At 73.0% G+C, this 111,474-nt stretch carries 105 protein-coding genes and 10 pseudogenes; 68 read left to right on the top strand and 47 right to left on the bottom strand.

All coding sequences use genetic code 11. From position 1 onward, the window contains the following. Positions 1-243: 243 nt before the first annotated feature. Positions 244-786, bottom strand: a complete 543-nt coding sequence (locus AQJ64_RS40520; RefSeq protein ID WP_055636377.1) for a DUF4232 domain-containing protein — start codon at positions 784-786, stop codon at positions 244-246. A 385-nt stretch (positions 787-1,171) separates the two neighbouring features. On the opposite strand from AQJ64_RS40520, the gene AQJ64_RS40515 reads away from it, so the two are divergent. Continuing rightward, positions 1,172-1,471 (top strand): hypothetical protein, encoded by a 300-nt coding sequence (locus tag AQJ64_RS40515; RefSeq protein ID WP_055636376.1) that lies wholly within the window; start codon positions 1,172-1,174, stop codon positions 1,469-1,471. 24 nt (positions 1,472-1,495) lie between these two features. Here AQJ64_RS40515 and AQJ64_RS40510 read toward each other — a convergent pair whose 3' ends face one another. Continuing rightward, positions 1,496-2,473 carry a GlxA family transcriptional regulator gene (locus AQJ64_RS40510; RefSeq protein WP_079062231.1) on the bottom strand — a complete coding sequence of 326 codons (978 nt, stop codon included), beginning with the start codon at positions 2,471-2,473 and terminating at the stop codon, positions 1,496-1,498. Between the two features lie 140 nt (positions 2,474-2,613). Between AQJ64_RS40510 and AQJ64_RS40505 the strand changes: the two genes are divergently transcribed. Together AQJ64_RS40505 and AQJ64_RS40500 are read left to right on the top strand one after the other, a co-directional pair. Continuing rightward, positions 2,614-3,447, top strand: a complete 834-nt coding sequence (locus AQJ64_RS40505; RefSeq protein WP_240512788.1) for a DJ-1/PfpI family protein — start codon at positions 2,614-2,616, stop codon at positions 3,445-3,447. Positions 3,448-3,467: 20 nt separating this feature from the next. Continuing rightward, complete coding sequence (locus AQJ64_RS40500; RefSeq protein WP_063788804.1) at positions 3,468-4,079, top strand: helix-turn-helix transcriptional regulator; 612 nt, start codon at positions 3,468-3,470, stop codon at positions 4,077-4,079. On the opposite strand, the gene AQJ64_RS40495 is transcribed toward AQJ64_RS40500, so the two are convergent. Beyond that, positions 4,072-5,211 carry an MFS transporter gene (locus AQJ64_RS40495; RefSeq protein WP_055636373.1) on the bottom strand — a complete coding sequence of 380 codons (1,140 nt, stop codon included), beginning with the start codon at positions 5,209-5,211 and terminating at the stop codon, positions 4,072-4,074. The genes AQJ64_RS40500 and AQJ64_RS40495 overlap by 8 nt on opposite strands. Positions 5,212-5,349: 138 nt before the next feature. Then, positions 5,350-6,009: a DUF2637 domain-containing protein gene (locus AQJ64_RS40490; protein WP_055636372.1), complete on the bottom strand. Its 660-nt coding sequence runs from the start codon at positions 6,007-6,009 to the stop codon at positions 5,350-5,352. Positions 6,010-6,389: 380 nt separating this feature from the next. On the opposite strand from AQJ64_RS40490, the gene AQJ64_RS40485 reads away from it, so the two are divergent. Then, on the top strand, positions 6,390-6,743 hold the full coding sequence (locus AQJ64_RS40485) for a VOC family protein (protein WP_055636371.1): 354 nt from the start codon (positions 6,390-6,392) through the stop codon (positions 6,741-6,743). Positions 6,744-6,803: 60 nt separating this feature from the next. On the opposite strand, the gene AQJ64_RS40480 is transcribed toward AQJ64_RS40485, so the two are convergent. Further along, on the bottom strand, positions 6,804-7,526 hold the full coding sequence (locus AQJ64_RS40480) for a polysaccharide deacetylase family protein (protein ID WP_055636370.1): 723 nt from the start codon (positions 7,524-7,526) through the stop codon (positions 6,804-6,806). Positions 7,527-7,667: 141 nt separating this feature from the next. Further along, positions 7,668-8,540: a polysaccharide deacetylase family protein gene (locus tag AQJ64_RS40475; RefSeq protein ID WP_055636369.1), complete on the bottom strand. Its 873-nt coding sequence runs from the start codon at positions 8,538-8,540 to the stop codon at positions 7,668-7,670. A 270-nt stretch (positions 8,541-8,810) separates the two neighbouring features. On the opposite strand from AQJ64_RS40475, the gene AQJ64_RS40470 reads away from it, so the two are divergent. Next, positions 8,811-9,131, top strand: a complete 321-nt coding sequence (locus AQJ64_RS40470) for a GYD domain-containing protein (protein WP_055636368.1) — start codon at positions 8,811-8,813, stop codon at positions 9,129-9,131. Positions 9,132-9,318: 187 nt separating this feature from the next. Here the strand turns inward: AQJ64_RS40470 and AQJ64_RS40465 are convergent, their stop codons facing one another. After that, positions 9,319-10,119 (bottom strand): inositol monophosphatase family protein, encoded by an 801-nt coding sequence (locus tag AQJ64_RS40465; protein ID WP_055636367.1) that lies wholly within the window; start codon positions 10,117-10,119, stop codon positions 9,319-9,321. Positions 10,120-10,293: 174 nt separating this feature from the next. Between AQJ64_RS40465 and AQJ64_RS40460 the strand changes: the two genes are divergently transcribed. Then, positions 10,294-11,217, top strand: a complete 924-nt coding sequence (locus tag AQJ64_RS40460) for a peptidoglycan-binding protein (RefSeq protein ID WP_055636366.1) — start codon at positions 10,294-10,296, stop codon at positions 11,215-11,217. Between the two features lie 103 nt (positions 11,218-11,320). On the opposite strand, the gene AQJ64_RS40455 is transcribed toward AQJ64_RS40460, so the two are convergent. Then, complete coding sequence (locus AQJ64_RS40455) at positions 11,321-12,121, bottom strand: SGNH/GDSL hydrolase family protein (RefSeq protein WP_055636365.1); 801 nt, start codon at positions 12,119-12,121, stop codon at positions 11,321-11,323. Between the two features lie 449 nt (positions 12,122-12,570). On the opposite strand from AQJ64_RS40455, the gene AQJ64_RS40450 reads away from it, so the two are divergent. Next, the gene (locus tag AQJ64_RS40450; protein WP_059203449.1) at positions 12,571-14,559 is read left to right on the top strand and encodes an ATP-binding protein; all 1,989 of its coding nucleotides are present in this window, start codon (positions 12,571-12,573) and stop codon (positions 14,557-14,559) included. A 63-nt stretch (positions 14,560-14,622) separates the two neighbouring features. Further along, entirely contained in the window at positions 14,623-15,366 is a 744-nt protein-coding gene (locus AQJ64_RS48690) for a hypothetical protein (protein WP_059203448.1), read from the top strand. Positions 15,367-15,394: 28 nt separating this feature from the next. Here the strand turns inward: AQJ64_RS48690 and AQJ64_RS40440 are convergent, their stop codons facing one another. Beyond that, positions 15,395-16,066 carry a response regulator gene (locus tag AQJ64_RS40440; protein WP_059203447.1) on the bottom strand — a complete coding sequence of 224 codons (672 nt, stop codon included), beginning with the start codon at positions 16,064-16,066 and terminating at the stop codon, positions 15,395-15,397. After that, positions 16,063-17,403: a sensor histidine kinase gene (locus tag AQJ64_RS40435; RefSeq protein ID WP_055631299.1), complete on the bottom strand. Its 1,341-nt coding sequence runs from the start codon at positions 17,401-17,403 to the stop codon at positions 16,063-16,065. Before AQJ64_RS40435 ends, AQJ64_RS40440 begins: the two co-directional genes overlap by 4 nt. A gap of 153 nt (positions 17,404-17,556) precedes the next feature. Here AQJ64_RS40435 and AQJ64_RS40430 point away from each other — a divergent pair, with 153 nt between their 5' ends. Further along, a complete protein-coding gene (locus AQJ64_RS40430; RefSeq protein WP_055631298.1) occupies positions 17,557-18,192 on the top strand; it encodes a VanZ family protein in 636 nt (211 codons plus the stop codon). A 56-nt stretch (positions 18,193-18,248) separates the two neighbouring features. On the opposite strand, the gene AQJ64_RS40425 is transcribed toward AQJ64_RS40430, so the two are convergent. From AQJ64_RS40425 to AQJ64_RS40410, 4 genes and pseudogenes are all read right to left on the bottom strand, one after another. Continuing rightward, positions 18,249-18,692, bottom strand: a complete 444-nt coding sequence (locus AQJ64_RS40425) for an iron chaperone (protein ID WP_055631297.1) — start codon at positions 18,690-18,692, stop codon at positions 18,249-18,251. A gap of 38 nt (positions 18,693-18,730) precedes the next feature. Then, a pseudogene (locus tag AQJ64_RS40420) lies at positions 18,731-18,967 on the bottom strand (AraC family transcriptional regulator); the annotation flags it as partial. A gap of 26 nt (positions 18,968-18,993) precedes the next feature. After that, positions 18,994-19,404: a VOC family protein gene (locus AQJ64_RS40415; protein WP_055631296.1), complete on the bottom strand. Its 411-nt coding sequence runs from the start codon at positions 19,402-19,404 to the stop codon at positions 18,994-18,996. A gap of 91 nt (positions 19,405-19,495) precedes the next feature. Beyond that, positions 19,496-19,888 carry a winged helix-turn-helix transcriptional regulator gene (locus tag AQJ64_RS40410; RefSeq protein WP_206189585.1) on the bottom strand — a complete coding sequence of 131 codons (393 nt, stop codon included), beginning with the start codon at positions 19,886-19,888 and terminating at the stop codon, positions 19,496-19,498. Positions 19,889-20,261: 373 nt separating this feature from the next. Here AQJ64_RS40410 and AQJ64_RS40405 point away from each other — a divergent pair, with 373 nt between their 5' ends. Then, positions 20,262-21,155 carry a glycerophosphodiester phosphodiesterase gene (locus AQJ64_RS40405; RefSeq protein WP_055631295.1) on the top strand — a complete coding sequence of 298 codons (894 nt, stop codon included), beginning with the start codon at positions 20,262-20,264 and terminating at the stop codon, positions 21,153-21,155. A 19-nt stretch (positions 21,156-21,174) separates the two neighbouring features. Here AQJ64_RS40405 and AQJ64_RS40400 read toward each other — a convergent pair whose 3' ends face one another. Next, positions 21,175-21,792 carry a phosphoribosylanthranilate isomerase gene (locus AQJ64_RS40400; protein ID WP_055631294.1) on the bottom strand — a complete coding sequence of 206 codons (618 nt, stop codon included), beginning with the start codon at positions 21,790-21,792 and terminating at the stop codon, positions 21,175-21,177. Between the two features lie 447 nt (positions 21,793-22,239). Here AQJ64_RS40400 and AQJ64_RS48680 point away from each other — a divergent pair. The 3 genes and pseudogenes from AQJ64_RS48680 to AQJ64_RS40385 form a co-directional block, all read left to right on the top strand. Continuing rightward, positions 22,240-22,449, top strand: a pseudogene (locus tag AQJ64_RS48680) (response regulator transcription factor); the annotation flags it as partial. A gap of 87 nt (positions 22,450-22,536) precedes the next feature. Beyond that, entirely contained in the window at positions 22,537-22,743 is a 207-nt protein-coding gene (locus AQJ64_RS40390) for a DUF4287 domain-containing protein (RefSeq protein WP_055631292.1), read from the top strand. Positions 22,744-22,811: 68 nt separating this feature from the next. Next, complete coding sequence (locus AQJ64_RS40385; protein WP_055631291.1) at positions 22,812-23,225, top strand: VOC family protein; 414 nt, start codon at positions 22,812-22,814, stop codon at positions 23,223-23,225. A gap of 186 nt (positions 23,226-23,411) precedes the next feature. Here the strand turns inward: AQJ64_RS40385 and AQJ64_RS40380 are convergent, their stop codons facing one another. Then, the gene (locus AQJ64_RS40380; protein ID WP_055631290.1) at positions 23,412-24,017 is read right to left on the bottom strand and encodes an ALF repeat-containing protein; all 606 of its coding nucleotides are present in this window, start codon (positions 24,015-24,017) and stop codon (positions 23,412-23,414) included. A 129-nt stretch (positions 24,018-24,146) separates the two neighbouring features. Between AQJ64_RS40380 and AQJ64_RS40375 the strand changes: the two genes are divergently transcribed. From AQJ64_RS40375 to AQJ64_RS48675, 11 genes and pseudogenes are all read left to right on the top strand, one after another. Beyond that, the gene (locus AQJ64_RS40375; RefSeq protein WP_055631289.1) at positions 24,147-25,205 is read left to right on the top strand and encodes a PucR family transcriptional regulator; all 1,059 of its coding nucleotides are present in this window, start codon (positions 24,147-24,149) and stop codon (positions 25,203-25,205) included. Between the two features lie 274 nt (positions 25,206-25,479). Beyond that, on the top strand, positions 25,480-26,439 hold the full coding sequence (gene pstC / locus AQJ64_RS40370; protein ID WP_240512429.1) for a phosphate ABC transporter permease subunit PstC: 960 nt from the start codon (positions 25,480-25,482) through the stop codon (positions 26,437-26,439). Between the two features lies 1 nt (position 26,440). Next, on the top strand, positions 26,441-27,712 hold the full coding sequence (pstA, locus tag AQJ64_RS40365) for a phosphate ABC transporter permease PstA (RefSeq protein WP_063788627.1): 1,272 nt from the start codon (positions 26,441-26,443) through the stop codon (positions 27,710-27,712). After that, entirely contained in the window at positions 27,709-29,364 is a 1,656-nt protein-coding gene (pstS, locus tag AQJ64_RS51910; RefSeq protein ID WP_055631287.1) for a phosphate ABC transporter substrate-binding protein PstS, read from the top strand. Before pstA ends, pstS begins: the two co-directional genes overlap by 4 nt. After that, complete coding sequence (locus AQJ64_RS40355) at positions 29,361-31,976, top strand: hypothetical protein (protein WP_055631286.1); 2,616 nt, start codon at positions 29,361-29,363, stop codon at positions 31,974-31,976. Before pstS ends, AQJ64_RS40355 begins: the two co-directional genes overlap by 4 nt. 133 nt (positions 31,977-32,109) lie before the next feature. Then, complete coding sequence (locus AQJ64_RS40350) at positions 32,110-34,083, top strand: Ig-like domain repeat protein (RefSeq protein WP_055631285.1); 1,974 nt, start codon at positions 32,110-32,112, stop codon at positions 34,081-34,083. Between the two features lie 169 nt (positions 34,084-34,252). Beyond that, positions 34,253-35,143 carry a sortase gene (locus AQJ64_RS40345; protein WP_055631284.1) on the top strand — a complete coding sequence of 297 codons (891 nt, stop codon included), beginning with the start codon at positions 34,253-34,255 and terminating at the stop codon, positions 35,141-35,143. 10 nt (positions 35,144-35,153) lie between these two features. Further along, positions 35,154-36,011 carry a phosphate ABC transporter ATP-binding protein PstB gene (gene pstB, locus AQJ64_RS40340; RefSeq protein WP_055631283.1) on the top strand — a complete coding sequence of 286 codons (858 nt, stop codon included), beginning with the start codon at positions 35,154-35,156 and terminating at the stop codon, positions 36,009-36,011. Between the two features lie 48 nt (positions 36,012-36,059). Continuing rightward, positions 36,060-37,244, top strand: a complete 1,185-nt coding sequence (locus AQJ64_RS40335; protein ID WP_079062228.1) for a pyridoxal phosphate-dependent aminotransferase — start codon at positions 36,060-36,062, stop codon at positions 37,242-37,244. Positions 37,245-37,286: 42 nt separating this feature from the next. Beyond that, complete coding sequence (locus AQJ64_RS40330; RefSeq protein WP_079062233.1) at positions 37,287-37,712, top strand: RidA family protein; 426 nt, start codon at positions 37,287-37,289, stop codon at positions 37,710-37,712. Positions 37,713-37,730: 18 nt separating this feature from the next. Next, a pseudogene (locus AQJ64_RS48675) lies at positions 37,731-37,871 on the top strand (helix-turn-helix domain-containing protein); the annotation flags it as partial. Positions 37,872-38,059: 188 nt separating this feature from the next. Here the strand turns inward: AQJ64_RS48675 and AQJ64_RS48665 are convergent. Continuing rightward, complete coding sequence (locus tag AQJ64_RS48665; protein ID WP_055631279.1) at positions 38,060-38,518, bottom strand: DUF1569 domain-containing protein; 459 nt, start codon at positions 38,516-38,518, stop codon at positions 38,060-38,062. A 57-nt stretch (positions 38,519-38,575) separates the two neighbouring features. Between AQJ64_RS48665 and AQJ64_RS40315 the strand changes: the two genes are divergently transcribed. After that, a complete protein-coding gene (locus AQJ64_RS40315) occupies positions 38,576-40,039 on the top strand; it encodes an aldehyde dehydrogenase family protein (RefSeq protein WP_079062226.1) in 1,464 nt (487 codons plus the stop codon). A gap of 46 nt (positions 40,040-40,085) precedes the next feature. Then, positions 40,086-41,015, top strand: a pseudogene (locus tag AQJ64_RS40310) (Rieske 2Fe-2S domain-containing protein); the annotation flags it as partial. 67 nt (positions 41,016-41,082) lie between these two features. On the opposite strand, the gene AQJ64_RS51460 reads toward AQJ64_RS40310, so the two are convergent. Continuing rightward, positions 41,083-41,163 (bottom strand): hypothetical protein, encoded by an 81-nt coding sequence (locus tag AQJ64_RS51460; protein ID WP_240512430.1) that lies wholly within the window; start codon positions 41,161-41,163, stop codon positions 41,083-41,085. A gap of 212 nt (positions 41,164-41,375) precedes the next feature. Beyond that, on the bottom strand, positions 41,376-42,962 hold the full coding sequence (locus tag AQJ64_RS40305; protein WP_055631278.1) for a carbohydrate-binding protein: 1,587 nt from the start codon (positions 42,960-42,962) through the stop codon (positions 41,376-41,378). 250 nt (positions 42,963-43,212) lie between these two features. Between AQJ64_RS40305 and AQJ64_RS49375 the strand changes: the two genes are divergently transcribed. Next, the gene (locus AQJ64_RS49375; RefSeq protein ID WP_425315624.1) at positions 43,213-44,052 is read left to right on the top strand and encodes an SCO2400 family protein; all 840 of its coding nucleotides are present in this window, start codon (positions 43,213-43,215) and stop codon (positions 44,050-44,052) included. Here the strand turns inward: AQJ64_RS49375 and AQJ64_RS40295 are convergent. Continuing rightward, on the bottom strand, positions 44,045-44,860 hold the full coding sequence (locus AQJ64_RS40295; protein WP_055639114.1) for a hypothetical protein: 816 nt from the start codon (positions 44,858-44,860) through the stop codon (positions 44,045-44,047). The genes AQJ64_RS49375 and AQJ64_RS40295 overlap by 8 nt on opposite strands. A 14-nt stretch (positions 44,861-44,874) precedes the next feature. Next, positions 44,875-45,411: an RNA polymerase sigma factor gene (locus AQJ64_RS40290; protein WP_055639115.1), complete on the bottom strand. Its 537-nt coding sequence runs from the start codon at positions 45,409-45,411 to the stop codon at positions 44,875-44,877. 91 nt (positions 45,412-45,502) lie between these two features. Here AQJ64_RS40290 and AQJ64_RS40285 point away from each other — a divergent pair, with 91 nt between their 5' ends. After that, the gene (locus AQJ64_RS40285; RefSeq protein WP_055639116.1) at positions 45,503-46,102 is read left to right on the top strand and encodes a DinB family protein; all 600 of its coding nucleotides are present in this window, start codon (positions 45,503-45,505) and stop codon (positions 46,100-46,102) included. Between the two features lie 13 nt (positions 46,103-46,115). Here the strand turns inward: AQJ64_RS40285 and AQJ64_RS40280 are convergent, their stop codons facing one another. Together AQJ64_RS40280 and AQJ64_RS40275 are read right to left on the bottom strand one after the other, a co-directional pair. Continuing rightward, entirely contained in the window at positions 46,116-46,478 is a 363-nt protein-coding gene (locus tag AQJ64_RS40280) for a cupin domain-containing protein (protein ID WP_055639117.1), read from the bottom strand. A gap of 176 nt (positions 46,479-46,654) precedes the next feature. Further along, complete coding sequence (locus AQJ64_RS40275) at positions 46,655-47,881, bottom strand: wax ester/triacylglycerol synthase domain-containing protein (protein WP_055638542.1); 1,227 nt, start codon at positions 47,879-47,881, stop codon at positions 46,655-46,657. Positions 47,882-47,970: 89 nt separating this feature from the next. Here AQJ64_RS40275 and AQJ64_RS40270 point away from each other — a divergent pair, with 89 nt between their 5' ends. The 3 genes from AQJ64_RS40270 to AQJ64_RS40260 all read left to right on the top strand — a co-directional run bounded on the left by AQJ64_RS40270 (position 47,971) and on the right by AQJ64_RS40260 (position 49,947). Continuing rightward, on the top strand, positions 47,971-48,249 hold the full coding sequence (locus tag AQJ64_RS40270) for an SbtR family transcriptional regulator (protein ID WP_420876586.1): 279 nt from the start codon (positions 47,971-47,973) through the stop codon (positions 48,247-48,249). Positions 48,250-48,337: 88 nt separating this feature from the next. Then, the gene (locus AQJ64_RS40265; protein ID WP_059203445.1) at positions 48,338-49,519 is read left to right on the top strand and encodes a macrolide family glycosyltransferase; all 1,182 of its coding nucleotides are present in this window, start codon (positions 48,338-48,340) and stop codon (positions 49,517-49,519) included. Then, positions 49,516-49,947: an acyl-CoA thioesterase gene (locus tag AQJ64_RS40260; protein WP_055632404.1), complete on the top strand. Its 432-nt coding sequence runs from the start codon at positions 49,516-49,518 to the stop codon at positions 49,945-49,947. The genes AQJ64_RS40265 and AQJ64_RS40260 overlap by 4 nt, the downstream gene beginning before the upstream one ends. An 89-nt stretch (positions 49,948-50,036) precedes the next feature. Here AQJ64_RS40260 and AQJ64_RS40255 read toward each other — a convergent pair whose 3' ends face one another. Continuing rightward, a complete protein-coding gene (locus AQJ64_RS40255; RefSeq protein ID WP_055632405.1) occupies positions 50,037-50,615 on the bottom strand; it encodes a TetR/AcrR family transcriptional regulator in 579 nt (192 codons plus the stop codon). 88 nt (positions 50,616-50,703) lie between these two features. On the opposite strand from AQJ64_RS40255, the gene AQJ64_RS40250 reads away from it, so the two are divergent. Both AQJ64_RS40250 and AQJ64_RS40245 read left to right on the top strand, forming a co-directional pair. Beyond that, positions 50,704-51,150 carry an anthrone oxygenase family protein gene (locus AQJ64_RS40250; RefSeq protein WP_055632406.1) on the top strand — a complete coding sequence of 149 codons (447 nt, stop codon included), beginning with the start codon at positions 50,704-50,706 and terminating at the stop codon, positions 51,148-51,150. 113 nt (positions 51,151-51,263) lie between these two features. Then, positions 51,264-52,028 carry an SDR family NAD(P)-dependent oxidoreductase gene (locus AQJ64_RS40245; RefSeq protein WP_055632407.1) on the top strand — a complete coding sequence of 255 codons (765 nt, stop codon included), beginning with the start codon at positions 51,264-51,266 and terminating at the stop codon, positions 52,026-52,028. 14 nt (positions 52,029-52,042) lie between these two features. On the opposite strand, the gene AQJ64_RS40240 is transcribed toward AQJ64_RS40245, so the two are convergent. Both AQJ64_RS40240 and AQJ64_RS40235 read right to left on the bottom strand, forming a co-directional pair. Beyond that, positions 52,043-52,387, bottom strand: a complete 345-nt coding sequence (locus AQJ64_RS40240; RefSeq protein ID WP_055632408.1) for an AQJ64_40280 family protein — start codon at positions 52,385-52,387, stop codon at positions 52,043-52,045. Positions 52,388-52,421: 34 nt separating this feature from the next. Beyond that, entirely contained in the window at positions 52,422-55,220 is a 2,799-nt protein-coding gene (locus tag AQJ64_RS40235) for an AAA family ATPase (RefSeq protein WP_055632409.1), read from the bottom strand. A 467-nt stretch (positions 55,221-55,687) separates the two neighbouring features. On the opposite strand from AQJ64_RS40235, the gene AQJ64_RS40230 reads away from it, so the two are divergent. From AQJ64_RS40230 to AQJ64_RS40220, 3 genes are all read left to right on the top strand, one after another. After that, positions 55,688-56,302 carry a helix-turn-helix transcriptional regulator gene (locus AQJ64_RS40230; protein WP_055632411.1) on the top strand — a complete coding sequence of 205 codons (615 nt, stop codon included), beginning with the start codon at positions 55,688-55,690 and terminating at the stop codon, positions 56,300-56,302. A 140-nt stretch (positions 56,303-56,442) separates the two neighbouring features. Beyond that, complete coding sequence (locus tag AQJ64_RS40225) at positions 56,443-57,120, top strand: Pvc16 family protein (RefSeq protein WP_059203444.1); 678 nt, start codon at positions 56,443-56,445, stop codon at positions 57,118-57,120. Continuing rightward, positions 57,117-59,147, top strand: a complete 2,031-nt coding sequence (locus tag AQJ64_RS40220) for an ATP-binding protein (protein ID WP_059203443.1) — start codon at positions 57,117-57,119, stop codon at positions 59,145-59,147. The genes AQJ64_RS40225 and AQJ64_RS40220 overlap by 4 nt, the downstream gene beginning before the upstream one ends. 14 nt (positions 59,148-59,161) lie before the next feature. On the opposite strand, the gene AQJ64_RS40215 is transcribed toward AQJ64_RS40220, so the two are convergent. From AQJ64_RS40215 to AQJ64_RS51455, 3 genes and pseudogenes are all read right to left on the bottom strand, one after another. Further along, a complete protein-coding gene (locus AQJ64_RS40215) occupies positions 59,162-60,562 on the bottom strand; it encodes an RICIN domain-containing protein (RefSeq protein WP_055635823.1) in 1,401 nt (466 codons plus the stop codon). Between the two features lie 103 nt (positions 60,563-60,665). Beyond that, positions 60,666-60,818 (bottom strand): annotated as a pseudogene (locus AQJ64_RS47130) (NUDIX domain-containing protein); the annotation flags it as partial. A gap of 2 nt (positions 60,819-60,820) precedes the next feature. After that, positions 60,821-61,053, bottom strand: a pseudogene (locus tag AQJ64_RS51455) (XRE family transcriptional regulator); the annotation flags it as partial. Positions 61,054-61,064: 11 nt separating this feature from the next. On the opposite strand from AQJ64_RS51455, the pseudogene AQJ64_RS40210 reads away from it, so the two are divergent. Next, positions 61,065-61,764 (top strand): annotated as a pseudogene (locus AQJ64_RS40210) (protein kinase family protein). Between the two features lie 33 nt (positions 61,765-61,797). Here the strand turns inward: AQJ64_RS40210 and AQJ64_RS40205 are convergent. Further along, positions 61,798-63,249 carry a hydrolase gene (locus tag AQJ64_RS40205; protein ID WP_059203442.1) on the bottom strand — a complete coding sequence of 484 codons (1,452 nt, stop codon included), beginning with the start codon at positions 63,247-63,249 and terminating at the stop codon, positions 61,798-61,800. A gap of 723 nt (positions 63,250-63,972) precedes the next feature. Here AQJ64_RS40205 and AQJ64_RS40200 point away from each other — a divergent pair. Genes AQJ64_RS40200 through AQJ64_RS49900 form a run of 4 tightly spaced genes read left to right on the top strand, consistent with a single transcriptional unit; the run spans position 63,973 to position 66,683 of the window. Next, positions 63,973-65,553: a phage tail sheath subtilisin-like domain-containing protein gene (locus AQJ64_RS40200; protein WP_055636449.1), complete on the top strand. Its 1,581-nt coding sequence runs from the start codon at positions 63,973-63,975 to the stop codon at positions 65,551-65,553. 52 nt (positions 65,554-65,605) lie between these two features. Then, on the top strand, positions 65,606-66,049 hold the full coding sequence (locus AQJ64_RS40195) for a phage tail protein (RefSeq protein WP_055636448.1): 444 nt from the start codon (positions 65,606-65,608) through the stop codon (positions 66,047-66,049). After that, positions 66,049-66,528, top strand: coding sequence for a hypothetical protein (locus AQJ64_RS40190; RefSeq protein WP_055636447.1), 480 nt, complete (start codon positions 66,049-66,051; stop codon positions 66,526-66,528). Before AQJ64_RS40195 ends, AQJ64_RS40190 begins: the two co-directional genes overlap by 1 nt. After that, positions 66,525-66,683 (top strand): DUF6760 family protein, encoded by a 159-nt coding sequence (locus AQJ64_RS49900; protein ID WP_099054051.1) that lies wholly within the window; start codon positions 66,525-66,527, stop codon positions 66,681-66,683. Before AQJ64_RS40190 ends, AQJ64_RS49900 begins: the two co-directional genes overlap by 4 nt. Positions 66,684-67,621: 938 nt before the next feature. On the opposite strand, the gene AQJ64_RS49370 is transcribed toward AQJ64_RS49900, so the two are convergent. Further along, positions 67,622-67,951, bottom strand: coding sequence for a hypothetical protein (locus tag AQJ64_RS49370; RefSeq protein WP_159060342.1), 330 nt, complete (start codon positions 67,949-67,951; stop codon positions 67,622-67,624). A gap of 994 nt (positions 67,952-68,945) precedes the next feature. Here AQJ64_RS49370 and AQJ64_RS51450 point away from each other — a divergent pair. From AQJ64_RS51450 to AQJ64_RS40135, 10 genes and pseudogenes are all read left to right on the top strand, one after another. Beyond that, positions 68,946-69,995, top strand: a complete 1,050-nt coding sequence (locus tag AQJ64_RS51450) for a hypothetical protein (protein ID WP_244902721.1) — start codon at positions 68,946-68,948, stop codon at positions 69,993-69,995. 57 nt (positions 69,996-70,052) lie between these two features. Continuing rightward, positions 70,053-70,478, top strand: a complete 426-nt coding sequence (locus AQJ64_RS40175; protein WP_055638848.1) for a phage tail protein — start codon at positions 70,053-70,055, stop codon at positions 70,476-70,478. A gap of 30 nt (positions 70,479-70,508) precedes the next feature. After that, entirely contained in the window at positions 70,509-71,234 is a 726-nt protein-coding gene (locus AQJ64_RS40170) for a CIS tube protein (protein WP_055638847.1), read from the top strand. Then, complete coding sequence (locus AQJ64_RS40165) at positions 71,234-73,147, top strand: VgrG-related protein (RefSeq protein WP_055638846.1); 1,914 nt, start codon at positions 71,234-71,236, stop codon at positions 73,145-73,147. Before AQJ64_RS40170 ends, AQJ64_RS40165 begins: the two co-directional genes overlap by 1 nt. 76 nt (positions 73,148-73,223) lie before the next feature. Continuing rightward, positions 73,224-73,667 (top strand): GPW/gp25 family protein, encoded by a 444-nt coding sequence (locus tag AQJ64_RS40160; RefSeq protein ID WP_055638845.1) that lies wholly within the window; start codon positions 73,224-73,226, stop codon positions 73,665-73,667. Beyond that, the gene (locus tag AQJ64_RS40155) at positions 73,667-75,625 is read left to right on the top strand and encodes a putative baseplate assembly protein (RefSeq protein WP_055638844.1); all 1,959 of its coding nucleotides are present in this window, start codon (positions 73,667-73,669) and stop codon (positions 75,623-75,625) included. The genes AQJ64_RS40160 and AQJ64_RS40155 overlap by 1 nt, the downstream gene beginning before the upstream one ends. Before the next feature lie 91 nt (positions 75,626-75,716). Beyond that, a complete protein-coding gene (locus tag AQJ64_RS40150; RefSeq protein ID WP_059203439.1) occupies positions 75,717-76,277 on the top strand; it encodes a phage tail protein in 561 nt (186 codons plus the stop codon). After that, on the top strand, positions 76,274-77,662 hold the full coding sequence (locus AQJ64_RS40145; protein ID WP_059203438.1) for an NADase-type glycan-binding domain-containing protein: 1,389 nt from the start codon (positions 76,274-76,276) through the stop codon (positions 77,660-77,662). Before AQJ64_RS40150 ends, AQJ64_RS40145 begins: the two co-directional genes overlap by 4 nt. A 112-nt stretch (positions 77,663-77,774) precedes the next feature. Then, complete coding sequence (locus AQJ64_RS40140; protein ID WP_055638452.1) at positions 77,775-78,254, top strand: GtrA family protein; 480 nt, start codon at positions 77,775-77,777, stop codon at positions 78,252-78,254. A gap of 230 nt (positions 78,255-78,484) precedes the next feature. Continuing rightward, a pseudogene (locus AQJ64_RS40135) lies at positions 78,485-79,006 on the top strand (XRE family transcriptional regulator); the annotation flags it as partial. Between the two features lie 9 nt (positions 79,007-79,015). On the opposite strand, the gene AQJ64_RS40130 reads toward AQJ64_RS40135, so the two are convergent. Then, the gene (locus tag AQJ64_RS40130; protein ID WP_055638453.1) at positions 79,016-79,897 is read right to left on the bottom strand and encodes a helix-turn-helix transcriptional regulator; all 882 of its coding nucleotides are present in this window, start codon (positions 79,895-79,897) and stop codon (positions 79,016-79,018) included. A gap of 131 nt (positions 79,898-80,028) precedes the next feature. Between AQJ64_RS40130 and AQJ64_RS40125 the strand changes: the two genes are divergently transcribed. Then, positions 80,029-80,244, top strand: coding sequence for a tautomerase family protein (locus tag AQJ64_RS40125; protein ID WP_055638454.1), 216 nt, complete (start codon positions 80,029-80,031; stop codon positions 80,242-80,244). Between the two features lie 7 nt (positions 80,245-80,251). Here the strand turns inward: AQJ64_RS40125 and AQJ64_RS40120 are convergent, their stop codons facing one another. Next, entirely contained in the window at positions 80,252-81,184 is a 933-nt protein-coding gene (locus tag AQJ64_RS40120; RefSeq protein WP_055638455.1) for a LysR family transcriptional regulator, read from the bottom strand. 102 nt (positions 81,185-81,286) lie between these two features. Here AQJ64_RS40120 and AQJ64_RS40115 point away from each other — a divergent pair, with 102 nt between their 5' ends. Further along, positions 81,287-82,522, top strand: a complete 1,236-nt coding sequence (locus tag AQJ64_RS40115) for a cysteine desulfurase-like protein (protein WP_059203437.1) — start codon at positions 81,287-81,289, stop codon at positions 82,520-82,522. Here AQJ64_RS40115 and AQJ64_RS40110 read toward each other — a convergent pair. Next, entirely contained in the window at positions 82,491-82,793 is a 303-nt protein-coding gene (locus tag AQJ64_RS40110; RefSeq protein ID WP_107120647.1) for a hypothetical protein, read from the bottom strand. The genes AQJ64_RS40115 and AQJ64_RS40110 overlap by 32 nt on opposite strands. Before the next feature lie 83 nt (positions 82,794-82,876). Further along, a pseudogene (locus tag AQJ64_RS40105) lies at positions 82,877-83,161 on the bottom strand (MarR family winged helix-turn-helix transcriptional regulator); the annotation flags it as partial. On the opposite strand from AQJ64_RS40105, the gene AQJ64_RS40100 reads away from it, so the two are divergent. After that, entirely contained in the window at positions 83,161-84,285 is a 1,125-nt protein-coding gene (locus tag AQJ64_RS40100; RefSeq protein WP_079062222.1) for a sensor histidine kinase, read from the top strand. The pseudogene AQJ64_RS40105 and the gene AQJ64_RS40100 overlap by 1 nt on opposite strands. 218 nt (positions 84,286-84,503) lie before the next feature. Here AQJ64_RS40100 and AQJ64_RS40095 read toward each other — a convergent pair whose 3' ends face one another. From AQJ64_RS40095 to AQJ64_RS40080, 4 genes are all read right to left on the bottom strand, one after another. Then, positions 84,504-85,916: an LCP family protein gene (locus AQJ64_RS40095; RefSeq protein WP_397802564.1), complete on the bottom strand. Its 1,413-nt coding sequence runs from the start codon at positions 85,914-85,916 to the stop codon at positions 84,504-84,506. 254 nt (positions 85,917-86,170) lie between these two features. Continuing rightward, positions 86,171-86,644 carry a carboxymuconolactone decarboxylase family protein gene (locus tag AQJ64_RS40090; RefSeq protein WP_055635004.1) on the bottom strand — a complete coding sequence of 158 codons (474 nt, stop codon included), beginning with the start codon at positions 86,642-86,644 and terminating at the stop codon, positions 86,171-86,173. A 271-nt stretch (positions 86,645-86,915) separates the two neighbouring features. Continuing rightward, positions 86,916-88,628 carry a lysyl oxidase family protein gene (locus AQJ64_RS40085; RefSeq protein ID WP_167738984.1) on the bottom strand — a complete coding sequence of 571 codons (1,713 nt, stop codon included), beginning with the start codon at positions 88,626-88,628 and terminating at the stop codon, positions 86,916-86,918. Between the two features lie 196 nt (positions 88,629-88,824). After that, a complete protein-coding gene (locus AQJ64_RS40080; RefSeq protein ID WP_079062219.1) occupies positions 88,825-89,703 on the bottom strand; it encodes a zinc metalloprotease in 879 nt (292 codons plus the stop codon). A gap of 105 nt (positions 89,704-89,808) precedes the next feature. Between AQJ64_RS40080 and AQJ64_RS40075 the strand changes: the two genes are divergently transcribed. The 4 genes from AQJ64_RS40075 (at position 89,809) to AQJ64_RS40060 (ending at position 92,561) form a co-directional block, all read left to right on the top strand. After that, positions 89,809-90,312 carry a GNAT family N-acetyltransferase gene (locus AQJ64_RS40075; RefSeq protein WP_055635003.1) on the top strand — a complete coding sequence of 168 codons (504 nt, stop codon included), beginning with the start codon at positions 89,809-89,811 and terminating at the stop codon, positions 90,310-90,312. Positions 90,313-90,358: 46 nt separating this feature from the next. Beyond that, on the top strand, positions 90,359-91,372 hold the full coding sequence (locus tag AQJ64_RS40070; protein ID WP_055635005.1) for a glycoside hydrolase family 26 protein: 1,014 nt from the start codon (positions 90,359-90,361) through the stop codon (positions 91,370-91,372). A gap of 63 nt (positions 91,373-91,435) precedes the next feature. Then, entirely contained in the window at positions 91,436-92,041 is a 606-nt protein-coding gene (locus tag AQJ64_RS40065; protein ID WP_055635002.1) for a M23 family metallopeptidase, read from the top strand. A 43-nt stretch (positions 92,042-92,084) separates the two neighbouring features. Then, on the top strand, positions 92,085-92,561 hold the full coding sequence (locus AQJ64_RS40060) for a GNAT family N-acetyltransferase (RefSeq protein WP_055635001.1): 477 nt from the start codon (positions 92,085-92,087) through the stop codon (positions 92,559-92,561). 239 nt (positions 92,562-92,800) lie between these two features. On the opposite strand, the gene AQJ64_RS40055 is transcribed toward AQJ64_RS40060, so the two are convergent. Next, positions 92,801-95,092: a LuxR C-terminal-related transcriptional regulator gene (locus AQJ64_RS40055; RefSeq protein WP_059203436.1), complete on the bottom strand. Its 2,292-nt coding sequence runs from the start codon at positions 95,090-95,092 to the stop codon at positions 92,801-92,803. 183 nt (positions 95,093-95,275) lie between these two features. Between AQJ64_RS40055 and AQJ64_RS40050 the strand changes: the two genes are divergently transcribed. The 6 genes from AQJ64_RS40050 to AQJ64_RS40025 all read left to right on the top strand — a co-directional run bounded on the left by AQJ64_RS40050 (position 95,276) and on the right by AQJ64_RS40025 (position 98,931). After that, entirely contained in the window at positions 95,276-95,464 is a 189-nt protein-coding gene (locus AQJ64_RS40050) for a hypothetical protein (protein ID WP_055637915.1), read from the top strand. 103 nt (positions 95,465-95,567) lie between these two features. Continuing rightward, positions 95,568-96,095: an FxLYD domain-containing protein gene (locus AQJ64_RS40045; protein ID WP_055637916.1), complete on the top strand. Its 528-nt coding sequence runs from the start codon at positions 95,568-95,570 to the stop codon at positions 96,093-96,095. A gap of 234 nt (positions 96,096-96,329) precedes the next feature. After that, on the top strand, positions 96,330-97,376 hold the full coding sequence (locus AQJ64_RS40040) for a M4 family metallopeptidase (RefSeq protein WP_055637917.1): 1,047 nt from the start codon (positions 96,330-96,332) through the stop codon (positions 97,374-97,376). 12 nt (positions 97,377-97,388) lie between these two features. Next, entirely contained in the window at positions 97,389-97,664 is a 276-nt protein-coding gene (locus tag AQJ64_RS40035; RefSeq protein WP_055637918.1) for a protealysin inhibitor emfourin, read from the top strand. A gap of 134 nt (positions 97,665-97,798) precedes the next feature. Continuing rightward, on the top strand, positions 97,799-98,122 hold the full coding sequence (locus AQJ64_RS40030) for an SCO0607 family lipoprotein (protein WP_055637919.1): 324 nt from the start codon (positions 97,799-97,801) through the stop codon (positions 98,120-98,122). Positions 98,123-98,241: 119 nt separating this feature from the next. Further along, positions 98,242-98,931 (top strand): DUF6445 family protein, encoded by a 690-nt coding sequence (locus AQJ64_RS40025; protein WP_099054122.1) that lies wholly within the window; start codon positions 98,242-98,244, stop codon positions 98,929-98,931. 18 nt (positions 98,932-98,949) lie between these two features. On the opposite strand, the gene AQJ64_RS40020 is transcribed toward AQJ64_RS40025, so the two are convergent. Further along, positions 98,950-100,161, bottom strand: coding sequence for a M24 family metallopeptidase (locus AQJ64_RS40020; protein WP_079062218.1), 1,212 nt, complete (start codon positions 100,159-100,161; stop codon positions 98,950-98,952). A 71-nt stretch (positions 100,162-100,232) separates the two neighbouring features. After that, complete coding sequence (locus AQJ64_RS40015) at positions 100,233-100,931, bottom strand: MOSC domain-containing protein (RefSeq protein ID WP_059203434.1); 699 nt, start codon at positions 100,929-100,931, stop codon at positions 100,233-100,235. Positions 100,932-101,072: 141 nt separating this feature from the next. Here AQJ64_RS40015 and AQJ64_RS40010 point away from each other — a divergent pair, with 141 nt between their 5' ends. Continuing rightward, positions 101,073-101,858, top strand: coding sequence for a DUF4142 domain-containing protein (locus tag AQJ64_RS40010; protein ID WP_397802552.1), 786 nt, complete (start codon positions 101,073-101,075; stop codon positions 101,856-101,858). 46 nt (positions 101,859-101,904) lie between these two features. Here AQJ64_RS40010 and AQJ64_RS40005 read toward each other — a convergent pair whose 3' ends face one another. After that, positions 101,905-103,560 (bottom strand): glycoside hydrolase family 13 protein, encoded by a 1,656-nt coding sequence (locus AQJ64_RS40005; RefSeq protein ID WP_079062217.1) that lies wholly within the window; start codon positions 103,558-103,560, stop codon positions 101,905-101,907. Between the two features lie 272 nt (positions 103,561-103,832). Between AQJ64_RS40005 and AQJ64_RS40000 the strand changes: the two genes are divergently transcribed. Together AQJ64_RS40000 and AQJ64_RS39995 are read left to right on the top strand one after the other, a co-directional pair. Further along, positions 103,833-104,804, top strand: coding sequence for an LAETG motif-containing sortase-dependent surface protein (locus AQJ64_RS40000; protein WP_055633060.1), 972 nt, complete (start codon positions 103,833-103,835; stop codon positions 104,802-104,804). A 123-nt stretch (positions 104,805-104,927) separates the two neighbouring features. Beyond that, the gene (locus AQJ64_RS39995; RefSeq protein WP_055633059.1) at positions 104,928-105,581 is read left to right on the top strand and encodes a hypothetical protein; all 654 of its coding nucleotides are present in this window, start codon (positions 104,928-104,930) and stop codon (positions 105,579-105,581) included. On the opposite strand, the gene AQJ64_RS39990 is transcribed toward AQJ64_RS39995, so the two are convergent. Together AQJ64_RS39990 and thrS are read right to left on the bottom strand one after the other, a co-directional pair. Continuing rightward, positions 105,578-106,582, bottom strand: coding sequence for a nucleoside hydrolase (locus AQJ64_RS39990; RefSeq protein ID WP_055633058.1), 1,005 nt, complete (start codon positions 106,580-106,582; stop codon positions 105,578-105,580). The two genes, AQJ64_RS39995 and AQJ64_RS39990, sit on opposite strands and share 4 nt — an antisense overlap. Positions 106,583-106,621: 39 nt before the next feature. Continuing rightward, positions 106,622-107,847, bottom strand: a pseudogene (gene thrS / locus AQJ64_RS39985) (threonine--tRNA ligase). A 315-nt stretch (positions 107,848-108,162) separates the two neighbouring features. On the opposite strand from thrS, the gene AQJ64_RS39980 reads away from it, so the two are divergent. Then, a complete protein-coding gene (locus AQJ64_RS39980; RefSeq protein WP_055633057.1) occupies positions 108,163-108,936 on the top strand; it encodes a hypothetical protein in 774 nt (257 codons plus the stop codon). 2 nt (positions 108,937-108,938) lie between these two features. Here the strand turns inward: AQJ64_RS39980 and AQJ64_RS39975 are convergent, their stop codons facing one another. Both AQJ64_RS39975 and AQJ64_RS39970 read right to left on the bottom strand, forming a co-directional pair. Next, entirely contained in the window at positions 108,939-109,664 is a 726-nt protein-coding gene (locus tag AQJ64_RS39975; RefSeq protein WP_240512557.1) for a GAF and ANTAR domain-containing protein, read from the bottom strand. Positions 109,665-109,843: 179 nt separating this feature from the next. Continuing rightward, complete coding sequence (locus AQJ64_RS39970) at positions 109,844-111,187, bottom strand: helix-turn-helix domain-containing protein (RefSeq protein ID WP_055633055.1); 1,344 nt, start codon at positions 111,185-111,187, stop codon at positions 109,844-109,846. Between the last annotated feature and the right edge of the window lie 287 nt (positions 111,188-111,474).

The raw sequence follows: 111,474 nt of genomic DNA, 5'->3' as shown, positions 1-111,474 counted from the left end.
CGCGACGCCCCTCCGGCCGCGGGCGGGCTGCTTCCGCTCGCCACGCGCCTCGACGGGTCGCCGTACCGGCTGAGCCGGGCGTTCACCGGAGGCCGGCGAAGACCGTCTCGGGGCAGTCGCCGCCGACCTCGCCGACCGGGCGCACCTCACCCGCACCCTGCGCGACCGTCTCGGACCCGCCCACCGCACTGCGGCAGCTCCTCGCCCAGCGGCCCGAGGGGGACGCCGAGGCCGGCCCGTTGGCTACAGGCCGATCGGGTTGAGGTAGGTGGCCGGGTGGGTGGCGGCGTCCTGCTTGAGGATCTGGCCGCCGAAGGGCCACTTCAGGGTGAAGTGCTCCGTCTCGTTCGGCGGGGTGACCAGGAACTTCGCCGGGACGAACTTCTCCGCCTGCGGCGTGGACCTGTCCACCGGGAGCAGGGTGATGCTGAAGTCCACCGTGTCGCCCTGCTCCAGGACCATCTTCTCGGGCGCCTTGGAGGAGCGGACCAGCGACCAGGTGCCGTCGGTCTTCTGCGCGCCGACCATGTCGACGCCGGCGAAGCCGGACAGGGTGCAGGTGCGCTCGCTCTTGTTGGTGAACCAGATGTACGCCTGGGTCTGCTTCTCGCTCTGGCCCATTTCCGGCTTCGCGTCGTCCCCCATGGCGAAACCGGCCTTCAGGTCCGCGGTGTGGCAGCGGGTCGGCGCGGCCTTTGCGGCAGCGGCCGATGCCGGAATGGCGGCAGCGGCGGTACCGGCGACGACGATCGCCGCAAGGGCCACGGCGGTCAGCTTGTTCTTCATGAAGTTTCGGATTCCCCTCGCATACGAATCGGCGCGCGAGGTCAGTGCGCGCCTGCACCTCTGAAGAGGGGCAATTCCCGGGGGAGGTTCGGTGCTCCGGAGAAACTTTTCCCCGGTACCGGACCTCGCCCGTCCGCCGGGTCGGGTGGGGGTGGCGGGTGACACCGGGCGGGTGCTCGAAAGGGCAGCTCCTGAGGGTCCGACCGCGCAGAGCTTCCGCAAGCGGCGCTGCCTACCGGCGAGTTGGGCCCTAGTCTCAGCCCGTCCCGCACCTCACGGAAGCACCGAGGCATGGATCGACCGTTGTTCCGCGCAGCCAACTCCCTCTCCCTCCGCCCGCCTGCGCTTGGGCATGTCACCGCATGACGTGGCCCGGGAGATGAAAGTGCTCGACGCCCCCGTCGTGTTGTGGTGCCGGACCATCGAACTGATGGGCATGGAAGAACCGCACACGCCGGCCGAGCATCGACTCGTCCGGCAATTCACGGTGCCGCGGCTGACTCGGACCATCCACATGGATGCCGCCGTGTACAGGAAGGCCGCGGCCGAAAATCGCTGGCCGGGTAATTTCCGTCAGACACTGGCCCTTCTGCACGCGCTGAACATTTCCCTGCGCCGGCTCGAGGCCGCCACCGGCCCCTGCGACACGATGTACACGACCGGCTTCTTCCCGGCGGACCAGTAGCACGAACGACCGGCCTGCGCGCCGTCAGCCGGGCGCGGTTCCGCGAGGGAGCCCGGCCCGCCGCCGCAGTGTCAGCCGGTAGACGGACGGTGAGATGTCGTAGCGGTCCTGGAAGGCCTGGCGCAGCGTCTCCGTGGAGCCGAACCCGCACCGCCGGGCGACCGCCGCCAGCGGGAGGGCGGTGCCTTCGAGGAGGCGGGCCGCGGCCTCGGTGCGGGCCGCGCGGACGAAGCGGGCCGGTGAGCGGCCCAGCTGGTCGAGGAAGAGCCGGGAGAGGTGCCGTTCGCTGAGGCCGGCCCGCGCGGCCAGGGCGGGGGTGGTCAGGTCGCCGTCCGGATGCGCGGTGATGTGCCGGACGACCTCGCGCAGCACCCGGTGGTCCGGCGCGGGATCCTTCACGTACATGGACACCTGGGACTGGTTTCCCGGGCGCTGCAGATAGGTCACCAGGAACCTGGCCACGGACCGGGCGAGTTCGGGACCGTGATCGGCCTCCACGAAGGCCAGGGTCAGGTCGAGCGCGCTGGTCATGCCCGCCGAGGTGGACACCGGGCCGTCGACGATGAACAACGGACGCGGATCGACGGTGACCGCGGGGTACTCGTCGGCGAGATCGCTGGCGGTCGCCCAGTGCGTGGTCGCCTGCCGGCCGTCCAGCAGTCCCGCCGCGGCGAGCACCGACGCGCCGGTGCACACCGAGGCCACTCTGCCGCTCAGGTCCGCCAAGCGGCGTACGTGGTGGACGAGTTCCGTGTTCCCGGCCGCTTCCAGGTGGCCGAGCCCGCCCGCGACCACCAGGGTGCCGATGGGGTCCCGCAACCGCTCGACGGGGGTGCCGCCGATCAGGGCGAGCCCGCTCGAGCCGCGCACGGGCCGGCCGCGCAGGGAGGCGAGCCGGACGTCGTAACGGGGGTCGGCTCCGTGCTGGTTGGCCACGTCGAGGGTGTCGCTGACACAGGCGATGTCGAGCAGGGCCGCCTGCTCGAATCCGATGATCACCACTCGGTGCGCCGCCTCCGTCACAGGTCAGAGCGTACGGCAGCCCGTCCGGCTGCCAGGGATCACAGGATTCCGGACATGGCACAGGCGGGCTGGTTGCCGGTTCCGGGGCGGCCCGGGAATCTGGGCCTGCCGGACGCGCCTTGCGCGGGCGGACCGACCGGGTGGCCGCTCCCCGGCCGGTCCGCGGCCGTACCCCCGAGCGGCTCCGGCCCCACCGCCGCCCCGAGCAACCCCGAACCTGGGAGCACGACATTTCCCTCACCGACACTCCGCAGACGACCCGGCCGCCGCGAACCGTCGCCTTCGTCGCCTACCCGGGCCTCACGCTCCTGGACCTGGTCGGACCGTTGCAGGTCTTCTCGGCGCTGCAAGCGGCCCACGACGGCTTCCGGGTCGTGGTCATGAGCGAGAGCCGTCGGACGATGGAGACCGACACCCCGTTGTCCGTACTCCCCGACACCACCTTCGACCAGGTCCCGGACCCGTACGCGGTGGTGGTGCCCGGCGGTCTGGTCCCCACGCTGACGGCCATGGCGGACCAGGACCTGCTCGACCGCCTCCGCCGGGCCGCGGCGGACGCCGAGATCGTCGCTTCCGTCTGCACCGGCTCCCTGCTGCTGGGCGCCGCGGGGCTGCTGGACGGCCGCCGCGCCACCACCCACTGGATGTTCCGGGACCTGCTCGCTTCGTTCGGGGCGACTCCGGTCGCCGAACGCTGGGTCGAGGACGGGCCCTGTCTCACGGCCGCCGGCGTCTCCGCGGGCATCGACATGGCACTCCACCTCGTGGCCCGTATGACCGACGAGCGGACCGCACGCGGGATACAGCTCCAGATCGAGTACGACCCCCGGCCGCCGTTCGGCGGGATCGACTGGGGCAGCGTCGACACCGAACGCCATGCACCCCTCGCGCAGCGATTCCTCACCGAGGCCCTCGCCGACCACCCCGGTCTGCTCGCCCGGCTCCACGGGTGAGCTCGGAGAAGTCGAGCACGGTGAGGACCTTCCGGGTGGCCGTCCACGCCGCGGATCCGCTCACCGGCACCGGTCTGCGGACATGGCTGGCGGAGTGCCCGCGGATCTCTCCGACGGCCCTGGGGGAGGCCGAGGTCGTGGTGGTCGCGGCCGCGGCGGTCGACGCCTCGGTGCTGCACCTGCTGCGTGGCCTGCCCGCACCGGCCGGGAGCCGCTTCGTCCTGCTGGTGAGCGGCGGCTGCCACGCCGGTCCGGTCGCCGCGGAGCCCCGGATCCGGGCGGTGCTGTGGCGGGCCGAGGTGGATGCCGCGGCGCTGGTGCGGACGGTGCACGACGTCGCTGCGGGGCGGGCGTTTCTGCCCTCGGCCGTCCAGGGCGGACTGCTGGACGAGCTGGAGCGCATCCAGCGCGAGGTCCTCGGTCCCCGGGGGCTGAGCGCCTCCGGGCTCAACAGCCGGGAGATCGACGTGCTGCGGCTGCTGGCGGAGGGCCGCACCCTGTCGGAGGTCGCCGCCGAGCTGAGCTACTCCGAGCGCACCATCAAGAACATCCTCTCCGCCGCCCAGATCCGCCTCGGGCTGCGCAACCGCGTACAGGCGGTGTCGTACGCCATCCGCGGCGGACTCATCTGACCGGCGGCGGGCGACGACGGACGAGCGCCGCCGTGGCGACGGCCGCGATCAGTGCGGCGAGCGCCGCGAAGCCGTAGGTGAGCGTGGTCGGCGAGGCGACGGCGGCGACGAGCAAGGGACCGCCCGCGTCGCCCAGTTCACGGCCCAGTTCGGCCGCGCCCATGGTCTGTCCGAGTCGTTCCGCGGGCGTGTTCGCGGCCAGCGCGGCGAAGCCGAGCGGGGTGATCAGCCCGGTGCCGGTGCCGATGAGCACCGCCGCGAGGAGGATCCCGGTCAGCCCCGGCACCGTCGCGCCGGCCAGCCCCGCGGCGGTGAGCGACAGCCCCGCGGCGAGGCCGGTCCGGGTGGTGAGGCGCCCGTCGTCCAGCGCGCGTCCGGCACGCGGCTGGACGAGGGCCGCGCAACCGGCGAGCACCGACACCGCCGCCCCGGTCGCCACGGTGCCCAGCCCGGCGGCGCGGCCCGAGACCGGCAGGAACCCGACGCCGACCGACAGGGCGGCGGTCGCCGCGGCGAGGGCGGCCGTGGGGGCGAGGAAGACGGGGTCGGCCAGTCGCCGGGCCAGGTCGAGGACGGTCTGCCGGGCCTTGGGCAGCGGCGGTACGACGGGAACGGCGAGCCCGGCCCAGACGGCGACCGCCGCGCCGAGCACCGCGAGGACGGCGAACAGCAGGCGCAGCCCGCCGGCCCACACCAGGACGCCGCCGAGCAGCGGGCCGAAGGTGTAGCCGAGGGACTTGTAGAAGCCGTAGCTGCCGAAGGCCCGCCCCCATCTCGCCGCCGGGTTCAGCCGGGCGACCAGTGCGGAGGCGGACGGCGAGAAGGCGGAGGCCGCGGCTCCCTGCCCGAGGCGCGCGGCCCACAGCCAGCCGGGGCTGTCGGCGACGGCGTACAACGCGGACGCGACGACGAAGGCCACGAGCCCGCCGAGCAGCACGGGGCGGGCGCCGATACGGTCGGCGAGGCTGCCGAACAGCGGCTTGAGGACGACCTCGGCACCGTCGTAGAGGGCGAGCAGCCCGCCGAGCACCAGCAGGGAGGTGGCCGCGTCGCCGGTGTGGGCGCCGAGGCTGGCGGCGACGCCGTGCGCGCCGAAGGCGGTGGTGAACCCCGCCGCGTAGAGCGGCCACATCTGCCGGGCCGGGGCGGACCGCGCGGTCGGGCCGGATTCCTCACTCGGCACGAGAGTGAAGGTAGCAACCGCTGCCGCCATGGCCGCGCCCGGTGGAACGCACCGCCCCCGGGGCGTCGGCCCGGGGGCGGTGCGCCGTCAGGCGATGTTCGCCCGGTGGGCCGCCCAGCGCGGGCGTTCGTCGGCGGCGTGCCGGGGTTTGGCCATCTTGGGCGAGACCTGGCCGACGATCTCCCAGAAACACACCAGGGCGGTGATCGGCGGAATTCCGAAGATGACCAGCGAGAGCAGGGAATGCGAGGCGTGGCTGATGCACAGGCTGACCGCCATCGCCGAGGCGCCCAGCAGAACGCACCAGGAACCCCGCGCGCTCCGCCCCTGGACCGTGGCCCGGAGGACGGACAGGGCGGCCACCAGCCACGGTCCGTACACCGTCAGCGGCCACCATTGCGCCAGCCTTTCCGGAAGTACGGCGGACGCGGTGCCGCGGAGCTGGGCGTAGGAATAGGTGAACGACCAGCCCAGCATGCCGACCGCGCACACCGAGATCGTCGCGATCAGGATCGTGACATGCGCGTTCCGCCGGTTTTCCGGCATCCGGCCGGGCTCGGCATGGATGTGCCGTCGCATTTTCCGGTGGCCGGCCCGGCCGGGCGGTCTGAGGGGTGGTCTCGGGTCGGGGCTCGCCCCGGACCCCCCGGACAGCAGCTGGGCCAACTCCTCGGCAGGATCCCACTGCATCTCGATCGTGGTGAACGAGGGGTCGTAGGAGATCTCTTCGTTGTAAAAGCCATCCATCACACAGGTCCTACAGTCCGGCCATCGCCCGCAGATACTCGCTCTCGATGTGACTCATACTTCTCAGAAAATCGGCGAGCAGGTCCGAACAATCATCGAAGAAGGCATTCCCTTCATCTGATTTCACAGGAAACGTGATGATCGAGCGGCGGTTTCCGACTGTAGGCATTTCAGTGTGTGTCACAACCGTCTAACGAGGCCCGTCGGAGAGTGAGATGCCGGTTGTTCGGGTATCCGCGTGCCCCGAAAGCGGTACCTCGCGGGGTCTACAATAGAAGTTCGCGAAAGTATCTTCCGTAGGGAAATCAGTGTGGGGTCCCGCCCCGGCGGCCCTCCCCCGGGACACGCACGGATCCCTCACCCGCTGGCAGGATGGCGGTATGGAACGTGTGCTGGGGATCGGTGGGTATTTCGTGCGGGCCGCGGATCCGGTGGGTCTGAGTGCCTGGTACCGCGAGTGCCTGGGGCTGGACGCCGACGAGAACGGTGTGTGGAGCCAGGAGGCCGGGCCGACGGTGTTCGCGGCGTTCGAGGCCGGGACCGACTACTTCGGGGCCCGAACCCAGCAGACCATGCTCAACTTCCGGGTCCGCGACCTGGACGCGATGCTCGCGCAGTTGCGTGCCAAGGGGGCGGACGTGGCCGGGGAGACGCAGGACATGGAGGGCGTCGGGCGGTTCGGCTGGGTGACCGACCCCGAGGGGCATCGGATCGAGCTCTGGCAGCCCGCCTGAGCCAGCGGCGGGAGCAAGGACGACCAAGGCCGGAAACCGTCCCTCGGGGCGGTGAGTGGATCACGGCCGGTAGGCGCCGCGGTTGTGGTAGGTGACCTTGCCGGAGGGCAGCCTGTTCGGTGCGAAGAGCTGGTCCACGGTCACGAAGTGGAAGCCGCGGGCCCTGAGGCCGCTGATGATGCCGGGCACCGCGTCGACGGTCGTCTTGTGGATGTCGTGCATGAGGACGATGTCCCCGGGCCGGGTGTCCGCTTTGACGACCCTGATGAGCCTCGCGGTGTCGCGGTACTTCCAGTCGAGGGTGTCGACGCTCCAGTGCACCAGCGGCCGGCCGGCGGCCGCGCGCACGGTCGCGTTGTGGGCGCCGTAGGGGGCGCGGAAGGTGGTGGGCTTCTTGCCGGTCGCCTGCTTGATCGCCGTGTCGGCGCGGGAGATCTCCGACTTGACCGCCGCGCTGCCCAGCCTGGTCAGGTCGGCGTGGTCCCAGCTGTGGTTGCCTATCTGGTGGCCGGCCGCCGCCGCGCCGCGCACCGTGGACGGGTACCGCTGGACGTTCTTGCCGACCAGGTAGAAGGTCACCTGGACGTTCTGTTCCTTCAGGATCCGCAGCAGCCGCTGGGTGTCGGCGACCGGCCCGTCGTCGAAGGTGAGCGCCACGCACTTCACCCTGCGGCAGTCGACGGCGGGCGCCGCGGTGGTGGCGGAAGCGGACGTGGCGGTGCCGGCCAGTGTGGTGCCGCACAGGGCGACGGTGACGGCCGCGATGACGAGGCGTCGGTGCATCGGATCCTCCAGGCGCGGTGAACTTCCCTTTCGGGCAAGTGACTTGCCCTGTAGGACAAACCCGGGGTGCGCTTGGATGCCGGTGCATTCGGCCACTCGCCGGCGGAGTGGACGGGGCCGGGGGACACCTGGTCCGGGGCCCTAGAGGTAGTCCTCCAGAGCCGCGACCGTGAAGCCCTGTTCCTGGATGTGGCGGAGGAGGTTCGCCGTCATCTCGGTGATCGTCGTGCCCTTGAGCTCGGAGGGGCCGCGGAAGTGGGCCAGGATGATGTCGCCGGGGTGGAGCTTCCCGGTGGGTGACTGGTACTGCATGTTCTTGATCTGCATCGACTCGCGCCACAGGACGATCGCCTCGAGGCCGCAGGAGGCCGCGGCGGCGCGGGTGTCCTCGTTCCAGTTGCCGTAGGGCGGACGCAGCAGCCGCGGTGCGGTGCCGTATTCGTCCTTCAGCCTGGTCTGCTGGCCGCAGATCTCCTGCCGCTGGGCGGACGCGCCGAGGGTGCGCAGGTCGGGATGGGTCAGCGTGTGGTTCTGGACGCCGTTGCCGAGGGCCTGGAGCTTCTTGAAGTAGCCGTAGTCGGCGCGGATGGCGGCGTCCGTCAGGAACATCGTGAAGGGGACCTTCAGCTCCCGCATCATCGTCACGAACTCCGGGTCCTTCTCCGCCCCGTCGTCGAAGGTGAGGAAGACGATCTTCTCCTGGGTGGGTATCTCGCTGATCACCGGCACCTGACCGCCGTCGGCCCGGAGCTTCACCGGCTTGACGGCGGGCGGGGCGGGCGGGGCGGCCAGCGGCTTGAGACCCCACGTGCGGTAGGCGGCCTCGACGGCCGCCCGCGCATCACGCCTGTCGTCGCGGGACGGCTGCGAGTGCCGTACGGAGGAAGAAGCGGAGGAAGTCGCGGAGGACGCGGCAGGCCGGGCGTCCGCCCGGGACTCGGCCCCGCACCCCGTCGTGGCGCCCGTCGCGAGAAGAGCGCAGACCAGCGCCGTCCCCCTGATCCACCTGTGCACCGCGTAGCCCCCGTGTCATCCGTGCGCCATGCCCTGTCCACCTGCTTGATGTCGAACAGGGTGCCGGGGTTCCGACACATGGACGAACGAAGAATGACACGCCGCCCGTCGCCGACGGGACCGCGTGTCAGGAGGGCCGGTTCCGCGAGCGCGGCGGCGCCGCGGCTGCCACCGGGTGAATCCGGCGCCCGGTGGAGGACGGGCCGGGTGCCGGAGGGAAGGGCACTGTGTGTATCCGTACCGGACAAGCGAGGGTCAGGGAGCGTCCCGATGCCGAAGTTCCTCATCCAGGCGACCTACACACAAGAGGGTGCCAAGGGCTTGCTCAGGGAGGGTGCGAGCGGGCGGCGCGCCGCCGTCGAGCAGGTCGTGGGCGGCCTCGGCGGCTCGGTCGAGGCCGTCTACTTCGCCTTCGGCGAGATGGACGCCATCCTGATCGTGGACTTCCCCGACCGGGTCGACATGGCCGCGGTCGCCCTCGCCGTCAAGGCCAGCGGCGGCCTCCAGACCCGCGCCACCCCCCTCCTCACCACCGAGGAGATCGACGAGGCCACCCGCCGCCAGGTCACGTTCCGGGCCCCGGGGGCTTAGGGCCTGCCGTCCGGATCAGACCGCCCCCATCGCGTCGACGCCCTCCTCCGCCTCGCGGCTGCACGCACCGGACCCCGCTCACCGGCGCCGAGCAATCCCGTCGCTGTCCTGCGACCCGATCCGGACGACAGGCCCTGGCCAGGGCGCCGCACACGAGGCTCGCCGGGCGTGGGTCGGCCCGGACGGGTCACCCCGGCCGGCGCGCCCCCACGCCCGCCTCCCGCCACAGTCCGGCCGCTTCCTCCGCTGCCCCGGGTGCCGTGAGCAGGAGGGGTTCGTCGTAGGCCGGGAGGACGGGCAGGGCGACGGCGCCTGCCTCCTGGGCGATCAGGAGGGCCGGGAGGCCGTCGACGTGGTGGAACTCGCCGATCGCCGCCGCGGTCGCGCGGCCCGCGGCCACCTGGACCAGGGACAGGGCCGTGGAGCCCATCACGCGGACCGTGCAGTGGCGGGCGGAGAGTTCGGCGAGGAGGGCGTCCAGGCCGGGCCAGTGGGCGTGGGCCGCCCACTCGGTGAGGAAGAGATGGCCGGTCAGCGTGGTGTGGTCGGCCGCGTGGACCGGGACGCCGTTCAGCCGGGCGCCACCGCCGCGGACCGCGGTGAAGGTCTCGCCGCGCCAGGGATCCGCGACCACGCCGAGCAGCGGGGTGCCGTCGGGGGCCGCCAGGCCCAGGGAGAAGGAGCACCAGCCGATGCCGTGCGCGAAGTTGGACGTACCGTCGACCGGGTCGACCACCCAGCTCGGGGCGGAGCCGGCGCCTTCGGTGGTGCCGTACTCCTCGCCGACGATGCCATGGGTGGGAAAGGCCGCGCCGAGCACGCTGCGGACGTGCCGCTCCACGGCCTCGTCGGTGTCGGTGACGATGTCCGCGGGGCTCGCCTTCTGCCGCACGGCGGTGGTGCGGGCGCCCCGGATGGTCTGCGAGGCCCAGGCCGCCAGCTCGGTCGCGACGTCCAGGGCGCGGTCCAGGTCCACTTCGCTCTCCACGTCAGAACCGTCCTCTCCATTCTCGTGGCCGGTGATCGCGTCCACTGTCGAGGACCGGACAACCGGGCGGCAACACACGACAACACCTGTGCAACGGACCGTTGGTTGACTGCTTGCCCCGACTCGACCCGCCTTCCGGCGCCGAGCGAGGACGCACTCACCCAGGAGTCTGCGATGAGCACCAAGACGGGCCCTCAGCGATACCCCGGCGCGAGCCGGGCGAACTGGTACCAGGACGACTTCGGCGGTGACGCCATGCAGGTCGACGTGGTCGTCCTGCACACCACGGAGGGCTACACCCTGCCCGGCTACGACGGGGGCTCCGTCGCGCCGAACCTGACGGCGGTCCCGGACCTCGCCGCCAAGAAGCTGAAGTGGTACCAGCACTTCGACATCGAGACCTCCTCCCGGGCCCTGGTGAACCTGCGCGGCGGCGTCGAGACGAACACCCTGAACGTCTGCCAGGTCGAACTGACCGGCACCTGCGACCCTGAGACCCACGCCAAGTGGCAGGCCGCGGGACATGCGCACGTCTACTGGCCGGACGCCCCCGACTGGGCGCTCCAGGGCGTCGCCCGCTTCCTGGCCTGGATGCACGAGGAGCACGGAGTCGCGCTGTCCGGCCCGAAGACCTGGCCCGCGTATCCGACGTCGTACGGCAACGGCGGCGGCCGGCGGATGACGGGCGCCCAGTGGTCGGGCTTCAAGGGTGTCTGCGGGCACATGCACGTGCCGGAGAACGTCCACGGCGACCCCGGCGCGATCGACTTCGCGAGGATCCTGAAGTACGCGAAGGCCGATCTGGACGTGGGCGACGACGACCCCACGCAGCCGGCCACCCCCGCCAAGCCGAAGGTCCCCGCGTTCCCGGGGCGCAAGTACTTCGTGCCCGGGGCGGCGAACGCCTATGTTCTCCAGCTCGGCAAGCAGCTGGTCAAGCGCGGCTTCGGCGACCACTACAAGGTCGGCCCGGGCAAGAGCTGGGGCGAGGCGGACCGGCTGAACGTCCGAGACTTCCAGAAGTCCCGCAAGGAACTGCGCGGCGACGCCGACGGCACCCCCGGCCCGCTGACCTGGCGGCTGCTGTTCTCGGCCTGACGCTGTTCTCGGCCTGACGCTGTTCTCGGCCTGACGCCACGACGAGGAACGAACCCCCGGGTCGGTGGCCCGGGGGTTCGTCCGTGCTCGGTCCGGCCCGGGCTCAGCCGCCCGTGACCTCGTTGAGCCGCGCGTCGTAGCCCGCCAGGTAGCCCGCCAGGGTGGGGTGGAAGACCGCGGTCCCGGCGTTCAGGTTGTTGATCCACGGGTCGGAGCCGCACGCGCCGTGGCCCTGGAACGTGTCGCGCATGTCGATGAACTCGACCGGCTCCTTGGCCGCCGCGGCCTTGGTGCCCTCGGCCAGCGCGTCGGCCAGCCCGTTCATGGCAGTGCGCTTGGCGGAGCTGAGGTCGATCACGGGGCAGGTCCCGGTCGAGGAGAGCGCCTGCGGATAGCCGAGGACGATGATCCGGGCCTGCGGCGCCCTGGTCTTGATGTCCTTGTACAGCGTGGCGAGTTCCGTGACCATCTGGCCGCGGGCGTAGACCGACATCCACTGCGCGGCCGTGGCGCAGTAGCTGTCGCTCTGGGTGAGGCAGGCCTGGACCACGGAGGTGAACTGGGCGTCGTTGCCGCCCACCGTGAGCGTGACCAGATCCGTGTCGGCGGTCACCGCGGACAGCTGCTTGTCGCGCACGTCCGGGATCGTCGCACCGCTGCAGGAGACGTCCTTCAGCGTGTAGTCGCCGTGCGCGGCGGACCACAGGGCCGGGTAGTTCAGGCTGCTGCGCCTGCAGTCGCCGCTGGCGCTGTCGTAGAAGTCCGCACCGACCCCGGAGGCGTACGAATCACCCAGGGCCACGTATTCCAGGCCCGTCGCCGCCTGGGCCGGCGTGCTCATCATCCCGGCCATTCCGGCGAAGGCCATCACCGCGCCGGCGACGGCAGACGTCAATTTACTCATGGGTTCCTTCTGGATCGGGGAGCTGGATCGGGAAGTCCGGATCCGTGTGCGGAACGAGGATCGTACAGGCGTCGACCAAGCCCTCAACTCCCCTCCGTTGCAAGGGGATTGTCGATCCGTTGTCGGGAATTGACGCCCTTTCCGAAGAGTGCTGGGGCTACGACCGGAGGAGTAGTCCCAGCCTCTATCTCCGGTTGCAGACCACCCGCGGAGAGATCCGATTCCGAGTCGATGTTCCGGCGCTCCCGGCATCCGACAATTTCTCCAGTACAGCAGAACAACAGGGCCATTCCGTAGCAGGAGACCGCCGTCCGGTGCCACCCCTGACAACAGACGGACAACAGCCGAGCAACGAACCATTGGTTGACTCCATCGCGTACCCTGCATGCCCCGATGCCGTGTTCGGCGAGGCCCCTTCACTTCCAGCGCCGCCCAGGAGGGCCCACCCGGTGAACTCACGACAGGAGCTGCGGTTCGGCGTGCTCGGTCCCGTCGAGGTGCTCAAAGGCAACGTTTCCCTCGATCTGGGCCCCCGGCAGCGCCGGCTGCTGCTCGTCCGTCTCCTTCTGGAGGACGGCCGGCCCGTCTCGCAGGACACCCTCTGCCGCGATCTGTGGCCGACGGACCGGCCGACGGGCGCCGCCTCCTCCGTCCGCGCGCACATCAGCAGGCTGCGCGCGGTCCTCGACCCGGTCCGGCAGGGCCGCTCCACCGTGCTGGTCAGCGGCCCCGCCGGGTACGCGCTGAAGGCACCGGCCGGGGCCCGGGACACCGCCCTCTTCGAGGAGTCCGTGAGCCGGGCCCGCGAGGCCCTGCGGAACCGCCAGCTGCCCGCCGCCCGGCAGGAGATCGACGCCGCGCTCGGGCTGTGGCGCGGCGAGGCACTGGCCGAGGCCACCGAGCACGCCTTCGCGATACGTGAGCGCACCCGGCTCGACGGCGCCCTGCACGACGCCAAGGAACTCCAGGCCGCGATCCTCGTCCAGCAGGGCGAGACGGAACCGGCGATCGGCGTCGCGCAGGGCCTCGTCCTCAAGGCCCCGCTCCGGGAGACGTCCTGGGCGCTGCTGATGCGCGCCCTGTACGCGGCCGGCCGGCCGGTGGAGGCGCTGCGCCAGTACGAGCGGTTCCGCGACATGCTCGCCACGGAGCTGGGCCTGGACCCCAGTCCCCAGCTGAGGGACCTGCACACCGCGATCCTGCGGCACGACGTCGTCGTCCTCGGTACCCAGCAGTCGGCCGACCCGGTCACCGCCCCCTCCGTCGCCCCTCTCGCCCCTCTCGCCCTGGGGCCGGACTTCGCCTCCGCGTGCGGCCACCCGGCCCCAGCCACCGCCGAGGCCACCCCGTTCGTGGGCCGGCAGGAAGAGCAGAAGCAGCTGGCCGCGCTGCTGTCGGCCGCGACCGCGGGCCGCCCCCGCTGGGCGGTGATCACCGGGGAGCAGGGCTCCGGCAAGACCCGGCTGACGGACGAGCTGTCCGCCTGGGCCGCGTCGGCCGGGTTCACCGTCGCCCGCACCCGGGCCGGCCAGGCCCTCAGCGGCAACCGCGGGATCTCCCAGACCTGCCCCACCGTCCAGCTCCTGGACGCGCTGCGCCAGGACGGCAAGGACTCCGCCGAGGACGAGGAGGCGCAGAAGGACCCCCTCGCCACGGTCGTCGACGAACTCACCCAGGGACCCACGCTGGTCGTCGTCGACGACCTCGACCAGGCGCCGCAGGGCTTCCACCGGCTGCTGAGGCGGCTCGCGAAGGTGCTGCGCGAGGCACCGGTGGTGTTCGTGTGCACCCTGCGCAACCCCGACGCCCCGGTGTCCAGCATGCTCCTCGCCGACCTGGCCCTGATCGGCGCGACCTGGCTGACCCTGGACCCGCTGACCGCCGACGACGTGGCCGACCTGCTCGCGGCACGCGGCGAGAGCGCCGGCCCGGAGGAGGCGGCGGCACTGCACCGGCGTTGCGAGGGCCACCCGTTCGCGCTGGCCGAGCTGATGGAACTGCCGCCCGGCCGGCGCACCGGCCCCGAGGCGCAGGTACCGGCCGCCGTCCGCAACATCCTCCACGCGCGCCTGGTCGACCTGCCCGATCCGGCGCGGACCATGCTCACCTACGCCGCCGCCGACGGCGAATGGCTGGACCTCGCTCTCCTCGCCGACGTCCAGGGCCTGGCCCCCGACCAGCTGCTGCCGCTGATCGACGCGGCCGTGACCGCCCGGATCCTGGTCTGGGAGGGCGAACCCGGCTCGGGCGGCACCGGCCGCTACCGGCTGCCCGAGCTGCCCCGCGACGTCGTGCTCAGCACCCAGACCCCGTCCTCCCGGCAGATCCGGCACGCCGCCTTCGCCCGGGAGCTCGCGGCGCGCGACGGCGCCGATCCGGCGCGGCTGGCCCGGCACCTGCGGGCGGCGGGGCCGATGGCACCGGCCGCACAGCGCTGAACTCTCCTCGAAACAGGTGTTGTTGGTCTTATCATCGCCAACCCCGCTCCCTACGATCGGCAGATGACACAACCGACGCAACCCGGCCCCTATGTGCCCCCGCCCGGCCCCTACGGCAGACCGCCCGGCCCGCCGGCGGACCCGGGCGCGGCCGCCGACCGGGTCTCCGGCGGGCTGCTGCTCGTCGGCGCGGCCCTCGCCCTCACCGGTTCCTTCACCACGCTGGACGAGTCGAAGGAGACCATCGGCAGCGGCAGCAGCAGCGCGGCGGTCTACCGGACCGTCGCGAAGGCATGGTCGTACACCACCTCGGTCCCGGGGCAGAAGTCCCAATCGGTCACGCAGTTCGACGGCGTCCCGCTGCTCGTCGGCGCCCTTCTCGCCGTCGCCGCCGGGGTCCTGCTGCTGACCGGCTCCGGCGGCCGACAGCCACTGGTCCGGGTGCTCGGTGTCACCGGCGCGGTGCTGCTGCTCGGTACGACGCTGACGGTGGCGGTCTCCGCGGTCGGTGACACCCAGTGGGACACCGGCGCCCGGTCCACGACCTTCGGCCCCGGCTTCTACCTGCTGACGGCCGCCTGTGTGCTGGGGCTCGCCGCGACCGTCCTCACCGTGCTCAACACCCGGCGCCCCGCCGCCGCCCCCGCCGCCGTTCCCGCCCCGTACCCGCAGCCCTGGCCGACCGGGCCGGTCCCGCAGGCGTACCCGCAGGCCCCGCAGCCGCCGTACCCGCCGGCCCAGTCCTACCCGCCCGCCCAGCAGCCCCCGCCTCCCCCGCACCAGCCCCCGGCCCCGCCCACGAGCTGAGGCAACGGGCTGAGGGGGCGGGCCGCCATCACTCCGCCACGACCCCCGACCGCCAGGCCCACGCGGCGATCTCCACCCGGTTGCGGGCGGAGAGCTTGCCCTGGACGTTGCCCAGGTGGGTCTTCACCGTGCCCACGGAGATGCACAGTTCGGCGGCGATCTCCGCGTTGGTGAGGCCGGTCGCGACCAGCCGTACGACGTCCGTCTCCCGGGCGGACAGCCCGGGGTCCGGGGCCGGGCGGGAGCGGCCGGCGGCGGCCCGGCCCGGGACGCCCCGCAGCAGACGCAGCGTGATCGACGGGCTGACCAGGGCCTCCCCGGAGGCGGCGGCCCGGATCGCCTCGACCAGCAGGGCGGGGCCGGAGTCCTTGAGCAGGAAGCCGCAGGCGCCGTCGCCGAGGGCGCGGTGGACGTACTCGTCGTCGTCGAAGGTCGTGGCCACCACGACCTTGGGCGGGTCGACCACTCCGGGCCGGGTGAGCCGGCGCAGTGCCTCCAGACCGTCCAGCCGGGGCATACGGATGTCCATCAGCACCACGTCGGGCCGGAGCCGTTCGGCGAGTTCCACCGCCTGGAGGCCGTCCGCCGCCTGGCCGACGACCTCGATGTCGTCCTCGGCGGCCAGGATCATCTCGAAACCGGTGCGGACCATGGCCTGGTCGTCGGCGATCAGCACCCGGATCGGCGCGCGGCCCGTCATGCGGCGCTCCCCACGACCCGGCCCGCCGACCGGTCCACGGCTCCGTCCCCGTCCCCGTCCGGGCCCTCGCCGACCGGCAGCGTCGCCTCGATCCGCCAGCCCCCGCCCGGCGCGGGACCGGCCTCCACCCGGCCGCCGACCATGCCCACCCGCTCGGCCAGCCCCTTCAGCCCGAAGCCGCCGCCCAGCGCCTGAACGGCCTGGTGGCCGCCGCGCGGCCGGCCGTCGTCGTTCACCGTCACGGTGACCCGCGGCCCGGACCGGACCAGGCGGACCTCCACCTCGGTGACGTCACGGGCGTGCTTGCGGATGTTGGTCAGCGCCTCCATCACCACCCGGTGCAACGTGGTCACCACCTCCACCGGCAGCTCCTCGAAGTCCCCCTCCGTCCGCAGCACCGCCCGGCCGCCGCCGACCGGCGCGAACTCCTCGACCAGGGCCCGCACCTCGGCCATCCCGGCCAGCGGGGCCAGCGCCACGTCCCGCCCGCGCGGCTCCTGCGGATCCGCCTCGCGCAGCATCCCGACCATCGCCCTCATCGACTTCAGCGCCTCCGCGCCCGCGTGCTCGATCCGTTCCAGCGCGGGCGGCACCAGGTCGGGCCGCCGTACGGCGACGGAGCGGGCGCCCTGGGCCTGGATGACGATGCCGGTCACATGGTGGGCGACGAAGTCGTGCAGGTCCCGGGCGAACTCCGCGCGCTGCTCCAGCCGTACGGCGGTCTCCCGGCGCCGCCGGTCGGCGACGACCAGCCGCGCGGTCAGCCCGGTCGCCAGGGCGGCCGTCGCGGCCAGCATGAAGAAGAACGCCAGGACCACACTGCCCAGATCGACCTCGGCGGCCAGCGGGCGCAGAACGATCGCCGCCAGGCACAGCGGTGCGGCGAGCGCCGCCCGCCCCGGGGTGCCGCGCCAGGCGGTCAGCGTCAGCAACCCCAGCAGCGCGGCCGGTTCGGCGAAGGCGACCACCGACTCCACGGGCGTGTAGGAATCCAGCCCGTGTTCCAGCCCCGCGACGATCTGCACGGCGGCCGAGGTGGCGAGCGACAGCGCCGCCGCGGCACCCGTCACGAGCGGCAGCCGGCGGGCGCCGAGGCGCGGCCAGAGCAGCAGGGCGGCGCAGGACACCAGCTCGGAGATCAGCACCAGGGGGCCGGTCGTGTCGGCGTCGGGCCGGCCGAAGGCGTGGCTGAGCCGGCCGAACGCGCCCATCACATAGTCGAAGGCACCGAGGCCGAGCAGCAGCACCAGGACCACGGGCCACACCGCCGCCCGCACCCACGCCACCTGCCGCGGCAGGGACCGGGGCAGGGGCGGGGACCATCGCCAGGACTTCATGCCGGGAGCGTAGCCGCGGGGTCGGCCAAAAGTCGTAGTGCTCCGCGGAAGATCGGACTTTCGCAAGATCCGTCGCCCCGGTGCGCCGGTGGAGGGTGAGCGTGACCGCCGGACGTCATCCGGCAACCACCCTTCCCCGCCGAGGAGTTCACCATGGGCAACGTCCACTTCGAGATCGGTGCCACGACCGTGCTGGGGCCCCTGCTGGCCGCGTTCGGCCTGCTGGTGGCGCTGCGCGCACGGCGGGGCCGGGCCGGCTGGACCGGGCGGCACGCGGTGACCCGGATACTGGCCGCCGGGTACGCGGTCGGCGTCCTCACCCTCACGCTCTTCCCGATCGTCGTGACCTACGGCGAGTACGCCAACCTGATGCCCTGGACCAACCAGATCAACTGGATCCCGGCGCCCAGCCCCGACCCCAGCATCGTCGCCAACGTGATCCTGACGATGCCGCTCGGCGTGCTGCTCCCGCTGATGACGGCCCGGATCGGCTCCAAGGGGCGGGTCACCGCCGTCACCGCCGCGGTGAGCCTCGCGATCGAGCTGACCCAGCTCCTGATGTACGTCGTCGTGAACAACGCCCGGCTGACGGACACCACCGACCTGCTCGTCAACACGCTGGGCGGTTACCTCGGTTGCGTGGTCCTGTACCGCGCGGCCCGCGTCCCGGCCGTGGCCCGACAGCTCACCGCCCTTGCCCTGCCGGGCTCCGCTTTCGCGTCGAACGGGCAGGCCCCGGCCCGTCCCGCGATTCGCCCGGCCGAGGAACCCACCACGGCCCGCTCCTGACCGCCCTCGCTCCTGACCGTCCTCGCTCCCGCCCCCTCCTCGCGCTCCGGCCTTTCTCAGCCCACCGCCCGTCTGATGAGCGCGCCGATCAGCTCCTCGTCGGCGGCGGTCGGCTCCGTCAGGGCGAAGGCCGTGGGCCACATGCCGCCCTCGTCGAGGCGCGCCGCGTCGTTGAAGCCGAGCGTGGCGTACCGCGACTTGAACTTCTGCGCGCTCTGGAAGAAGCAGACGACCTTGCCGTCCCGGGCGTAGGCCGGCATCCCGTACCAGAGCTTCGGCACGAGACCCGGTGCCTCCGCCCGGACGAGGGCGTGGATCCGCTCGGCGAGGGCCCGGTCCGCCTCCGGCATCTCGGCGATCTTCGCGAGGACCTCACCCTCCGTGTCCGCCTTGGCGCCGCGCGAGCCGCGCCGCGCGGACGTCTTGAGCTCCTTCGCGCGCTCCTTCATCGCGGCGCGTTCCTCCGGGGTGAACCCGTCGTACGTCTGGGTCTCCTTCATGACCGGTCTCCTCTCCCGGGCTCTCGGCAGAGCCCGGCGGCCGTCGCGCGTTCGGCACGACGCTTCAGCAGGTAGGCGTACGGTGACGCACCGTAGGCGTGCGTGAACTCACGGCTGAGCAGCCCGGCCGGCATGTCCGCGGCGGCGGCGAGCGCCAGGACGTCCAGCGGTCGCGCGTACTCCCGGTCGATCCGGTCCCGGACCCGGCGCAGCCGCGCGAGGTCGCTCAGGCGCCGCGCCGCGAGAAGCGCGCGCCGCCATCCCGGGTGACACATGGCGGACCCCCCTTCTCGGCTACGGCTCAGCGCAGTTCCTGGATGCGGATCAGGTTGCCCGCGGGATCGCGGAAGGCGCAGTCGCGGATGCCGTACGGCTGCTCGGTCGGCTCCTGGACGACCTCGGCGCCCCCGGCGGTGACCTTCTCGAAGGTGCCGTCGAGGTCCGGGGTGGCGAGCAGGATCCAGCCGTAGGTGCCCTTGGCCATCATCTCGGCGATGGTGCGGCGCTCGGCCTCGGTGACGCCGGGGTCGGCGGCGGGCGGGGCCAGCAGGATGGACGTTCCGGGCTGCCCGACGGGGCCGACCGTGATCCAGCGCATCTTGCCCTGTCCCACGTCACTGCGGACCTCGAAGGCGAGGACGTCGCGGTAGAACGCCAGGGACGCGTCCGGGTCGTCGTGCGGGAGGAAGGTCGTGTGAATGGTGATGTCCATGGCCTTCACGCTAGCCGCGACCCGGTGCGGGAGGCTTCTCCAAAACTGACCGGTCGGCCCGCCCCCGCAGGAGATCCCGGCCGCCGCGGCCTCAGGCCTTCGCCGCGTCGTACTCCTGGCGGGCCTTCTCGATGGCCGCCATCCGCAGGTCCGTCCAGCACGCGAGGGCGCGGACCTGTTCGGCGGCCTCGCGGCCGAGGTCCGTGAGGGAGTAGTCGACGCGGGGCGGGATCACCGGCTTGGCGTCGCGGTGGACCATGCCGTCGCGTTCCAGCGTCTGGAGGGTCTGGGTCAGCATCTTCTCGCTGACCCTGCCGATCTCCCGGCGCAGTTCGCTGAAGCGGTAGGGGCGGTCGAGCAGCGCGATCAGGACGAGGGTGCCCCAGCGGCTGGTGAGGTGCTCCAGGGCGCCGCGCTGCGGGCACATCGCGTCGCCGCCGGCGAGCCGCAGCCGGTCCCCGAGCGCCGTCTCAGTTGCTGCCATGCCTCCACCTTACGGCCGTCCCGTCCCTGTCCGGGAGCCGGTGCGGGCGGCCCCGGGGCACCCGGCCGCCTCGATCGGACCAGCAAGAATCGGCGCCGGGCTCGCGGCGCGACCAGACTCGGACGTGAAGGGGCCCGGGGCCGGGCATCCGTCCGCGGTGATCGGGCGGGGCTCGCCGTCCCCACTTCCTCTCCCCTTCGTTCCCTGCACCCTTTGCCCCTTCCCCCTCTTCCCCTCCTCTGCGCCTCTCCTCCGGGCGCGGCGACGCGCGCGTCCGGACCCGGTTCCGGAGGGCGTCGAGGGCGTCGAGGGCGTCCGAGTTCAGTGCCCCACTGCCTGCCGTCCCCCGCCGGGGCCGGCGAAAGGAACCCCCATGCGCTCACGCACCGCAGCCGCGACCGCCGTCGCCCTGAGCACCGCCGCCTTCCTGCTCGTCCCCGCGGCCGTCCCGACCGCCACGGCCACCGCTGCCGCCGCAGCCGCCGAGAACCGCCCGCGGATCAGCGGCCATCGCGGCGCCGCCGGGTACGCGCCGGAGAACACCCTGCCGTCCTTCGACAAGGCCGACGCGCTCGGCATCGACTGGGTGGAGACCGATGTGCAGCGCACCAGGGACGGTGAGCTGGTCCTGCTGCACGACCGGGACCTCAGGCGGACGACGAACGTCGAGTCGGTGTTCCCGTCCCGCGCGGACCGCCCCGTCGGCGACTTCACCGCGGCCGAACTGGCCCGGCTCGACGCGGGCAGTTGGATGGGGGCCCGGTTCGCGGGCACCCGCATCCCGACCCTCGGCCAGACCCTCGACCGGCTGGACCGCAACGGCCAGAGCCTGCTGCTGGAGATCAAGCAGCCGGACCTGCATCCGGGCATCGAGGGCGACATCCTCGACGTGCTCGCCCGCAAGGGCTGGCTGGACGGCAGCCATGTCGACCACCGGCTGACCGTCATGAGCTTCGGCACGAACGCCGTCCGGACGATCCACCGGAAACGGCCGGAGCTGAAGACGTCCGTGCTGGTCACCGCACGGCCGTCGGCCTCGGCCCTGCGCGGGTACGCGGCCTACGCCGACCAGGTCAACCCCGACTACCGGCAGGTCTCCGGCGACTTCGTGGCCGCCGTGCACGCGCTCAAGGGCGCGCACGGCAAGCCGCTGGAGACCGTCCCCTGGGTGGTCAACACCGCGTCGGCGGCCCGGGAGGTCGCCGGCTGGGGAGCGGACGGCATGACGAGCGACCTCCCGGACATGGCCGCCCGAGCCCTGGGCTGACGCCCGGGGATTACCGCCCTCAGCCGCCGCGGGCCGCCTTCACGAAGGCCGTGATGAGGGCGGGATCCTTCACGCCCCGGCTGCTCTCCACCCCGCTGGAGACGTCGACGCCCCAGGGCCGGGTGGCGGCGACGGCGTCCCGGACGTTGTCCGGGGTGAGCCCGCCGGCGAGCAGCCACTTCGCCCCGGAGCCGGCCGGGGTCCACCGGGACCAGTCCCAGGCGACCCCGGACCCCGGCACCGGGGCGTCGAGCAGCAGCATGTCCTCGCCGAGTTCCCCGCAGCGCGGCACGGAGTCGCCGAAGGCGGCGGCCCGGATCAGCGTCCAGTCGCCCGCAGCGAGTTCGTCGTAGTAGCCCCGGTCCTCCGGGCCGTGCAGCTGGACGGCCCGGACGCCGGACTCGACGGCCAGGGACCGTACGTCGTCGAGGGGTTCGGCGCGGAACACGCCGACCGTCAGGATGTGCGCGGGCACCCGCCGGGCGAGCCGCGCGGCCGTGGCGGCGTCGATCCGGCGCGGGCTGGCCGAGAACACGAACCCGATGGCGTCGGCTCCCGCCTCGACGGCCGTGTCGACGTCCCGCTCGGTCCGCAGACCGCAGATCTTGACGAAAAGGGAGTCACTGGAGTTGCTCACGGCCCCCAGCCTGCCCCATCCCGCACGCTGACGGCGACCCCGGGCCGGCGAGCGCCATGGACGGCCCGTCAGGACGCAACGGGCCAGGGCCGGTTGCGTCCAGCCGATCTCCCTTCCCACCCCCGTGACCTGCGACGAGAGTAGTTCCTGCCACCGGGCGCCACACCCGCACCAACCCTCACAGCTGCACCTGCGGGGCAGCTGTCCGGGGCCGGGGTGTGCCGGCGCCCGCTCGACTTCACACACCGCAGGAGCACCCTCATGACGCTGGGCAACGCCGTGCGCCGTACCTCCGCCGCCCTCGCCGTCGGCGCGCTCTCCCTCGGGCTGGTCACCGTCACCGGCGGGACCGCGCAGGCCGCCGCCTCGTGCACGGGCGACGTGTCGATCTACGGCACGCTGTCCGACGGCAGGCTGACGTACGCGCAGGTCGAACCGGACACGGGCGACCTCACCGGCCAGCAGGCGACCGCCCTGCGGCTGCCGGCCGAGGGGCACACGGACGAGACGATCGCCAAGCGGCTCGGGGTGTCCCACCGCACGGCCCGCCGCATCGCCTCCGAGCTGATGGACCGCCTCGGTGCCCGCAGCCGCTTCGAGGCGGGGGTGCGCGCCGTCCAGCAGGGGTGGCTCCCCCCACCACTCCTAGCGATGTGACGCAGATCACATTCACCTGCCGATGACTTCCCTCCCGTCCCCCGGTCGGAACGAGCGACACCACCGACCCCCGACGGGAGCGCCACCATGACCGCCGCCGCAGCCAAGGGCCCCGCCTCCTACTTCCCCTCCATCGAGAAGAAGTACGGCCGGCCGATCGCGGAGTGGAAGGACCTCATCCGCTCCGCACCCCTGACCCGGCACATGGAACTCGTGAACTGGCTGAAGTCCGAGCACGGACTGGGGCACGGCCACGCCAACGCCCTCGTCGCCGACACGCTCGCGGAACGCTAGGCTCCACACGGTGACCATTTGTCCCGTTTGACCATCCCTGTTCCCCTCTCGCTCCCCAGGAGGTTGCGATGGCCTCGCGACTCAACCCGTACCTCAGCTTCAACGGCGACGCCCGGACGGCGCTGGAGCACTACAAGGACGTCTTCGGCGGCACGCTGACGCTGAGCACCTTCGGCGAGTTCGGCCAGGCGGGCACCCCGCAGGCGGACCAGATCATGCACGGCATGCTGGAGGCCCCGAACGGCTTCACCCTCATGGGAGCCGACACCCCGCCGGGGATGGAGTACAGCCCCGGCGGCAACGTCTCCGTGAGCGTGAGCGGCGACGACGACGCCGAACTGCGCGGCTACTGGGAGAAGCTGTCCGCCGGGGCCGAGGTGTCCGTCCCGCTGGACAAGCAGATGTGGGGCGATGTCTTCGGCATGTGCACGGACCGCTTCGGCATCACCTGGCTGGTCAACATCGCCCAGCAGCAGGGCTAGACGATCCGGCCGGACACCCGGCCAGTGCCGCGGCAGGCAACGTCTGCCCGTCAAGGAGCGGCGTCCGGTGCGTGCTCTCGGCGTGCCGGCCGGAAGTCCTCGTACTGGACGTACTTGGGCTTTCGGCCGGTGCGGCGAGAGTGCGTGCCGGGCGTCGCGACGGGGCGAACGTTGCCTGCCGCGGCACTAGACCTCGTACTGGCCGACCTCGAGGAAGTGGCGCAGGTCCTCCGGGGTGCCGTCCAGGGCGGCCCGGGCCGCCGCGCGCAGGGCGTCACTGATGTCGGTGCGCGCGAGGATCTTCGCGACGGCGACCCGGTCGTCCTCGGCCTGGGCGAGCCGGTAACCGGTCGTCAGGAAGGCCACCCGGTCCGCGGCGGTCCCGTCGAGGGCCTTGCCGGCCTCCCGGCGGACGGCCTTCCCGCTGCCGGGGGCGGCGAGGAGCCGCGCGATCGCCACCTTGTTGTCCTCGTCCTGGGCGAGCGCGAGGCCCGTCTTCAGGAAGGCGCGCAGATCGTCGGCGGTGCCGTCGAGCGCCTCCTGGGCCTCCCTGCGCACCGCCTTGCCCGCGCTCCCGTCGGCGAGGATGCGCAGCACCGCGATCCGCAGCTCCTCCTCCGTCATCGAGTCGTACGGCGACGCGTCCTCGGCGGCGGTCGAAGCGGACGCCGAGGACGACGCCGTGACGGCCGTCGCGTCCGCGGCGGTGGCCGCGAAGGACGGCGAGGCGAGCAGCAGGGCCGGGGTCAGCGCGCCCACGGCGAGGGCGAGCGCCCCACGGGTAGCTCTCATTGTCGTTCCCCCATGATTGATTGGCTTGGTGCCGACGGGAAGATCTTCCAGAATCGAACACCGCCGCGCACTGTGCGGACCGGGCATTCTTGACCGCCGGTTCGTTGCCGGAACACGAACGCGGGGGGCGTGGTGGCGGGGGAGATTCCCGAGCAGTACCTGGACGGCTACACCCGGCTGCTGACGGAGGTCACGGCCACCGGCCGTCGGCTGACCCGGGCTGAGCTGGAGTCGCGGCGCGCCCTCGGCGAACGGGCCGCCGACGCCGGTCACGGCCTGCGCGCCCTGGTCAGCGCCCATCTGACCGCCGCCCGCTCGGTCCGGCCCGGCTCCCCCGGCTCCCCCGACAGCACCCTGGCCGCCGTACAGCAGGTGATAGACGCCCTGGCCGAGGGGTACGAGCGGGCCCAGCGGCTCGCCGTACGGCGGGAGGAGGCGGCCCGCCGGGAGTTCATCGACGACCTGCTCTACGGCCGCAGCGACCTCGGCCGCCTCGCGCAGCGCGCCGAACGCTTCGGCCTGCGTCTGTCGCAGACCCACGCCGTCGCCGTCGCCCAGGGCCCCGTCGCCTACGACGAGGGCGACCCGGTGCCCCGGACGGTGGAGCGGACGCTGCTCGCCCGGTTCGGCGACCGCGAGGTGCTGCTGACCACCAAGGACGGCCTGCTGGTGTGTGTCGCCCCCGGCCACCGGGACGAGATCCTGCCCGTCTTCGCCCGGCAGGCGCGGACCGCGACCGGCGGCGGCCGGGTGGCGATCGGCCGCCCGCAGCCCGGCCCCGGCGGCGTCGTCCAGTCCTACGAGGAGGCCCGGGGCTCCCTGGAACTCGCCGAGCGGCTGGGCCTGGCCGACCCGGTGCTGCGCACCGCCGACCTGCTCGTCTACCCCGTCCTGACCCGCGACCGGCAGGCGATGGCCGACCTGGTCCAGGCCGTCCTCGGCCCGCTGACCAGCGCCCGCGGCGGCGCCGAGCCCCCACTGGCCACGCTCGCCGCCTACTTCGACTCGGGCTGCGTCGCGGCCCAGGCCGCCCGCCGGCTGTCGCTGAGCGTGCGCGCCCTGACGTACCGGCTGGAACGCATCCACCAGCTCACCGGCGTCGACCCCACCGACCCGGCGCACCGCTACACCCTGCAGACCGCCGTCATCGGCGCCCGCCTCCTCGACTGGCCGACCCAGGACCTGTGAGCGCCCAGCACACAGCGCACAGCCACTCGGCGCACAGCCACTCGGCGCACAGCACTCGGCGCACAGCACTCGGCGCACCCACGAAAACGACATGAACGGTTCACACCTTGTCCACATCCGGCGGGTGGAGGGGAAAGAAACCGGTCATTGACTCTCCCCGCGCGCCTCGATCACGAAGCCGTATGGGGAGAACCGTTTCCTTGGGGGGACCGCAGTGGCGTCCGCAGTGGAGGTTTCCGGCGCACCGGAGCCCGACAGACCCGTTCCTCGACGGTTGCACACGGCCCGGGGCCTCGGCGACCGGGTCTTCCGGTACCAGCTGACGGCCACCGGCGTCACCGTCCTCGCCATCATGGCGGCCGTCGGACTGTTCCTGCTGCTGAGGGCCGGTCAGGCCCTGCGCGCCCGGGGATTCCGCTTCCTCACGACCGCCGCCTGGCAGCCGGACGTCCACAACTTCGGGATCGCGGCCGTGCTCACCGGCACCCTGCTGATCGCCGCCGTCGCGGTGACGATCTCCGTGCCGCTGGCCGTCGGGACCGCGCTGTTCATCTCCGACGTGGCCCCGCGCGGGCTGCGCCGCACCCTCGTCACCATGGTCGACCTGATGGCGGCCGTCCCGTCGGTGGTCTACGGCCTGTGGGGACTGTTCTTCCTCCAGCAGCACGTGATCGGCCTGTCGCGCTGGCTGTCGACCTGGTTCGGCTGGATCCCGCTGCTCGCGGTCGACGGCACCAAGCCCGGGGAGCCGCTCGCCTCCGACAGCGTCTACACCGCCTCCACCTTCGTCGCCGGGATCGTCGTCGCGCTGATGGTCGCGCCGATCCAGTGCTCGGTGATGCGGGAGGTGTTCGCCCAGGCACCGGCGGGCGAGCGGGAGGGCGCGTACGCGCTCGGCGCCACCCGCTGGGGCATGATCCGCGCGGTCGTCCTGCCGTACGGCAAGGGCGGCATCATCGGCGGCACGATGCTCGGCCTCGGCCGGGCCCTCGGCGAGACCATCGCCGTCTACCTGATCATCTCGCCGGTCTTCGTCATCCAGCCGCACCTCCTGCAGACCGGCTCGAACTCGGTCTCCTCGCTGATCGCCCTGCACTACGGCGACGCCTCCACCTTCGGCATGTCGGCGCTGATGGCGGCGGGCCTGGCGCTGTTCCTGCTCACCCTGGCGGTCAACTTCACCGCCTCCTCCATCGTGGCCCGCTCCCGGTCCGGCGCACAGAGCGAGGCATGAGATGACCGTCGTGGACCACGCCCCCGCCCAGCCGGCCGAGGCCACCGCCCCGGCCCCCGGACTCCCGGACGTACCGCGCCGCCTCGGCGGCCTGACCCGCTCCGGTGTCCTCTCCCTCTCCGGCGCCGCGGCCTCCGGCCTGTGCGTCGCCGTCCTGCTGTTCGGCGAGATCGCCCCGTTCTCCGGCAGTCTGGGCTTCACCGTCACCGCGTACGCGGCCTTCCTCGCCGTCTACGCCGTCCTCACCGCGCTGGAGGAGGACGGCCAGGCGGTACGCGACCGGGTGATGACGGTGGTCCTGTGGACCGCGGCCGGACTCCTCTTCAGCGCGCTCGCCCTGGTCGTCGGCTTCACGGCCTGGCGCGGCCGCGAGGCGCTCCCGCACGGCAACTTCTTCACCCAGGACATGCAGGCGGCCGGCCCGCTCGACCCGCTGTCCCACGGCGGCATCGCCCACGCCATGCTCGGCACCCTGATCATGATCGCCATCGCGCTCACCATCACGGTCCCGCTGGGCCTGGCCTGCGCGGTGTACCTCAACCAGATCCCGGGCCGCTTCTCCCGGTTCGTGCGCACCATCGTCGAGGCGATGACGGCGCTGCCCTCGATCGTGGCCGGTCTCATGGTGTACGCCGTGTGGATCCTCGGCCTCGGCATGCAGAAGTCGGGACTGGCGGCGGGCTTCGCGATCAGCGTGATGATGCTGCCGATCGTCATCCGTGCCTCGGACGTGGTCCTGCGCCTGGTGCCCGGCACCCTCACGGAGGCGGCCGAGGCCCTCGGCGCCCCCCGCTGGCGGACGGTCTGGCACGTCGTCCTGCCGACGGCCCGCTCGGGCCTCGCCACGGCGGTCATCCTCGGCACCGCGCGCGGCATCGGCGAGACCTCCCCCGTCCTGCTGACGGCGGGCTTCACGGCGGCCCTGAACGCCGACCCGACGAACGGCCCGATGGTCTCCCTCCCGCTGGCCGTCTTCAACTTCGTCAAGTCCCCCGAGCCCACGATGATCGCCCGCGGCTTCGGCTCGGCGGCGGTCCTGATGGCCATCGTCCTGATCCTCTTCGCGATCGCCCGGGTGATCGGCGGGCGCGGCCCCGGCCACCAGACCAGGCGACAGGCACGGAGAACGGCGCGCGCGTCCCGCCGGGACATCGAGAGATACGCCGGCATCACCCACCCCGGGGGCGCGGGGCAGCACCCATGTGCGGCTCCGCCGCGGGGCGCGACCAGCCCCAACGCACCCGCACCCGACAACGGAGACAGCGACCGATGATCACCGCACTCAGACGGCTCGGCATCCTGGCCGCACTCATAGGCATCCTCACCACAGCCACCCCGGCGCAGGCCGACACCTACACCCCCATCGCGGGCGCCGGCTCCACCTGGGCCGAGAACGCGGTCGACGAATGGCGCAGGGCGGTGAACCAGTACGGCATGCGCATCAGCTACGCCGGTACCGGTTCATCGGACGGCCGGCGCCAGTTCCTCAGCGGCACCGTCGACTTCGCCGTCTCCGACATCCCGTTCCAGACCAACCCCACCGACGGCAGCGCGGCCGAACGCCCCGCGCAGGGCTCGTACGCCTATATGCCGATCGTCGCCGGCGGCACCGTCTTCATGTACCACCTGACGGTCAACGGCAAGCGGGTCACCAACCTCCGCCTCTCCGGTGACGTGGTCACGAAGATCTTCACGGGGGCCGTGAAGACCTGGGACGACCCGGTGATCAAGGCGGACAACCCCGGGCTCCAGCTCCCGCACCGCCCGATCGTGCCCGTGGTCCGCTCCGACGGCTCCGGCTCGACCGCCCAGTTCACGATGTGGATGGCCAACCAGCACAAGGCGCTGTGGCAGGCGTACTGCGCCCGGGTCGGCCGCTCGGGGGCGTGCGGGCAGACCTCGTACTACCCGACGGTCTCCGGCATGATCGCCCAGTCCGGTGACCTCGGTGTCGCCGGTTACGTCGCCCAGAACTACGGCGAGGGCGCGATCGGTTACGTCAACTACTCCTACGCCCTCAACGCGCACTATCCGGTCGCCAAGGTCCTCAACCACGCCGGCTACTACACCGAGCCCACCCCGCAGAACGTGGCGGTCTCGCTGCTCAAGGCGAAGATCAACACGAACAGGAACTCCGCCGACTACCTCACCCAGCAGCTCGACGGCGTCTACAACGACAGCGACAAGCGGAACTACCCGCTGTCCAGCTACTCGTACATGATCCTGCCGCTGAAGGTGCAGGGCACCTTCACCAAGGCCAAGGGCAAGACGCTCGGCGCGTTCTCCTACTACTTCATGTGCCAGGGCCAGCAGCAGGCGCCCGACCTCGGCTACTCGCCGCTGCCGATCAACCTGGTGCAGGCGGGCTTCGACCAGATCCGCCGGATCCCGGGCGTGCAGGCGCAGAGCATCAACATCCGCAACTGCAACAACCCGACCTTCACCACCAACGGCCGCAACAAGCTGGCCGAGACCGCGCCCTACCCGAAGGACTGCGACAAGAAGGGCGCCGCGCCCTGCACCACGGGCAGCGGCGGCGCCAAGTCGACCGGCGCCAACGGCGGTTCGGGCGGGACGTCCGGCGGCTCGGCCGGCGGCGGTACGGGCGCGTCGGGCGGCACGGGCAGCGACGGCGGCACCGGCGGGTCCGGCGCCGCAGGGCAGCCCTCCGTCGACCCCGACACCGGCCAGACCCTGAGCCCGGGCGGCGGCACGGCGAGCGGTTCCGGCGGCGGTACGGCCACCACCGCCGACGGCACGGTCGCCCTCGCCCAGCCGGTCGCGATCGCCGGGCACACCGGCTGGACCTCCACCCAGACGCTGATGCTGCTCGCCGCGTTCCTGGTCCTCGCGCTGATCCTGCTGCCCTCGCTGGTGTCCCGGCTGCTCCGCGCCGGCGGCTCCTCGAACGGGGGGACGCGATGAAGGCCGTACGACGGATCCTGGTCCGGCTCGTCGCCGGTGCCGCCGTGGGCGCCCTCGCCGGGCTCGCGGTCGCCCAGGCCGCCCCGCCCGCGACGGCGGCCTCCTCCGCGTCCTCCGCCGTCACCGTCTCCGGGCGCGGCGAGTTCAAGGACATGAGGTTCACGGTCTCCCAGACCGCCGACCTCACCAGCCAGGCCGTCACGGTCTCCTGGTCCGGCGGCACGCCGAGCACCTTCGCGGGCACCCTGTTCGACACGGACTTCGTGCAGATCATGCAGTGCTGGGGCGACGACGACGGCACGGTCCCGGACAACCCGGGCCCCTCGCGCACCCAGTGCCAGTACGGGGCCTCCCCGACCACCGACCGGGGCAGCTGGCCCGGCAACGACTACGACGACACCCGCCGCGTCTTCTACAGCGCCGACCCCGCCAACTACGGCCAGGACGACCGTTACGGCGCCACCAACCCCAACGCTCCGGGCGAGGTGCCGTTCAAACCGGTCAGCGGCGCCACCGTCACCTCGAACACCCAGAACAACCCGTACTTCAACCGCAACACCACCAACGAGATCGACTTCGCCCGCACCGGCGCCGACGGCACCGGCAAGGAGTTCTTCGAGGTACAGACCGCCAACGAGGCCCCGCACCTCGGCTGCGGCACCGTCGTGAAGACCGACGGCGTGTCCAGGCCGCGCAGTTGCTGGCTGGTGATCGTCCCGCAGGGGCACCTCGACCTCGACGGCAAGCCGTACGCGGACCACAGCCAGGTCAACGCGGGTTCCCCGGTCTCCTCCACCAACTGGAAGAACCGCGTCGCGATCCCGCTGCGCTTCAACCCGGTCGGCACCAACTGCGCCCTCGGCTCCGACGAACGGCCCACCACCGGCAGCGAGCTGGCCGCCGACGCCATGACGAGCTGGCAGACCGCCCTGTGCGCCACCGGCAAGGTCTACGGCTACACCGAGCTCGGCGAGCCCGACACCCGCGCCCGCCTCGGCAACGACGGCTCCTCCGGACTCGCCTTCACCACGCGCGCCCTCGGCGCCGACGCGGGCACGAGCGCCCCGGACGACACCACCGTCTACGCGCCGGCCGCGCTCTCCGGCACCGTCATCGGCTTCACCGTGGAACGCAGACCCAGGGCCACCGCCCCCGAGGCCACCCAGAGACTCGCCGGAACCAGGGTCGAGTCCCTCCGGCTCAACCCCCGGCTGGTGGCCAAGCTGCTCACCGAGTCCTACCGCAACTCCCCCTGGGGAGCGGTCGTCGGCACCACCGCCGCCAACGGCTACGGCTGGGCGAAGGGCAACCCGGCCGGTCTGGCGAGCGACCCCGAGTTCATCGCGCTCAACCCCGAGTTCGCGGAGCTGTCGGTCGCCGAGACCCCGGCCACCGACACGGATCTGCTGACCTCGCTCGGCCACTCCGACTCGGCCCGCGCCGTCTGGCAGTGGATCGTCGCCGACAAGGACGCCCGCGGCTTCCTCGCGGGGGTGTCCGACGACTGGGGCATGCGGGTCAACCCGTACTTCAGCACCAACACGGACCTCAACCCCACCGGGTTCGCCTTCGACCCGGCGAACACCGACACCTACCCCAAGAGCGACCCGTGGTGCACGATCCCGCCGGGCACCGGCGCCACCGAGAAGCAGTGCATGATCGACTTCCACCCGTACGTGGCGGACATGCACGCCGGCGCCCTGCACACCCTGCGCACCGACAGCCTGTGGAAGGCGACCTGGGACCCGCTGGCCAGCCCGCCCGCGTACAAGAACCCCGGCCCGCAGACCGTCGGCTCCCGCTTCATGATCACCATCACGGACGCGGCCTCCGCCGCCCGCTACGGACTGACGACCGCGAAGCTGCTCAACGCCGCCGGCCGGTACGTCGCCCCCAGCGGCGTCTCCCTGACCGCCGCCGCGGCGAGCGCCACCGGCAAGGGCGCCCCCGAGATCAGCCCCGCCAAGGCCACCGCGAAGGGCGCCTACCCGCTCACCCAGCTCGTCTACGCGGCCGTACGCCCCGCGAAGCTCGACGCCGCCGCCCGCAAGGACTACGCGACCCTGCTGCGGTACGCGGCCGGCACCGGGCAGACCGCGGGCGCCGACCCGGGCCTGCTCCCCGCGGGATACGCCCCGCTGTCGCGGACGCTGCGCACCCGGACGACCCAGGCCGCCGACACGCTCCTGCACTACAAGGCCACCTCCACCGCGAGCGGCGACGGATCGGCCTCGGGCGGCGGCTCCGGCGGCTCCACCACCACGGGCGGCACCACCGGTGACCTCTCCGGCGGCACGGCGGGCGACGGCGGCACCACCGGCGGCGCCGGCGCGAGCGCCAGTGCCACGCCGAGCAGCGCGGCCTCCTACGACGGCGGCAAGGCCGTACAGACCACCGCCGCCGGCGCCACGCCCGCCGACCCCGCGAACCCGCTGCGCTACGCCGTCCCCCTCGGTGCCGCGCTCGGCGCCGCGGCCGGGGTGGGCGCGCCCTTCGCGGGCGGCGGCCGACTGCGCCTGCCGCTGCGGCTGCCGCTTCCCGGCGGCCGCACGGTGACCGTCGTACCGGAGATCGCCCTGCCCGAACGGCTGCGGAAACTCCTGCGGCCCTGAGCGCCCCCTCGGGCGGCGCTCCCCACGGACGGCCGCCCGCCCCGAAGGACAGTCGGGGCGGACGGCCCGCACCACCCTGCCAGATCGATCCACCTCCTTCTCCACCCCTTTCGCACAGTCACGGAGACTCTCCATGCGCAGAACGCGCTCCACGGCCGCGCTCGTCGCCGCCGCAGTGGTGGCCGGCGGTGTGGCTCTCGCGAGCCCGGCGTACGCCGACCCCACCCCCGCCGGGACCTTCCGCCAGCTGGTCGGCGTGGGCTCCGACACCACCCAGGACGTGCTCAACGCCCTCGCCGGCGACACCGTGGGCGGCAAGGACTACTCCGGCACCGCCGTGAAGTCGGCGACCGGCGCGGGCATCGCCTCCTACGACGCGATCGGCTCGTCCACGATCCAGACCCGCTCCGGCGGCCCGTCGTTCACCCGCCCGAACGGCTCCGGACCGGGCCGTGCGGCGCTCAGCATGTCCCTCACCGGCGACAAGTTCCCCAACAACGACGGTGTCGCCGTCGGCGGCCAGGTCGACTTCGCCCGCTCCTCCGGCGGCCCGAGCTTCTCCGGCAACGCCCTCACCTACATCCCGTTCGCCCGGGACGCGGTCGGCGTCGCGGTCCGCGGCACCGGCCTGGACTCGCTGTCGGTCTCGCAGCTGCACGACATCTACATGGCGGGCGGCGTGCGCACGCTGAACGGCCAGACCCTGCACCCGGTCCTCCCGCAGAGCGGCTCCGGCACCCGCAAGTTCTTCCTCGGCGCGATCGGCCTGAACGAGAACACGGTCGACACCAGCCTGCCCACCGTCCAGGAGAACCAGGCCGACGCGGCCCTCACCCAGGACGGCACGCTCGTCCCGTTCTCCGTGGCCAGCTGGATCGCCCAGGCCAACGGCATCGCCCCCGACCACAGCTCCACCGCGATCACCGCGGGCGGTCACCTGGCCAGCATCACGCTGCCGGGCGACTCCGGCGCCACCACCCCGGTCAGCACGGTCAACGGCAAGCTGGCCCCGGTCCCCGGCTACTTCGAGAACTCCACCTTCGGCCGCGACGTCTACAACGTCGTCCCGAGCCGCGCGGTCGACACGAGCAGCATCTTCTTCGACAAGGACCTCTACGACGTCTTCGTCACCAGCGGCGACCACGAGGCGGCCCTCGCCTCCGACAACGCCGAGAAGGTCATCTCGGCCTTCGGCTTCCTGAACGAGTCGTACAACGGCTCGATCAACCTGGCCAAGCACGCCAAGGTCGGCGGTCTGGAGATCGCGGGCCTGACCACGCCCGGCGCGCCCGTCCTGAACGCCACCGCGGGCGACGCGAGCGTCAAGCTGACCTGGACCGCGCCCAGCCCGGCCCCCGCGCAGCCCGTCACCGACTACCGCGTCACGCTGAAGGACGCGGACGGCGGCGTCGTCGCCACGAAGGACGTACCGGCGAGCACCACCTCGTACTCCTTCACCGGTCTGGCCACCGGCACCTACACCGCCACCGTCGCCGCCGCCACCGTCGTCGGCAACGGCACGGAGGCCACCTGGACCGGCGCGGTCAAGTACGCCAGCACCGTCACGGCGACCACCGCGACCACCGCGTACGGCAGGACCCCGAAGGTCGCGGTCACCGTCACCGGCTCGCACTCGGTCGCCCCGACCGGCAAGGTCACCGTGAAGGAGGGCTCCACCACCCTCGGCACCGGCACCCTCAGCGGCGGCAAGGTCACCCTCGGCCTGTCGAACCACCTCAAGGTCGGCACGCACAGCCTGACCGTGTCCTACGGCGGCAGCACCCAGCTGAACGCGTCCTCGGCGAAGATCTCCCTGAAGATCACCAAGGCGACGCCGTCGGTGGCGACCACCGCCCCGGCCTCCGTGTCCCACACCGCCCGCGCCAAGGTCACCGTCAAGGTCACCGCGACCGGCACCACGCCCACCGGCACCGTCCGCGTCTACGAGGGCACCAAGGTGATCGCCACCGGCACCCTGAGCGGCGGCAAGGTCACCGTCACCCTGCCCAAGCTGGCCAGGGGCCGCCACACCCTGCACGCGAGCTACCTGGGCTCCTCGACGGTGAACGCCAAGAACGGCGCGAACTTCGTCATCAAGTCCACCTGATCCACCTGATCCCACCGGATCACACCGGATCACACCGGATCCCGGCGGCCGGGGAGACCACTGAGGGAGTGTCTCCCCGGCCGACCGGCCCCGACCCCTGTGCGCACCCCTGTGCGTGCCCCTGTGCATACCCCTGTCCGTACCCCTGTCCTGAAGGAGGCGGGCCGCCGTGACGGTCGCCGTACCCCTGACGCTCCCCCGCGTCCACAGCGTCACCGCCGTCCGCCATCTCGCCCGCGGCGGCCTGCTCGGCCTCGCCGCCCTGCTGCTCGGCATCACCGCACAGCTGCTGGTGATCAGCGGCGCGCAGGAACACTCCGCACAGCACGCGGCCTTCGACGAGCTGCGCAATCAGCTCGCCCTCGGCACCGCCCCGGTCGCGCAGACCGATCAGGACGGCCGGCTGCTCGCCCCCGGCACCCCGGTCGCGCTCATCGACGTCCCCCGCCTGGGGACGACCCAGGTCGTCCTGGAGGGCACCGACTCCTCCGTCCTCACCGACGGCCCCGGCCACCGCCGTGACACCCCGATGCCCGGCCAGGCCGGCACCAGTGTCCTGATGGGCCGCGCCGCCGCCTACGGCGGCCCCTTCTGCGGGCTCCCCTCCCTCACGGCGGGCGACACGTTCAGTGTGACCACCGGCCAGGGCAGGGCGACGTACCGGGTCAGCGGCGTACGACGGGCCGGTGACCCGGCGCCCGCGCCGCTCGCCTCCGGCAAGGGACGGCTGGTCCTGGTCACCGCCACCGGCTCCCGTTTCGTCCCGTCCGGGGTCCTGCGCGTGGACGCCGACCTGATGTCCACGCCCTTCCCGACCCCGGCCGCGGTGATCCGCTCCGGCACGCTCCCCGCGTCCGAGGAGCCGCTGGCCCGGCCCGACGGGGTGCCGTGGCCGCTGGTGATGTGGCTCCAGGCGCTGCTGCTCGCCGCGGTGGCCGCCGTCTGGGCCTGGCACCGGTGGGGCCGCCACCAGACCTGGATCGTGTTCGCCCCGGTCGTCGCGGTCCTCGGCCTCCAGGTCGCCACCCGCACCACCGAGCTCCTGCCCAATCTGCTGTGAGGTGTCAGCCATGACCGAAGTGACCGAAGTGACCGAAGTGACCGATCCCCTGACCGACACCGTCGTCCTCCCGCCCGTAGGACCGACCGGTGACCCCGCCACCCTCGACGCCCGCGCCGTCTCGGCCTGGTTCGGCACCCACCAGGTGCTCAGCCGGGTGTCGCTGACCATGCCCGCCGGCCGGGTGACCGCCCTCATCGGCCCCTCCGGCTGCGGCAAGTCGACCTTCCTGCGCACCCTGAACCGGATGCACGAGATGATCCCGGCCGCCCGCTTCGGCGGCGAGGTGCTCTTCGAGGGCGAGGACATCTACGACCCCTCGTGGCGGCTGACGGACGCCCGCCGCAGGATCGGGATGGTCTTCCAGAAGCCGAACCCGTTCCCCGCCATGTCGATCTACGACAACGTGGTCGCGGGCCTGCGCCTGACCGGCACCAAGGCGAACCGCCGCGAGAAGGACGTCCTGGTCGAGGAGTCCCTGTCCCGGGCCGGCCTGTGGAAGGAGGTCCGCGACCGGCTGCGGCAGCCCGGCGGCGCGCTCTCCGGCGGCCAGCAGCAGCGGCTGTGCATCGCGCGGGCCCTGGCCGTGCGGCCCCGGGTGCTGCTGATGGACGAGCCGTGCTCGGCGCTCGACCCCACCTCGACGCGCCGCGTGGAGGAGACCATCCAGGAGCTGGCCGGGCAGGTCACGGTCGTGATCGTCACCCACAACATGCAGCAGGCCAACCGCGTCTCCCAGCAGTGCGCCTTCTTCCTCGCCGAGCAGGGCACCCCCGGCCAGATCGTCGAGGCGGGCCCCACCGAGGACATCTTCGGCTCCCCGCAGGACCGGCGCACCGCCGACTATGTGGCCGGCCGTTTCGGCTGAGCCGACCACCTGCCCCGGCCGGCACCCGCCTGTCGGAAAATCGGCGGTATGAGGATCTCGCAGCGCGCCCGGGCCATCGCCCCCTTCTACGCCATGGAGTTCGGCAAGCAGGCCGCCGAACTGGAGGCGGCGGGCCACCACGTCGTCAAACTCAGCCTGGGCGAGCCCGACTTCGGCGCGCCGCCCGCCGTCCTGGAGGCCATGCGGGACGCCATGGACGGCCGGCCCATGGCGTACACCGCGGCGCTCGGGCTGCCCGCGCTGCGGCAGGCGATCGCCCGCTTCTACGCCGACCGGCACGGCGTCGAGGTCGATCCGGCCCGGGTGGCGGTGACCGCGGGCGCCTCCGCCGCGCTGGTGCTGGCCACCGCCGCCCTCGTCGACCCCGGCGACGAGGTGCTGATCGCGGACCCGTCCTACCCGTGCAACCGGCAGATCGTGGAGAGCTTCGGCGCCCGCGTCACCCTCGTCCCGACCACCCCGGCCTCCCGCTTCCAGCTGGATGCGGCGTCCGTACGGTCGTACTGGTCGGACCGCACCCGCGGCGTCATGATCGCCACCCCCTCCAACCCCACGGGCACCTCGGTCCCGGCGGACGAGCTCCGGGCCCTGTGCGCCCTCGCCCGGGAGCGGGGGGCGTGGCGGCTGGTCGACGAGATCTACCTCGACCTGAGCGACCCCGACGACCTCGGCCGCCCGCCGGGCAGCGCCCTCGCGCACGACCCCGACGCGGTCGTCATCAACAGCTTCTCGAAGTACTTCGGCATGACCGGCTGGCGGCTCGGCTGGTGTGTCGTCCCCGAGGCCCTCGTGCCCGCGCTGGAGCGCCTCGCCCAGAACTACTTCCTGTGCGCCTCCGCCCCGGCCCAGCACGCCGCCCTGGCCTGCTTCACCCCCGAGTCCCTGGCCGTGGCCGAGGCGCGCCGGGTGGAGTTCGCCGAGCGCCGTGCGCTCGTCCTGGACGGCCTGGACCGCATCGGCCTGCCGGTGCCCGTCCCTCCGGACGGCGCGTTCTACGCCTACTTCGACGTCAGCGCCACCGGCCTGACCTCCTGGGAGTTCTGCGCCCGCGCCCTGCGGGAGGCCCATGTGGCGCTCACCCCGGGCCGGGACTTCGGCGTGGGCACGGCCGAGACCCATGTACGGCTGTCGTACGCGGCGTCGGCCGGTGAACTGCGGGAGGGCCTCGCCCGGCTGGGCAAGTTCGTCTCCACCCTGGAGCCCACGGCGTAATCCACCTGCGTCCGCCCGGGACCGCCGTGCAGAATGCGCGCCATGGCACCCACCCACAGCGCACCGCACCTCACGCACCTCGCCGCACCGGAGGGGGTCGCCCCGGGCACCGGCTACACGCATGTGGTCATGGGGACCGGGCGGCTGGTGGCGGTCTCCGGGCAGATCGCCCTCGACGCCGACGGCAGGGTGGTCGGCGAGGGCGACCCGGCCGCGCAGGCTCTGCAGGTCTTCGAGAACCTCCGCCGCTGCCTGGCCGCGGCGGGCACCGGCTTCGAGAGCGTCGTGAAGTTCACTTTCTACGTCACCGACGTCGCCCACCTGCCCGCCGTACGCGAGGCCCGCGACCGGTACATCGACGTCGAGCGCCCGCCCGCCAGCACCGCCGTCCAGGTGGCGGCCCTGTTCCGGCCCGAACTGTTGCTGGAGGTGGAGGCGCTGGCACTGCTGCCCGAACCTCGCGTCTAGGTGTATTGATCACGAGCGCTGCTGGTCGAACGGGTCTGCGCAGGCCGCCCCGTCGCTCATGTGGCCGCCGAAAGGGGTGTCTCCCGCGCCACGGCCCACAAGTGGATCCGCCGCTGGCGGGCCGAGGGCGAGGCGGGCCTTTCCGTCCGCTCTCCCCGGTCAGGCTCGCGGTGGCAGCGCGTCGCGGTGGAGACCCCGGCCCGGGCCGCCACCGCGCCGGTGGTCAGCCCGCCGTACCCGCTCTCGGCCGGCACGGCCGGTGTGGCCTCCAGCAGGGCCCGGTCCCGTCCGGCGTCCCGGGGCCGACCGCGCCGGGGCGGGCCGCCGCCCGCATCCTCACGGGGCCCTCAGGCATCGGCCAGCCCTGGCAGATGCTCGGCCAGGTGCATGGCGTGCAGCCGCTCGTACTGGGCGTGGGTGCAGCGGCCGTACGCCGGGTGGAGCCGGTGCGGCCCGGTGTGTGCGGTGAAGAGGGACACCGCGTCCGCGAGCCGTGCGGCCGCCTCGGCGGCGGGGAGCGCGGGGTCCAGCGGCGGGGCGCCGTCGAGTTCCGCGTCGAGGGAGTGCCGGGTGGCTCCCCGGCGCAGGAAGACGTGCTTGGCGAGGGTCCCGGCGGTGGCCCGGAAGAGGGCCGGCTTCAGCCGGGGGTAGCCGGTCACCGAGTAGCGGACGGTCTGGGCGCAGTGCTGGAGCGTCTGGGAGAGGTTCCAGGAGGCACCCGGCGCGAGGAGGTCGCTCTCGGGCCGGTCGAGGGAGGCGCCGAGCTGCTCGGCGAGCCGGGTGAGGGGGGCGGGGGCGGTGGGCATGCCCCCAGCATAGGCAATGCTAAACGAAAGGCTTTCGTTTAGCATATCGTGCGCACCATGACCACCACGCCCCGCACGACCGCCACGACCGCCACGACCGCCATCACCACCACGACCGCCATCACCACCACGGCCACCGCTCCCGCCGCGACCGTCACCCGCCTGCGCACCGCCTTCGCCACCGGCCGCACCCGCCCCACCGCCTGGCGCAAGGCCCAACTGCGCTCCCTGCGCGACCTCCTGACCACCCACCGGGCCGAGTTCGCCGCCGCCCTCCACGCCGACCTCGGAAAGAACGGCACCGAGGCCCATCTCACCGAGACCGGTTTCGTCGTCAACGAGATCGACCACACCCTGCGCCACCTGGGCCGCTGGCTGCGCCCCCGCCGCGTCCCGGTCCCCGTCTCCCTCGCCCCGGCCCGCGCCCGGACCGTACGGGAGCCGCTGGGCACGGTCCTGATCATCAGCCCCTGGAACTACCCCGTGATGCTGGCGCTCGCGCCCCTCGTCGGCGCCCTCGCGGCGGGCAACTGCGCGGTGATCAAGCCCAGCGAACTCGCCCCCGCGACCTCCGCGCTGCTCGCCGATCTGCTGCCCCGGGCCCTGGACCCGGAGGCCGTGGCGGTCGTCGAGGGCGGGGTGCCGGAGACGACGGACCTGCTGGAGCAGCCGTTCGACCACATCTTCTACACCGGCAACGGCACCGTCGGCCGTGTGGTGATGGCCGCCGCGGCCCGCCGCCTCACCCCCGTCACCCTCGAACTGGGCGGCAAGTCCCCCGCCGTGGTCGAGCCGGGCGCCGACCTCAGGGCCGCCGCCCGCCGCATCGCCTGGGGCAAGTTCATGAACGCCGGCCAGTCCTGCACCGCCCCCGACTACGTCCTCGCGATCGGCGACACGGCACCCGCCCTGGAACGGCACCTCACCACCGCGATCCAGGAGATGTTCGGCACCGACCCGGCCGCGAGCGCCGACTACGGCCGGGTCGTCAACGACCGCCACTTCGACCGCCTGCTGACCCTGCTCGACCGGGACGGCGACGGCGGCGCCCGTCTGGTCACCGGCGGCGAACACGACCGTACGACCCGCTACCTCGCCCCCACCGTCCTCGCCGACGTCGACCCGGACGCGCCCGTGATGCGCGAGGAGATCTTCGGCCCGATCCTGCCGATCGTGCGCGTCCCCGACCTCGACGCGGCGATCGCCTTCATCACGGCCCGGGACAAGCCCCTCGCCCTCTACGGCTTCACCGCCTCCCGGCACGCCAAGCACCGGCTCACCACCGAGACCTCCTCCGGCGCCCTCGCCTTCGGCGTCCCGAACGCCCACCTCACCGTGCCCGGCCTGCCCTTCGGCGGCGTCGGCGAGAGCGGCCTGGGCCGCTACCACGGGGCGCACTCGATCGACACCTTCAGCCACACCAAGGCCGTCCTGGACAAGCCCCTGCTGCTGGACCCCCTCCGGGCGGTCTACCCGCCGTACACCCCGACGAAGGCCCGCCTCCTGCGCAGGTTCCTCTGACCCGCCGGCCCCCGCGGATCTAGTGCCGCGGCACTAGCATCACCCCATGCCTTTACGACGGAGTCATGACAAGGCCATAGCACTCCTCGCCGCCCTCCCCCGCGATCCACGGGCCGACGCGTACCCGATGCCGACCGTGCCGTACGGCTGGTACGCCGTACTCCGCAGCCGTGAGCTGAGGCCGGGCAAGGTCGTCAACCTGCACTACTTCGGCCGGGCGCTGATCGCCTTCCGCGGGGCGGACGGGAGGGCGGCCGTGCGGGACGCCCACTGCCCCCACTACGGCGCACACCTCGGCGCCGGCGGGAAGGTCGTCGACGGCACGGTCGAGTGCCCCTTCCACGGCTGGCGGTTCGGGACCGACGGGCGGTGCGTCGAGGCGCCGTTCGCGGTCCGCACCCCCAAGGTCTCCCTCGGCGGTCTGCCGGTGCGCGAGCACAGCGGACTCGTCCTCGTGTACGTCGGCCCCGACGAGCCGTCCTGGGAGGTCCCCGAGATCCCGGAGACCACGGCCCGCGACTTCGCCTCGCCCGTCGACGACACCTGCCGCGCCCGCGTCCACATCCAGGAGATGCGCGAGAACATCGTCGACGAGTCCCACTTCCACTTCATCCACGGGCAGGCCGAACCCCCTGTCCAGGACTGGCAGGTGGACGGCCCGTTCGCCGAGGTGCGCGGCCGGATCCGGCGCCGCGTCCTCGGACGGGACATCGACAACACCTTCGACGCCTTCATGTACGGCCCCGGCGTGATGGTGGTACGCACCCACGGCCCGGCCCTCTCCGTGACCGCCGTGGCCCTCAGCACCCCCGTCGACGACCGCACCAGCGAACTCCGGATGCTGTACTACCTGCGCAAGCCGGCCCGTGCCCGGTTCCTGACCCCCGCCCTCAAACTCGTCTTCCGCGCGGAGGCCCTGGGCGAGGTCCGCGAGGAGGTCCACATCTGGGACCACAAGATCCACCAGCCCCGCCCGGTCCTGCTCCCCCATGAGAAGGGGATCAGACAACTGCGGCGCTGGTACGCCCAGTTCTACCCGGCCGTCACCGACCGGATCGCGGAGGCGGATTCCGTACGGCCACCACACCCCCGTCAAGATCCACCGTCGTCCGGCGCGGCGGCACCCCGTCCTCCCCGTCGTCCCGCAGCACCAGAGCCGACCCGCCCGGCCCGCAGCGGCGGCTGATCCAGGAACGCCACCAGCGTCAGCAGGATGACGAGCCCCGGCAGGGTCATGAAGACGGTGACCCCCCTGGGATCAGGATGGGCGCCGTGGCTCTCGCGCGTAAGGCCCGGGCCGGGTCTCCGGTCCGGGCCTTCCCGCCGTCCAGGGCGGCTACAGCGTGACCTGGGTGCCTCCCAGGGTCACGACCAGCTTGCCGTCCGAGGCGAAGGACCAGGCCAGGGCGCCGCCGTAGGAGGAGGCGCAGCGGGAGCCGTTCGTCCCCGTCCAGAACTGGTTGGTGCTGTCGGCGTCGCCGACCGTCTTGTCGTTGCTGCCGCTGACGTTGTAGCGGCAGGAGGTGTTGGAGCGGAAGACCGACGTACCGGCGTCCCAGGAGTAGTTGCGCTGGGCGTTGTCGATGCTGAGGTTGTTCGACACCGCCATGGAGCCCGGGTTGCTGTTGTACGTGAAGCCGTGCTTGCCGTTGTGGTAGGCGATACTGCGCCGCACGACGTGGTTGACGGCGATGTCGTCGCCGCCGAGCTTGTAGCCGTTGCGGTCGCCGTTGGCGTTGACGGTCCCGTCGGAGAGGGTGCCGTTGTTGTAGGAGAGGGAGTCCTCGATGGTCACCGGGCCGATCGCGCCGGTGTCCGTCTTGGTGTACAGGTCCCAGCCGTCGTCGATGTTGTTGTGGGAGACGGCGTACCGGAAGACGTTCCCGGTGCCGGTGGTGAGCTTCGCGGCGAAGCCGTCCGCGTCCTCGCCGTCGGAGTCGGCGTTGTCGTGCGACTCGGCGCTCAGGATCAGGTTGTCCGAGGGCCAGTCTGCGCTGGCGGTCGAGGAGGCGATCCGGCCGAGCTGGAGCCCGGTGTCGCGGTTGTAGCGGGTGACCGTGCGCTCGATGACGTTGTGGCTGCCGCCGACGTAGATGCCGTTGTCACCGGCGCGTTCGACGACGACGCCGTAGACCCGCCAGTACGAGCCGAAGAGCTGGAGCCCGCGGTTGGAGGAACTCTCGCTCTGCGCCGAGAAGTTGAGCACCGGGGTCTCGCCGGGGTAGGCGGACAGGGTGGTCCGGGCGGCTGACGTCCCGTTGTTCGTCTGCGGGATGGTGATCGTCGACGCGTAGGCGTACGTCCCGCCGCGCAGGTAGATCGTGCCGCCCGCGGTGACCCGGCTGATCGCCGAGGTGAGGGTGGTCGGCGCGGAGGAGGTGCCGGCCGCGCTGTCGGTGCCGCTGGGCGAGACGTAGATCGCGCCGGTGGTGGGGGGTGTGGTGCTGTCGGTCGTCGTCGCCTCGACGTAGTCGACGTTGGGCAGGCCCTCCGCGGTGGTGGGGTTGAGGCGGATGGTGTTGCTGCCCGCGGTGAGGGTCACGGTGAGCGTCTTGGTGACCCAGGTGGACCAGGCGCCGGTGGCCTCGAAGGACGGCGTCTGCACGGTCGTCCCGTTGACGACGAGGGAGGCCGGGCGGGCGGTGGTGGTGCCGTTGGCGAAGCGGACGTTGAGGGTGGCCGTGCCGGCGGTGGCCGCGTTCACGGTGAACTGGGCGTATCCGCCGGTGGAGTTGGTGCCGTTGCAGAATCCGCTGCCGGAGTATCCGGTCCAGTCGGAGTCGAGGTTGCCGGTGCAGACCGCCGGGGAGGTCTCGGCCTCGTAGCGGACGGTCGCGGCCTGGGCGGAGGGGGTGGGGCCGGCGAGCGCGACGAGCGCGCCCGCGAGCAGGCCGGTGCACGCGATGACGGATCTCAGCTGCATGGGTTCATCTCCAGGAACGGGACGAGTGCGGGTCGGCCGAACTGGAAAGCGCTTTCTCCCGGAAGTTAAGGGGCTAGCTTGAACACGTCAATAGATACGCACAGACGCATACATGATTGATGTTCAGATACATGGACGACTGAAAGGTCCTCAAGGGATTCACGCAGGAGCCTCACACGGACTGCACACAGTCCGTCGCCCGAGTCGTTAGCGTTGCCCGCCACCGGATCCCCGCCCCAGGAAGACCGCAATGGACTACTGCTCCACGTGTCGCCGACATCTCAACGGTGCCCTGGTGTGCCCCGGATGCGGCGCCTACGCCCCGGACATAGCTCCGGTCACCTCGGGCGGTCGCACCGTGGCGGCCCGTCCCGTCCCGTCCCCCACCCCCGAAAGCGTGCCCACCGCGCCACCCACGCCGTCCCTGGCGCCCGCGCAGTCCGTGGCGCCCGCGCAGTCCGCGCCGCCGGGGCGTGCGGCGCGGCGGCGGCAGCTGGCCCGCTGGAAGAAGAACCAGCGTCGCGCCGTCGTCGCCACGGCCGTCGCCCTGGTCGGTGGCGGGCTGAGCGCCGTCGCGCTGGACCGGCAGGGCGGCGAACGGGCGCAGGCGGCGTCGGCACCGGAGAACCCCACCGTCTCGGGCCGGGAGGAACCGACGTCGGAGTACACCCGCCCGACGACGACCGGCTCCGACGCGCACCGGTCCTCGTCCTCCGCCACCGCCCCGTCGCGGTCCACCGGCCGCGCACGCGGGCAGGACGTGCCCACGGACATCCGCCGGGACGCCGCCGCAGCCCCGGAGACCCACCCGACGGCACCGTCGGCCACGGCCCCGCGGCAGACCACCACCTCGTCCTACGACGGCACGGTCACCACCCCCACCGGCACGACCGGCACGACCGGCCAGCAGTCGTCGACGTCCCCCACGACATCCCCCACGACATCCACCACGACGGACGGCACGGACACGTCGGCATCGACATCGACGTCCTCGACGTCCTCGACGTCCTCGTCGTCCCAGACAGGCACGTCGTCGGCGTCGACCTCGCCGTCAGAGGTCTGTCTGCTGGGTCTGGTCTGCCTCAGTTGACCGGACCGGGCGTCGCGGTGGCGTGGTCCGTCAGCGAGTCCGCCGGGACCGTGTGGCTCGTACCGTCCGTGAACGTGACCGTGAACGTGCCGGTGAGCAGGCCGTCCGGGCGGCCGTCGGGCCACCAGGCGGTCATCCGGCCGTTGTCGACCGTGGCGCGGGCGGTCTTCCCGTGGTCGTGTACGACGACCTCCTGGACGTCGGGCCCCACCACCCCGACCACATAGTTGAACTCCTGGTCATCGCTCCCCCGGGCGCCGTAGGTGTCCAGGGTGATCCCGTCGGCGGGCAGCGCTTCCACCGGGGAGATGGCCATCGCGACACCCGAGCCGTCCGAACCGGCCAGGCAGTACACCGCGTCGCTGCCCCGGGTGACGACCATGGAGGCGACGTTGCCGCGGATGTCCGCGTTGCTGACCTCGGGGGAGCCGGTGCCCATGTCCTCCGTCAGGTCCAGGCACTGCCTCCCCGCCGCGGAGCCCTTGGCCGCGGCGGTGTCCAGCTCCTTGGGCGTGCCGGTCCAGCTGGCCAGCTCGGACGAGGACAGCGGCCCGCTGCCGCCGAAGCCCGGCAGGCCGCCCGCCACGGCGACGACGGCCGTACCGAGGGCGAGCGCCCCGGCCAGCGTGAGGCCCACCCGGCGCACGATCGGGCGGCGGAAGACGGCCCCGGCGCTTCCGGGCCGCCCGGTGTCGGCGAGGACCGCCCGCAGCAGGGTCTCCTCACGGTCGATCTCGGCGGTGGTCGGCTCGGTGCGCGGGGCGGCGTCGAGTGCGGCGAGGCGGGAGAGCAGGTCGTTGCCGTTCATGTGCGGGGCTCCTGTCAGTGGGTCGGGGCGAGGGCGGGCGAGGCGGTGGCCGTGGCGCTCAGCCGGCCGGCCAGCCTTCGCCGGGCCCGGGTGAGGCGCATGGCGTAGGCGGCCCGCGTGCAGCCGAGGACCTTGGCGGCGTCCTTGGCGGAGAGCTGCTCCCAGACGTGCAGCGCGAGAACCTCCTGGTCGACGGCGGCGAGCGACTGCCAGGCGGCGGCGAGGTCCATGCGGTCGTCCGCGCGGGCCGTCGGGTCGACGGTGGGCGGGTGCGCGCCGAACGCGTCCCCGGCCCGCTGGATCCGCACCGTGAGCGCGGACTGCCGGCGCATCCCCCGCCCCGCGTTCAGCATCAGCTTGCGGGCGGTGCCGAACAGCCAGGGCCGCGGATCGTCGGGCACCTCCCGGCGACGGCGCCACGCCGTCAGGAACGTCTCTCCGACGATGTCGTCGACGTTCATCGGATGCGCACGCCGTCGCACGAACCTCAGCACGTCCTCGTAGTGGGCCCGGTACACCTCGGTGAACCGGTCCTCGTTCTCGATGGGCATGACTTCCTTCCGTCGCGTCTGCCCTTACGTGTCCGGGAGGGGCACAGGTGCAACAGGGGTTCTGTCAGTGGCCGGTGGAAGACTGGCCGCCATGAGCGAACCCAACCCGAAAGCGGACCTCCGGCAGTACCTCCAGGGCGCGCGGGACACCCTGCTGTGGAAGCTCGAAGGGCTCTCGGAGTACGACGTCCGACGCCCGCTCACCCCCACCGGGACGAATCTGCTGGGGCTGGTCAAGCATGTCGCCGGGGTGGAACTGGGCTACTTCGGCGACGTGTTCGGGCGGCCGTTCCTCTCCCCGGACCCACCGCCGTCGTGGTACGCGGAGGACGCGGAACCCCACGCGGACATGTGGGCCACCGCGGACGAGTCGCGCGAGGAGATCACCGGGCTGTACCGCCGGGTGTGGGCGCACTCCGACGCCACGATCGCCGCGCTGGACCTGGACGCGACCGGTCGGGTCCCGTGGTGGCCGGAGGACCGGCGGGAGGTGACCCTGCACCGCGTCCTGGTGCACGTGATCTCCGATGTCCAGCGGCACGCCGGGCACGCCGACATCGTGCGCGAGCTCATCGACGGAAGCGCCGGGCTCCTGCCGGGCAACGAGAACCTGCCGCCGGTGGATCAGGCGGGATGGGAGGCCCATCGGCAGCGGCTGGAGCGCGCGGCCCGGGAGGCGGCCGACGGCTGATCCCGCCCGGCTCTCACGGCACCGCGTACCCGGGGACGGACGGCCAGCGGACGGTCAGCACGACGGACTCCTCCTCCGCGTGCCAGGAGTGGTCGACGCCCCGCCCCCAGACGACGTAGTCGCCCTGCTCGGCCAGGAGGACGCTGCGGCCGGGCAGCTCGACCCGGAACCGGCCGCTGATCAGCACCAGCAGGGCCGTACGCGCCTCCCCGGTGACCCACCGGTCCCGCTCGTCGCCCTTCGGATGGACGCCCCACTTGATCTCCACGTCCTCGCTGTGCCGGGGATCGGCGGCGTCCTTGAAGTGACCGAGCAGCCAGCCCCGGTCCAGTGCCGCGTCCCTGCCCGCGTTGCCGACGTACACGGTGTCGCTCATGGGGCGGGAAGCTAGTGCCGCGGCAGGCAACGTTCGCCCCGTCGCGACGCCCGGCACGCACTCTCGCCGCACCGGCCGAAAGCCCAAGTACGTCCAGTACGAGGACTTCCGGCCGGCACGCCGAGAGCACGCACCGGACGCCGCTCCTTGACGGGCAAACGTTGCCTGCCGCGGCACTAGCAGGTGGTGGCGATCCGCCCCAGCAGACCCAGTTCGTGGAGGAAGGACTCGGCGAGGAGTTCCGCGTCCTCCGCGCCCGAGTTGGTGGCGACGCCGAGGGTGTGGCCGCGGGCGCAGCCGCCGAGGGTGAAGGTGACCGTGTCGTGCGGCGGCACCATGGGGACGGCGGTGACGCGGCGCAGGGGGCGGCCGGCGAGGGTGCGGCCGCATTCGCGGAGGTGGACGTAGGAGCAGGCGGCGGGGGCGTAGGCGGGGGCGAAGAGGCGGCCCCGGGCCAGCGCCTGTCCGGCTCCGGGGAACGCCCCGGCCACCCCTTCGAGGAGCCGTTCCGCCGCGCGGCGCGGCCGGACCTCCGTGGTGAGCAGCCCGGCGCAGGCGGCGAGCCGGGCCGCCGGATCGGCCAGGCCGACGGGCGCGGGCACCCGTACATTGCCGAAGGCGTTGCCGAGGAAGTCCCCGTGTCCGGGCGGCCGTTGGTCGACGGGCACGGACAGCCAGACCCGCTCGGAGGCGTCCGGGATCCCCGCCGAGGCGAGCAGACAGGACCGCAGAACGCCCGAAGCGGCGGCGAGGAACACCTCGTTGGTGGTGACCGCCCGCCCCCGCACCGCCCTGCGCGCCCCGCGCAGCAGCTCACCGGGCAGCCGCACCACCGTGAACGCGGGCCGCCGCTCCCCCTTGCCCGGCAGCGGCACCGCCAGTCCCGCCGTCAGCAGCCCCGGCCCGCCGATCGCCGTACGCCGGTGGGTGCGGGGCTCGGCGAGAGCGGCGCAGGCGTCCACCGGCGGGGCACCGTCGAGGAGGGCGCGCAGCAGGGTGGTCAGGGAGCGGCCGTCGAGCAGGCTGTGATGCATCCGGAACAGCAGCGAGAACTCCCCGTCGGCCGCCCCGCGCAGAAGGTGCAGATTCCACGGCGGCCGTCCCTCCGGGAAGGACGTGTGGAACCACCCCCGCACGGCCTCCCGCAGGGTGACGTCCGCCTGCCGCACCTGTCCGGCGGGGTCGCCCCGGTCCTCCGTCGCCCAGCAGTGCCGACGTGTCCCGGGCAGCAAGCGCCGCCCCAGCCGGGGCAGTTCGGCCCATCGCTCGGCGACGAGTGCCCGCAGCTCGGCGGCCGTCGGCGGGACGCCGGTGAAGTCCAGGCAGATCCCGGCGTTGGGCGGCCCGAACGGCCAGCGGGCCATCCCCTCCTCCAGGAAGGGCAGAGGCGTCGATCCGGGCATCGGGCTGCTCCTGTGTTCGCGGGGTCCGTGGTAGCCCAACGGCCCGACACCACCCCCGGTCACGCGTCGCCCCCGGCGCCGCGCGCATCGTGACGCACGAGGCGTGCAGCGCGGACCCCTCGTCCGCGATGGCCGGCACCCGCCTCCTCACCCGCGCCCAGGCCGAGGGCAGGGTACGCACCGACGTCGGCGGCACCGACCTGTTCGCGCCGGGCGCGTCCCTGGCGTGGCTCAGCGACCAGCCCGCGCTCGCCCCGCGCGCCGGTCACCTCTTCGACGTCGTGGCGAGCGCGCTGCTGACGCCCGGAGCTGGACCGGTGTTCCCCGGGGCCGAACACACAGCCGCCCCCGCCTCCCCGATGGGGTGATCCTTCACCGGGAAGGGGTCACGGACGGCGGCACAGCTTCGTTGGGCAGAACCGCGCACCGCACCGCCCACAGGACAGGACCACGCCCGTGCCCGGCACCCGCCCCGCTCATGTCGCCGTCGTCAACCTGCCGATGCTCGGGCACGTCAACCCGACGCTCGGCGTCGTCGAGGAGCTGGTCCGACGGGGCCACCGGGTGACGTACGCGATCAGCGAGCACTTCGTCCACCAGGTGAAGGCGGCCGGAGCGGAACCCGTGCTCTACCCGGTCGACGCGGGAGACGGCTCGGAACCCCCCGAGCGTCTCTCCGAGGGCTTCGCCCGCGCGGTCCACGCCTCCCTCGGCGCCCTCCCCGCCCTCACCCGCGCCTACGGCGCCGACCGCCCCGACCTGATCCTCTACGACGTCTACGGCTTCGCGGGCCTGATCCTGGGCGCCCAGTGGCGGATCCCCACGGTCCTCTTCTCCCCCACGCACCTCTCCTACGGCGGCATCATCCCGGAACTCTTCGACGGCACCCCCGCCGTCCCCGACCTCCCCGGCCACCAGGACCTCACCGACGCCCTCACCTCCCGGGGCCTGGACCCCTCCCGCCTGGACGAGTTCGAGTCCCCGGCCTACGCGATCGCCGCCCTCCCCCGCACCTTCCAGCGCCGCCCGGACACCGTCACGGCCGGCCGCGTCGCCTACACCGGCCCCATCCTGGGCGACCGCTCCCACCAGGGCACCTGGCACCCCCCGCACCCCGACGCGCGGATCCTCCTGATCTCCCTCGGCTCCCAGTTCACCCGCCGCCCCGACTTCTACCGCGCCTGCGTCGAGGCGTTCGCGGACGGCGACCACCACGTGGTGATGTCGATCGGGTTCGAGGTCTCCCCCTCCGACCTGGGCCCGCTCCCCGCGAACGTCGAGATCCACGCGCACGTCCCCCAGGTGTCCGTCCTGTCGCGGGCGGAGGCCTTCGTCACCCACGCCGGCATGGGCGGCACGATGGAGGCGGTCGCCCACGGCGTCCCGATGGTCGCGGTCCCCCAGATGGCCGAACAACGCGTGAACGCGGCCCAGATCGAACACCTCCGCCTGGGCGTCCACCTCCCCCGCGAGCGAGTGACTCCGGCGGCACTGCGCGAGGCCGTCCGTACGGTGACGGACTCCCCGGAGATCCGCGCGGGCCTCGACGCCCTCCGGGCCGAACTCGCCGACGCGGGAGGGGCGGGAGCGGCGGCCGACCTCATCGAGGAAGCCCTCCGCTCAGGAGTGACCCCATGATCAACGCGCTGGCCTCCGGCACACGGCCACACCTGTACAGCCGCCCGATCCGGATGAGCGACCTGGACCCCTTCAACCACGTCAACAACGTGCGCCTCCTGGAGATGATCCAGGACGCCCACGTGGACCTCTTCTACCTCCAGCCCGGCCACTCCGGCGAAGAGATCCGCCCCCGCATGGTCTACGTCCGCCACGAACTCGACTACACCGAGCCCCTGTCCTTCCAGCCGGACCCGATCCTCATCCGCACCACGATCACCACCGTCCGCCGCGCCTCGTTCCGCCTCACCAGCCACATCACGCGCGGCACCCGGACCTACTGCACCTGCGTGAGCACGGCGGTCGCCTACGACGAGACCGAGCGCTGCTCCCGCCGCCTGGAGGAAGCCGAGCTGGCGGTCCTGCGCCGCTACTCGCCGGAGGCGTAGACGAGGAACTCCGCCCAGGCGGCACCGGTGACGTGGAAGGTGGGGCCCGACGCCATGGACGGACCGACCACCGACGTGCTGTTTGTGTGTCAGAGGACGGCGAGCCGGTCCACCAGCAGCTCCACCCTGCGCTCGGCGTCTGCGGGCGGCTGCCGTCCCGCCCGGGTCAGGGTCGCCAGCCCGTGCAGGGCCGCCCAGAACACCTCGGTGAACAGCCCCGGATGGACGCCTTCCCCGGCGACCTCCCCGAGGGTCTCCAGCAGGGCGGCGAAGGCGTCCTTCAGCGGCTCCGGGGTGTCCTCCTGCGCGAACGCCAGGCCGCCGTCGAGCTGGAACATCGCGTCGTAGACCGCCGGGTTGCGTTCGGCGAAGTCGAGGTAGGCGCGGGCGAGGGCGGTGACCCGGGCGCGCGGACCGTCCGCCGCACGGGCCGCGGCCCGCAGTTCCGCGGCCATCTCGGCGGCGCCCAGGAGGGCGACGGCGCCGATGATCTCCCGCTTGCCGCGGAAGTGGCTGTAGAGGACGGGCTGGCTGTACTCGATGCGCTCGGCGAGCCGGCGCGTGGTGACCGCGTCCCAGCCCTGCTGCTCGGCGAGTTCGCGGGCCGTCGCCACGATGAGACGTTCGCGGCCCGCCCGCTCGCGCTCCTTGCGTTCCTGTACCGACATGCCGCGATCCTAGCACCGCTAGACAATCGAGCGGCAGCAGTACTAGCGTTGCCTCATCATCTAGCACCGCTAGACCGGGAGGGTCATCATGCTCACCGCACTCGAGATCGTCACCACCGTGGTCGTCGGCCTGATGGTGGGGGTGGAGTTCTCCGTCGCCTTCGTCATGAACCCGATCTTCGACGCCCTTCCCGAGGACAGTGGCCAACTCGGCCGCGCCCACGGGGGCCGGATGCTCGGCGCCGTGATGCCGTTCTGGTACATCGGCTCGCTCGTCCTCGCCGCGGTCTGGGCCGTCGCCGGATGGCACCACGACGGTGCCGGCCTCGTCGTCGTCGCCGCCGCGCTGCTGATCCTCAGCGTGATCATGTCGATCCTGCTGCTCGTCCCGATCAACAACCGGAACACGACGTGGACCCCCGAGAACCGGCCCGCCGACTGGAAGGAGCAGCTCAACCGCTGGAACCGCTTCCACTACGTCCGCGTCGCCGTCATCATCGCCGCGTTCGCCCTGCTCGTCGCGGCCCTCACCTGAGCCCGCGCGGCCCGGGCGCACGGCCGTATGCCCCGTCCGGGTCAGCCGGAACTGCGGTCCGGCCCCTTCGCGGCCGATGCTGGGCCTGGTGGTCGTCGTCTCAGGAGGTCACGATGGGTCGTCTCGACGAGCGGGTGGCGATCGTCACCGGTGGGGCGCGGGGGATCGGCGCCGCGGTGGTACGACTGCTCGCGGCCGAGGGGGCCACGGTGATGATCGCCGACATCCTCGACTCCGAGGGGACCACCCTGGCCGAGGAACTCGGCGCCCCGGCCCGCTTCCTGCACCTCGACGTCAGCGACGAGCGGGGCTGGCAGAAGGCGGTGGCCAAGGCCGAGCAGCACGCGGGACCGGTGTCGGTCCTGGTGAACAACGCGGGGATCGCCGGGTGGGGCACCCTGGAGGAGGAGAGCCTCCTGCAGTTCCGCCGGGTCCTCGACGTCAACCTTCAGGGAACCTGGCTCGGCATGCGCACGGCGGCGCCGTCACTGCGCCGGGCCGGCGGCGGGGTGATCGTGAACATGTCCTCCCTGGCGGGGCTGACCGGGTACGCCGGCGTCGGCGCGTACGTGGCGAGCAAATGGGGCGTGCGCGGCCTGACCAAGACGGCCGCGCTGGAACTGGCCGGGGACGGCGTCCGCGTCTGCTCCGTCCACCCCGGCGCCATCCGTACGGCGATGACGGCGGGCTTCGACGACCGGTTCGTCGCGGGTCAGCCCATCCCCCGCTTCGGCACCCCCGAGGAGGTCGCCCGCACGGTCCTGTTCATCATCACCGAGGCCACCTTCGCCACGGGCAGCGAGTTCGTCCTCGACGGCGGGGTCCTCGCCGGCGCCCCGGTGCTGCTGGACCCGGCCGGGGACGCCGGCGCTTCCTAGTGCCGCGGCAGGCACTAGTCCCGGAGGTCCGCCTGCCGGAGGGCAGGTCCCACGGCGTCCCCCAGGACCTGGCGCACGGCCGTGCCCGGCAGGGGCGGCAGGGCCGCCCAGTGGGTGACGGGCTCGGCGCAGGGGCGGCCCCGGGGGAGGCGGACGACCCGGTCGGAGTCGACGAAGCAGTCGTGGTGCTCGGTGCCGTCCTCGGCGAAGTGGAGGGTGGTGAAGTACATGGGCAGCACCAGCCAGAACTCCTCCCCGTCCGGGTAGCGGCCCGTCGTCGCGGCCGCCACCGGCGTCCCGGACCGCGGCAGCCGCTCCCGCGCGTCCACCCACTCCACCACCGTGTCCGCCTTGTTCACCTGGTCCTCCCCGCAGTGCGTGCCGGTCTCGCGGTCACCGTTCCAGCGCCGCCCGCAGTTCGCCTCTCCTCCGGATGCCCAACTTACGGTAGGCGCTGGTCAGATGGGTCTCCACGGTACGGCGGGCCACATGCAGGAGCGCGGCGATCTCCATGTTGGTACGGCCCTGCACCGCGAGTTCCGCGATACGGCGCTCGCTGCCGGTGAGGGAGCCGGAGCCGGTGTGGGCCGGGGTGGTACGGCGGGCGCCCGCCGTGCGCAGGGCCTGGTTGGCGTGGGCCAGGAGGCGGGCGCTGCCCAGGCGTTCGGCGCGTTCGGCGGCCTCGCGGAGATGGTCGCGGCCCCGGGCGCGTTCGCCGGAGGCGGTGAGCTGGAAGCCCTGGGCGAGCAGGGAGGCGACCAGTTCGGCCTCGGCGGGGGAGTCGCGCAGGACGGCCACCGCCTCGTCGCCGAGTTCCAGACCGCGCCGGCCCCGGGTGGCCCGGCTGAGGACGCGCAACGCCCGCCCCACCGTGCGCGGGGTGTTCCACACCCGGGCCAGCCGCAGTTCCTCCTCCGCCAGGGCCAGCGCCTCCCGGGGGTTGCCCAGCGCGAGCCGGCACTCCGCGGCCGCCGTACGCCACGGGGTGACGACCGGGCTGAGGACGGCACGGGCGGACTGCCGGCGGCCGCACTCCAGGAAGTCGTGCAGGGCGCCCGCGACATCGCCCTCGGTGAAACGGAGGACGCCCCGCGCGTAGAGGAAGCGGTTGAGCTCCCAGGAGTCGGGGGCGTCCCGCAGATCGAAGGTGTCCGCGAGCGCGCGCGCCTCGGCCGTACGGCCGGTCTCCACCAGCGCCGTCAGGGCGTGCGCGTCCGCGTTGCCGGGGATGCCGCAACGGCGGCCGCGGGCCGCCTCCGGGTGACCGGCGAGGACGGTGCGGTAGTCGCCCCGGGCCGCCGCGATGTCGCAGCGGGTGTCCAGCAGCGCCTGCTTCATGGGGTGGAGCAGGGAGGGGCGCTGGGAGGCCAGTCCGCGTTCCACCAGGCGTTGCGCCTCGTCGAGTTCGTCGGCCCACTGGGCCACCGCCGCCGCCGTACCCAGCAGGAAGGGCTCGGCGAGCGGGTCGGCGGGCTCCTCCAGGAGGGTGCGCAGCCGGCGCATCGCCTCACCCGCCCCGATGTCCCCGGCGGTCGCCGCGTACCGCACCAGCAGGGCCTGGCCGGAGGCGCCGACCAGCTCCGGGGAGCGTTCGGCGGTCTCCGCGAGCCAGCGGTAGGCGTCCTGGCGGACGGTCTGGTCCTGGTCGGAGAGCAGTGCGGACGCGGTCTGCAGGGTGCGGGTGAGGTGGAGGTGGCCGGGGAGCAGGGCCTCCGTGCGGCGCAGCACCTCCACCGCCGTACGGACCTCCCCGCGGCCCGCGAGAGCCGTGCCCAGCGCGATCGCCGTACGGACCCGGTCACGGGGCTCGGCCGGCAGGTCCAGGGCCTCCACCAGCCGGGGGATGCCGACCGGGGCGTCCGCGGAGGCGTACTCCAGGGAGCCCAGTTCGGTCAGCAGCCGCTGCCGCAGATCGTCGGTGAGCGGCTCGCCGAGGGCGCGGCGCAGGTAGCCGACGGCGTCGTCCGTACGGCCGGCGCGGACGGCGACCGTGACGGCGTCGCGCAGCACGCGCATTGCCCACGGCTCACCGACCCCTGCGCTGTCCAGCAGTTGCCGGGCCACGCTCTCCACGCCGTCGCCCCGGCGCAGCATGGCCTGGGCGAGCGCGCGGTGCGCGTCCTGCCGGCGCCCCGCGGGCCAGCCGGCGAGGACGGCGTCCCGCAGCAGGGGGTGCGCGTACCGGGGCCGCCCGTCGGCGCCCGGCCGCAGCAGCCCCAGCCGGGTCATCGCGGTGAGCCAGCCGGAGACCCGCGCGGGATCGGCGGCACAGGCGTCGGCGAGCAGCGCGGCGAGCCCTGCGGCGGCGGGGGACCGGTGCGGTGACGGCAGCCGGGCCTCGCTCCGCTCCCGGCGGACCGTCGCGTCGCCCTCCGTCTGTTCCAGCGCCGCCAGCGTCCGGGCCACCTCCGCCGTCGCCTCCCCGGCGCTCTCCAGCCACCAGGACACGGCGGCCGGGTAGGAACCGGGGTACAGCGCGGCGCAGGTGTGCGGCACGGGGGTGGACGAGGGGGCGCCCGCGAGGTCGTCGAGGAGGGCGTGCAACAGCAGGGGGCTGCCCGCGGCGGCGTCGGCGCAGTCCGCCGTCCACCTCGGTGAGGCCTCGGGGAAGGCAGCACGGGCCAGCTCGGCGGACGTGTCGTCGGAGAGCGGGGCGAGGGTGTGGGTGCGGACCAGGGAGGGGGTGAGGGCGTGCGTGATACCTGTCGGTGGGGGATCGATGTCGTACTGGCTGCGCTCGGTGGCCACGAGCAGCAGCGGTAATCGGTCGACGCGCCGTGCCGCCTCCATCAGCCAGCGGCGCGAGGCGTCGTCGGCGAGGTCGACGTCGTCCACCGCCACCATCACCGGGCCCTGGGCGGCGTACGACCGCAGCAGCCGCCACAGCCGCGCCGCGCTCCCCCGGTCGTCCTGGCCCGGCCCCACCTCCTCGTCCGCGAACTCCGGTACGGGGCCCAGGAGATGGAGGACGCAGGAGAACGGGACGGCGGTGTCCCCGGGGGAGCAGCGGGCCCGCAGCACCCGCAGCCCGCGCCCCGCCGCGTGCGCCACCGCGGCCTCCAGCAGCGCGGAGCGGCCGGTGCCGGTGGCCCCGCGCAGCAGGACCAGCCGGCCCGCGCCGGTCCGGGCACGCTCGACCTCGGCCACGAGCAGCGCGTGCGCGTCGCCGCGTTCCCGCAAGGGTCCGCTCATCCCTGTCTCCTGCCAGTCGGTACGCCCCTCAGACGCGGTCCGTCTGCCGGGCTCGGTTCCGTACGACGTCGTACGGCCGTTGTGGCGAGGCTCACGACGAACCTCCCGCACGCCCATCGAACCCCCGTTGACCTGCAGTGATGTTGGCACCTTGTGGTTGTTTCCCCGTTGCTCTCGTGGTGGGGCTCGTGGTGGTCCACGATTGCGCCCGCCCCGCGAACCCCAGGAGTCTTGACCGGACCCAGCCGCCACCGGTTCCCGCCGGCCGCGGTCCCATCACCATGGGGGACAGGTTGCTCAGCTCACCCCGGACAGCAGACGCCCGGACTTCCGACGCCCGGACCTCCGACAGCCGGACCTCCGACAGCCGGACTTCCGACAGCCGGACTTCCGACAGGCGGACACCGGACTCCCGGACACCGGACTCCCGGACGCCGGACACCGGCCCGCCGCAGGTCAGGCGGCGCCTGCCCGTCGCCGTCCTCGCCCCCGACCCCATCTCCCGGGAGGGCGCCGCGAGCCAGCTGCGCGGCCGGCCGGAGATCGAGGTCCGCGAGGAACCCACGCCCACGCCCGGCACGGTCGCGCTGCTCGTCGAGGACACCCTCGACGACACCGCGCTGGCCCGGCTGCGCAGGATCACCCGCACCGAGGGCACCCGGGTGGTGCTCGTGGTGGGCGCGATCCGCGAGACCGAACTGCTCGACGTCATCGAGTGCGGGGTCGGGGCGATCGTCTGGCGCCGGGAGGCCACCGCGCACCGGCTGGTGCAGGCGGTCCTCGCGGCCGCGCGCGGCGACGGCGACCTGCCCTCCGATCTGCTGGGCAGGCTGATCAGCCAGGTCGGCACCCTGCACCGGGGCGCGGCAGGGCGCCCGGGCGCGCCCTCACTGGGGCTCGCGCCTCGGGAGGTGGACGTCCTGCGGCTGGTCGCCGAGGGCCTCGACACCGGAGAGATCGCCAGCAAGCTGTCCTACTCCGAACGAACCGTCAAGAACGTGATGCACGGACTCACGACGCGCCTGCATCTGCGGAACCGGGCGCATGCGGTGGCATATGCCCTCCGGGAAGGCTACATCTGACCGAACGGGCACTCGAAGGGGAACACGCGGGCAGCGTGTCGTGCCCGGCCGCCGACCCCGGCGCGCCTGCGGAACCCGACCGGTCGGAGGCACGATCGGTCAACGGGGTTCCGCGGTAAGGGTGATGGAGGAGCGCGAGGGTGATCCACGAGGTCGACGAGGTCCTCAAGGGCCTGATCGGCGGGGGCGCGCTGACCGGCTCCGGCATCGACGTCTCCTTCGAGGCACCCACCCGCGACTGGGCGGCCCGACGCAACTCCCCCGTCGTCAACGCCTATTTGTACGACATCCGGGAGGACGTGGCCCGCCGCCAGCGCGGGCAGGTCGCGGTGCGCGACGAGCGGGACCTCGTGGTGAAACGGCGTCAGCCGCCGCGCTGGTTCCGGCTTTCCTACCTCGTCACCGCCTGGACGAAAACCCCGCAGGACGAACACCGGCTGCTTTCCGCCGTGTTGGCCAACCTCATCCCGCGCGAGATCCTCGCCGCCGACGAACTCCCCGGCGCCCTCGGCACCTTGGGCCTGTCCATCCATGTGAACGTGGCCGGCGTCCAGACCGAGGCCCGTTCCCTCGCGGAGATCTGGTCCGCCCTCGGCGGCGAGCTCAAGCCCTCCCTGGACCTGGTGGTGACGGCCCCGTTCCCGGCCTACCCCGAGTACGACGCGGGCCCGCCGGTCACCGAGGGCGCCCTCGTCCGCGTCGCCGGCCTCGAAGGCGACCCCCCGCAGGACGAGGGCCGCGCCCACCGCCCCCACCACCTGGAGGCCGCCCGCGAGGCCCGGGAGAGCGGCAGGTCCACGGAGAAGAGCGACCGATGACCGCTGCGCCGACCACCGAGGCGCCCCCGGCCGACGGCAGGCCCCCCGCCGACCCGACGGGCGCGCTGCTCACCCGTCTGGTCGCCCTGCGTGAGCGGGTTGCCGGGCTGGTCGACCGGCGGGTCGTCGGAGACCCCACCGCCGACGATCCGCTGCGCGGGCTGTATCTCTCCGAGGAGGCGGTACGGCACCTGCTGGACCGCGGGCCGGTCCCCCCGGTGGAACCGCCCACGGACGGGCCCGCCGACCGCCTCACCGCCCTCGCCGCACGCCTCCCCCTCACCGCCCTCGATCTCGCCGTACTCCTCGTCGCGCTCGCGCCCGATCTGGACCGGACGTTCGAGCCGCTGTACGGCTACCTCAACGACGACGTCAGCAGGCGCCGGGCGACCGTCGGGCTCGCGCTGGAGCTGTGCGGGGCGCCCGCGCACCTCGCACCGGCCCGCGCCCGCTTCCACGCCTCGGCGCCGCTGTCCGCGCTGGGCCTGCTGGAGATCGAGGAACCCGAACGTCCCTTCCTGTCCCGCTCGTTGCGCGTACCGGACCGGCTCCTCGCGCATCTCCTCGGCGACCCGACCCCCGACGCGTCCCTGCACGGCCACCTGCACCCGCTGCCACACCCGCACCCGCACTCCCCGAACGGCCGCCCCACCGACCCCTTCGCCGCACGCCTGGCCGACCGGCTCCTGCACGGCCCCCTCACCGCCTACCTCCGCGAACACCGCGAGGGTGACGGACTGGCCGCGCTCGCCACCGCCCTGCACACGGCAGGCGTCGAGGCCCTGCGCTTCACCGGCCCCACCGACCGGATCCCCGCCCTCCTGCGCGAGGCCCGGCTGACCGGACGGGCGGTCGTGGTGACCGGGCTCCCCGAGCAACCGGCCCCGCTGGTCGCCGCGTTGACCGCCGCACCGGACGTGACCGTCCTCCTCGCGGACCCCCGCCCCTACGACCCCCACTGGTCCCCCACCGACCCCCTGATCCTGGACGCCCCCCGCCGCGGTGCGGGCGGCACGCAGGCCTGGGAGACGGAACTCGAAGCCGCCCGGCCGGAGGTCGAGCAGCTCGGTTTCGACCTGGCCGCCACCGTCGCCCCCTACCGCCTCGGCGGTGACCGGGTCGCGCGGGCCGCGCGGGCCGCCCGGGCCCTCGCCGCCTTCGAGGGCGTCCCCCTCGCCCCCGACCACATCCGTCTCGCCGCCCGCCAGCAGTCCGCGTCCGGACTGGAGAGGCACGCCCGCCGGATCCGGCCCGACGTCGGCTGGACCGACCTGGTGCTGCCCGACCGCCCCCTCACCCAGCTCCACGAACTCGCCCTGCGCGCCCGCCACCGCGACCGAGTCCTCGGCGACTGGCGGCTCAGCGCGGGCGGCGGACGCGGACGGGGCGTGCTGGGTCTGTTCGCCGGCGAGTCCGGAACCGGCAAGACCCTGTCCGCCGAGGTCGTCGCCGCCGAACTCGGGCTCGACCTGTACGTCGTCCAGCTGTCCTCCGTCGTCGACAAGTACGTCGGCGAGACCGAGAAGAACCTGGAGCGCATCTTCACCGAGGCGGACCGCACCGACGCCGTCCTGCTCTTCGACGAGGCCGACGCCGTCTTCGGCAAGCGCTCCGAGGTGAAGGACTCCCACGACCGGTACGCCAACATGGAGAGCGCCTATCTGCTCCAGCGCCTGGAGTCCTTCGACGGGATCGCGCTGCTCACCACCAACCTGCGCGCCAACATCGACGAGGCGTTCACCCGCCGCCTCGACCTGGTGATCGACTTCCCGTTCCCGGACCGGGAGCAGCGGCTCGCCCTGTGGCGGCACGGACTCGTCCACGTGCCGTGCGCCGAGGGCGTCGACCCGGCCCCGCTGGCCCGGGAGTTCGAGCTGGCGGGCGGGTCGATCCGCAGCGCGGTCGTCACCGCCGCCTATCTGGCCGCCGGAAGGGGCCAGCCGGTGGGCGACGGCGACCTGCTGGAAGGGGCCCGCCGCGAGTACCGCAAGGCGGGCCGCCTGGTGCCGGGCGAGGCCAACTGGTAGCCCTCGCAGGCTGCTTACTCCACCCGCCACTTCTGGTTGGGCGTACCGGAGCAGGTCCACTGCTGGAGCTTCGCCCCGTTGCCGGTGCCGTTGTCCTTGACGTCCACGCACTTGTTCGACTGCGGGTTGACCAGGTCTCCGGCGTCGCTCAGCACGAACTGCTGGGCGGGGTTGCCGCTGCAGTTGGCGAGCTGGATGACCGCGCCGTCGTCCTTCGACCCCCAGGCGACGTCCATGCACAGACCGAGCGCGCGGACCGTGCCGTCACCGCGGAAGTCCCACTTCTGGTTGGCGGAGCCCGCGCAGTCCCAGATCTGGAGCGGGGTGCCGTCCTTGCCCTTGCCGTTCTGGGCGTTGGTGACGTCGACGCAGCGGTTGGAGCCCTTCCCGATGATCAGCTGTCCGGCCACCTCGGTCTGCTGGTCATCGTCGTCGGAACCGCCCCCGCCGCCGCCGGACCCCGTGGAGCCGCCCGACCCGCCGCCGGACCCCGAACCGGAGCCCGAGCCCGAGCCCGAGCCGCCGCTGTCGCTGTTCTGCGCCGGGGCGGACGCGGCCGGCTGGTCCGGCGGCGCCTGCGCGGAGGAGTCGGTCGTCGGCGCGGACGGCGCCGCCACCGAGGGGCTCGGCAGCGCGGAGCCGTTGACCTCCACCATCTTCTCCGAGGCGAGGGAGCGCACCTGCGGCTTGTACGCCAGCCAGATCATCACGAACGCGATCGCCAGCGCCATCGCGATGCTCAGCGTCGTCGCCAGCCACCTCGGCAGGAACCCGCGCTGCACGAACGTACCGTCCACCGGGAGCGGCGCCGCCCCCGAGCGCTGCACGCTCAGCGCGTACGGCCGCTGCTCCTTGGACCCGAACCAGATGATCTGCCGGGGCCGCAGCGTGGTGTCCACGAACACGGCCCGGCCCGGTTCGATCTGCACGTTCGACGGCCGGAACTCGTACGACAGGTTGTCACCGGTGTCCGCCCCCGCGACGGACGCGGTGACCCTGCTGTTGCCCAGGTTGTCGATCGCCAGCCGGGGCCGGCCCCGGAACCGCCCCTTCACGGTCGGCGGGACCAGCTCGGCCCGCACCTCCGTGAACGGGGTGATCGTCAGATTCCCCTCCGGCACCGTCGTCGCGTCCGGATGCTCGGTCGGCGTGATCCGCACGGCGTACGGATTCGGCCCCGCCACCGCGTCCGGGCTGCGCGGCGGCGCGAAGGTCAGCTCGACCGTGCCCGTCGTACCGGGATAGAGCCGCAGCGTCTGCGGCTCCACCGTCGTCCAGGGCGCGACGTCCCCGACGGGCTCGAAACGGTACTCGTCGACGACATCACCGGTGTTGCGCACCCGCAGCCGTACGGTCGTGCTGCTGCCGGGGTCGACGGTCGCGGCCGCCGGTTCTAGAGAAGTCCACAGAGTCACACACCGACGCTACGGTGCAGACGACCACCCAGATCAGAGGCCACGGGGCAGGGCGACTGCCCGCCAAGACCGCGCCAGCTGCCCTCCCAGCCAGAGGCGCCCCCATGCCGCCGCCTGGCAGCGCCCAGAGATCGTTGTCTCGTCGGCGCTGGAGAAGGATGCGGCCTTCGTCGTCAGTGACCACCGCGGATGCCGCGACGACCAGACTGTTGGGCTTCGGGGCGTCCGGATCGTCGTAGTACTCGGTCCGTGCCATGGTCACCCTTCTCGGACTGGCGTCGCGGTCGCCCACACCGCGTCGAAACTGTGGGCGTACGTGTCGAACATGCTGCCTGCCCTGCTCCGGCGCACGTGCCGCACCTCGATGCCCGGTACCCCGACGAGGGGGCGATAGTGCATCAGCGCGAGGCGGCAACGGGACTGGATTCGTGGCCGAACTTCTCTTCCTCGCCACGCTGTTGGACGTTGGAGCTGTCCGCGTCGCCGACGGAGAACACCGACGTTGTCCGGCTCGATCCCTGAAGTGCCGACCGTGGTGCTCGATGCGCTCATGCCGAACGCGCAACGCCTGGTCATCAACCGGCGGGGCTCCACCGTGTGGGAGGTGTTCGGCCCTCGGGGCCGCTACGCCGTGAAGGTCGGCTGTCCGATCGAGGCCACGGCCGACTGGCCCGCGCAGCCCTGGACCGCCCTCGCGCCGGCCCGCGAGGGTGCCGTGCTGCATCGCCCCGGCTTCGACGAGATCGCCTACGGCGAGTGGGAGCAAGGAACGTGGAACGGCTCACGGTGACGTACAGCCCGCCCACTTCATCATCGGGGCCGAGCGAACCCACCTCATCGACCTCGCCCTCGCCCAGGGCGGACACGTGCCGCAGGAGTACGACTTCCCGTTCCGCGGCTGCCTCGTCCACTACGAAGCCCCGGAGATCTCCCGCGGCGTGCTCGCCACCGGCGAGGCCGAGCCGTCGCAGGAAGCCGACGTCTACGCCCTCGGCGCCTCACTGCTCATCTCCGCCACCGGCTGGCGGGCTGTCGAGTACCCGGACGACGCTCCCCGCCCCGTGCAGAGAGAAGCCGTGGCGAACGGTCGGCGTCGCCCCGTGAAGGCGCCCGGTGAGCTGGGCGACCTGATCGACGCGATGCTCAGCCACGCTCCCGAGGACCGGCCGACGATCCACGAGGTGGGCACAGCCCTGAGCTGATCTCGAAGCCCGTTCGCCGGTGGTTGCACCGCATCAGATGGTGAAGCGGACCGCCTCCAGCTGGAGTTTCCAGTCCATGGGGCTGCCGCCGTAGATCCACTTGTCCTTCGCGTTGGGGTTTGAGCAGCCCACGCCGCGCCAGCCCTTGTCCTTGATGTGCGCGTTCTGGCAGACCGAGCTGCCGTCGCCCAACCCGATGGTGAAGCCCTGGAGGGGCGAGACCGCCTCCTTGAGGCTGCCGATGTACATGTCGGCGCCGTCGGCCGCGCTCGACCACTTGGCGCCGGTCAGCCAGCCCTCGGTCACATGAGCGCCGTTGCCGTTGACGCCCTTGGTGCCCACCGTGGCGATGTTCAGCTCCTTGATGGGCAGGCCCTTGCCGGTCGTACCGGCGATCGCGCCGTCGCACACCGGGTCCTGCCAGCCGCGGTCGGCGACATAGGCGCGGTAGCAGATGTGCCGGCCGTCGCTGCGCGCCGCCAGTGCCTGCACCGCGTCCGCGGCGGTCTGCTTCTTCGGCTTGGCGGTCGCGGTCGACGAACCCCCGCCGCTCCCCCCGCCGCTCCCGCCGCCACTGCCGCTGCCGCTGCCGGGCCCGGCCGTCGCGCCGCCACCGGTGTCCGCGGGGACCTCCGGGGCCGCGGGCGCGCTGGTCGCGGCCGCCGGCGGCGCGCTCTCGATGGGTGCCGAGGGGCTGGGCAGCGCGGTGGCGCCGGCCTCCGCGAGCTTCTCCGAGGCGAGGGAGCGCACCTGCGGCTTGTACGCCAGCCAGATCATCACGAACGCGATCGCCAGCGCCATCGTGACGCTGAGCGCGGTCGCCAGCCAGCGCGGCAGGAACCCGCGCTGCACGAACGTGCCGTCGACCTCCAGCGGCTGCGCCCCCGACCGCCGTACGGCCAGCCGGTAGGGCTGTTCCTCCTTGGACCCGAACCAGATGATCTGCCGGGGCCGCAGCGTGGTGTCCACGAACACGGCCCGGCCGGGCTCGATCTGCACGTTGGCGGGCTGGAGTTCGTACTGGAGCCGGTCGCCGTTGTCGCCGCCGCTGAGGGAGGCGGTCACCTTGGTGTTGCCGAGGTTGTCGATCGCGAGGCGGGGCCGGCCCTTGAAACGCCCCTTCACGGTCGGCGGGACCAGCTCGGCCCGCACCTCCGTGAAGGCGGTGATCGTCAGATTCCCCTCCGGCACGGTCACCGCGTCCGGATGCTCGGTCGGCGTGATCCGTACGGCGTACGGGTTGGGCCCCGCCGTCGCGTCCGAGGTGCGGGGCGGCGCGAAGGTCAGCTCCACCGTGCCGGTCGTCCCCGGGTACAGCCGCATCGTCTGCGGCTCCACCGTCGTCCAGGGCGCGACGTCCCCGACGGGCTCGAAACGGTACTCGTCGACGACATCACCGGTGTTGCGCACCCGCAGCCGTACGGTCGTACTGCTGCCGGGGTCCACGGTCACGGACGCCGGTTCCAGAGAAGTCCACAGGCTCACACGCCGACGCTACTGTGCCGACGACGAGGGAAGGCAGAGATGCCAGGGCAGTACGGATGCCCGGCAGGACTGCCCCCCTGCCCTCTTGGTACAGGGATGGCCATTCATCGCCTGGGTAGACAGAGGAAATCACGTAAGCAGGACAGACGCGGCGCAAACCACTTCGGGAAGCGTCGGCGCGGCAGCCTGTGAACCTCCCTCGAACCGTTCCTGTGGGAGTCGACCGGTGCTCGACGAGATCCGCCCGCTGGAGGGAGCCGAGGTGCGCGCCGGCCAGGCGCAGCACCTTTTCGTCCGCGGCGGTGAGGCGGATCCGGTCCCGGATATGGGCACCGCGGGGAGCGGCGACCGTGAACGGCGCGCTGATCGCACGCAGCCCGCGTCCTTTCCCGCGTCTGCGCGTCACTGGCCTCCCCCTGTCATCGGTCGGTACGAACTCGGTTGCCGGCACCGAGCATGCGTTCCCGGCACTCGCACCCTCTGGGGAACCGGCCCCGTTCACCCGCACGGGCGACATATCTGGCCAACCATGCCCCCCACGGCATGACGGACAGTCACCTAACGCTGACCCTCTGGGTACGCGGTGCCCGACCCCACCCGGCCCCTCCTTGCCCCCTCGGACACCGATCGTGCCCGCAGACGTGCACGAAGGGCCGTTTCGGGCGACGCGCTTCGCGCGTGACGGTGGAAACGTCCTGACGCGTACCCCGAGGAGAGCACAGCATGCCGTCCTACCTGTCGCCCGGCGTATACGTCGAGGAGGTGGCCAGCGGCTCCCGCCCGATCGAGGGGGTGGGCACCTCGGTGGCGGCCTTCGTCGGGCTCGCCCCGACCGGCCCGCTCAACGAGCCGACGCTGGTGACCAACTGGACCCAGTACGTGGCGGCGTTCGGTGACTTCACCGACGGGTACTACCTGGCGCACTCCGTCTACGGCTTCTTCAACAACGGCGGTTCGGCGGCGTACGTCGTCCGTGTCGGCGGCTCCGCGGCGGGCGTGGCGGGCGAGGCCACGTCCCCCGCCGCCGCCGCCGGTGCGGCCGCCCCGGCCGCGCTGCCCGCCGGTGAGCCGAAGCAGCTCGGCACCTTCTCGGTGACCGCGACGGCGCCGGGCAACCTGAGCGTCGAGGTCGCGGACGCGGAGGGCGAGGGCCCCGCCGAGCGGTTCAAGCTGATCGTCAAGGACGGCGACCAGCCGGTCGAGACCTTCGACGTCAGCGCCAAGAAGGGCAACCGCGCCTACGTCGTCACCCAGGTCAAGGAGCGGTCCCGGTTCATCGCCGTGGCCGAGGCCGCGCCCGCCGCGCAGCTCGCCCGCCCGGACAACCAGACGGTCGCGCTGCCGTCGGCGTCCGCCGCCGCGCCCGCCGTACCGGCCGCCGACGACACCGTGACCGCCGGCCCCGCCCAGTACCTGGGCGACAGCGCCGACCGCACCGGCTTCGGCGGCCTGGAGGCCGTCGACGAGATCTCCATGGTCGCGGTGCCCGACCTGATGGCCGCCTACCAGCGCGGCGCGATCGACCTGGAGCAGGTCAAGGCCGTCCAGCTCGGTCTGATCGCGCACTGCGAGCTGATGGGCGACCGCGTCGCGATCATCGACCCGCCGCCGGGCCTGAACGCCCGCCAGATCCGCGTCTGGCGGCAGGAGACGGCCGGCTACGACTCCAAGTACGCCGCCCTGTACTACCCCTGGATCAAGTCCTTCGACCCGGCCTCCGGCCAGTCCCGGCTGATCCCGCCGAGCGGCCACGTCGCCGGCGTGTGGGCCCGCAACGACTCCGAGCGCGGTGTGCACAAGGCCCCCGCCAACGAGGTCGTCCGCGGCGCGGTGGACCTGGAGATCCAGATCACCCGCGGCGAGCAGGACCTGCTGAACCCGATCGGCGTGAACTGCATCCGCGCGTTCCCCGGCCGGGGCATCCGCATCTGGGGCGCCCGCACCCTCTCCTCCGACCCGGCCTGGCGCTACCTCAACGTCCGCCGGTACTTCAACTACCTGGAGGAGTCGATCCTGATCGGCACCCAGTGGGTGGTGTTCGAGCCGAACGACCACGCCCTGTGGGCCCGGATCCGGCGCAACGTCTCGGCGTTCCTGGTCAACGAGTGGCGCAGCGGCGCCCTGTTCGGCGCCAAGCCCGAGGACGCGTACTACGTCAAGTGCGACGAGGAGACCAACCCGCCGGAGTCCGTCGACGTCGGCCGGGTGGTGTGCGAGATCGGTATCGCGCCGGTCAAGCCGGCCGAGTTCGTGATCTTCCGGCTGGCGCAGTTCTCGAGCGGCAACGGGGAGCTGGAGGAGTAGGCACCCCTCCTCGTCCGTACGTCGCAGTCAACTCCCCTAGAAGGAAACCCAGATGAGCCTCCAGCCGGGTGACGCCCTTACTTCGCACAATTTCGGCCTTCAGATCGACGGCGTGATGGTCGAGTACCTCGCCGAGGTCAGCGGCCTCAGCATCGAACAGGACGTCATCGAGTACCAGCAGGTCTCCGCGCAGGGCAAGCCGGTCACCAAGAAGCTGCCGGGCGTGAAGAAGGCGGGCACCTGCACCGTCGTCCGCGGTATGACCCAGTCCGCGGCGTTCAACCAGTGGATCACCGAGTCGATCAACGGCTCCATGGGCTCCGCCCGCAAGAACGCCACGATCATGGTGATGGACTACATGAACAACCCGGTCAAGCGGTACAACATGCGCAACGCGTGGTGCAGCAAGATCGACACCAGCACCGTGAAGGCGGGCGAGGCGTCGGCGCTGACCGAGACCGTGACGATCACGTTCGAAGAACTGGTCATCGAGTAATGCGGCGTACGGCTGTGCGGGCGCCGCAGGCGGAGGTGGAGCAGCCCTCTCAGGAGGCCGCCCCGCTCCCGCCCTCGGCGCCCGCGCCGGCCCCCGTGCAACGGCAGACCCTCCAGACGGAGTTCGCCTTCGAGCTGCCGCGCGGGTACGTCGACGAGGCGGGCACCGTCCACCGCGACGGTGTGATGCGGCTGTCGACGGCACGGGACGAACTGGTGCCGCTGCGGGACATCCGCGTCCAGGAGAACCCGGCGTACCTGTCGGTGGTCCTCCTGGGCCGGGTCATCACCCGGCTCGGCACGCTCCCCCTCGTCCACGACGGCGTGGTGGAGAACATGTTCGCCTCCGACCTGGCCTTCCTCCAGGACTTCTACCGCCAGATCAACGCCGAGGGTCACACCCGCGCGTCCGTGGAGTGCCCGCACTGCGCGGAGCCCTTCGAGGTGGAACTGGGCGGGAGCCGCCTGGGGGAATCGTGACGTACGCGACCGACCGGCTGCACGAGGAGATCGCGTACGTCGCCTACCACTTCCACTGGTCCCTGGACGACATCCTGGACCTGGAACACCACGACCGCCGCCGCTGGACGGACCACATCGGCACCCTGGTGACCCGGGGCGGAACGGAGGGCTGACCGGTGGGTCTTCTGGATCGATTCCGGGGCGGGGGCCGACGGGCCGCGGTGACGCCGGCCGCGGCCGCGGACTCGGGGGTGGCGGGCGGCGGGGCGTCGGCTGTCGGTGACGGTACGTCCGCCGCGGGCGCCGGACCCGTGGTGGCCGCGTCCTGGACCCGGCTGCCTCCGATCCAGCGGGCGGTGGCGTCCGGCACGGCGGCGGGGGTCGCCGACCCCGGGTTCGGCGGGCGGCTGGCCACCTGGCAGAACCCGGCCTTCACCGGCGTACGCCCGCTGACGATCCTGGACGGCAGCCCGGGCGGGTTGCTGAGCAACGGGGCGGGGGCCGCTGCGCCGCGGCCTGCTTCGCCTGCTTCGCCTACGCCGCCTGCCGGCCCGACGGGTCCGGGCCCGGGTCCAGTTCCGTTTGCGGTTCCGTTTGCGGTGCAGACGGCACCGCTGCCGGGGGCACTGCCGGGGGCACTGCCGGGACTTCCGGGGGCCGTACCGGTCGTTCAGCGAGCTGTTCCGGGCGCGGGGCGGACGGCTTCGGGACTGCCGGCGGGACGCTCCGGGCTGCCCGGAAGCGGATCCGGTGTGCCGGGGCTCTCGGCCTCGCGTCCGTCGCCGATACGTCCGAGTGCCGTGTCGGCCCAGCCGGGTACCGCACGGCCCGGTACCGGACGAACGCTCCCGGCCGCGGTACCTGGCGTCCCCGTTCCGGGACCCGCGATCCAGCGCGCCGGATCGGCCCTCCCGGGTGCCGGGTCCGCCCTTCCCGGCACGGGCCCCGCCGTACCGGGCCCCGGACCTGCGCATCCCGGCGGGCCTGCCCTGCCCGGTGTCGCACCCGCCCTGTCCGGTGCGGGACCTGTCCTCCCGGGCCGGTCGTCGCCCGCACCCACGCATCCGAGCCGCCCCGGCGCCGGATCCGCCAGGCCGGTCGTGCCGGCCGTTCAGCGGGCCGCGGGATCCTCGCCGGTCGTTCCGGTGGCCGTGTCGTCCCCGTCCGGCCCGGTACCGTCGGCGGCCCCGGCGCACCCGGCCCGCCCCGGCGCCGCATCGCCGCCCCCGACCGGATCCACCGCACCGCTCCCGACCGGGTCGCCGACCGCAGCCCCGCACCCGAACCGCCCCGGCGTCTCACCGGCGTCCCCCTCGGCTTCCCCCGCCCCGGTCCCGGTCGTGCAACGGCACCCCGTACGCCCCGCGACCCCGCCGTCGGCCACCCCGGCGCGGGGCATCCGGGTGTCCCCGGCGGCGGCGCGTCCGACGGCGCCCGCCATCCCCCTGACCAGGTCGGCCCCGGCCCCGGTGCAGCGGCGTACGCTGCCCGCCCGTCTCCCGTCCGCCCCCGCCGCGCCCCGGGGCAAGAGCACCGGCGGCGAGCGGCCTGCGGCCGGCAAGGAACCCGCCCCGGGCTCAGGCCCGTCGGCGGCGGCTGCCCCGGTTCCCCCGCCGGCGACAGCCGACGGGGTGCCCGCCCCTTCCGGCGGCGGGCACCCCGTGCAAATCCCGGTCCCCGGCCCCGCCGCCCCGCCCTCGGCCGGCCTCCCCGTCCAGCGGACGGTCTCACCCGCGCCCCAGGACTCCCCCGCACCGGAGCACCGACAAGCCGTACCCCCGACCACCCCACCCCCCACACGCACATCCTCACGGACACCCCAGAACCCCCTCACCACCCCGCGCTCGGCCGGCCTCCCCCTCCAGCGGACGGTCTCACCCGCGCCCACGACCACCTCCACGGCCCCTTCGGCCAACTCCCCTGTCCAGCGCGCGACTTCACAGACGCCGCAGACTCCCCTCACGCCCACACCCCTCACGCCCACACCCCCCACCGCCCCGCCTCCGGCCAACGCCCCTGGCCAGCACGCGCCTTCGCGGTCCCCCCAAACCCCCTTCACCCCCACCCCCTCAACCGATCTCCCCATCCAGCGCGCGGTTTCACCCGAACCCTCCCCCACGGCCCCGAGCGCGCCCACGGCGGCCGTCACCCCCCAGCAGCCCGGCTCCGCCCCCGCACCCACGCCGGCCCCGACAGCGGTCCCCGAGCTCCCGGTCCAGCGGGCCATAACCCCGGCCCCGGTCGCCGACGCGCCCGCACCCGCCCTCCGGCGCCAGGACAGCCGTACCCCCGCAGCGACGGAAACCGGCCTGCCGACCTCCGCCGGGCGTACCGGCCGACAGGCCACCACCCCGGCACAAGGCACCCCGACGCCCGTCCGCCCGGCCGCCCCGCACCCCGTCCAGCGAGCCGCGACCGTACCGGCCCCCACCCCCGTGCCCACGCCCCCGGAACCGCAAGCCGCGCCCTCCGCCGCGCCGACCGAGGCACCCGCGGTCCCGCCGGCCACGGCCCCCGCGCCCCAGCCGCAGAACGTGCCCGACACCGCGCCCCCCGTCGGCCGCCCCGTACAGCGCGCCTCCGCCCGGCCCGGCACGCCCCCGCCGTCCGCCACCGCCCCCCGCCCCCGCACCGGCCTCGGCGCCCCCCTCCCCGCGTCCACCAACTCCCCGCGCCCCTCGGCCGGTTCGCGCCCCCCGCAGCCACACCCGGCTCCCGGCGCCCCCACGCCCCCGGCCGTGCAGCGCACCGCCAAGCCCTCCGCGCTCGGCGCCCCCCTCCCCGCCCGCCCGACCACCCCCGCTCCGGCACCCACCACCTCCACGCCGACCACCCCCATCCCGGAGGCGATCCAGCGCGCCCTGGCCCCCACCCAGCCACCGGCCACCACACCCACACCCCCCACGCCGACCACCCCCATCCCGGAGGCGATCCAGCGCGCCCTGGCCCCCACCCAGCCACCGGCCACCACACCCACACCCCCCACCACCCCCTCCACACCCCCCGTCCAACGCCGCCCCCGCACCGCCCCCGCCCCCGTCCCCCTGCGCCGCCCCACCCCCGGCACGGACCCCGTGCCCGTGGTCCAGCCGCGCCCCGTCTCCTTCACCACCCCGCGGCCCCTCCAGGCACCCACCACCCCCGTCACCGCCCCGCAGTCGCCCCCCGCCCCCCGGCGCCCCACTCCCACGCAGCCCCTCACACTGCCCGTCACCCCCACCTCCACCCCCACCATCCAGCGCCTCGCACCCCCCACCCCCCCGGCGCCACCCCGGACCCCGCCCAAGCCACCCCCCGCCCCCGAGCCCGCGGAAACGCGGAACGGCGGCGCCTCTCCGCCCCCCGCCTTCGATCCCCGCGCCCTCACCGACTTCCAGCTCGACGAGCTGACCCACCGCCTCACCGGCCGTATCACCCGCCTCCTGCGCACCGAACTCCGCCTGGACCGCGAACGGATCGGCAGACTCCGCGACCCCCGCCACTGACCGCCACCGACCGGCACCGACCCGCACCGACCGGCGCCAAGAAAGGCCTGACCCTCGATGTCCCGCGATCTCGACCCGGGCTCCACCATCTTCTTCACCCTGACCATCGACGGCGAGAGCCTCGGTTACTTCAACGGGTGCGAGGGCCTGTCCTCCCAGGTGGAGATCGAGCACCGCCAGGAGGGCGGGAACAACGGCTTCGTCTGGGCGCTCCCCTCCCGCGTCACGTTCTCCAACATCCGCCTCACCCGCCCCCTCACCCCGGACACCGCCAAGGTGGCCAAGTGGATCTCCTCGGTCACGACCGGGGTGACCCGCCCGACCGCGCAGATCGCGGCGCTGCGGGCGGACGGTTCCGAGGTGGCCCGGTGGGGGCTCATCGACGTGCTGCCGGTCAGCTGGCAGGGCCCCTCCCTGAACCCCGAGAGCCCGGGTGTCGCCACGGAGGTTCTGGAGATCACGCACCACGGCTTCACCGACTAGGCCGAGAAGCCGGGAAGAGGACACACGATCATGGCCAAGGGCAGCAAGAGCGGGGCGGGCAAGAGCCTGGTCCGCGCGACCCTCTCGATCCACGAACCGCCGGTCGGCACCAGCACCACACCGGGCGGGCTGCGCAAGTCCTTCGAGTTCGAGTTCAACCCGGCCCAGTTGCAGGTGGCGCGCCGGGCACTGTGGAAGGTGACCCCGACGGCGGCCGTCCGTGACGGTTCGAAGCCGGAGTTCATGGGGCCGGAGCCGCGCGAGATGAGCGTGGAGATCTTCCTGGACTCCTCCGACCAGCCGGACAGCAACACCGTGATGCAGAAGGTGGAGTCGCTGTTCGACTGCTGCGAGGTCACCACCGGCAGCATCGCCGCGAACCAGCCCTCGCCGCCGTGGGTGGTGTTCCAGTGGGGGTCGTTCTCGACGGTGCACTTCACGGCGTACGTCAGCAGCGTCGACGTCTCCTACACCCTGTTCGGCACGACCGGTGTCCCGATCCGCGCCACCTGTCAGGTGCGGCTGCACGAGATCCCCAGCAAGACCAAGGGGCAGAACCCGACCTCGGGCGCGCTGACCGCGCAGCGGGTGCACCGGGTCGTGGCCGGTGACTCGCTCCAGTCGCTGGCCTGGCGGGAGTACGGCGACACGGCCGCGTGGCGGGACATCGCCGAGGCCAACGGCATCGACGACCCGACCCGGCTGCCCACCGGGATCGAGCTGATCCTGCCGTCCGCCGGGGAGGTGCGTTCCTGATGGTGGCGACCGCGTTCTCCAACATCATCAAGGTCACCCTGGGCGGCCGTCCGCTGCCGCCCGACTTCGCGCCGCTGCTGGTGGAGGGCTGGGTGGACCAGGGGCTCGGGGTGCCCGCCTCCTTCCGGCTGACGTTCCGCGACCCGTACCGGCTCGTCCTCGGCAAACTGGGGATCAAGTTCGGGACGCCGGTGGTGCTGACGCCGATCGCGGACGGGCAGGGCGCCGGGGATCCGCTGTTCACCGGCGAGGTGTGCGGGCTGGAGGCCGACTACGACGGCACCGGTTCCTTCACCGTCGTCCGGGGGTACGACGCCGGCCACCGTCTGATGCGCCAGCGCCGGATCGCCGCGTACCGCAACCAGAGCGCCTCCGACATCGCCCGCAAGCTCGCCGCGCAGGCCGGGGTGTCCGTCGGGAGGATCCAGTCGACGAAGACGGTCTACGAGTTCATCAGCCAGGCCAACGTCACCGACTGGGACTTCCTCGCCCGTCTCGCCGACGAGAACGAGATGGTGATGTCGGTCGACTCGAAGGGGAAGTTCCAGTTCGTCAAGCCGGACCCCGCCTCCGGGGCGCCGCCGACCTCGACGCCCGGTGAGAAGAGCCCGTACGTGCTCGAAGCCGGTACGGACATCCTGCGGCTGCGGGCCGCCGTCACCACCGCCGAGCAGGTCGCCACCGTCGAGGCGCGCGGCTGGGACGTCACCACGAAGAAGAAGCTCACCGCGACCGCGCCCGCCACCACCAACCCCGGCATCAGCATCGGGACGACACCGGGTGAGGCGGCCGCCAAGTTCAAGGCGGCGAAGCTGGTCGACGCGCAGACGCCGTACGACCGGCAGTCGGAGGTGAAGTTCGCCGCCGAGGCCCTCGCCGACGACGTCACCGGGTCCTTCGCCGAGCTGGAGGTCATCGCACGCGGCACCCCGAAGCTGCGGCCCGGTCTGCCCGTCACCCTCGCCGACGTCGGGGCGCCCTTCGAGGGCAAGTACACCGCCACGTCCGTACGGCACGTCTTCGGCGACGGCAAGCACTACGAGGCGTGGGTGACCGTCAGCGGGCGGCAGTGGCGGTCCCTGTACGGGCTCGCCTCCGGCGGCGGGGGTGCCGCCTCGCACAACGGCCTGCACCTGCCCGGCACCACGAACGCCCTGGTGACGGACGTACAGGACCCGCTGAAGCAGGGGCGGGTGAAGCTCCAGTTCCCCTGGCTGGACGACGTGTACATCTCCGACTGGACGCGGGTCGTGCAGTGGGGCGGCAAGGACGGCGGGTCGATCTTCCCGCTCGACGTGGGCGACGAGGTGCTGGTCGCCTTCGACCGGGGCGCCCTCGACCATCCGTACGTCATCGGCGGTCTCTACAACGGCAAGGACAAGCCGACGCCGGTGAAGGACGTGCCGCTGCACGACGGGGCCCGGCGGCGCGCCGCCCGGCACACCCTCTCCGACCGCGACGGCAACCGCGTCGACCTGCTCAGCCAGAAGACCGGCGGGCGCAAACAGGGCGTCCGGGTCACCTCCGGGGACGACAAGCTCGTCATCAACCTGGACCGTACGCAGACCGAGATCACCGTCGACAGCAAGGGCACCGTCAAGATCACGGGCACCCGGTCGGTGTCCGTCGAGGCCGGCACCGATCTCACCCTGAGCGCGGGCCGCAAGCTCACCATCAAGAGCGGCGGGCTGCTCGACATCCGCGGCACCGGGGCGGTCAACCTCAAGTCGCTGACCAGCGTCGTGGCCGTGGACGCGCTGGGCGCGCTCAGCCTGAAGGCGGGCGGCGCCGCCACGGTCACCGCGGGCGGCACCGTGCAGGTCAACGCCACCGCCAACGTGGGGATCCGGGCCGCGACCCTGCTGCTCCAGGGCGTCGTGATGGTCAACAACAAGCCGTATCCGATCCCGTGAGATCCGAGCCCGTGAAATCCGAGCCCATGGGATGCGAGCCCATGGGATCCCGTCCCAGGAGAAGGGTGGCCCTCTGATGGCCGAACAATTCGTCGGGTCGGGCTGGGCGTTCCCGCTGCGGATCGGCCCCACCGGAGGCATCGCCATGGTCAGCGGCGAGCGCGAGATCGAGGAGGCGATCCGGCTGATCCTGGCCACCGCGCCGGGTGAGCGCCCCATGCGCCCGGAGTTCGGCTGCGCCATCCACGACCTGGTGTTCGCCCCGGTCAACGAGGCGACGGCCGGCCGCATCCAGCACGAGGTGTACACCAGCCTGGACCGCTGGGAGCCGCGCATCGAGGTCAACGACGTCGAGGTGACGGCCGGCGCCGAGCAGGGCGTGCTCTGGATCGACGTCCGCTACTCCATCCGCGGGACCAACAACCCGCGCAGTCTCGTCTTCCCCTTCTACGTCATTCCGTCCCACGAAGAGCCGGGTCTGCCCGGTTCCTCCGGTACGGCTTCCGAAAGCGACCGCTGATGGCCCTGCCCTCCCCCAACCTGGACGACCGCCGCTTCCAGCAGTTCGTCGACGACGCCAAGCGCTACATCCAGCAGCGCGCGCCGGAGTGGACCGACCACAACGTGTCCGACCCGGGCGTCACGCTCGTCGAGACGGTCGCGCACATGGCCGACCAGATCGTCTACCGCCTCAACCGGGTCCCGGACAAGAACCATCTCGCGTTCCTGGACCTGGTCGGCATCCGGCTCTTCCCGCCGTCCGCGGCCCGTACCGACGTCACCTTCTGGCTGTCGGCGCCCCAGGAGGAGCCGGTGCTGCTGCCGACCGGCACCGAGGTGGCGACGCTCCGCACGGAGAGCGAGGAGGCGGTCGTCTTCGCGACGGAACGCGAACTGACCGTCGTACCGAGTGAGTTGTCGCATCTGGTCGTCCAGCGGCAGGGCCAGCCGGTCACCGACCTGACCACCGACCTCGCCGAGGGCAAGGACGTGCTGTGCTTCGCCGAGGCCCCGCGCCCCGGCGACTGCATGCTCCTCGGCCTGAGCGCCGCCGTCCCGCACTGCGCGGTCGCCCTGGAACTCGACAGCCGCGTCGACGGCGTCGGCGTCGACCCCCGTCAGCCCCCGCTGGTCTGGGAGGCGTGGACGGAGGACGGCTGGCAGCCCTGCGAGGTCGACCGCGACGGCACCGGCGGCCTCAACCGCCCCGGCGAGGTCGTCCTGCACATCCCCGGCGGCCACGTCCTGTCCCGCTCCGGCGGCCAGGAGGCGGGCTGGCTGCGCTGCCGGGTCACCGAGCCCCTGGTCGGCCAGCCCTTCTACACCACCTCCCCCACGGTCCGCTCCGCCGAGGCCTTCACGGTCGGCGGCACGGCCCCCGCCGTCCACGCCGAGACCATCCGCGACGAGAACCTCGGCGAGTCGACGGGTCTGCCCGGCCAGCGGCTGCGTCTCGCCCACGCCCCCGTCGTCGGCGACACCCCGCCGGTCCTGCTCCAGACCGCCGAGCACGAGGGCTGGGTCGACTGGCAGGTCGTCCCCCACTTCGCCGCCTCCGGCGCGGACGACCGCCACATCACCCTCGACGCCGCCACCGGTGAGATCGCCTTCGGCCCGTCCGTCCGCGAACCCGACGGCACGCTGCGCCAGTACGGCGCGGTCGCCTCCAAGGGCGCCTTCGTCCGCGCCCGCCGCTACCGCACGGGCGGCGGCCGGGCCGGCAACGTGGCCCGGGGCGCGGTACGGGTGCTGCGCACCTCCGTGCCGTACGTCTCCGAGGTCGTCAACCGGGAGGCCGCGCGCGGCGGCGTCGACGGCGAGACGGTCGAGGAGGCGAAGCTCCGCGCACCGATCACCCTGCGCGCCCAGGAGCGCGCCGTGACCCTGCGCGACTACGAGGAACTCGCCCGCCGGGCCGCCCCCGAGACCGCCCGCATCACCTGCCTGGAGGGCGAACCCGACGAGCACGGCTCCTACGCGGTACGGGTGCTGGTGGTCCCGCAGGCCGTCCCGGACCCCGGCGGGCGGCTCCGCTTCGAGCAACTGGTGCCCGGTGACAACCTGTTGGACCGGATCATGCGGCACCTGGACGAACGCCGCCTGATCGGGACCCGGTTGGCGGTCGGGCCGCCGTACTACCAGGGCATCACCGTGGTCGCCACGGTCCACGCCTTCCGCGGCGTCGACACCGACCGCGTCCGCCGCCAGGCCCACGACGCCCTCTACCGGCACCTCGACCCGCTGACCGGCGGCGCGGACGGCAAGGGCTGGCCGTTCGGGCGTCCGGTGCAGTCCGGCGAGGTGTTCGCGGTGCTCCAGCGCGTGCCGGGAGTGGAACTGGTCGACCAGGTCACCCTGCACCCCGCCGACCCGCTGACCGGCAAGCGCGGCGACGCGACCGATCGCATCGATCTGGCGGCGCCGGCGCTCGTGTTCTCGTACGACCATCGGGTGCGCGTGATCGGGGACGGGGCGTGAGGGTGGGTTGCTGTCGTTGGCTCGGTGCGGCGCCGTCGTGGCTGGTCGCGCAGTTCCCCGCGCCCCCTGAGGGTGTTGCAGGAGGCGCCGGATGAGAGGTTCCGTCGACGGGCTCGGGTCCTCCGCGCCGATCGGGGCGATGCTGCCCGCCGTGTTCGCGGACGACGATCTCGCGCAGCGGTTCGTGGGCGGGCTGGACGACGTGCTGGCGCCCATCCTCAATGTCCTGGACTGTCTGCCCGCCTACTTCGACCCGGCGCTCGCCCCGGTCGACTTCACCCGCTGGCTGGCGGGCTGGGTCGGCGCGGAGACCGACGGTACGGAACCGGAGCCGAGGCTGCGGGCCGCCGTCGCCGCGGCCGCGTATCTGCACCGGGTGCGCGGCACCCGCCGGGGGCTGGCCGAGGCCGTCCGGCTGGCGTTCGGTGTGGAGCCGGAGATCGAGGAGAGCGGCGGCTCGGCGTGGAGCGCCCGCCCCCTCGGGCCCTTCCCCGGCGACGCCCGCCCCCACCTCCACGTCACCGTCCGTCTGCCCGACCCCGGCCCGGCGGACGAGCACCGCCTGGACGCCCTCGTGGCCGCCGCCCGCCCCGCCCACATGCCCTACACGGTCAAGGTGACCGTCGCCGAAAGGACCCCGGAGAGAAGATGACCACCCAGAACTGCGCCGAGTGCGGCACCCGGGCGGAACTCGGCCAGTCCTTCTGCGACGCGTGCGGGGCCGTACTGAGCTGGACGGACCGCGACCGTGACCGGGCCCCGGCGAGGGCCGGGACGGCGGGCGCGGGTGCCGCCGCGGCGTCGTCGGCGTCCTCCGCCACGACGGCGGCGGCACCGTCGTCCTCGGCCCGCACCCGTGACGAGGCCGGCCGGGCCGAGGACGGCGAGGACGAGGACCGCGCCCCGGCAGGCCCGACGGCCGACGACCGGTCCCGCGAGCCCCGCACGACCGGCGACTCGGACCACGACGAAGACGGCGACGGAACCGCCGGCGGGACCGACGAGGACGACGAGGACGACGAGGACACGACCGAGACCCCCCTCCCGCCCCTCCCCCCGACGACAGACACCACGTCCGCCGCCGCCACCCCCGACACCGACGGAACGGCGCCCACCACCCCCACCCCCGCCCTGGGCGACACGATGGCGGCGCGGGCCCGTTCGCTGCTGGTCCCTGTCGCCGATCCGGAGGAGCCCGCGCCCGCGCCCCCGTCCGTGGCGCCGGTGCTGCCCGGCGTCCCGGTGGCGGACCGGCCGCAGGTCCGCGCGCCCGGTCCGGTGCAGGGTGAGCTGAACGGCATCGCCTGCCCGTGGTGCGCGACGCCGAACCGGCCCGACCGGCACTACTGCTCGCGCTGCGCGATGCCGATGACCCTGGAGGACCGCTCCTCGATCCGGCTGCCGTGGTGGCGGCGGCTGTTCGGGCGGGGTGGCGAGACACCGTGGGCAGGGGACCGCCCGCGTCTGCGCCGGACGTTCGACCGGATCCTCACCTGGGTGATGGCCGCGGTCGTCCTCACGCTGCTGATCACCGCCGGGGTGAAGGCGCCGGACGCGATCCAGGCGACCAAGGACCACTTCGCGAAGCGCGCGGCGGTGTCGCCGGACACGTACGCGGCCTCCCGCTCCTACCCCGGTCACAAGCCCGACCTGGCCTTCGACAAGATCAACAACAGCTGGTGGGGTCCGGGTGTCTCGCAGTCGGGCGAGGGCGAGTGGATCGAGGCCCGCTTCAACGAGCCGACCCGGCTGCTCGACCTGGTCATCACGCCGGGCACCTCGACCCGCGCCGAGCAGCTCACCGAGTCGGCCCTGCCGCACCGCGTCAAGGCGGCGATCACCCTGAAGGACGGCACCACGGCGACCCGCGAACTGGTCCTCGACCAGCAGGCGGGCGGCCAGCGCCGCGCCTTCCGCGTCGGCGAGGTCACCAAGGTCCGCTTCACGATCGAGTCGGCGTACGGGGCGTCGGCGAGCAAGCAGGTGGCGATAGCGGAGATCGAGTTCTTCGGCCCGTCGAGCGCGAACGGGTCGTAGGCGGACGCCGGGGAGGGCCGGCCGCGGGAGGGCACCGCAGCCGGCCCTTTCTCTCGGTCCGATATTCCTTGCGTAACTCAAGCAATAGATTTATAGTTGCCTGAGTTAAGCAATGGAAGTGCCTCGATCCGACCCGTCCGCTGCGGAAGGACCCCCCGTGTTCGCCTCCTTCATCCGCTTCGTCGCCTTCGGCGGCGGCACCGGAGTCCTGTGCAGCCTCGCGGTCCCGACGCTGGCCACCCTGATGCCGTGGACCCTGGCGAACGCGCTGATCACGATCGCCTCGACCCTCCTGTGCACCGAACTCCACGCCCGCTACACATTCCGCACCGGCGGCCGGGCGGGCTGGCGCCGCCACTGGCAGTCGGCGGGCTCGGCGGCGGCGGCCTACGCGGCCACGAGCATCGCGGTCCTCACCCTGCACGCGATCGAGGCGTCCCCCGGCCTGCTGACGGAACAGCTCGTCTACCTGAGCGCTTCCGCCCTGGCCGGCATCGGCCGCTTCCTGATCCTGCGCCTGATGGTCTTCACGACGGTGGAGCCCCCGGCCCCCTCGGCCCTTGTACGGCGCCCGGCCTTGGTGACGGCATAACAGCCACCTGCCCTTGTGCCGCTACCTCCGGTGTTCCGCCCAAGCCCGCGCCGCCGCATGCAGTCGATGCGTCCACTCCTCGGGCCGGTCGGCTCCGGCGATCGCCTCCCACTGCCGCCGCTGGGCTTCGGCGAAAACGTCGAGGTGGGCTGTCGGAGCGGCGGACCAAGCGGGATGCCGTGCGGCCAGGCTCTCGGCATCCACGACGCCGTGGCCCGAGGCGATCAGCCGCCCGCGTCAGCGATGACGGTCAGGGCGGTCACGACCTCAAGGACTCACCGGTGGGCATCCCGATCCGTGCAGGCGCGCCTAACGCTCAGACCGCGCCCCGCAGCAATCACGCCGGCGTATGGCTGAGCACCTACGAGTACGTCTCCAGCGGCCGGGACGAACAGGTCTTCACCGGAAAGCACCACGTCGTCCTGCTCCAGCACGGCAACCGGCTCACCGGCCGCAGCCTGCCGAGCGGCTCACTCAACCCGGACAGCCCGCTGACCCTCGATCTCCAGATCGACGGCAACACGGTGACGGGCACCTGGGTGGAACAGACGGCGCCGGACGGGTACTACCGCGGCGCCCGCTACTTCGGCGCACTCCAGATGCTCGTCGAGCCCACGGGACGGCGCATGGCCGGCAAGTGGGTCGGCTTCGGCAAGGACTTCGACGTCAACACGGGTCCCTGGGAACTGCGGCTCATGGACACCTCGACGACGAAGGCCACCCTGGACAGCTACAACCGGCCACCGGAGTAGCGGACGCGTTCAACGCCTCTCCGGCGACCGGGCGCTCACCCGTGGACCTGGTTCGACCATGTCCTGTGTGCCGATCACCGAGAGCAGGCTCAGCTGGGCCGCGCCCTCCGTGCCGGGCGGGGCGCCGAACCACAGAAGGCGTTGGCGGCCGTCCTCGCTGAACAGGCTGTGGCAGTCCAGCTCGATCACGCCCAGGGCGGGATGGACGATGCGCTTGTGGTCGGTGCGCCGGAGGGCGACGTCGTGGGTGTCCCAGAGCGTGCTGAACTCCCGGCTGCGTCGGCGCAGTACGGCCACCATCCGGCGCACCTCGGGGTCGCCGCCGCGCCGGGCCGCGACCGCCTGGAGGTCGGCGACGAAGACCCGGGAGTGGTGGGGGTGGTCCTCGGGCGGATACAGGCTCCGGGCCGCGGGATCGGTGAACCAGCGGTGGACGAAGCTCGCCTCGGGACCGCGCAGTGCCGAGGTCCGGCCGACGAGTGCGGCGGCCAGCGGATTCTGTACGAGGGTTTCGTGCAGGTCGGTGATGACCTGGGCGGGTGTGGCGGTGAGCTGGTCCAGGAGTGCGAGCAGACCGGGCTGGACATGCGCGGTGGGACCGTGCGCCCCCGGCGGGACCGGCCGGTCGGCGAGGTGGAACAGATGGTCGCGTTCGTCGCCGTTCAGCCGGAGCGCCCGGGCCAGCGCGGCGAGCACCTGGGCCGAGGGCTGGGCGCCGCGTCCGCGTTCCAGCTCGGTGTAGTAGTCCGCCGACAGCCCGGCCAGCCGGGCCACCTCCTCGCGTCGCAGACCGGGCACCCGGCGCCGCGGACCGGTGGGCAGTCCTACGTCCGGCGGGCGGATCCGATCGCGCCGGGACTTGAGGTACGCGGCAAGTGCGGAGTGGTTCACGCCTCCATCGTCGCGGCACCGGCGGACGCGAACCAGGGGACGGCAACCCCAGGGTGGGAACAGCCCTGGCCGGTGCGGGCCCGCCACACCACGCTGAAGCCGCGAAAGCCCAGGGAAGAAGGAGCACCACCATGCCGTTCGCGAACTTCAAGGTCCCCGCCGGAACCCTCGACGAGAAGCAGAAGGAGACCATCGTCACCCGGACCACCGAGCTGTACGTCGAGATCTACGGCGAACGTGCCCGGCCCAACACCATGGTCCTGGTCGAGGAGGTCACCGACGGCGGCTGGGGCATCGGCGGCACCGTACTGACCCTGGCCATGCTCCAGCAGCCCACCGAGGACTGAAGCCCGTCTACGCCCGCGCGCCGCGCAACGCCTCCGCCAGCAGCGCCAGCAACTCCTCGACCACCGGATGCCGGACGCCCGGTCGGCTCACGGCCAGGATCTCGCGGTGGAGCGGTGCGGCCTCGGGCGGGAGGGCGACCCGTTCCACGCGGGGCCGGTCGCCGCCCTCGCCGAGGAGCGTCGCCGGGATCAGGCCCACCGCCAGGCCCGCGCCGATCATGGCCAGCATGCTGTGCAGGTCCTCGGTCTCCAGGGTCACCTCGGGAGAGATGCCCAGCTCCCCGGCCCAGCGGTGGAGCAGGCGGCGGTCGGGACTGCGGGCGTGGCCCGAGGTCCATTCCATGGCCAGGCAGTCCGCCAGCTGCCACGGGCGGGCGTCCGGGCGTGGGCCCGCGACGAGGACCAGGGGCTCGTGACCGAGGGAGGTGACGTTCCAGTCGGCGGAGGGGGTCGGCGGGTCCTCGGGCAGGTAGCGGTAGGCGATGAGCAGGTCGAGGTCTCCCGAGGTGACCCTCGGCAGCCCCTCGTGGGTCTCCACGATCACGAGACGGATCCGGGCGCCCCGGCGGCGGGGGCGGAGCGCGGCCAGCACGCCGGGGAGCAGGTGGCTCATCGCGCTGGGGTAGGCGCCGACGCGGAGTTCGGCGATGTCCCGGTCGGCGATACGGGCGGCTGCGTCCTGGAAGCGGGCGGTCGCCTCGAACAGCCTCCGCGCCGCCTGCGCGAGCGCGCGCCCGGCCGCCGTCAGGATCAGCCGGCTGCCCGGACGGCGGACCAGCAGCTCCACGCCCAGGTCCCGCTCCAGCGCGGCGATGTGCTGGGACACCGCGGAGGGGACGTAACCGAGGGCCGCCGCGGCCTCGGCCATGGAGCCTCGGTCCACCACGGCCAGGAAGGTGGACAGGAGCTTCAGATCCGGCTGGGACCTCAAGGACTTCATAAACCGTGAACTCTCCCTTCTCGATCCATCGCTTTACGTGTCCAAGGATCAAGTGTCAGAGTCTGGAAAGCCCGCTGGAAGAACTCTCCGAAAGCCGAGGCCATGGCCATCGACCTGACCGCCCTCCGGGCCCACTTCCCCTCCCTCGACGGGGGCCTCGCCTTCTTCGACGGTCCCGGTGGCACCCAGACGCCCCGCCCCGTCGCCGACGCGATCGCCGCGACCCTGACCGGCCCCCTGTCCAACCGGGGCACCGTCAGCCCGTCCGAGCTGAACGCCGAGCGCGCCGTCACGGAGTTCCGCGCCGCCTACGCCGACCTGCTCGGCGTACCCGCGGGCGGTGTCGTGCACGGACGCAGCGCCACTCAGCTCACCTACGACTTCTCCCGCCACCTGGCCAAGGACTGGCGGGCCGGCGACGAGATCGTCCTCAGCCGGCTGGACCACGACTGCAACGTCCGCCCCTGGGTCCAGGCCGCCGAGCGCGCCGGGGTCAGCGTGCGCTGGATCGAGGTCGACGCCGGGACGGCGGAGCTGGACCTCGGCTCGTTCGAGCGGGCGCTGTCGTCCCGGACGCGGCTGGTCGCGGTCACGGCGGCCTCGAACGTGCTGGGCACCAAGCCGCCCCTCCGCCGGATCGCCGATCTGGCGCACGAGGCCGGTGCCCTGGTGTACGTGGACGGCGTGCACTACGCCGCGCACCACCTGGTGGACGTCCCCGCGCTCGGCGCCGACCTGTTCGTCTGCTCGCCGTACAAGTTCCTCGGACCGCACTGCGGGGTGCTCGGGGGAGCACCCGAGCTGCTCGCGTCCCTGCGCCCGGACAAGCTTCTGCCCTCCCCCGACACCGTCCCGGAGCGCTTCGAGTTCGGCACGCTGCCCTACGAGATCCTGGCGGGCGCCACCGCCGCCGTGGACTTCCTCGCCGCGCTGGACCCGGGCGGCCAGGGCGCCACGCGCAGGGAGCGGCTGACCCATTCGCTGGGCGCCCTGCACGAGCACGAACTGGTGCTGCGCACCCGGCTGGAGGACGGGCTGCGCGCCCTGGGCGACGCCGTCACCGTGCACTCGGTCGCGGCCGACCGCACCCCGACGCTCCTGATGTCCCTCGAAGGCCGCGACGCCCGCGAGGCCCAGTACCACCTGGCCGCCCGCGACGTCCTGGCCCCGGCCGGCTCCTTCTACGCGTACGAGCCCTTCACCGCCCTGAAGCTCCAGGACCCGGCCCTTCGGGTCGGTCTGGCGCCCTACAACACCACCGAGGAGGTGGAGCGGCTCCTCGACGGTCTCGCCTCCTTCCTCGGCCTCACTGGAGCCACCGCGCCCACCCGGACGTGAAGAGACACGTCCGGCGTCCCGCGTCCCGGCCCCGGACGCCGCGCGGGTGTACGACGGTCAGGGTCAGCAGGAACAGGGCGGCGAAGGCGCCGGCCACCAGGGCGCCGGTGGCCGGGCGGACGAGCAGGCCTGCGAGCGCGCTCGCGAAGACGACGGTCCCCAGGCCGGGATGCGCATCGGACGGCTCGGCCCGCAGCAGCTCGCGCAGCGCGCCCCGGGTCGTGCTCAGGTCGGCCTCGTACCGTCGCCGCGCCGCCTCCTGATCGGCCACGCGGCCCTCCGGCCACTCGTGCGGTCCCACCCGGCCATCACCCCCACCGGCCGTCCGCCCCCGGGCGGGGGGCCGTGAACCTCTCAGGCCCCCTCCACCGCCGCCTCCGCGTGCGTCACGAAGTCGCTCACCAACCGCTCGAAGAGCGAGGCCAGCCGGTGCAGGTCGTCCGGCTCCCAGTCGGTGAGGGCCGCCTCCATGCCGCGCAGGCCCGCGGCGCGGATACGCCGAACGGCGGTGCGGCCGGTGTCGGTGAGGCGGATGAGCTGGGCGCGGCGGTCCTCCGGATCGGGGACCCGGGTGACGTAGCCGGCCTTCTCCAGCTGCCTGAGCTGCCGGGTGACATGGGAGGCCTCGACGGAGCAGCGTGATCACCTTCCCGGGCCGGGAACCCGCCGTCCCCTGGTGGCCCGGTGTCCTCCTCGCCGCCGTCGCCTGCGCCGCGCTGGTTCAGCGCCGTACGCATCCACGCCGTACCGTCCTCCTCACCCTCGGCTGCGCGGTGGCCGCGTCCGCGCTCGGATACCTGCTGACCGTGCTGCTGCCGGCACCCCTGATGCTCGCCCTGTACGCGCTGGCCGCCGCCACCGACCGCCGGACCGCGAACACCTTCGCCCTCGTCGCCGTCGCGCTGCTGATCGGCACCGGACTGCTCGCCGGGCCGCCCGGCGAACCCCTGGTCCTCAAGCTGCTCGGGCCCGCCGCCTGGCTGCTGCTGCCGACCTCGCTCGGCACGGTGAACCGGCTGCGCGCCGCGTATCCGGACGCCGTACAGGCCCGGGCCGACCACGCCGAGCGGACCCGGGAGGAGGAGGCGCGGCGCCGGGTCGCCGAGGAGCGGATGCGGATCGCCCGCGATCTGCACGACGTCGTCGCCCACCATCTCGTCCTGGCCAACCTCCAGGCGGGCGCCGTGGCCCGGCAGTTGCCCGGCCGGCCGGAGGAGGCCGCCCGGCTCACCGCCGAGCTGGCCGGCACCACCGCCTCGGCGCTGCGCGAACTCAAGGCGACGGTGGGACTGTTGCGGGAGGCGGGTGCGGATCCCGGACCCCGCCCGGCCGCCACGCCCACCCCGGGTCTCGCCCACCTCCCGCAGCTCGCCGCCTCCTTCCGGGGCGCCGGGCTCGAGGTCACCGTCAGCACCGAGGGCGACCCCCGCCCGCTCACCGCCGGCGCCGACCTCACGGCGTACCGGATCGTGCAGGAGGCCCTCACCAACGTCACCAAGCACGCGGCCGTCGGCACGGCGGACGTACGGCTCGTCTACGCCGACGACCGGCTGGCCGTCATGGTCACCGACGGCGGAGGGAAGCCGCCGGCCGGGGGCGGTGGCGGCTACGGGATCGTCGGGATGCGGGAGCGGGCCCGTTCGGCGGGCGGACGCGTACGGACGGGGCATCGGCCCGGCGGCGGCTTCGAGGTCGTCACCGAACTGCCCCTGCGGGAAAGGAGAGCGAAGGAGGGGGAAACGAACGAGTCCCACCCCGTCTGACACGGGATGGGACTCGTCATCGGAGCGCCGGGCAGGCCTTGCACCTGCATTTCCCCGCAGGAAGCGGGGCGTCTTTCCTTGGACCACCAACGCAGAGGTCGTTCACCGTTTTTGTTTCCCGGTGACCGGCTCGAGATCAACTTTACCCCATCTCAGGGGTTCCTGTGACCACCGATGATCAGCCGACCGACCGCTCAACCGACCGCCCAACCGACCGCTCAGGCGACGTCCTCGACCTTCAGGTCCGGCCCCACGACGACCGTGACCACGCCGGCCGTCGCCGAGGCGTCCTGCACCGCACGGGCGTTCGGGATCCGTGAGGCGAGTGCGGCGGCCTGGCGTTCCAGTCCCGCCGGGTAGGTGACGGTGGTCTTCGTGACCGCCGAGGGCGCGTTGCCGGTGCTCGCGAGGCTGTAGCCGGCCCCGGTGAGCCGCTCGGCCACGGCCGCCGCCCGGCCACCGATGCCGGTGCCGTTGAGGACCTGGAACTTCACCGAGGACGCGTACACCACGTCCTTCTTCGCGGCCTCCACCTGCGCCTTGGTGACCTCCTTGTCCTGGGCCAGGGAGGTGAACAGCTCGGCGGCCTGCGGGTACTGCCAGACGACGTTCGCCTTGTCGGTGGGCTGGTCGGCCTCCCGCCCGTAGTTGGGCACGGTGACGAAGCTCAGCCGGTCGCTGTCGATGCCCTTCAGTTCGTTCGCCAGCCCGTACAGCGGCTCGATGCCGGCCAGATCGGAGTCGGCGGTGAGGGACTTGGTGACGGACTGGAGGAAGCCGTACATCGCGTCGGCGTCCGTGAGCTTGGACTTGGCCTTCTTCGCCATGGCGTCCATGAACTCCTGCTGACGGCCGATGCGTCCGATGTCGGAGCCGTCGCCCACGCTGTAACGGGTGCGGACGTAACCGAGGGCCTTCTCGCCCTTGATCGTCTGGCAGCCCGCCTCCAGGTCCAGATGGGCCTTCTCGTCGTGGATGGCCGCCTCGGGACAGACCTCGATGCCCTCCAGCGCGTCGACCATGCCCTTGAAGCCGGAGAAGTCGATCGACATGAAGTGGTCGATGCGCAGGCCGGTGTTGGCCTCGATGGTCTTGATGCTGCACGCGGCGGCCCCGGCGACCTCCCCGCCGCTGCCGCCGATCGCGAACGCCTCGTTGATCTTGAAGTGGTGGGGGGAGGACGTCCCCCCGCCGCCCTTCTCGCAGGAAGGTATCTCCACCCAGGAGTCCCGCGGGAAGGAGACGACCGAGGCCCACTCGCGGTCGGCGGGGATGTGCAGCACCATCAGCGTGTCCGACTGCATGGTGGTCAGGTCCTTGCCGTACTTGGCGTTGGCGCCGTCCCGGCTGTCGGACCCCACGAGCAGGATGTTCTTCGAGCCCGGGCTGAGGTTCTCGGGCCGGTCCTCACCGAGCTTGCCGTCGACGTCGGCCCGTCCGATGTTGTTGTTGAGGTCCTGGTAGATCCAGGCCCCGACGCCGCCGACCGCGAGGACGACCACGGCGGTCACCCCGCCGCCCCAGGCGACGATCCGCCCGCGCCGGGTCAGCCTCGTACGGCCGCCACCGCCTCTGTTCCCCCGGCCGGCCGACTCCATCGGGGCATGCCCACGCCTTCTCGTTCCGCTCATCGGCGCCCGTCCCTCCGCATCGGCCGTTCCACCCCGTACACCGTGCTCGGGTCGCCGGCGTGGTCACCGCCGAACGCCGGAACACTACACGCAGGTAGGAATACGTCCGGCGAGCACAGACGTCTCAGGAGACTCGCACAACGGCCCAACGGTTGCCCTCACACACGGATCAGACGGCTCATCAGGCCACCCGGGGGCGCGGCGCCCCGCACCACGCCCCCGCACCCTCCGCCCCGCCCCGCCCCGCCCCTCCCTCAGCCGAACATGCCCGGCCGGTAGTCGCCCGCCGGCTGCTGGACGACGACGTTGAGGCGGTTGTAGGCGTTGATCAGGGCGATCAGGGAGACGAGGGCGGCGAGCTGGTCCTCGTCGTAGTGCTTGGCGGCGTTCTCCCAGGCCGCGTCCGTGACGCCGCCCGCCGCGTCGGCGATACGGGTGCCCTGCTCGGTCAGCTCCAGGGCGGCCCGCTCGGCCTCGGTGAAGACCTTGGCCTCCCTCCAGGCCGCGACCAGGTACAGGCGCTGGGCGGTCTCGCCGGCGTGGGCGGCGTCCTTGCTGTGCATGTCGGTGCAGAAGCCGCAGCCGTTGATCTGGCTGGCGCGGAGCTTCACCAGCTCCTGGGTCGCCGCCGGCAGGGTGGAGTCGGCGATCACCTTGCCGGCCGAGTTGATGTACCGGGTGAACTTGCCGGCGACCGGGTTGGCGAAGAGGTTGAGGCGCGCGTCCATGGTGATCTCCTCGTGAGCTTGCTCTCGGCTGGTTACACCTCTCTGACGGAACACCCCGGACGAGTGTGACCGCCCTTGATGTGACCTGCGTCACCTGGGTCGCGGGGCCCGCCTCTGCTCCAGGTCTGCGCGTACGGCGGGCCTGACCGCGTCGGCCGTGGATCCGCGCCGCGAGCCGCCAGGGCAGCAGAGCGTCGAGCGCCCCGTCCGCCCCGTCCGCCGAGGCGGGCCGGGGCGGACGGGGCGCGGTAGGGCGACCGGTCGTAGGGGACTACGGCGCGTTGATCAGGTCGTACGGCGGGGTCTTGACCGTGCGGTGACCGGGCGTGCCGCCCAGGATGACCTTGCGGTAGGAGATGTTGTTGTTGACGTTGGTCTCCTTCAGGCGCTTGGCCGGGTTGGCGACCACCTGGATGTAGTACGTCCCGTTGGCCAGGTCGGTGATGTCGAAGGACTGGCCCGGACGGTACTGGGTGTAGGTGTCACCGGAGCCGACGTCGAGGACCTCGCGGACGGAGATGGAGCTCTTCTGGCCGCAGGCGGTGGACAGGTCGGTGTTGTACGGGTGCCAGTTGGCGTTCTTCACCGTGTAGTCGACCGCGTCGGTGTTGGCGAGGCAGAAGGCCTCCTTGCCGCTCTTGACGATGTCGGTCTTGTCGGCGGAGAGCAGGTGGTAGCTGGCGAAGTCGGTGAAGTGCCAGTGCTCGTGGCCGATCCGCGGGTCCCACTCCATGGTGCCGGCGGGGGTGTAGCCGATCTGCTTGCCCTTGGCGTCGTAGAAGTACTGGTACGAGTCCATCAGGTCGGCGCCCGGCTTGCGGAAGCCGTCCACGACGAGCGGCGCGGGGCCGGCGTTCCAGACGTTGGCGCTGAAGGCGAGGTAGTCGCGGCCGGCGGCGTCGCCGTCCTCGCCGTCGGTGATGGCGATGTCCCAGGCGGGCAGCGACCGCAGGTCCGGCTTGGGCGCGTTGGCGGGAACGGCCGCGCGTCCGCTGGGCCGCTTGCTGTTGGCCTTGAGCGCGGGCGCGATGCGCGAGCCGTCGGTGTGGCCGGAGCCGTCGCCCAGGTGGTGGGCGAGACCGCGGTCCTCGAGGGCGTGCGAGAGGGCGGAGGGCACGGGCGCGTCGGCGCCGCGCGGCCCGTAGTGGTGCCCGGCACCGGCCATGGCGCCGTGGTCCATGCCGGCCATACCGCTGTGGTCCATGCCGGCCATGTCGTGGGACATGGACCCGCGGGTCAGTCCGACCCCGCCGCCTTCCCCGCCCCCGTCGGTGTTCTGCCGGACGGTCACCTTGATGGTCGGCGAGTCGTTCGGGATCCCGAAGAGATCCCGGTACTTCTTCGCGATCGACACCTTGGCCGTGTACTCACCGGCCGCCAGGTCCACCGGGTGGTCGTAGTCCTGGGTGGTGGTGTTGGCCGCCCAGCCCTTCTCCACACCCCACACCGAGCCGAGTGTGAACGGGTTGGTGGGGCAGCTCTCCGGATAGTGCGAGGTGGCGGGCGCGTCGGGGCGCAGCCGTCCGGAGGCGTTGTTCGGACAGAAGGTGCTCTTGATCTTCTTCACCTCCGTCCCGGCGCTGTTCTTCACGGAGATCTCCAGGAAGTCCGGCAGCCCCTTGAAGTCCTTGACGAGCCCGGCGGGCAGCTTCTTCGTCGTCACCCTCGACCCGTTGCGCAGGATCTGCTGCACGACGACCGGGTCCTTGTACGACTTGCGCGTGGTCTTGAACTCCAGCGGCGCGTTGTCGACGGTCAGATAGGTGCCGAGGTCGAAGTCGAGCTGGAAGCCCCCGTCCCACTCGTACCGGTCGAGCGTCACCGCCTTCGACGCGGCGATCAGCTTCAGCTTCGGCTTCCCTGCGGTGCTCTGCGGCGCCGCACCGGCGCCGGGGGCGGCCCCGGCGACGGCGACGACGGTGAGCGCGGCCCCCGCGGCGAACGCGCCGCGCTTGAGGCCCTTGCGGTGTTGCGATCTGGTCATCGGTTCCTCGTCTGCGAGTGCCATGGTCACTGGCATCGGACAGGCCAGCCCACATCCCCGGCCCGGACACACACGGGCACACCCCACGCACCCACGGGCCGAGGACTGTGAGCACTCTGTGAGAGAGGTAAAGGGCGGGTCAGGGTTGCCTGTTGCCGAGGAATAGATGACGGAACATCACGCGGCGCCGGGTCGCTCAGAGGCCGTAACGGCTCTTCAGGTGGCGCCAGAAGTCCCGGAGCATCCACTTGTCGAAGTCGGTGATCCGGGTGGCGGTGCCGGCGTTCATCAGGAAGCAGCACTGGCCGGTGGGGGTCCAGTCGTAGAAGTCGTCGAGGCCGAAGGTGTGGCCTACCTCGTGGAGGTAGATGTGGATGTCCTCCTGGCCGAGGGCGGAGGTGAAGTACTCCTGGCCGACGCGCTGGCCCCAGTCACCGCCGGCGCCGCCCTGGAAGCCCTTGGTGAGCCAGAGGGACTGGTCGTAGTGGCGGGCGGTGCCGCCGGGGCAGCGGGAGTAGTTGCCGTCCTGGTGGAAGAAGCGGCCGCAGTCGGGGGCGCACTGCGGGGCGCCGGCCGAGTCGAGGACGTTGGTGTAGACGTCGACGGAGGTGTCGGTCCACTGGAGGGTGGAGCGGTTCTTGACCGCCCAGCCGACGATGTTCACCGGGACCGTGGTGTAGGGCCAGTTGTTGTAGGCCCGGCCGTTCTCGGTCTGGGCCGCCATCCACTTCGCGAACTGCTTCTTCAGGGCCGTGTGGATGCGGTCGCGCAGGGCGGTGCTGACGGGGGCGTCGGACTCCCAGCGGACGCAGTAGTTGATGCTGCCGCGGTTGGCCATGACCTGGTCCCAGCCGTAGTTGCGGAAGCCGTAGAGGTCGGGGTAGGTGGCGGAGACGTGGTTCCAGACCTCGTTCAGGGGCTGGACGAGGGTGCTGGGCGGGTTCCACTCGTCGGCGGCCTCGGCGCGGGGGGCCGCGACGCCGGTCGCGTGGAGGAGGGCGGCGAGGGCCGCGAGGACGGTGAACAGTCGTGCCAGGTGCCTGGGGCGCGTGCTGTGCCTGCGGTTTCTGCGCATGGTTGGCTCCTTGTGGGGGGAACGGATGCGCGTACTGGCCGTTCACTGGTCCGTTGCCGCCGACCGGCCCATCGGTTGCCGACCGCGGACTCGTAACATCCCCGCATGGCTGAGTGGAGGACGCGGCAGGCGACCGGGGCGGACCTGGAGGCCGTCGCCGAGGTGCGGGCGGCGGCGATGCGGGGGGATCTGGAGCGGCTCGGTCGGTACGACGAGCACCGGGTGCGGCAACGGCTGCGGGACGCCTGGGTGCCCGAGCACACGCTGGTCGTCGAGGAGGAGGACGGCGCGGTGGTGGGGTGTGTCGCGCTGCGGCCGGCCGAGGACGCGCACTGGCTGGAGCACTTCTATCTCGCCCCGCGGGTGCAGGGGCGGGGCATCGGGACCGCGCTGCTGAAGCGGTTGCTGGAGGACGCCGACCGTGACGGGCGGCGGGTGCGGCTCGACGTCCTGCAGGGCAGCGCCGCCCGCCGGCTGTACGAGCGGCACGGTTTCGTGTTCGAGCGGGAGGACTCCGTGGATGTCTTCCTGGTGCGGGAACCGCGTCCCCGGTACGGGTGGTTCGCGAGTGATTCCGGGTTGCCGGTGGGGGGCGGGCGGTCATCATGAACCGGTGCCCCCGTCAGCAATCCGCAGATTTCATCATCATCACCCCATCCACCTTCCTCGCCCCCTTCGCCCCTTCCTGACGCTCCTTCTGGTCACCCTCGTCCTTCTCGCCGGTCCCGCGTGCGTCCGCGACGGGGAGGGGGCGGCGGGGGTGCCCGACGGGAAGACGGCCGACGGGCCCCCGCCCTCGCCCTCGCCCTTCGGGGCCTACGTCGGCTACGGCTCGGAGGGTGTGCGGCGGGTCTCCGAGCTGGACGGCTGGCTGGGGCCGGCCACGCCCCGGGTCGGGCACGCCTATCTGGCGGGGGATCACTGGGGCCATATCGAGGGGGAGCCCGGCGATCTCCACCACTGGGCGCAGTGGCGCCGGGCCCGCGCGGACCGGCTGTTCGTGCTGAACGTGCCGATGCTGGACCGCGCGGAGGCGCATCTGTCCGACCGCAGGGTGCGCAAGCTGCTGCGCGACGGGGCGGACGGCGCGTACGACGGGCACTTCCGCACGCTGGCCCGCCGGCTGGTCTCGCTCGGCATCCCGGACACCGTGCTGGTGGTGGGCTGGGAGATGAACGGGATCACCTACACCCACCGGTGCGGGCCCGATCCCGAGGCCTGGAAGGCGTTCTGGGTGCGGATCGTGGAGACCATGCGGTCGGTGCCGGGGCAGCGGTTCCGGTTCGAGTTCGCGCCGAACCGGGGGCGGGACGCCATCCCGTGGCCGGCCTGCTACCCGGGCGACCGGTACGTCGACGTGATCGGCATGGACGCCTACGACCAGCCGCGCGGCATGTCCTTCGACGAGCAGGTCCACGAGCCGTACGGCCTCGCCGAGCACGTGCGGTTCGCGCGGGCGCACCACAAGGCGTTCTCGTACCCGGAGTGGGGGCTGTTCCGCAACGGCGACAACCCGGCGTACGTACGCGGCATGCTCACCTGGTTCGCCCGGCAGCGGCCGCTGTACCAGACGATCAGCGACTACTGTCCGCACGGGGTGTGGCAGTGCCCGGCGAATCCGAGGTCGTCGCAGGTGTACCGCAGGCTGCTGGCGGAGCCGTTCGACTGAAATCCGGCGGGTGTCCGGCGGCGCGCCCCGACCCCCGCCCGTCGCCGGTCCGATGATCACACAATGCGACGAGAACACTGCCTCGCTACGGCGACCGCCGGACTGTCGGCCCTCCTGGTCCTGCTCACCGCCGTACCGTCGGGCGCCGGAAGCGGCCCCCGCGACAGCAGCGGCGACCCGGTCGCCGTGGACCCCTCCGGCCGCACCGGCCACTGCCCCGTCGCCCGGCGCGGCCGGGAGCCCCACCACCGCACCGGCGGCCCCTGGACCGCGCCCACCCGCGGCTACTGGCTCTCGGCCGGGTACGCGGCCAAGGGCGACCGCTGGGCCCACCGCCACACCGGACAGGACTTCGCCGTCCCCACCGACACCCCCGTGTACTCCGTCGGACCGGGCACCGTCCAGGCCACCACCTGCGGCGACGGCTTCGGCAACCAGGTCGTCGTCCGGCACCCCGGCGGCTTCTTCACCCAGTACGCGCACCTCTCCCGGATCGACGTCCGCCGCGGCGACCGCGTCTTCCCCGGCACCCGGCTCGGCCTCTCCGGCGCCACCGGCAACGTCACCGGCCCCCATCTGCACTTCGAGGTACGGATGACGCCGTATCTCGGCTCGGCGGTACCGCCGCTGCCCTGGCTGCGGAAGAAGGACGTCCGGCTCGGCAGGTGAAACGCCGTGGACAGCGGCCGCGCCCCTGGCCCATGCTCCGCGCATGATCCGAGCCGCCACCGTCGACGACGTCCCCGAGATCCGCGCCCTGATCCGCGAACTCGCCGCCTACGAGAAGGCCGAGCACGAGGCCCGCGCCACCGAGGAGCAGCTCCGGGAGGCCCTGTTCGGGGAGCGGCCCGCCGCGCACGTCCTGATCGCCGAGGACGACGGCACCGGCGGGACCGTGGGCTTCGCCCTGTGGTTCCCGCGGTTCTCGACCTGGACCGGCACCCGGGCCATGCACCTGGAGGACCTCTACGTCCGTCCGCACGCGCGGGGCGCCGGCCACGGCATCGCCCTGCTCGCCGCCCTCGCGGCGACCTGTGTCCGCGAGGGCTGGGAGCGGTTCGAGTGGTGGGTGCTGGCGTGGAACGAGCCGACGGTCGACTTCTACACCTCGCTCGGGGTGGAGTTCCTCGACGAGTGGCGGATCTGCCGGCTCACCGGTGAACCGCTGGCGGCTCTCGCGGCCCGCTGAGCCTGGTGGGGGCTGCCCCGCCGACCAGGGGCAGCCCCGCGTGCCGCCGGGGGCGGGTCCGGTGCCGGACGCCTGCCATGACAGCACCGACCGAGGGTTCGGCCTGTCGGCCCCCGGCCCGTCCCGGCCCCGGGCGGCCCCACCAGGCTGCCGCGCCCACCGGGCCCCCCGCACACCGGTGGGCGGAAGATCGGTACACCTACCCCGCAGCAGACCGCCGCCGTTCCAGGTAGGTATGCCTACGGCCCCGTCACCGTCGCCGGGATCTCGGTGCGTGAGGTGATGCCCAGCTTGGCGAGGATGTGTTCGACATGGGCGTCCACCGTGCGCTTGGAGATGACGAGCCGCTCGGCGATCTCCCGGTTGGACAGCCCGCGGGCGACCAGCGCGGCGACCTCCCGCTCGCGGCGGGTGAGGGAGTCCGCCGGGCGGGTGGGGCTGCGGGGAGCGGGGGGCCGTACGGGGGCCGAGGGGCCGTCCGGCACCTCCGCGTCCGCCCGCACCGCCTCCAGCACCTCCTGTCCCGACATCCGCGCCCCCGTCTCCCGCCACCGCTCGAACGCCTCCGGGCCGAGCGCCGCCCGCACCGCCCGCTGCACCTCCTCCTGCTCCTCCACCAGCCGGGGCAGCAGCGCCACCGGATCCCCGCTCAGCCGGCGCGCGTGCTCCGCGTACCCGAGCAGCCAGCAGGCCCGGGTGTGCCGGCCGCCCCGGGCCGCGTGCCAGGCCAGACCCAGCGCGGCCAGCGCCGCCACCAGCACCTCCCCGATCTCGCTCACCGCCTCCAGGCCCCGCCGCAGACACGCCTCCCCCTCGGCGTCCTCACCGGCCAGCATGTGGATGACGCCCTTCGTCGTCACCGTCGACGCGTACAGCTGCCGCTCGCCCCACCCCTCCAGATGGGCGAGGCCCGTCGCGCACAGCTCCAGCGCGCCCGCGGGGTCCCCGAACACGGCCCGCAGCAGGGCCGCCTCGTAGTGCACGACGCCGATCCCCAGCCGGTCCCCGGAGGCGACGATCCGCAGCCGGGCCGACTCCACCTCGGCGAGCCTCTGCTCCACCGCCCCGCCGAAGGCCGTCAGCGCCCCGAGGTACGCCTGCGCCGACAGCTCCACCCGCGACTCCCCCACCCGGCGCGCCACCTCGTACGCCCGCGGGAAGCGCTCCAGCGCCGTCTCCAGATCCGCCGTCCACACCCCGAAGATCCCGGTCATCAGCAGCGCCCAGGCCCGCTCCGGACAGTCCTCCGTGACCGGCTCCAGCGCCTTGTCGATCCAGTGCCGGCCCTCCGACAGGGTGCCCGCCGCCCGCCAGTACGGCCCGAGCCGCGTCGCCAGCCACAGCGCCTCCACCGCCCGCCCCGGCGCCGCGCACCCGTACTCCAGGGCGGCCCGCACATCGGCGATCTCCTCCCGCACCGCCCGGTGCAGCGCCACCTGCGCCGGGCTGAGGAACTCGTCCCAGAACCGCCCCACCAGCCGCTCGTAGTGGGCGAAGTGCCGCTCCCGTACGGCGTCGGCGGCGCCCTCCGCCCCGGCCGGGCGCCCGGCGCCGTACTCCCGGATGGTGTCCAGCAGCCGGTAGCGCCCGCCGTCCTCCCCGATGCGCTGCACCACGGACTTGTCGACCAGCCCGATCAGCGCGCCCACCACCTCCGCGCGCGGTAACTCCCCGCCCCCGCAGACCGCTTCGGCCGCCGACAGATCGAAGGAGCCCGCGAACACCGACAGCCGCGCCCACAGCAGGCGCTCCTGCGGGGTGCACAGGTCGTAGGACCAGTCGATGGCCGTGCGCAGGGTCTGGTGCCGGGTCAGCGCGGTACGGCGGCCCCCGGTCAGCACCTCGAACCGCCGGTCCAGCCGCGTCACCAGCTCCGCGAGCGGCACCGCGCGCAGCCGTACGGCGGCCAGTTCCAGGGCGAGCGGCATGCCGTCGAGGCGGTCGACCAGGGCGAGGGTGCGATGCCGGTCGTCCTCGCCCAGGGTGGTGACGGCACCGGCCCGGAGCAGAAACAGCTCCAGCGCGTCGTCCCTGCTCAGCGGGGCGATCGGGACACAGTGCTCGCCGGGCACGTCGAGCGGCTGACGGCTGGTGGCCAGCACCGTCAGCCCCGGCGCCTCCCGCAGCAGGATGTCGCAGAGCATCGCGCAGGCGTCGACCAGATGCTCACAGGTGTCCAGCACCAGCAGCATCCGCCGCTCCCGCAGATGCTCCACCACCGCGTCCAGCGGGGTCATGCCCGGCTGCTCGGGCAGCTCCAGCACCCCGGCGAGGGTGGCCGGCACCAGTTCCGGGTCGTGCAGCGCGGACAGCTCCACCAGCCAGACGCCGTCCGCGAACCGCGCCGCCGAGGCCCCGGCCGCCCGGAGCGCCGTACGGCTCTTGCCGACACCCCCCGGGCCGACGAGCGTGACGAGCCGGAAGCGCCCCACCGCGTCCTTGATCAGGGCGAGTTCCTCGGCCCTGCCCACGAAACTGGTGATCTCCACGGGGAGTTGCCCGCCGCGCCGCTGTCCGAAGCCGAATCCCATGCCACTCCCGCACACGCTCTCCACCGATCCACCAATCAACCATCACAGCGTAAGCACATGATCGCCGAGCGTGAAGTGTGCGTAGGTGTCACCGGGGAGGACGACGGGCCTCGAAAATCCGCGCGAGGGATGAAGGCCGTGGCGGACACTGTGGATGCCACTCACGGGGGAAGGGGAGACGGATTGAGCAGACGGCGCTATGTCGCCCGGGGCGTGCCCGGCGGCTACCGCATCTGGGACAACCGGCGCCGGGGCCACTGGGGCGACTTCTACGAGCTGTGCCCGGACGACCTGCTGACCGCGCTGAACGCGGGCGCCGAGCAGGCGCGGATCGTGGAGCTGATGCGCCGGTACAAGAAGGCGCGACGCTGACCTCGCGGGTGGGGTCCGCCATCCGTCCGGGTGACCCGGCATGCGGAGCGGGCCCGCCACCCCTTCACTGGAAGGAGGCCCGGCCCGGACACCAGGAGGCGAGATGCCGCGCACCAAGGGCGTGCTGCTGACGGCGGTGGCGGTCTGCTGCGCCGTCGGCCTGACCGGCTGCTCGGACGACAACACCCCCTCGTCGGTGTCGTCCGCCGCCAGCAAGGCCGCCAGCATCGCCGCCTCCGCGGTGGAGTCGCTGGGCGGCGAGGCCACGGCGGCCGCGTCCTCCCTCGCCTCCGAGGCGGCGTCGGCGTTCGCGTCGGCCACGGCCGAGGCGGGCCGGGAACTGGACGAGATCAAGAACGGCGTCGACGTGAAGTCCGACGCGAAGCTCGGCACGCCCGGCACGGACCAGGGCCGTGCCACGGTCGACGTCACCGTCACCAACACCGCCGACTCCACGAAGTCCTTCGCCGTCCAGGTCGACTTCACCGACAGCAGCGGCAACCGCCTCGACACGGTCGTCGTCACCGTCTCCGACGTGGCCGCCGGCCGGACCGGCACGGCGACGGCCCGCAGCAACCGCGACCTGTCCGGCACGGTGAAGGCACAGGTGGCGCGGGCGGTGCGGTACTGAGACGACCCGGACACCCGGACACCCGGCAAGCACCCCCGGCACCCGGCACCCGGCACCCGCCACCTGAGGCGCCGTCACCCGCCCGGCGTGCGGGAGACCGCGCCCGGGCGCAGAATAGGACGCATGGGACTCGTTCGGCCTGCGTGAGTCACGCGGCCCCGGCTCCGGGTCCCCCCGCTGGGGACTCGTGGCCCATCACCCCTTTGAGCAAGCCCTCTTCCGAGGAGGGACCCCATGCGTCCCCCGCGCCCCGTCTGCGGCATCCTGCCGCCGTTCATCCTCGAAAAACTCACCGAGGCCGACAACCCGCACGTACGGGAGGCCGCGCACAACACGCTGGCCGTCGACGCCGACTTCCGGCAGAACCGGATCGAGACGCCCAGTCTGGTCTCCCCCGCCGCGCCCACCGAGTTCGTCCTGGACCGGACGCTGTACGACACCCACCACACCCTCGCGCTCCCCGGCGACCTGGTCCGCCGGGAGGGCGGTGACCCGTCCCTGGACGGCACGGTCAACCGCGCGTACGAGAGCCTCGGTCTGACCTTCACGCTGTACAAGGAGGCCTACGCCCGGCACTCGATCGACGACGCCAATCTGCCGCTGGACTCGACGGTCCACTACCGTCGCCGTTTCAACAACGCCTTCTGGGACGGCGAGCGGATGGTCTTCGGCGACGGTGACGCCGTCGTGTTCAACGACTTCACCATCTCGGTCGACATCATCGGCCACGAACTCACCCACGGCGTCACGCAGTACACCGCCGGTCTCGTCTACCAGGACCAGTCCGGCGCGCTCAACGAGTCGATCTCGGACGTCTTCGGCTCGCTGGTCAAGCAGTACGACCGGCACCAGACCGCCGACCAGGCCGACTGGCTGATCGGCGCGGGTCTGTTCACCCCGCAGGTGCGGGGGCAGGCGCTGCGGTCGATGAGGGAACCGGGGACCGGGTTCGACGACCCGATGCTGGGCGGCAAGGACCCGCAGCCCAGCCATATGACCCACTACGTCGAGGGCGACGCCGACAACGGCGGGGTGCACATCAACTCCGGCATCCCCAACCACGCCTTCTATCTGACCGCGGTCGCCATCGGCGGCTTCGCCTGGGAGCGGGCGGGACGCATCTGGTACGAGACGCTCACCTCCGGGCGGCTCTCCGAGAACTGCGACTTCCAGGAGTTCGCGCAGGCGACGAGGGACACGGCCGAGCGGCTCTACGGCACCCGGCTGGAGCTGGAGTCCGTGGTGAAGGCCTGGTCCGACGTGGGTCTGAGCGTCCACTGAACCGGTGGCGCCATGCACATCCGGCTGATCAGGAGCGGGGGACTGCTCGGTGTACCCCGCCGGGCCGAGGCGGACACCGCCGCCCGGCCCGACGGGGCCGCGCTCGAAAAGCTCGCGTACGAGGTCCTCACCGCGGCGGACGGGCCCTCCCCGTCCGGGCCCGGGGTGCCCGACGCCTGCCACTACACGCTGACCGTGGACGACCAGCCGCCGGTGGAGTTCACCGACCCCGGGCTGACCGACGCCCAACTCCGGCTGGTGGAACGGGTACTGGGGGAGGGGTTCTGAGGCGTCCGCCGCCCGGGGTCGAGTAGGGCGTCCCCCGCCCGCTGAGTACCCGTACTCAGGAGACTTCGCCCCGCTCCCCGCAGGCTGATGGCACACGCCGGCGAGGGGTCGGCGCGCGTCGAGAGGGATCAGCCGTGCAGAAGAGCAGCCGTGTCCGCCGTAGGTCGCCCCTGTCCCTGGTGGGTCTGGCGCTGGCCTGCGCCACCGCCGCCGGACTGCTGTCCGCGTGCTCGCTCTCGTTCCAGGACGCGCAGTGCAGCGACGGCGAGTACCCGGCGCTCGCCGTCAACAGCACCGGCGGCCAGTGCGTGAAGGACGGCCAGGAGCCGCCGGAGGGCTGGGTCCGCTACCCGGAGGGCAAGGTCCCGGAGTACGTCGGCGACAAGTGGGACGAGTACTGGACCACCCACACCCTCGACGAGAACGGGAAGATCGTCCCGCTCCCCGAGGGGCAGTAGCCGGGAAGCCGCGACAGACACGTCCTTGACCGGGATTGACGACCCGTTGACCAGTTCACTACGCACTCCGGGGAAGATCGCGGGCGAGAACTGACGGACCCCCGGCCTAGATTCGCTTCATGTCCATGCCACAGCCGAGGCGGGCCGCCGCCCTCCCCGTCCTGCCCTACCGCAAGCCCACGCAGGGCCGTGACTACTGGGTCCTGGACGACGTCCTCCCCGAGGACGGCATCGCCGCGATCCGCGAGCGGTGCCTGGCCAGGGACGACTGGGTCGAGGGATACCCGTACACCTCCGAGAGCTGGCCGGGACTGCGGACCATGCCGGGCCTGGAGCCCGCGGAACTCGCCCGGGTGGAGCGGCTGGTGCGCAGGGCCACCGGGGCACAGCGGCTGTGGGTGCAGCAGGCGCCCGGCGGCGGCACCCTCAACCACAACTGCGTCCAGGTCGTCGGCGAGGGCGAGAGCACCCCCCGCCCGCACTCCGACTCGCGCGCGCTGTGCCGGTACGCGGCCGTGCTGTACCTCAACCCGGCCGTGCCCAAGGACTGCGGGACCAGCTTCTACCGGCAGTCGCTGCCGGGCGGCCGGCTCGGCGGCAATGTCGTCCAGGCCCCGCACAACAACCTCGTCGAGGCCCTCGGCACCCGGTTCGTCGCCCCCGACGCCTTCGAGGAGGACGTACGGGTCCCGCACCGCGCGGGCCGGCTGCTGCTCTACCACGCCAACCTCGTGCACAGCGCGACCGGTTACTGCGGTACGACGCTGGAGGAGAAGCGGATGACGGCGGTGTTCTTCTGGATGGCGTGAGCCGCCGGGCGCGACGGCTCAGGTGACCACTCCGAGGGCGGGGTCGGCGCCGCCCAGCCGGCGGACACCCGCCGCCGTGCACACCACGGTGTCCCCGAGCCGCACCCCGAGCCGGCCGGGCAGCAGGACACCCGCCGCCACCTGGACGCACATGCCGGGCGCGAGGAGCCGGGTGCCGCCCGGGGCGAGGTACGGCGGCTCGTACGGGGTGAGGCCGAGGCCGTGACCGGTGGCCGGGAGGGCGTCCCCACCGTGCCCCGCGTCCGCGAGGACCGCGCGGGCCGCCCGGTCGGGCTCCGCGCACGGCGCTCCGGGGAGCAGCGCCGCCAGGGCCGCCTCCCGGGCCGTACGGACGATCTCGTGCAGTCTGCGCAGCCGGTCCGGCGGGGGCCCCACATGGACCGTGCGGGTGAGGGCGGAGGCGTAGCCGTCGCGGCGGCCCCCGAGGTCCAGGACGACCGTGTCGCCGGGTTCGATCCGGTGTTCGCCGGGCCGGTGGTCCGGGTCCGCGCCATGGGCTCCGGCGGCGACCCGGGCCCGGTCGACGCGGTCGTGGCCGTGGGCGCGCAGCAGGCCCGCGAGGTCGGCGGCCAGCTCGGACTCACGGCGGCCGCTGAACCGTACGGCGAGGACGGCCTCGTACGCGGCGTCCGCGGCGGCGGCCGCGGCGGCGAGCCGGGCCTTCTCCTCCTCGTCCTTGACCGCCCGGAACAGGGGGAGGGCGGTGGACAGCGGCCGGTAGGTGGTGAGGGGCAGGGCCTCCTCCAGGCCGAGGAGGTGGACGGACCAGGTGGCGTCGCTGATGCCGTAGTGGCCGTGCGGGAGGAGCAGACCGGCCGCGGCGGCGTACGGGTCCTGGCCGTCGGCCCAGGCGGTGAGCCGGACGGCACCGGCGACGGGACCCGCCGCGACGTCCGCGAGGTCACGGGCGGGGAGCAGGAGGCGGGGTTCGGCCTCCGGGGTGAGCACGAGCAGGGTGAGCCGGTCCGGGGCGCCGCCCGGCCGGTGGCCGCACAGCCAGGTCAGATCGGGGCCGGGCGTCACCAGAAGCCCGGTGAGCCGAGCGGCGGCGGCCTCCGCGGCGACCCGCCGCAGCCGCCCGACATGAACCTCCCGGGAAAAGACCCCGGGCACCCCACCCCCCGGCCCCCGGCCCCCCGACTCAGGGCACTCCGGCCCCCGGTTGTCCGGGGCGTCCCGGTGTTCCGGCTTGTGCTTGTCGGGGCTCATGACCCCATTCGAACCGGTGAACGGCGGGGAGGGCGGGTGGGGAGGGCCGTATGGGTGCTGGGGGGTCGTGCTCAGCCGGTCGGTGTCACCTCGTCGCCCAGCGCCACCCGTCCCGGTCGCCGTACCGCGAAGTACGCGCCGAAGACGACCCCGCCGCCGTCCGCCCGGCGGTAGTCGGCGAGGGTGCGCAGGGGCTCGGGGCCCGCCCGGCGGCCGGTGGACTGGTCGACCAGGGTGATGGCGCAGCGGACCGTGAGTTCGGTGAAGGCCAGTTCGGTGCCGGCGATGGTGAGGCGGGGGGTGTCGTCCTCGGTGTGGGGGGTGGTCCAGCCGTCGACGACGACGTTGGGGCGGAAACGGGTCAGGGGCAGCGGGTCGGCGCCGCGGGCGGCGATGCGCCGGTTGAGGGCGTCGAGGCTGGCGCGGGAGACGAGGTGCAGCCGGGAGGCGTTGCCCGCGCCGGCGCGGACCAGACGGCTCGGGCGGCCCAGGAACCGGGTCAGCCAGGCGTCCGCCTCGGGGCCGGGCCCCGTCACCGTGAGCGGCTCGGTCTCCGGCGCCCGGAGCGTCAGCCCGCCGTCCCGCACGTCCGGGGCGATCACCGCGAGCCGCGGGTCCGCCCCCTGCCGGCGGAGGTCGCCCCGGTCGTCCACGACCGCCCAGGCGCGGTCGCCGAGCAGCCCCTCCGGGGTCAGATCCGCCTCCGTGAGCGCGACCCCCGCGCACCCCTTCACCGGGTAGTACGTGATCCCTACGACGTTCGCTCGCATCGGCTCCCCCCTGGGAACTCATACCGCCGCGAAGATTTTACGAACCCCATAGAGTCGCGGCGGCTCTTCGTACGTACTCCTGTGCGTCCGCCCCCCGCCGGAGTCCTACCGTCGGCGGACCCCGACCGGGCAGGAGGAACGGTGCAACTCTCGCGGAACGCGATCGGAACACTCTTCGTGGGCGGAGCCCTGAGTCTGACACTGGGCGCCCTGGCCTACCCCTCGATGCTGGGGTTGGACACGGTGTCGACCACCACGGACAGAGTCATCGCGAACACCCAGTGGGGCCCGCTGACCGAGGGCGACCGTGACTTCGTGGTGAAGGTGCGGGCCGCCGGTCTGTGGGAGTACCCGCTGGGCCAGATCGGTCTGCAGAAGGGGACGAGCAAGGCCGTCCTCACCGCGAGCGAGCACCTCGTCGACGGCCACGCCGCCCTCGACACCACCTGCCGCAAGATCGCTCCGATGCTGAACATCACGCTGCCCAACGTGGCGAGCCCCCAGCAGGAGGGCTTCGTGACGCAGCTGAAGGGCGAGACGGGTGCGCAGTTCGACACCGACTTCGCCAACATCCTGCGCATGACGCACGGTTCCATCTTCAACACCGTGGCGAAGATCCGGTCGACGACGAAGAACTCCCTGGTGCGCGCCCTGGCCGACCAGGCCAACGACACCGTCCTCGACCACATCACGGTGATGGAGAAGACGGGCCTGGTCGACTTCGACTCGACGATCTTCCAGCAGACCACCCCGCCCAAGCTGCCCAAGTCGGACCTGACCCCGCCCGCCCCGGCCGCCGGCGCGCCGCTGGTCGTCCTCACCCCGCCGCCGAACGCCACGTCCACCCCGGTGGACATCGACGGCATCGCGGGCGGCGCGGCCAACTCCACCGCCGGCGCCGCCGCGAACGCGGGCACGGGAGGCTAGGTCTGTCGTTCGGATCAGGCCGGGAAACCGACGGCGCCAACAGGCCCTAGGCCAGCCACACCGTGGTGTCCGGCGGCAGCGGGTTCGGACCGGTGCCGTCGGGCAGTGGTGTGCTGCTCAGCAGGACCTCGCCCGGCGGCAGGGGTACCGGTGTCGCCGAGAGGTTGGTGACGCAGCGCCGGCCGCCGGAGCGGGCGAAGGCCAGGACGCCGGGCGGAGTGTCCGGCAGCCAGGTCGGTTCCTCGCCGTCGAACAGTTTGCGGCGCAGGCGCAGGGCCGTCCGGTACAGCTCCAGGGTGGAACCCGCCACCCCGTCCTGCGCCTCGACCGCGTACCGCGCGAACCACTCCGGCTGCGGCAGCCAGGCCCCGCCCGCGCCGAAGCCGTACGACGGTCCCGCGGCCGTCCAGGGCAGCGGGACCCGGCAGCCGTCGCGGCCCTTGCGGGTGCGGCCCGTCTGCTCCCACAGCGGGTCCCGGAGGACGTCCACGGGGAGCCCGGCGACCTCGGGCAGGCCCAGTTCCTCGCCCTGGTAGACGTACGAGGATCCCGGCAGCGCCAGCATCAGCAGCGTGGCCGCCCGGGCCCGGCGCAGTCCGCGCGCCTCGTCCACGGCGGGCGCGGTGCCGCCGGAGAGCAGCCAGGCGTTCTCGTCCGTGCCGGGCGGGAGCATCAGCCGGGACGGGTGGCGTACCACGTCGTGGTTGGAGAGCACCCAGGTCGCCGAGGCGCCGACCGCGCGGGCCGTGGCGAGGGAGTCGGTGATCACGCGGCGGATCGCGTCGGCGTCCCAAGGGGCTTGCAGATACTCGAAGTTGAAGGCCTGGTTCAGTTCGTCGGGGCGGGCGTACAGGGCGCGCCGGGCACCCGGCACCCAGGCCTCGGCGACCGCCGTCCGGGGCGGGGAGTAGGAGTCGAGGACACGGCGCCAGTCGCGGTAGATCTCGTGGACCTCGTCGCGGTCGTAGAAGGGGTGGGTGCCCGGGGGGAGGCCGGCCAGGGCCTCCTCGCCGCTCGGTGCGGGTGCGCCGAGGTCGCGGAGGGGTTCGGTGAGGTCCTTGGTGAGGGCGTGGGCCACGTCGACGCGGAAGCCGTCCACGCCCCGGTCGGACCAGAAGCGCAGGGTGGTGCGGAAGTCCTCGCGGACCTCCTCGTGGCTCCAGTCCAGGTCGGGCTGCTGACGGGCGAAGAGGTGCAGGTACCACTGGCCGTCGGGGACCCGCTCCCAGGCGCTGCCGCCGAACACCGACTGCCAGTCGCTGGGCGGGAGTTCGCCGTGCGGACCGCGGCCCTCGCGGAAGACGTAACGGGCGCGGGCCGCGGAGCCGGGCCCGGCGGCCAGGGCCTCCTGGAACCAGGGGTGGCGGTGCGAGGTGTGGTTGGGGACGAGGTCGACGATCACCTTCAGGCCCAGGCGGTGGGCCTCGGCGGCCAGCGCGTCGAAGTCGGCCAGGGTGCCGAGGCGGGGGTCGACGTCACGGTGGTCCTCGACGTCGTAGCCGCCGTCGGCGAGTTCGGAGGGGTAGAAGGGGCTCAGCCAGAGGGCGTCCACGCCGAGGGCGGCGAGGTGGGACAGCCGGCCGGTGACGCCCCTCAGATCGCCGAGGCCGTCTCCGTCGGCATCGGCGAAACTGCGCGGGTACACCTGGTAGACGACTGCCTGGCGCCACCAGTCGGGATTGCGGGCGGAGAGGTCGGTCACGAACGGAAGTCTGTCCAGCTTGCCGGGAAAGCGAACCCTCGGATAGTCCGGAGGGGAACGTTCCGTACGTGATGAAGTCGTGATGCAAACTTGAACTGCCTTGTGTTTATCCCAGGTTGACAGCGATCTGGCAGGCGAACGACGATGTGCGGACACTGTGGCGCCTGTGACCCGAGGGCCCCGTGTGTCTTCCGAACCACTGATCTGACCAATCAGCCCTGGCATTGCCCTGGCATTCGCCAAGAACCGGCATCGCCAAGAAATGGATACGCATGTCCATAGCGAGACGTGTCACCGTGCGCCGCCTGCTGGGGACGGGCGCCGCTTCGCTCACCCTCTGCGCCGCCTCCGTGGCCGCCGCCTCCGGCGCCTTCGCCGGCTCCCAGCCCGGCGGCGACGGCTGGAAGTCGGGCGGGCACTACCAGCCCGGCACCGGCGCGGGCACCGAGACGGGGACCGACCGCTGCCAGTTCTCGCTCGACGGCAAGAACTTCTTCGACTCGGTGCGCGTCGACGACCAGAACCTCAAGCCGACCCAGGACGGCAAGGTCCACATCTCCGTCCGCACGGCGGGCGACGCGAGCACCTGCACCGCCTCCCTGGCCTCCTACCTCGCCCACGGCGCCACCTTCGGCACCTCCGGTGAGCAGGTCTTCGTCGACTTCGACACCGTGACGGTCAAGCCCGGCCAGACCGAGACCCTCGACATCTCCGTCCCCGACGCGGGCTGCTACGCGCAGATCGACCTCTACCGGGGCGCGGTGAAGTTCGACGGCAAGCTCGACGCGAAGGACGGCTTCGTCCACGGCGACCTGCCCAAGGGCCCGGACCGCCCGGTCATCAAGGACAAGCTGATCGCGGCCTGGAACGGCGGCACGAAGGACTGCACGTCCACCGAGCAGCCCCCGACCTCCCCCTCCCCGTCGGCCCCGGCCGGAGGCGGTGACTCCTCGCCGTCGCCGTCGGCGTCCGAGTCCACCCCCTCGGACGGGTCGTCCGAGAGCGCCTCCCCCTCGCCGTCCGCCTCGGAGTCCACGTCGACCGAGTCGGCCACGCCGACCCCGTCCGCCTCCGAGTCGAGCGGCACGCCCGTCACCGGCGGCAGCACCGGCGGTGGCGGCGACCTCGCCGAGACCGGCGCCAGCGGCAACACCCCGCTCGTCGCGGGCGGAGCCGCCGCGCTCCTGGCCGGCGGCGCCGCGATCGTGGTGGCCACCCGCCGCCGCAAGGCGACCCGCGCCTGACCCGCTCTTCTCCGGTACGTCCGCCCCGGCAGCCGCACGGCGCCGGGGCGGACGTGCGTCTGCGTAGGTCTCTACGTAGATCCCCCGATGTGCCGACGCGGCCGCCCGGGCGAGGATGTTTCGATGTTTCCCTGGATCATGTGGTCGGTCATCGTCCTGGCGCCGTTCGTCGTCGGCGGGACCCTCGCGTTCCGCACCGCGCGCCGGGCCGGCAAGGCGGACCGGGCGATGCGTGCGCTGGCCGGGCGGCCCGGCTGGAGCGGGGTCGAACGGGGCGCGGACGGGACGGAATGGGCGGGGTACGCGGGCCACTTCCCCTGGCTGCTGCGCACCCGGCACGGCACCGGCGCGACCGGGCCGCTCGGCGAGCACCGGGTCACCGTCGCCCGGCGCTGGGAGCCGTCCGGGCGCAGGGACGTACGGCACTGGCTGATCGTGTGCTTCGAGGTGCCCGGCGACCGCCCCGCCCTGCGCCTGGAACGCGGCTGGAGCGCGGCGAAGCTCGGCCTGCGCTCCCCCGACGGCGTCCCGTACCTCCCGGTGAGCGAGAACGTGACGGACACGGCCGAGCGGTTCTCCGCCTCCGATCTGCCGCAGCGGCTGATCCGGTTCGCGGGCCCCGCCGTCTCGGTCTCGGCGGACGGGGTCTGCTTCGTCCACCCGATGCCCGACGTGATGGACATGGACAGGCTGCTGGCGGAACTGGCCGCGCTGATCCCGGACCTCACCGCACTCGCCCGGACCGCCGGCCCCGAGGCGTCGCAGGACACGCCCTAAGTGTATTGATCACGAGGGCCGGAAGAGAGGCCCCGGCCCCGCTCCACGGTCCCCAGGTACAGCCGCGCGTACCGCTCGGCGTCCACGTCCAACCCCACGTCCACCAGGGCCTGTTCCCGTACCCCGTGGTGGGTCTCGGACTCACCGTGGCGCGGGCGGCGGTCGACGATCGTCTGGCCGCGGGTCGGGCCGGGTGCCAGGGAGACCTCCACGGGGAGCGGGCGGGTGGTGAGACCGGCCGGGTCCACCACCGCGCAGACCGCGCCCGCGTCACCGAGGCCCCCGGCGGATTCGCCGGCGTCGGCCTCCGGCGCGGAGGGGCGGTGGGCGAGCAGGTCACCGGCGAGCCGCGTGCCCGGTTCCGTGCTCGCGCGCAGCCGCCGTACGTCCTCCCCCGGGACCACCACCCGCTGGAACACGTCGAGCCCGTACATCGTGATCGGGACCCCGGCCGTCAGCAGGATCGCGGCCGCCTCCGGGTCGTGCCACACGTTGAACTCCGCGACCGGGGTGGCGTTCCCGACGGCCACCGCGCCGCCCATGAACACGATCCGTTCGAGGTTGCGGGTCACCTCGGGGTGGGTCCGCAGCAGCAGCGCGATGTTCGTCAGGGGCGCGGTGGGGATGAGGGTGACCGGGCGGGGCGAGGCGAGGATCTCGCGGCGCAGCAGCGTCACCGCGTCCGTGTCGACGGGCCGGCGGGCCGGGGCGGGCAGGCCGGCGATGTCTCCCATGCCGTCCCTGCCGTGCACGGTCGCCGAGCGGGCGGGCTCGATCAGCGGCCGCTCGGCACCCCGCGCCACCGGGACGTCCCCGGCGCCCGCCACGTCCAGCACCGTCAGGGTGTTGCGGACCACGCCGTCGACGTCGGTGTTCCCGGCGACACAGGTCACCGCCCGCAGGTCCAGCCCCGGATGCCGTACGGCGAACAGCAGGGCGAGGGCGTCGTCGACCCCGGTGTCGCAGTCGATGATCACGGGGATGCGCTGCTGATCGGTCATCCGGCGACTCCTTCCGAACCAACTCGGTCACCTCCGACCCTATGCGGGTACGTTCAGGTCCCACAGCTCGCTTCCCCGCGCCGCCACCCGCTCCCCGATCCGCCGGACCAGCTCGTCGGCGGGCAGCTCGCCGGGGCGGCGGCCGTCCCGCAGCCGTACGGCGGCCAGCCCGCCGCTCGCCTCCCGCTCCCCGATCACCGCGAGGTACGGCACCCGTCGCGCCGCCCGGATCCGCGCCCCCAGGCTGCCCTCGCCGACGGCCTCCGCCCGCAGCCCCGCCGCCGACGCCCGCCGCACCAGCTCGGCCGCGGCCCCCTCCTGCGCCTCCGACACCGGCAGCACGACCAGCTGGAGCGGCGCCAGCCAGGCCGGGAAGGCCCCGCCGTGCTCCTCGATCAGATGCGCCACCGCCCGCTCCACACTGCCGATCACGCTGCGGTGCACCATCACCGGCCGGTGCTTCGCCCCGTCGGCGCCGATGTAGTGCAGATCGAAGCGGGCGGGCTGGTGGAAGTCGATCTGCACGGTGGACAGGGTCGCCTCCCGTCCGGCGCGGTCCGCGATCTGTACGTCGATCTTCGGGCCGTAGAAGGCGGCCTCGCCCTCGGCCTCCTCGTAGGCGATGCCCGAACCGTCCAGCACCTCCCGCAGCAGCGCGGTCGCCCGGCTCCACAGCCCGGGATCGGCCACGTACTTGCCGCCCGCGCCGGGCAGGGAGAGCCGGTACCGGGAGGCGCTGATGCCCAGGTCGGCGTAGGCGCGCCCGATCAGCCCGAGGGCCGCGCGGGCCTCGTCCACGGCCTGCTCCAGGGTGCAGAAGATGTGCGCGTCATTGAGCTGGATGGCCCGCACCCGGGTGAGACCGCCCAGCGCCCCCGACAGCTCGGAGCGGTACATGCCGCCCAACTCCGCGATGCGGAGAGGCAGTTCACGGTAACTGCGGGAACGGGAGCGGTAGATCAGGGCGTGGTGGGGGCAGAGGCTGGGGCGCAGGAGCATCTGTTCCGCGCCGAGGTCCATGGGCGGGAACATGTCGTCGCTGTAGTGGTCCCAGTGGCCCGAGATCTCGTACAGCTCGCGTTTGCCGAGCACCGGCGAGTACACATGCCGGTAGCCGGCCGCGCGCTCGGCCTCCCGGACGTACTCCTCCAGGGTGTGCCGCACGATCGCGCCGTCCGGCAGCCAGTACGGCAGTCCCGCGCCCATCAGGGGGTCGGTGTCGAAGAGGTCGAGTTCGCGGCCGAGGCGGGGCGGTGGTCGTGCATGGCTGCTCCTCCGGGCAGAGGACGAGCACCCACGATCGAAGCCCCGGGGCACTCGCCCGGGGCTTCGATATACGGATCCAGTCGTGGATCAGCGCGCCGGGACGGTCTCCGGCGTCGTCGTGAGGGACGGCTGGGCGCGCTTCATACGGCGACCCCAGCGGCGCGGACCGGCTGCGGACGACCTGTTTGCGACCACCCTTCTCCGCCGTGCGCAGCAACGCCCGTAACCCGTACGGCCCGCCGCACTGGTCGGTCCGCACCGGCGGTGCTGCCGTGGGAGGAGGCACGCATCCCCACGTCAGGAGGCACCCCCCGATGAACCGCCGCGCTCTGCTCGCCTCCTCGCTGCTGCTCACGACGGTCACCGGGTGCGCCGCCCTCGGCCTGGAGCACCCGCCGACCGCCGCCCCCGCCGACCCGACCGTCCAGGCCTCCACCAGCAAGCCCGCCGTGCCCGCCGCGCCGCGCGTCCTCAGTGACAGCCAGGCGCAGGCGGCCCTCATCACCGCCGAGGACCTCGGCGCGCCCTGGCTCCCGACCGGGGGCGCGGCGACCTGGCGGGACGGGCTGCTGAAGGCGAGCACACCGGTCGCCGAGTGCCAGAAGCTCCTCGACGCCCTGTACACCGACGAGCTGTTCGGCGCCCCCGCCCGCGCGGTCGTCGGGCTCGACGACCCCGACGCCGCCGCCCAGCTGCGCTACCAGCTCACCGGCCGGAGCCCGGCGGACATGGACCGGACGCTGGCCTGGCTCAAGGAGCTGCCGCAGAAGTGCGCCCGGTTCACGGCCACGGCGGGGAAGGACACGGTGGAGGACGTGCAGGTGACCGACCTGCCGCTGCCGGAGGTCGGGGACGCGCGGCAGGGCCTGCGGGTGACACTGACCCTCTGGGGCACCGCCGGGGACAACGCCGACGGGGAGCCGACCGCCCTCGCGCTGGACGTGGCCGCCGTCCGGGCGGGCGAGGACGGGTTCGCCCTGACCAACGGCGGCCTGGGCGACGTACCGAACGAGGCGACGCAGGCCGCCGTGCAGCTCGGGGTGCGGCGGCTGGCGGACGTGCGCAAGCAGGGGCGGGTACAGGTCTGACGTCAGTCGCGGTCGTCGAAGCGGGTGCGGCGGCCGACCACGTCCCGGCCCTCGTCGAAGACCGTGCGGCCCTGCGCGAAGGCGTGCGCGCGCAGCCGGGCCAGCGCGTCGTCCGCGCCGACGCCGAGCTGGGCCATGACCATCCCGACGGCCTGGTGGACGACGTCGTGGCCGGTGGCGAGGGCACTCAGCCAGGGCTCCTCACCGGGCGGGCGCAGACCGTCGCCCTCCCCGAGCGGCAGGGCCGTCAGGGCCGCCGTCAGCACGTCCGCCACGAGCTGTGCCGTACGCACCTCGTCCCCGGCCAGTTCGCCGGGGACGTCACGGTAGAGGTCGAGGGTGCCCAGGCACGCCGTGCGGTCGCCGAGCGGCAGCGCGTACACCGCGCGCACCCCGACGGCCGCGGCCTGCTGGGCGAAGACCGGCCAGCGGACGGCGTCCCGGCCGCCCCGCAGATCGGGGACGTACACGGGCGCGCCGGTCTCGGCGGCCCACAGACACGGCCCGTCCCCCAGGGTGGCCTGCATCTCCATCAGCTCCGCGGCCCGGGGGCCGCTCGCGCTCAGCGGTACGGGGATCCCCTCGCCGCACAGCGCCACGCTCGCCCCGCTCACCGGCAGCAGCCGCACCGCCACGGCGCACAGCCGTTCGGGCACCTCGCCCGGTTCGGCGCCGCGCACCGCGTCGGCCAGGACCGCCGCGATCCGCTCCCGCTCCCGGTCGGACACGGCGACCACCTCCGGGCAGGGGGCCGCTCGGTCGGCCTCCCTACGCCCGCCGGGTACCCGCCGCCGCGCCCCGGAACCGCCGTGGCGGGTCCGGGCGCCGGACCCGGAGACGGCACGCGGACATCGAGGTCCACCGCCGGCAGTTCGGTGGGCGGCCTGCCACGACCCGAGCGGCCCGGCTACAGCGGGGGCTGGGCCGGGGCCGGGCCCAGGGTGGTGGTGCCGGGGGCCGTGCGGTGGCCGAGGCCGGTGCGGTAGGCGTCCAGGGCCGCCTCGACACGGCCCGTGCGGCGCAGGAGGTCGCCGAGGAGGCGGCACAGGTCGGCGAGGTCGCCGGCGGCGCCCGCGCGTTCCAGGAGGCTGAGTGCGCGGACGTAGTGCTCCTCGGCCGCCTCGGTGTCGCGGGCGTCCTCGGCGATGATGCCGAGCAGGCGGTGCGCGGCGGCCGAGTGGACGGCGCCGCGCTCGGAGGAGAGGTCGCCGAGGACGTCGTGGAGCAGGGCGGAGGCCTCGTGCGAGCGGCCCCGGCGATGCAGTACGTCGGCCAGCTCGACGGCGACCTGACTGCCGTAGAGGACGGCGCCCTGGGCGGCGAGCATGTCCTGTGCCTGCTTCAGCTCCTGCTCCGCGCGCTCCAGTTCGCCGTTCTGGGCGTAGACGTATCCGCGCATCCAGTGGCAGTTGGCGAGTTCGGTGCGCAGCTGGAGCTGCCGGTAGAGCTCGGCGGCCTTGGCGAGGGAGGCGTCGGCCTCGGCGAGCCGGCCCTCGGCGAGGAGGGTGCGGGCGACGGAGCGGTGCATCCGGGCGACCAGCGCGGGGTCGGCGACCTGCGGCGCGAGGGCGAGCGCGAACTCGGCGGCCTGGGCGGCGCGGGCCTGCGCGCCCATGTCCATGTACGGGCCGATGACGGAGGCGTAGAGGAGCAGGAGCGCGTCGGGGTCGTGCAGGCCGCCCCGGTTGAGCTCGTCGAGGGTGGACTCCAGCAGATAGACGGCGTAGCGGAGTTCACCGGCGAGGTAGTGGGCGACGGCGCGTCCGCGCAGGGCGGGGACGCGGGCCGGCAGCGGGTCGTCGGCGAGGCACTCCTCGGCGCGCTCGAAGTACTGGCGGGCCTTCTCCAGGTCGCCGGTGGAGATCTCGCACTCGCCGAGCCCGAGCAGCGCGCCGGACTGTTCCTCGGCGAGACCGTGCTCCTCGGCCTCGGTGAGCAGGACCGCGTACTGGGCGGCGGCCTCCTGCGCCGCACCGGTGGCGAGGGCCCGCTGGGCCTCGGTGAGGCGGAGCCGCAGATCGGTGACGAGGCGGGCGGAACGCCCGGTCGCGAGCTCCCGGAAGTCCACGCCGAGCCGTTCGGCGATGTGCCGCAGTGCCTCGTCGGAGGGCCGCACCCGGCCGGCCTCCAGCGTGGACACATAGGCGGGTGTGTACGTCGGCTCCGCCAACTGCCGTTGCGTCAGTCCGCGTTCGACGCGCAACCGCTGCACGCGCCGCCCGATGACTTCCGGTTCGTCCCGTTCGCCCACGTCCTGTTTACCCCCAACTACCCCTGAACCTCTTGCCGTTGGAGTGTCGCAGCCTCTAGGTTAAACGGCGAATTAAGCATGCTTAATACATGAGTGTCATGAGCCGTCGTCCGCCGATGTTGTGAGGTTGCCGTGCCCGGACCCACATCCCCCCACCACGGACACCGTTACGCCAGGGCCCTCGCCGCCGCCGTTCTGGCCGCCGCCGCCCTGATCACCGCGGCCAACGCCGTCCCGGCCCGAGCCACCCCCACCCCACCGACGGCCCAGCAACAGCCCGGGGGCCG

The organism is Streptomyces griseoruber, from assembly GCF_001514205.1.
Classification (GTDB): domain Bacteria; phylum Actinomycetota; class Actinomycetes; order Streptomycetales; family Streptomycetaceae; genus Streptomyces; species Streptomyces griseoruber.
This window is presented reverse-complemented; position numbering and strand designations above follow the sequence as displayed.

Coding starts and splice junctions, on each gene's coding strand:
- AQJ64_RS40065 (WP_055635002.1), top strand. CDS start 91,436: ATGCGACGAGAACACTGCCTCGCTACGGCGACCGCCGGACTGTCGGCC.
- AQJ64_RS48665 (WP_055631279.1), bottom strand. CDS start 38,518: ATGCCCACCGCCCCCGCCCCCCTCACCCGGCTCGCCGAGCAGCTCGGC.
- AQJ64_RS40455 (WP_055636365.1), bottom strand. CDS start 12,121: ATGAGTAAATTGACGTCTGCCGTCGCCGGCGCGGTGATGGCCTTCGCC.
- AQJ64_RS40380 (WP_055631290.1), bottom strand. CDS start 24,017: ATGAGAGCTACCCGTGGGGCGCTCGCCCTCGCCGTGGGCGCGCTGACC.
- AQJ64_RS40060 (WP_055635001.1), top strand. CDS start 92,085: ATGATCCGAGCCGCCACCGTCGACGACGTCCCCGAGATCCGCGCCCTG.
- AQJ64_RS40115 (WP_059203437.1), top strand. CDS start 81,287: ATGGCCATCGACCTGACCGCCCTCCGGGCCCACTTCCCCTCCCTCGAC.
- AQJ64_RS39995 (WP_055633059.1), top strand. CDS start 104,928: ATGTTTCCCTGGATCATGTGGTCGGTCATCGTCCTGGCGCCGTTCGTC.
- AQJ64_RS40305 (WP_055631278.1), bottom strand. CDS start 42,962: ATGCAGCTGAGATCCGTCATCGCGTGCACCGGCCTGCTCGCGGGCGCG.
- AQJ64_RS40095 (WP_397802564.1), bottom strand. CDS start 85,916: ATGAGCGGAACGAGAAGGCGTGGGCATGCCCCGATGGAGTCGGCCGGC.
- AQJ64_RS40120 (WP_055638455.1), bottom strand. CDS start 81,184: ATGAAGTCCTTGAGGTCCCAGCCGGATCTGAAGCTCCTGTCCACCTTC.
- AQJ64_RS40315 (WP_079062226.1), top strand. CDS start 38,576: ATGACCACCACGCCCCGCACGACCGCCACGACCGCCACGACCGCCATC.
- AQJ64_RS40035 (WP_055637918.1), top strand. CDS start 97,389: ATGCACATCCGGCTGATCAGGAGCGGGGGACTGCTCGGTGTACCCCGC.
- AQJ64_RS40390 (WP_055631292.1), top strand. CDS start 22,537: ATGACCGCCGCCGCAGCCAAGGGCCCCGCCTCCTACTTCCCCTCCATC.
- AQJ64_RS40485 (WP_055636371.1), top strand. CDS start 6,390: ATGGAACGTGTGCTGGGGATCGGTGGGTATTTCGTGCGGGCCGCGGAT.
- AQJ64_RS40150 (WP_059203439.1), top strand. CDS start 75,717: ATGAGAGGTTCCGTCGACGGGCTCGGGTCCTCCGCGCCGATCGGGGCG.
- AQJ64_RS40425 (WP_055631297.1), bottom strand. CDS start 18,692: ATGAAGGAGACCCAGACGTACGACGGGTTCACCCCGGAGGAACGCGCC.
- AQJ64_RS40470 (WP_055636368.1), top strand. CDS start 8,811: ATGCCGAAGTTCCTCATCCAGGCGACCTACACACAAGAGGGTGCCAAG.
- AQJ64_RS40415 (WP_055631296.1), bottom strand. CDS start 19,404: ATGGACATCACCATTCACACGACCTTCCTCCCGCACGACGACCCGGAC.
- AQJ64_RS40460 (WP_055636366.1), top strand. CDS start 10,294: ATGAGCACCAAGACGGGCCCTCAGCGATACCCCGGCGCGAGCCGGGCG.
- AQJ64_RS40085 (WP_167738984.1), bottom strand. CDS start 88,628: ATGACCAGATCGCAACACCGCAAGGGCCTCAAGCGCGGCGCGTTCGCC.
- AQJ64_RS39990 (WP_055633058.1), bottom strand. CDS start 106,582: ATGACCGATCAGCAGCGCATCCCCGTGATCATCGACTGCGACACCGGG.
- AQJ64_RS40235 (WP_055632409.1), bottom strand. CDS start 55,220: ATGAGCGGACCCTTGCGGGAACGCGGCGACGCGCACGCGCTGCTCGTG.
- AQJ64_RS40190 (WP_055636447.1), top strand. CDS start 66,049: ATGCGGCGTACGGCTGTGCGGGCGCCGCAGGCGGAGGTGGAGCAGCCC.
- AQJ64_RS40430 (WP_055631298.1), top strand. CDS start 17,557: ATGGGCAACGTCCACTTCGAGATCGGTGCCACGACCGTGCTGGGGCCC.
- pstS (WP_055631287.1), top strand. CDS start 27,709: ATGATCACCGCACTCAGACGGCTCGGCATCCTGGCCGCACTCATAGGC.
- AQJ64_RS39980 (WP_055633057.1), top strand. CDS start 108,163: ATGAACCGCCGCGCTCTGCTCGCCTCCTCGCTGCTGCTCACGACGGTC.
- pstA (WP_063788627.1), top strand. CDS start 26,441: ATGACCGTCGTGGACCACGCCCCCGCCCAGCCGGCCGAGGCCACCGCC.
- AQJ64_RS40275 (WP_055638542.1), bottom strand. CDS start 47,881: ATGCCCGGATCGACGCCTCTGCCCTTCCTGGAGGAGGGGATGGCCCGC.
- pstB (WP_055631283.1), top strand. CDS start 35,154: ATGACCGAAGTGACCGAAGTGACCGAAGTGACCGATCCCCTGACCGAC.
- AQJ64_RS40140 (WP_055638452.1), top strand. CDS start 77,775: ATGGAAGTGCCTCGATCCGACCCGTCCGCTGCGGAAGGACCCCCCGTG.
- AQJ64_RS40220 (WP_059203443.1), top strand. CDS start 57,117: ATGACCGCTGCGCCGACCACCGAGGCGCCCCCGGCCGACGGCAGGCCC.
- AQJ64_RS40055 (WP_059203436.1), bottom strand. CDS start 95,092: ATGGGATTCGGCTTCGGACAGCGGCGCGGCGGGCAACTCCCCGTGGAG.
- AQJ64_RS40285 (WP_055639116.1), top strand. CDS start 45,503: ATGAGCGAACCCAACCCGAAAGCGGACCTCCGGCAGTACCTCCAGGGC.
- AQJ64_RS40405 (WP_055631295.1), top strand. CDS start 20,262: ATGCGCTCACGCACCGCAGCCGCGACCGCCGTCGCCCTGAGCACCGCC.
- AQJ64_RS40200 (WP_055636449.1), top strand. CDS start 63,973: ATGCCGTCCTACCTGTCGCCCGGCGTATACGTCGAGGAGGTGGCCAGC.
- AQJ64_RS40355 (WP_055631286.1), top strand. CDS start 29,361: ATGAAGGCCGTACGACGGATCCTGGTCCGGCTCGTCGCCGGTGCCGCC.
- AQJ64_RS40000 (WP_055633060.1), top strand. CDS start 103,833: ATGTCCATAGCGAGACGTGTCACCGTGCGCCGCCTGCTGGGGACGGGC.
- AQJ64_RS40080 (WP_079062219.1), bottom strand. CDS start 89,703: ATGCGCAGAAACCGCAGGCACAGCACGCGCCCCAGGCACCTGGCACGA.
- AQJ64_RS40195 (WP_055636448.1), top strand. CDS start 65,606: ATGAGCCTCCAGCCGGGTGACGCCCTTACTTCGCACAATTTCGGCCTT.
- AQJ64_RS40295 (WP_055639114.1), bottom strand. CDS start 44,860: ATGAACGGCAACGACCTGCTCTCCCGCCTCGCCGCACTCGACGCCGCC.
- AQJ64_RS40175 (WP_055638848.1), top strand. CDS start 70,053: ATGTCCCGCGATCTCGACCCGGGCTCCACCATCTTCTTCACCCTGACC.
- AQJ64_RS40250 (WP_055632406.1), top strand. CDS start 50,704: ATGCTCACCGCACTCGAGATCGTCACCACCGTGGTCGTCGGCCTGATG.
- AQJ64_RS40165 (WP_055638846.1), top strand. CDS start 71,234: ATGGTGGCGACCGCGTTCTCCAACATCATCAAGGTCACCCTGGGCGGC.
- AQJ64_RS40350 (WP_055631285.1), top strand. CDS start 32,110: ATGCGCAGAACGCGCTCCACGGCCGCGCTCGTCGCCGCCGCAGTGGTG.
- AQJ64_RS40410 (WP_206189585.1), bottom strand. CDS start 19,888: ATGGCAGCAACTGAGACGGCGCTCGGGGACCGGCTGCGGCTCGCCGGC.
- AQJ64_RS40255 (WP_055632405.1), bottom strand. CDS start 50,615: ATGTCGGTACAGGAACGCAAGGAGCGCGAGCGGGCGGGCCGCGAACGT.
- AQJ64_RS40480 (WP_055636370.1), bottom strand. CDS start 7,526: ATGCACCGACGCCTCGTCATCGCGGCCGTCACCGTCGCCCTGTGCGGC.
- AQJ64_RS40490 (WP_055636372.1), bottom strand. CDS start 6,009: ATGGATGGCTTTTACAACGAAGAGATCTCCTACGACCCCTCGTTCACC.
- AQJ64_RS40435 (WP_055631299.1), bottom strand. CDS start 17,403: ATGAAGTCCTGGCGATGGTCCCCGCCCCTGCCCCGGTCCCTGCCGCGG.
- AQJ64_RS40075 (WP_055635003.1), top strand. CDS start 89,809: ATGGCTGAGTGGAGGACGCGGCAGGCGACCGGGGCGGACCTGGAGGCC.
- AQJ64_RS40290 (WP_055639115.1), bottom strand. CDS start 45,411: ATGCCCATCGAGAACGAGGACCGGTTCACCGAGGTGTACCGGGCCCAC.
- AQJ64_RS40260 (WP_055632404.1), top strand. CDS start 49,516: ATGATCAACGCGCTGGCCTCCGGCACACGGCCACACCTGTACAGCCGC.
- AQJ64_RS40045 (WP_055637916.1), top strand. CDS start 95,568: ATGCCGCGCACCAAGGGCGTGCTGCTGACGGCGGTGGCGGTCTGCTGC.
- AQJ64_RS40520 (WP_055636377.1), bottom strand. CDS start 786: ATGAAGAACAAGCTGACCGCCGTGGCCCTTGCGGCGATCGTCGTCGCC.
- AQJ64_RS40145 (WP_059203438.1), top strand. CDS start 76,274: ATGACCACCCAGAACTGCGCCGAGTGCGGCACCCGGGCGGAACTCGGC.
- AQJ64_RS40245 (WP_055632407.1), top strand. CDS start 51,264: ATGGGTCGTCTCGACGAGCGGGTGGCGATCGTCACCGGTGGGGCGCGG.
- AQJ64_RS40040 (WP_055637917.1), top strand. CDS start 96,330: ATGCGTCCCCCGCGCCCCGTCTGCGGCATCCTGCCGCCGTTCATCCTC.
- AQJ64_RS40025 (WP_099054122.1), top strand. CDS start 98,242: ATGTCCATGCCACAGCCGAGGCGGGCCGCCGCCCTCCCCGTCCTGCCC.
- AQJ64_RS40440 (WP_059203447.1), bottom strand. CDS start 16,066: ATGACGGGCCGCGCGCCGATCCGGGTGCTGATCGCCGACGACCAGGCC.
- AQJ64_RS40015 (WP_059203434.1), bottom strand. CDS start 100,931: ATGCGAGCGAACGTCGTAGGGATCACGTACTACCCGGTGAAGGGGTGC.
- AQJ64_RS40125 (WP_055638454.1), top strand. CDS start 80,029: ATGCCGTTCGCGAACTTCAAGGTCCCCGCCGGAACCCTCGACGAGAAG.
- AQJ64_RS40170 (WP_055638847.1), top strand. CDS start 70,509: ATGGCCAAGGGCAGCAAGAGCGGGGCGGGCAAGAGCCTGGTCCGCGCG.
- AQJ64_RS40160 (WP_055638845.1), top strand. CDS start 73,224: ATGGCCGAACAATTCGTCGGGTCGGGCTGGGCGTTCCCGCTGCGGATC.
- AQJ64_RS49375 (WP_425315624.1), top strand. CDS start 43,213: ATGGACTACTGCTCCACGTGTCGCCGACATCTCAACGGTGCCCTGGTG.
- AQJ64_RS40090 (WP_055635004.1), bottom strand. CDS start 86,644: ATGGACGCGCGCCTCAACCTCTTCGCCAACCCGGTCGCCGGCAAGTTC.
- AQJ64_RS40020 (WP_079062218.1), bottom strand. CDS start 100,161: ATGAGCCCCGACAAGCACAAGCCGGAACACCGGGACGCCCCGGACAAC.
- AQJ64_RS40335 (WP_079062228.1), top strand. CDS start 36,060: ATGAGGATCTCGCAGCGCGCCCGGGCCATCGCCCCCTTCTACGCCATG.
- AQJ64_RS48690 (WP_059203448.1), top strand. CDS start 14,623: ATGACACAACCGACGCAACCCGGCCCCTATGTGCCCCCGCCCGGCCCC.
- AQJ64_RS40495 (WP_055636373.1), bottom strand. CDS start 5,211: ATGTGGCCGCTCTACGCGGCGGGGTTCACCACCGCCTTCGGCGCGCAC.
- AQJ64_RS40155 (WP_055638844.1), top strand. CDS start 73,667: ATGGCCCTGCCCTCCCCCAACCTGGACGACCGCCGCTTCCAGCAGTTC.
- AQJ64_RS40280 (WP_055639117.1), bottom strand. CDS start 46,478: ATGAGCGACACCGTGTACGTCGGCAACGCGGGCAGGGACGCGGCACTG.
- AQJ64_RS49370 (WP_159060342.1), bottom strand. CDS start 67,951: ATGGCGGGCGCCGTCGGACGCGCCGCCGCCGGGGACACCCGGATGCCC.
- AQJ64_RS40385 (WP_055631291.1), top strand. CDS start 22,812: ATGGCCTCGCGACTCAACCCGTACCTCAGCTTCAACGGCGACGCCCGG.
- AQJ64_RS40330 (WP_079062233.1), top strand. CDS start 37,287: ATGGCACCCACCCACAGCGCACCGCACCTCACGCACCTCGCCGCACCG.